Source organism: Streptomyces sp. NBC_00440, assembly GCF_036014215.1.
Classification (GTDB): domain Bacteria; phylum Actinomycetota; class Actinomycetes; order Streptomycetales; family Streptomycetaceae; genus Streptomyces.
This window is the reverse complement of the sequence record NZ_CP107921.1, coordinates 573,998-685,884: the sequence shown is the minus strand read 5'-3', so window position 1 is coordinate 685,884 and position 111,887 is coordinate 573,998. Positions and strand designations below refer to the sequence as shown.

Below are 111,887 nucleotides of genomic sequence, written 5' to 3'. Positions count from 1 at the left end.
GGCCGCAGCCGGGTACCGGCTGGCGCTGTCCGGCAAGTGGCATCTCGGTGCGAACGACCGGCCCCGGCCGGGGTTCACCCACTGGTACTCCCACGAAAGCGGCGGCAGTCCGTATCACGGTGCACCGATGTACCGCGACGGCGTTCCGGCCCCGGCCGATGGCTACCTCACCGATCTGCTCGCGGACGACGCCGCGGCCTGCGTACGGGCCGAGGCCGACAGCGACGACGCTCCTTTCTACCTCTCTCTGCACTTCACTGCTCCGCACAAGCCCTGGAAGGACCAGCACCCGTCGCACATCGAGAGTCTGTACGCCGACTGCGCCTTCGACAGCTGCCCGCAGGAGCCCGCGCACCCCTGGCAGCCCCTGGTGGACGGGGTGCCCGTCGGAGGCGAGCCGGATGTGCGTGCGGCCCTTGTCGGCTACTTCGCCTCGGTCACCGCCATGGACGCCGGTATCGGGAGGGTGCTCGACACACTGGCCGAACAGGGGCTGACCGACAGCACCCTCGTCGTCTTCTCCAGCGACAACGGGTTCAACTGCGGTCACCACGGCATCTGGGGCAAGGGCAACGGCACCTTCCCGCAGAACATGTACGACAGCTCGGTCAAGGTGCCCGCGATCATCTCGCAACCGGGGCGGATCACCGCGGGTCAGGTGCGCCAGGAGCTGCTGTCGGCCTACGACTTCGCGGCAACGCTCATGGAATGCGCAGGCTTGGACCCCGAGCCGTACGAACAGGGTCCGGGCAACTCCTTCGCGGGTCTGCTCCTCGGCGACGGAGTGCGGCGGGCCGGGGCGCAGCGGTCCGCACCGTCCCGGCCTGTGGTGGTCTACGACGAATACGGGCCGGTACGCATGATCCGGACCACGGACTGGAAGTACGTCCACCGCTATCCGTACGGCCCGCATGAGCTCTACCACCTGGCCGCGGACCCGGGCGAGCGGGTCAATCTGGCCGGGGACCCTGCCCATCGCGGGCAAATCGGGGCTCTGCGGCAGCGGTTGGACGCCTGGTTCCTGGAGCACGGAGAACCTGAACGGGACGGGAGCCGCCTGCCGGTCACCGGAGCGGGGCAGTCCGCACCGCTGGACGGCGACCCGACAGGAGCGTTCGACGAACCGGAGTGGCAGCTGCGGTATCCGCCGGTCAGCCCTTCCTGAAGCGTCCGGCTCCCGGTAAAAGGGGAACCGCCCGCAACGCGCTCTGCCGGCGCATCGGGAACGCCCCGGTCACCGGCTTCGCCGTGTACGACTTCTCGTACGTGAGGCCGGCCGACAGGCCGGGGCCGGGGCGGGCGGACTCAGGCCGCCTCGGGCCCGGTCGTGTTGATGACCCCGAAGACGCCGCCCTGCGGGTCCTGCACAAGAGCCATCCGGCCCGCCATCATGTCGAAGGGGGGCTTGAGGACGTTGCCGCCGGCCCGTACCAGCGCATCGACCGTGCTGTCGGTGTCGTCGACGGAGAAGTACGTCAGCCAGTGCGAGGGCCCGGCCGGTCGCGGCTCCTCCTTGTTCGCGAAGCCCTGCATACCGCCGACCGTACGGCCGTCCACGGACAGCGCGAAGTAGTCGGGCGCGGCCTCCATGGGGGCCGCTTTGACGCCCAGCACCTTGGCGTAGAAGGGCGCGGCGGCGGCCGGGTCGGTGGTGTTGATCTCGTTCCAGATGACCGCGCCCGGCTCGTTGACGATTCCGGCGCCGTGGAAGTCCCGGGCCTGCCAAAGACCGAAGGCAGCGCCCGTAGGGTCGGTCGCGACGGCCATCTGGCCGAGCGTGAGCACGTCCATGCCAGGCATGATCACCTGGCCTCCGTTGGCCGTGATCGCTCTCTCGGCGGCAGACAGGTCGGTGGTGGCGAGGTAGGTGGTCCAGGCGGTCGGGGGCGCCGGGTCGGGTGTGCTGCCGTCCGGGTTCATCGCTTTCATGATCCCGGCGACCGGCTTGCCGTTCAGTGTGCAGACCGCGTATCCCCCGGTCTCGGCCCCTCCGGCCTCTCCCTGCCAGCCGAACAGGTCACGGTAGAAATCGAGCGCAGCCTGCTGGTCGGGGACCATGAGATCGACCCAGCAGGGGGTGCCGGGTGTGTACGGACTGGTGACATCGGGCATGACGATCCTCCGTGGTGGTGGTGTTCCCACCCCTACCACTGCCCTGGCAGGGACCCCGGCGACGTGGGATCCCGTAAACATCACCCGACCGTGGACCGGTCGTGCCCCGGCCCGTGAACAGCGGACTTCGCGGCGCCGGCCGGGAGTGCTTCCCGGCCGGCCGACGCGGCCGGGAGTCCGGCCCCGGCCGCGCGGGCCGGGGCCGGACTCCCGGCAGAGCTGCTGTGGTCCTGATCCCGACGGGGTCAGGCCGTGCCGGAGCTCTTGAGGAAGTCGGCGTCGAATGCCTTCTCGATGCCGCTGACCACTGCGGAGTCACTGACGATGAGGCCGAGTTCGCGGTTGTGGTTGAGCGAGTTGTCGGAGAAGTTCTCCGAACCGGCAAACACCTTCGCGGAGGACGTGCCGTAGTCGGCGACGATCGCCTTGGCGTGGATGTAGTAGCCGGTGGAACTCGTGTAGGTGGTCACCTTGCCACCCGCCGCAGTGACCTCCTGCAGCTCCTTGCTGTACTTCGACGACTGGTTCTCGGCGACGACGCGAACGGCGACGCCGCGCTTCGCGTCCGCGACGACCGCATTCACCAGCGCGGAGTCACCGAACTCCTCCTCCTGGACATCGAGGCTGCTCTTCGCGCCCGTGACCAGGGCCAGCAGATGGCTCTGCGAGTCGGTGGGCGACCAGACCAGGTCCGTACCGTCGGACGGGGTGACGGAGGTCTTCGCGTAGTCGGCGTCGAAGACCTTCTCGATCGCCGCGACATCGGCCTGGTCGGTGTCGAACACGCCGTAGTCGCGCGAGGTCGAGTAGTACTCCGTGTCGAAGTTGCCGGTGCTGATGTACGACTTGGCGCCGTCGACGGTGATCGTCTTCTGGTGGGTGTAGACATACGCCGATGACGAGTACGTGACCCCGGCACCGGCGGCGGACAGGGCCTTGTAGGCGGCGCCGTCGATGGACGAATGCTGGGAGTCGAAGACCACGCGGACCTTCACGCCCGCCTTCTGCTGCTTCACCAGATCGTTGACGAGAGTGGTGTCGCGCAACTCGTAGATCGTCACGTCGACCGACTTCTTGGCCGAGTTGACGAAGTCGTAGATCGCGCCTTCCTTCTGGTCCGGCAGGACCACCAGGGAGTAGGCGCTCGCGGCATGGGCCGTAGCAGGGAGAAGGGCACATACGGCGGCCAGGGCGCCTGCGGCCAGGGTGGGCATGAGGCGGTGTGTGGGGTTCACCGGGGCTCCTGTACGTAGTCTCGTGGGGGCGCGCAACGCGCGTAGCGCATCCCAGTAGGGCATAGCGCGGAGGCTTGCTGAAGCTCAGTTGAGTGAACAGAGGGGAAGCGTTGTGCAAAGCGCCACAGGCTTTACTCCTGCATCAACTGTCCCAAAAGGGTGTGCAGTTGGCGCACGCCTGTACGACGGATCCCGGTCTGCGGGCGCAGCCGCCCGCCGCGTAACTCCACCCTCGGCCACGGGTGGCAACGCGATCGGCGGGAACGGATCGGACAGCTGATGCGGCGCCGAGCCACAACCTCCCGTTGTACACATAGGGTGGCCGCATGGACCTCGACGCCGTTCGTACCTTCGTCGCCGCTGCGGATGCCGGGCAGTTTCAGGAAGCCGCCGCGGCGCTCTCGATCACCCAGCAGGCCGTCTCCAAGCGCATCGCCGCGCTGGAGAAGGACCTGGAGGCGCGTCTGTTCACCCGCACGGCCCGCGGAGCCCGGCTCACGATCGACGGCCAGGCGTTCCTGCCTCACGCCCGCGAACTCCTGCGGGCGGAAGAACGCGCCGACGCGTCGGTGCGTCCGGGCCGGCGCGCTCTGCGTATCGATGTCGTCAGCCGGCGGATCGCGTCGGCAGTGCTCCTGCAGGACTTCCACCGTATGCGTCCTGAGATCTTGCTGGATGTCGTGGCACTGCTGAGCGCCGACGTCGACGCGGCAGTCGCCGCTGTCGAAGCCGGCACGATCGACGCCACCTTCCACGCTGTGGCCCCGCAGCTGCATCTGCCGGATGCCATCAGGACCGCCCGGGTGATCGACGAGCCGCACCAGCTGCTCGTCGGGCCCCGCCACGCACTTGCCAACGCCCGCACCGTCACGCCGGCGCAGCTTGTCGGACACCGGATCTGGATGCCCGGTATCGCTGCCGGGACCGAGGTGGCCGCGTACTTCGACGAGCTCGCCGCCGCCTTCGGGCTCACCCTCGACTTCATCGGGCCGGTCTTCGGCAACGAGGCACTGCTGGCCGAGATCGCCGACTCCGCGGAGCTGGCCACTCTGGTCGGCGAGCGTACGCGGTATCTGTGGCCGGACAGCTACGACCTGAGGCGCATCCCGGTACGCGGCCCGGCACTGATCTACCCGCTGTCCCTGATCTGGCGCGACGACAACCCCCACCCCGCGCTCGCCGAATTCCGCGACTACCTCGGCTCCCGACGGCCGAGCCCGCCCAACACCGATTCCTGGACACCGACATGGGCGCAGTGGTCGGCAAGGTCATGACCTGAACCGAGACCGGCCGCCGAACCGGCCCGGGCGCCGCCGTACGATCGCGGCCGGGCACCGGGACCGGTGTGCTCCCCGGCCGCGATGGCCTTCACGGGCGCCTCATGCCCGTCTGCCGCCGTCGACCGACATCGCGATCCCGGTGACGTAGGACGCGGCGTCCGAGCAGAGCCAGACCGCCGCCGCGGCGGCCTCCTCCGGCATGGCGAGCCGGCCGAGCGGCGTGATCCCCGCCTGCTGCGCGATCATGTCCGTGCCGTCCGCCACCTTCTCGAACCCGGCAGTGAGAGTCGGGCCGGGGCAGACGGCGTTGACCCGGATGTTGTCCGGCGCGTAGTCCACCGCGGCGGCCTTGGTGAGCCCGACGATGCCGTGCTTGGCGGCCACGTAGGCGGGGGCGTGCGGGATCGCGTACAGGCCGCCGTTGGAGGCGATGTTGACGATCGCGCCGCCTCCACGGAGCAAGGGCAGCTCGTACTTCATGCACAGGAAGGTCCCGGCCAGATTGACGTGGACCACGCGCTCGAACTCGTCCAGGGTCATCCGGTCGAGCTGCCGGTGGTGCGAGGCCAGGCCGGCGTTGTTCACGGCGAAATCGAGGCCGCCGTAGGCCGTGACCGTGCGCTCCACGGCCGTCCGCACGGAGCGTTCGTCGGCGATGTCGACGGTGACGGCCAGCGCTTCCCCGCCGTCCTTTGTGATCATTTCGGTGGTCTCGGCCGCGGTGCGCTCGTCGATGTCGAGCACGGCGACCGCGGCGCCGCTCCGGGCCAGCTCCAGCGCCGTCGCGCGGCCGATCCCACTGCCGGCGCCGGTGACCAGTCCCGCCTTGCGGGCCTTTCGGGAGAGGTCGCTCATACCAGCGGCTCGTGGTTCGCCCAGGCGACCTTGTACGGGTGCCGTGACTGCCAGTGGCGGATGACCTCGTGCAGGCCGGGCGCGGTGAACGCCTTCGCGAGGGCGTCGGTGTCGGCCACGGCGACCTGCACGATCGCGGTCGCGATCAGCGCCGGAATGGCCTCCTCGCCGGGGACGGGGATGTGGCGCCGGGCCGCGATCGACTGGACGAGACCGGAGTCGAGCATGGCCCGTTCGATGTCTGTGAGGTATTGGTCGAGTTCAGCGGTGGGCAGCGGCTGATCGAAGGAGACGATCATTGTGTGGTTGATCATGTGCCAATTTTGATGGCGACCACCGACCGTGTCCAAGATCGGTTCGATATTCAGCGATAACCTGGAGGCATGATTGAACTACAGACCCGTGAGCTGGAGTACTTCATCGCAGTCGCCGACGAGCTGCATTTCGGCCGGGCCGCCGTGCGGCTCTCGATCGCCCAGCCGGCGCTGTCGAAGGCGATCCAGCGGATCGAGACCCGGCTCGGTGTCCCGCTGTTCGTCCGCTCCAGCCGCCGAGTCGAACTCACCCCGGCCGGGGAGGCGTTGCAGGAACACGGGCGGCACGCGCTCAACGCGGTCAGTGCCGCGGTCCGCAACGCCCGGCGCGCCGGCGACACCCAGCTCCACCTGCGACTCGTACTCAAGCCCGGCGGTGACGCGGGCCTGCTGTCCGGGATCCTGGCCGCGTACGCCCACCAGCCCGACGCCCGCCGGGTGGACGTCCTGTTCAGCGGCCCCGCCGACCGCGCCGACTTCCTGCTCGGCGGCCGGGCCGATGTCGGCCTGCTCTATGTGCCGTTCGACGATCTCGACGGCCTGGCCCACGAGACATTGCGTACCGAGGACCGCGTGGTCATCGTCCCGTCCGGGCACCGGCTGGCCGGGCGCGCCTCGGTGCTCATGGCCGATCTGGAGGGTGAGACGCTGCCGCGCTGGAAGGGGATCCCCGGGGGCGACGGCACCGGTCCCGAGGTCACCGATGTGGTCCAGATGCTCCACATGATCACGGTCGGCCGGATGATCGGGGTGCTGCCGCGCTCACTGGTCGAACCGGTCCCGGCCGGTCTGATCTGCGTCCCGGTGACCGACGCGCCGCCCAGCCGTCTGGTGCTCGCCTGGAACGAGCAGGACCGCCGCCCGCTGGTCGCGTCGTTCGTGGCCGCCGTGCGCAGTACCGGAACCGCACCTGAGTGAGGCGCGGAGCACCCTTCACCGCCGTGCCCGGCCTGCCGTCGGGTGGCTTTCAGCCGGCCGCCGCTCCCGGATCCGCGGAGAGGAGGCGTGCGTACCGGTGCTGCCAGGGAGATGCCTCCTCCAGCTGGGCGCTGAGCGAGATGAGGGTGGTCTCGCCGGCCGGGCGCCCCACCAGGGAGACTCCGACGGGCAGCCCGCCCCGGGACCAGTACAACGGTACGTTGACGACCGGCTGGCCCGTCATGTTGTACGGGCTGGTGAACGCGCTGAAGGCGCTCTGGCGCCGCAGGTTGGCCAGCGGATCGCCGGTCTCGGCGAAGTACTCCACCGGCTGCGGCAGCGAAGCCAGTGTCGGGGTGAGGATGACGTCGTAACCGGCGGTCGCCTCGACGGCACGGCGGCTCGCCCGCTGCATACCGGTGATCGCGGCGGCGAACCGCTCGCCGGTGACCGTCCTCCCGTACTCGCGCCAGGCGCGGGTCACCGGGCGCAGCAGCTCCTCGGCCCCGGGTTCCACGGCGTAGCCGAGTGACTGCACGCTCCATGCGGCGGTGAAGAAGTCGCCGAGTTCGGGGCCGAACGGCGTGGTGATGTCCTCGATGTCATGTCCCAGCTCCTCCAGGAGCTGGGAGGCGTGCTCCCAGGCCGCCAGGCACGTGGGGTCGACGTCCACGCCCGGGGCTGCGGGCTTCGCGTACCGGCCGATACGCAGTCGACCGGGGCTGCGTTCGGCGTGGGCCAGGAACGTCTCGCCCTCCGGCAGCGGCGGCGCCCAGTGCGGGTCGCCCGGCATGGGTCCGGCCAGCACATCCAGCATGGCGGCGGCGTCCCGTACGGTACGGGCCAACGGGCCTTGCACGGCGAGGCCGTTGACCTCGGCCCCGGCCGGCCCGGAGCTGACCCGGCCACGGGACGGCTTGATGCCGAACAGCCCGCAGGCGCTCGCCGGGATCCGGATGGAGCCGCCGCCGTCACTGGCGTGTGCGACCGCGACCATGCCGAGTGCCACCGCGACCGCCGCCCCGCCGCTGGAGCCGCCGGCGGACAGCGCGGGGTCCCAGGGATTGCGGGCCGGCCCGGTCAGGTCGTTGTCGGTGTAGCAACAACAGCCGAATTCCGGGGTGTTGGTCTTTCCCAGGCTGATCGTGCCGGCCTCGCGCAACCGGGTCACCGTGTGGGCGTCCACCTCCGGTACGGACCCGGCGAAGGCCCGGGAACCGTACGTCGTGCGCACACCGGCGGTGTCGACCAGGTCCTTGACAGCCGTCGGTACGCCGAACAGCGGTGAGAGACCCTCCTCCCCGCGCCGCTCCTGCACCGCTGCGGCCTGCGCGACGGCCGCACGGTGATCGATGGTGAGGAATGCTCCGTAGCGGTCGTTGAACTGCTCGATACGGGCCAGTTGGTGCTGTACGAGTTCCAGGGGGCCGACCTCGCCCCTGCGTACGGCGGCGCCCTGGTCGAGGGCGCTGAGTCCGTGGAGACCGCCACCCGCCTGCTGGGGCGCTCCGGCCTGTCCCGTCACTTCCGTCATGCGTTGATCTCCTTCATCCCGGCGAGCTGTTGTGCCACCAGACGCTCGTGGGCCTCGGTGTCGCGGCGCGCTTCACGTGGGCGCCAGCGGCCGGTCATCACGAAGATGCACGGCAGGAACAGCACCTGGCCTCCCAGGCAGACCCACCACCAGGTCTGCCACTCTTGCGCGTTGTGTGCGGTGGCCTTCTGCACTTCCGGGCCGTGGACGCGCAGGATCTTCAGTTGTGGTGCGGCCTTCCGGACGGTCCGCAAGCCGCCCGCGCCGACCTCCTGCACCGCCCGCGCCGTCAGCGGTGCGGGCGCCTTGCCCGGGGGATAGGAGGAGAGCTGCGCGAAGAGCTGCGGATGGGCGCGCGTGATGGCCAGGGCGGGGGCGGCCTGCACAGAGGCCTCTTTGACCGCTGTGCCGTGCTCGATGAGCGGGGTCACGGTGCTCACGACCAGCGGCAGGCAGGCAGCGGAGGCGGCGACCGTGATCCGTATGAGCCACCCCCACACGGCCAGCCCGGTCGCGATGGCCGCGGGGTTGCGCCGCTCGACCGTCTCGGTGAAGCCCGCCATCCACGGTGAGTACGCGACGCCGCTGGTGGCGCCGATGCCCGCCACGATGAACGCGAAGGTGTAATAGCCCGTGTGCGGCTGGGTGGTGTGCAGCACGAATGCGAGGGTGAAGCCGATCGAACCGAGCGCACCGATCAGCATGAACGGCTTGCGCACCCGCAGCCGGTCGGAGAGGAGTCCGGCTGCCACCAGGAAGACGGCGTTCGTCCCCCAATACCAGTTGAGCAGGGAGTTCGTGCGCTGCGCGGAGTATCCGAAGTTCGTGGCGAAATAGACTACGAAGTTGCCGACCGCGGCGAAGTACAGCAACAGGTAGAGGCTGATGGCGAGGGCCGAGCCGAGGACATCGAGGCGGAGCATCTGGCGCCACTGTCCGTGCAGGGCCGACTCGGCGTCGATCCCCTTGGCGCGTGCCTCGACCAGGGCGCGGTCACGCAGGCTCACCATGATCTGGCCGCGCAGCGCGGGGGCGAGTTCCCGCAGTCCGATGAGCGCGGCCACGAACACGACCAGTCCGGCGACCCCCGCATACCGGATCTCGTCCTGCCAGGTGGTGGAGCCGGTGAAGGTGCGGCCGGTGACCGCCGTGACCACGAGACTCCCGACAACCGGGCCCATCGTCCAGTACCCCATGGCCGAGGCGCGGCCGAGCTGCGGCGAGAAGTCGCGGATCAGCGCGGGGGTGGCCACCAGGATCATGCCTTCGACGAGTGCGACGCACGCGTAGATGATCAGGTAGCTCACCTTTCCCGGCGCGTTCGGCAGGGCGAACGTGGTGAGCAGGCCGACCAGGAGCAGGCCGTACACCGCGATGTTCGCCCGTCCCCAGCGGTCGGCAAGACCGGCCACCAGGGAGGCGAAGGCACCGACCGCGTTGGCGGCCACCGAGATGTAGACGAAGTACAGGAACGTCATGTGGTAGTGGCTGATGATGGCCGTCGACACGGCGTACTGGATGTAGAGCTGGTAGTACAGAACGACCGTGGCGAGCACGACGATCGCCAGATACCAGTAGCGGCGACGGTTCTCCGGATAGTGGTCCAGCTGACGGTTGCCCAGCCCCCTCAACGCTGAAGTGAGCGCCCGGCCCTGCGGCCGTGCTGTCCCCGCCGGTGACGGAACCGTCATCCTGGCCTCCTGCCGATGAGTGCGTACGCCTTCGGGCGTCGCATGGCCGGGAGGGTAGTACTGACTGGTCGGTATGGGCCAGGGGTGCGCAGAGGATTGGTGATCCGGGCATCCGCACGCCGGTCGCTCCGGTCGCTCCGGTCGCTCCGGACGTGACCGCGTGCCGCAGGCGGCCGGGCGGCGCGGAGGCCGAGGGGGAGGGGGCGGACCGGTGGGTCGGTGACTACGTGGCGTCGGTCCCCGCGCGGTCTGCGATGTGGGGCGGGGCGGTGATGCCGGGGGTGAGCAGGGGGTCCGGTTCGAGGGTGCCCCAGGTGGTGCGGAGGGGGAGGGTGCCGGCCCAGACGTCCAGCTCGGCGTCGGGGCTCTCGCCGTCGTCCGGGGGGCCGGTGCGAATCTTCACCGATGCCTCGTCGAGGGAGAGGGCGAGCAGGGCGGTGGCGGCCAGTTCCTTGCGGCTCGGGCGGCGGGCGTAGTCCCACTGGCCCGGAGTGGCCTGCTCGGTGAGGCAGCGCAGGCCCTCGGTCTTCTCGTCCGGGTCGGTGACGAGACGAGGGGTGCCGAAGACCATGGCACTGCGGTAGTTGACACCGTGCTCGAAGACCGAGCGGGCGAGTACCAGGCCGTCCACGTGCGTGACGGTGACGCAGACGGCTGCCTCCGGGGACGCGACCAGACTGCGACTGGCGACGGAGCCGTGGAAGTAGAGCGTGGCGCCGTCCGATCCGTAGACCGTGGGGACGACCATCATGGTCCCCTCGACGGTCACCCCGAGATGGCAGATGAAGCCTGCGGCCAGGATGGCGTCGAGGTCGGCGCGTTCGAGGCTGCCCTGTTCGCGGAGCCGGCGGTGGCGTGTGCGCTCGGACTCCGGCAGCGGCCGGCTGGGGAGGGCTGGGCTCATGGCTGTCTCTCCGCGGTGACGGTGTACGGGGCTGAGCCGGTACTGGCCCTGGTCCCCGCGCTCGCACGGTTTCCGGCGGTCCGGATCCCGGCTTCCGGCGGAGCATACAGATTTCGGCCCTGTATGCCCAGATCCTCTTCTGATTTCGTTGCACTGGTGGATTGATTCAACGAATTCCGTCACTGAGTCATCGACGGCTGTTCGATGATTCCAAGGGGTGGGGGAGGGCCGGGATTCCTGCCGTGGCTACCGTTGCCCAGTACCCCACCGAACCCGACCTCTGGAGCAGCCCCGTGTCCGTACCCCTCGGCGAGGACGTGGTGGCGCTGCTGCGCCGCCCCAGCACGTGCTACATCGCCACGACGATGCCCGACGGTTCGCCCCAGCTCACCCAGACATGGGTGGACACCGACGGCGAGCACGTCCTGATCAACAGCGTCGAGTCGCATCAGAAGACCCGGAACATCGCGCGCGACCCGCGCGTGGCCGTCGCGGTCTCCGACCCCTCGGACCCCTCCTCCTACGTCCAGATCCGTGGCCGGGTGCTGCGGGTGACCACCGAGGGGGCTGTCGACCACATCGAGGCGCTCGCGCAGAAGTATCTCGGCGGCCCCTACCCGTGGTTCGGCGGCCGGGACCAGGTCCGGGTGATCTATGTGATCCGGCCCGAACGGGTCAGCAGCCCCCGCGGCTGACGACCGGCACCGCGGGCCTTGTCGTAGCGGCGCATGACGAGGCGGGCGAGCGCGTCGTGCGTGCCGAGCGGGGCGGAGGTGAGGCAGGCGCCGGAACGGGTGGCGCTGCGGGCGAAGTAGCCGGGGCTCAGCAGGTATTCGGCGACAGCGACGCGGGCGTGGCCCTCGGAGCGAAGTGCGGCGACGGCCGCGGCGGGGGTGGGGCCGGCGGCACAGAGGTGGGCGGGGACGACTTCGTCCCCGCCCGGGAGGTGTTCGCGCAGCAGCGAGGCCATGGCCGCGGTGCCGGCGTTGGCGCCGGGATCCGTGGATCCCGCCGCCGCGAGTACGACCGGCCCGTCCCCGGCGCGCCACCCGGCGTCGGCGAGACGGTCGGCGAGGGCCTCGGCCAGCAGCGGGTCGGGGCCGAGCACACGGGCGACCCGGACGCGCAGGTGCGGCGCGGCCGCGAGGGCGCCGGGGATGTCGGCGCGGACGTGGTATCCGGCGCCGAGCAGCAGCGGTACGAGAACCACCTCACCGTTCAGTCCGGCCAGCGCCTCCGGCAGGGAGGGGGCGACCAGGTCGAGGAAGCACCGCTCCACGCGCAGTCCGGGACGGAGCGCGCGCACCCCGGCGACGAGCGCCTCGGTCACCGCGACACCCTCGGCGTCCCGGGTGCCGTGGGCCACCGCGAGCAGGGTCGGCGGCGCCTGGCGGGCGGCATCGGGACCGGCAGGGACGGTCATGCCGTCGCCAGGCGGTAGCCGCGCTTGGGCACGGTCCTGACCAGGTCGCCGTGCGGGCCTAGCGAGGCGCGCAGCCGGCCGATCGCGGCCTCCACCGCGTGCTCGTCCGCATCGGAGCCGGCCCAGGCGCGGCCCAGCAGTTCGGCGCGGCTGAGCACCCGGCCAGGTCTCTCGGCCAGCGCGCGGAGCAGCGTCGCGCCTTTCGGCGAGAGCCAGTAGTTCTCCCCGTCGACCAGCAGTGCGCTGCCCTGGAGCACCAACGTACGCCCGGCGACGCGGAGTTCCCGGCGGCTGCGCCCGGGCAGCGTCTCGGTGAGCGTGCGGACCAGCGCGCCGAGGCGGCCGCGTTCGGGCCAGACCACCGGCAGCCCGGCGTCCAGCAGCGGCCGGCCGCAGACCGGGCCGACGCAGACCGGCAGTACGTCGCCGGACATCGCCTCCAGTACCAGCTCATGCAGGCCGTCGGCCGCCGCGGTCTCCAGGAAGGCAGTGATCGCGGGCGCGCTGGTGAAGGTCAGCGCGTGGACCTCGCGGCGGACGGTCTGCTCGACCAGCCGCCGGACCGGGCCCGGATCCTCCGGCGGAGCCCAGCGGTAGACGGGGACCGGGACGACCTCGGCGCCGCGCTCGCGCAGGGCCGCGCCGAACGCGGTGAGCGGCAGGCCGTGTTCCTGCACCGCGATCCGGCGGCCTGCCAGTGGCTGGGCCAGCAGCCAGGTGAGCAGTTCGCCGGTGACCTCGCTCCCGGGGGAGTACGCCTCGTCGAGCCCGCTGGCGCGGACCGCGCCGGTCGCCTTCGGGCCACGGGACAGTACGACGGCGTTCCGGCACGCGGCGGACAGTGCGGCGCCGCGCCCCCAGCCGTCGGCCGCGCTCATCCAGCCGCGCCAGCCGACGCCGGTGGTCGCCACGACGTAGTCCAGCGGCGCGGTCAGGCACAGCTCGGTCGCCCGGCGCAGCGCGATGTCGTCCTCCAGCGGGAGGATGCGCAGCGCCGGTGCCTCGACCACGCGCGCGCCGCGCCGGGTCAGCAGCGCGACGAGCTCGTCACGGCGGCGCGCGGCGGTCACGCCGACGGTGTACCCCGTCAGCGGGCCCGTCGGCGCGGTCGGGGTGGGGTTGCCGGAAGTGCTCATGGACGCAGACTCGGGCCACCCGGTTACCGGGAGATTGCCCAGCTGTCACGCGCGCGTGAGATGACGCCGTGCGGTGTTACGGCGCATGTCCGCGACCGCACCCCGTCCCGGCTGCGGCGTGAGGGACGCGTACCGCGGGCGCAACACGGGCGACAAGGACGCGTAACGACCGGCGGCCAAGGTCGATGGCATGACGACCCTCACCGACACGCACTGCCCGTACTGCTCGCTGCAGTGCGGTATGCGCCTCGCCGCGGCCGACGGCGCCGGGACGCTGGTCGTCGAGCGGCCCGGCTTCCCCGTCAACAGGGGCGCGCTCTGCGGGAAGGGCCGGTCCGCCGCAGAGCTGCTCGGCCCGGCGAACCGGCTGAGCACGCCGCTGGTCCGTGAACGCGGCGAGTTGCGGGCGGCGAGCTGGGACGCGGCGCTGGACCGGGTCGCGCGGGGCTTCGCGGCGATCCGGGCCGAGCACGGCGCCGACGCGGTCGGAGTCTTCGGCGGCGGCGGGCTGACCAACGAGAAGGCGTACCAGCTGGGCAAGTTCGCCCGGGTCGCACTCGGCACCGCCAACATCGACTACAACGGCCGCTTCTGCATGGCGTCGGCCGCCGCCGGGAACAGGATCGCCTTCGGCCTGGACCGGGGGCTGCCCTTCCCGCTGGAGGACATCCCGCGCACCGAGTGCCTGATCCTGGTCGGCAGCAACCCCGCGGAGACGATGCCGCCCGCGCTGCGCTACTTCCGCGAACTGCGGGAGAACGGCGGCACGTTGATCGTCGTCGACCCGCGCCGCACCAGGACCGCCGCCCTGGCCGACCTCCACCTTCAGCCGCTGCCCGGCAGCGATCTGGCACTCGCGCTCGGCCTGCTGCACCTGCTGATCGCCGACGGGACGGTCGACACCGATTTCGTCGAGGCGCGCACCACCGGATTCGGGCAGGCACGTGCCGCGGCGATGGCCCACTGGCCGGAGCGCGTCGAGCGGCTCACCGGCATAGCGGCCGAACAACTCCGGGATGCTGCCCACCGCTTCGGACGGGCCAGGACCGGCATGGTGCTGACCGCACGCGGCCCGGAACAGCAGAGCAAGGGCACCGACACCGTCGGCGCATGGATCAACCTCTGCCTTGCTTCGGGCAAGGCGGGCCGGCTGTACTCCGGATACGGCTGTCTGACCGGCCAGGGCAACGGGCAGGGCGGGCGGGAGCACGGCCAGAAGGCCGACCAGCTCCCCGGCTACCGCTCCATCGAGGATCCGGCCGCACGTGAACACGTCGCCCGCGTCTGGGGCGTGCACCCGGACAGCCTGCCGCGCTCGGGCCGTTCGGCCTACGAACTGCTCGACAGCCTCGGCGCGCCGGGCGGGGACGGCGTGCACGGGCTGCTGCTGATGGGGTCCAACCCCGTCGTCTCCGCCCCGCGCGCGGCCCATGTGACGCAGCGGCTGCGCTCACTGGACCTGCTCGTGGTCAGCGACCTCGTGCTCTCCGACACGGCGCAGCTCGCCGATGTCGTCCTGCCCAGTGCCCAGTGGGCGGAGGAGACCGGCACGATGACCAATGTCGAGGGCCGGGTGATCCTCCGGCAGCGGGCGGTGGACGCGCCCGACGGCGTACGCGGAGACCTGTGGCTGATGCGCGAACTCGCCGAACGGCTGGGCGTCGACCGGGGGTTCCACGACGACCCGGAGACGGTCTTCGATGAGCTGCGCCGCGCATCGGCCGGCGGAGCGGCCGACTACGCGGGCATCAGCTACGACCGGATCCGCGCCGGGGACGGCGTCTTCTGGCCCTGCCCGGCCGGGGGCCACCCCGGCACGCCGCGGCTCTTCCTGGACGCCTTCGCCACGCCGGACGGCCGCGCCCGTTTCGCCCCGGTCACCCACCGCCCGGCGGCGGAGGAGCCCGACGCGGAGTACCCGCTGTACCTGACCACGGGGCGCGTGCTGTCGCAGTACCAGAGCGGGGCGCAGACCCGGCGGGTCGGCGCGCTCAACTCCGCCGCACCCGGACCGTTCGTGGAGCTGCACCCGCTGCTCGCGCGGCGGCTGGCGGTGACGGAGGGGGAGCTGCTCGCGGTCACCTCCCGGCGGGGCCGGGCGGTCGCACCGGCCCGGATCACCGATGCGATCCGAACGGACACGGTGTTCATGCCCTTCCACTGGCCGGGTGCGGGCCGGGCCAACACCCTCACCAACCCGGCACTGGACCCGACCTCGAAGATGCCCGAGTTCAAGGTCTGCGCGGTGCGGGTGGAAGCAGCGCCGGCCGGAGCGGCGCGGTCCGGCGAAGGGGAACCCGTATGAACGAGCGCCTGAACCATGGCCTGACGACACGTCATATTGCGGTCGTCGGGGCCGGGATGGCCGCAGCGCGCTTCGCCGAGCGCTACCGCGCCCTCGGCGGCACCGCCCGGATCACCCTCTACGGGGCCGAGGCCCGCGCCCCCTACAACCGGGTGCTGCTCGCGGATGTGCTGACCGGACGTTACGACGCGGAGTCGATCGCTCTGCCGACCGGTGACGCTCAACTGCGGCTCGGTATCGAGGCGGTGGCCGTGGACCCCGGCGCACGCACGCTGACGCTGGCCGACGGCCGCCGGGAGGCCTGGGACCAACTCGTCCTCGCGACCGGCGCCAACCCGCTGCTGCCCCCGGTCCGCGGCCTGCGCCGCCCCGACGGCGCCGGGCTGTGCGACGGCGTGCACGCCCTGCGCACCCTCGCCGACTGCGCGCGGCTGGCCGAGGACGCAGGCAGGGCGCGACGCGCGGTGGTCATCGGGGGCGGGGTGCTCGGCGTCAGCGTCGCCCGGGCGCTGGCCGCCATCGGCCTCACCGTCGAGATCGTGCACCAGGGTCCGCATCTGATCGAGCGGCAGCTCGACGCCGAAGCGGCGGCCGCGCTCCGCGCCGGGCTGCGCGGGCTGGGCGTCGAGGCCTATCCGGGCAACCGCGCCCGTGCGGTCGTGGAGGGGAGCGCCACCGACGGCGCCGCCGTCGAGCTGGCCAACGGCTACCGCCTCAGCACCGACCTGACCGTACTCGCCTGCGGTGTCCGGCCGCGCACCGCGCTCGCCCACGCCGCCGGACTGGACGTCGGCGCCGGCGTCGTCGTCGACGACACGCTGGCCACATCCGAGCCCCACGTGTATGCCATCGGCGACTGCACCCAGCACCGCGGCACGGTGCACGGGCTGTCCGGACCGGCCTGGGAGCAGGCCGACGTACTTGCCGCACGGCTCTCCGGCGCGGACCCCGACGCGCTCTACCGGGGCGCGCGCCCGCTGGCCCGGCTCAGCGCCGGACCGCTGGAGTACGCGGCCTTCGGCGATGCCCACCTCGACGATGCCGATCAGGCAGCCGATCCCGGACTGGACGTGCTGCGGCTGACGGACGCGACGCGCGGCACCTACAAGAAGCTCATGCTGCGCGACGGGCGTCTGGTGGGCGCGATCCTGCTCGGCGACCTGGCCACCGTGGGCGACCTCGCCCTTGCCTGCGAGCGCGACGACCTCCTTTCCGACCGACCCCTGCACCTGCTCACCCCTTACGGAGCCTCCCGATGACGCATCACCAGACATCCGGCCGGCTGCCCCGCCGGCTGAAGGATCTCGTCCTGGTCGGTCACGGCATGGTCGGCCAGCGCTTCCTGGAGGCGCTGACCGGGCAGCCCGGGGCCGCCGCCTGGCGGATCACCGTACTCGCCGAGGAACCGCGCCCCGCCTACGACCGGGTCCATCTGACCTCGTGGTTCTCCGGCACCAGCGTCGAGGAACTGTCGCTCGCCGCGCCGGGCTTCCTGACCGAACACGGCATCGACCTGCGCCTCGCCGACCCGGCCGCCGCGATCGACCGGGCCGCGCAGACCGTCACCACCGCATCCGGCGAGGTGCTGCACTATGACGCGCTGGTGCTGGCCACCGGCTCGTACCCGTTCGTGCCGCCGGTCCCCGGCCACGACGCGGCCGGCTGTCACGTCTACCGGACCATCGAGGACCTGGAGGCGATCCGCGCCGACGCCGGCCGGTCGGGCACCGGCGTCGTTGTCGGCGGCGGCCTGCTCGGCCTCGAAGCGGCCGGCGCCCTCAGGGCCCTCGGCCTGGAGACGCACGTCGTCGAGTTCGCGCCCCGGCTGATGGCCCTCCAGGTCGACGAGGGAGGCGGGCAGCTGCTGCGCCGCAAGATCGAGGAACTGGGAGTCCACGTCCACACCGGGGCCGGCACCCGGGCCATCGTCACCGGCGATGACGGACGGGTGTGCGGGACGGAACTCTCCGACGGCCGCGAACTCCCGGCCGGTCTGGTCGTCTTCTCGGCCGGTGTACGACCGCGCGACCAGCTGGCCCGCGAGAGCGGTCTGCCGGTCGGTGAGCGCGGCGGCATCGTCGTCGACGAGCGCTGCCGTACCCAGGACCCGCACGTCTACGCCATCGGCGAGTGCGCGCTGGCCGCCGACGGCAAGGTCTACGGCCTGGTGGCCCCCGGCTATGCGATGGCCGGCACGGCCGCCCGCTCACTCGCCGGCGAACACCGCGACGAGTCCGCCTTCACCGGCGCGGACACCTCGACCAAGCTCAAACTGCTCGGCGTCGACGTCGCCAGCTTCGGTGACGCCCACGGCGCGACCGACGGTGCGCTCGACGTCCTCTACAGCGACAGCCGATCCGGGGTCTACAAGAAGCTGGTCATCGGCCGCGAAGGGCAACTGCTCGGCGGTGTGCTGGTCGGCGACACCGAGTCGTACGGCCTGCTGCGCCCGCTGGCGATCGGCGGCAAGCCGTTGCAGACCGCCCCCGAACAGCTGGTACTTCCGGCCGGTGCCGGCCCGGCCGGGCCGGTCGCGCTGCCGGACGATGCCGTGGTCTGCTCCTGCCACAACATCAGCCAGGGCGAGATCCGCGCCGCCGTCCGTGAGCAGGGCTGCACCACCGTCCCCGCGGTCAAGAAGTGCACCAGCGCGGGCACCGGGTGCGGCAGCTGCGTCAAACTGCTGGGCACCATCGTGACCGAGGAGCTGGCAGCGAGCGGCGTCAGCGTCGACACGAACCTGTGCGAGCACTTCGCGCACACCCGCGCCGAGCTCTACGAGATCGTCCGGGCCACCGGGATCACCTCCTTCTCGGCCCTGATCGACGGACACGGCAGCGGGGAGGGCTGCGACATCTGCAAACCGGCCGTCGCCTCGATCCTGGCCGGCTCGGACAACGGCCACATCCTCGACGGCGAGCAGGCCGCGCTGCAGGACACGAACGACCACTTCCTGGCCAACCTCCAGCGCAACGGGTCCTACTCGGTGGTGCCACGGATCCCGGGCGGCGAGATCACCCCGTACGGTCTGATCACCATCGGCGAGATCGCCCGGGACTTCGGGCTCTACACGAAGATCACCGGCGGCCAGCGGATCGATCTCCTCGGCGCCGCGGTCGATCAACTGCCACTGATCTGGAGGCGGTTGGTGGACGCGGGCTTCGAGTCCGGCCACGCGTACGGCAAGTCGCTGCGTACGGTGAAGTCCTGCGTCGGCGAGACCTGGTGCCGGTACGGAGTGCAGGACTCGGTCGGCCTCGCGATCGAGCTGGAGCTGCGCTACCGGGGCCTGCGCTCGCCGCACAAGCTCAAATCCGCGGTATCCGGCTGCGCACGCGAGTGCGCGGAGGCGCAGGGCAAGGACTTCGGCATCATCGCGACCTCCTCCGGCTGGAACCTCTACGTCGGCGGGAACGGCGGTATGACGCCACGTCACGCGGACCTGCTGGCTACCGACCTGGACCGGGAGACGCTGATCCGGAGCATCGACCGATTCCTGATGTTCTACATCCGCACCGCCGACCGGCTGGAGCGGACGTCCGTCTGGCTGGACCGCGTCGAGGGCGGCCTGGAGCATGTGCGGGCGGTCGTCATGGACGACTCGCTGGGCATCTGCGCCGAGCTCGATCTGCTGATGGAGCGTCATGTCGGCGGCTACCGCGACGAATGGGCCGCCGTGCTGGACGACCCCGAACGGCTGCGCCGCTTCGCATCCTTCGTCAACGCCCCCGGCACGCCCGACCCTGCCGTGGCCTTCATGCCGGAGCGCGGCCAGATCCGGCCGGCCCGCCCCGGCGAGAACGAGCAGAGCCCCGCACCGGCCCTGGTGGCCGGAGCCCGACTGGAGGTGCGTACCGCATGAGCACACTGGTGGAGATCTTCGACGGCACTCAGTGGACGCCTGTCTGCGACTACCGGGACCTGATTCCCGGGCGCGGTGTGGCCGTGCTCGGCGAACGCGGTGCGCAGGTGGCGGTCTTCCGCGACCGGGCGGGCGCGCTGTACGCGGTCGACAACCGCGACCCGTTCAGCGGCGCGTACGTCATCTCACGCGGCATCCTCGGCAGCCGGGGTACGGCCCCGACGGTGGCGTCGCCGATGTACAAGCAGGTCTTCGACCTGCGGGACGGCCGCTGCCTGGACGAGGACACCGCCCCCGACGGCACCCCGGCAGAACTGCGGGTCTGGCCGGTTCGGACCGGAGCGGCGGCGCCCTCACAGCTGGTCGGAGCGGCCGTGCGCGAGCCGTAGCACGGCTGAGCGGCGGGGGGACGACCGGCGAAACCCGCCGCTCCTAGCGTCGGGTCGACACGTACCCCCAACTCACGAACCAGCAGGTGACAGCTGATGCGCACTGCCGTCGGAACAGCCGGAACAGCCGGAACAGCCGGAACAGCCGGAACAGAAACCCCGGCCGGGGACACCCCCGGAGATACAGAAGGGGCGGTGGACGCGGCCCGGTCCCGGTCCATCACGGACTGGCGTCCGGAGGACGAGGTGTTCTGGGCGGAGACCGGGGCGGGAGTCGCCCGCCGGAATCTGGTCTTCTCGGTCCTGTCCGAGCACATCGGATTCTCGGTGTGGAGCCTGTGGTCGGTACTGGTGCTGTTCCTCGGACCGGAGTACCACGTCGACGCGGCGGGCAAGTTCACACTCACCGCACTGCCCACGGCGCTCGGCGCGGTCCTGCGTCTGCCCTACACCTTCGCGGTGGCGAGGTTCGGCGGCCGCAACTGGACCATGGTCAGCGCGCTGCTGCTGCTGGTTCCGACGGTGCTGGCGGGGCTAGTGCTGCGGCCCGGTGTCTCGTACGGAACGCTGCTCGCCGTGGCGTGTGCCGCCGGTGTCGGCGGCGGCAACTTCGCTTCCTCCATGGCGAACATCAACGCGTTCTACCCACAGCGCCTCAAGGGCTGGGCGCTGGGGGTCAACGCGGGCGGCGGCAACCTCGGCGTCCCGGTCGTGCAACTGGTCGGCCTGCTGGTGCTGGCCACAGCGGGCGCGGCGCACCCGCGGCTGGTACCGCTGGTCTACCTGCCGCTGATCGTGCTGGCCGCGCTGGGCGCGGCGCTGAGGATGGACAACCTGACGTCGCTGAGGAGCGACAGGCGGGCGCTGCGGGAGGTGGCCGGGGAGCCGCACAGCTGGGTCATGTCGCTGCTCTACATCGGCACCTTCGGTTCGTTCATCGGCTTCGGCTTCGCCTTCGGACAGGTCCTGCAGGTGCAGTTCCACCAGCAGTTCGACACCCCCGTGAAAGCCGCGTACCTGACCTTTCTCGGCCCTCTGCTGGGCTCGCTGGTACGGCCGTTGGGCGGGAGGATGGCGGACCGCTGGGGCGGTGCCCGGGTGACGCTGTGGACCTTCGCCGCGATGGCGGCGGGCACGGGCGTGGTGCTGGTCGCCTCGCAGCAGAAGTCGCTGCCGATGTTCCTGACCGGCTTCGTGGCACTGTTCGTGCTGAGCGGGATCGGCAACGGCTCGACGTACAAGATGATTCCGGCGATCTTCCAGGCCGGGGCACGGATCGCGGTCGCGGCCGGAGCCGATAAGGAGACCGCGGAGCGGGACTCGCGGCGCCGGGCGTCGGCGCTGATCGGACTGGCCGGCGCGCTCGGGGCGTTCGGCGGTGTCCTGGTGAACATCGCCTTCCGGCAGTCGTTCCTGGGCGTCGGGGACGGCGACGCGGCGTACTGGGCTTTTCTGGCGACGTATGCGGTGTGCTGCGCCGTGACGTGGGTGGTCTATCTGCGGCCCCGGGTGGGACCGATGCCGGGGGTCTGAGGGCGGTGGGTGAACGCCGGCACCCCCGGGGCGGTGGTGTACCTGGCGCGCGAAGGCACGTCCGGGCCACGGGCGGGGGCGGGATCAGCCCCCGTCGGCCTCCCGCTCCGCGTCCGCATGGAACTGGGGTGTGTAGCAGACCGCGATGAGGAGTCCTTCCGGGCTGAGCAGCCGCGCGGTCACCTGCGTCCACGGTTCCGTCCGGGCTTCGTGGATCAGCCGGTGGCCGCGCTGCTTCAGCTCGTCGGCTGCCCCGGCGACGTCCAGGACCTCGAACTCCACACTGGCTTGAGGGATGGGAACATCTGTCGGCCACTCCTCGGTTCCGAAGCAGGCGCGAGCGGCCTCGGCGAGCGGCCACAGCCCGAAGTGCTTGACGCCGCCCAGCCTGTGGGTGAAGACGTAGTCGCCTTCACCGCCTTCGAACGTCAAGTGCAGAGCGTCCTGATAGAACGCCCGCGCAGCCTCGCGGTCCCGCACGATCGGCGCGATGCTCGTAACGAATTCGACCTGCAACAGCTCGTCCCTTCCGCCCGACGTCCTGACAGACGCCAGGATCAGCGGCCTTCCCCGGGAAGAACGGCAGCCGCGCCACCCGCCCACCAGCCGCCCATCCGTTCGGTGCAACGGCACGCACGCACCCGGGCGGCCGCCCGGGTGCGCGGTCGTGCTTCCCGCGTGGGATCCAGCGAGCGCAGAGCATGGCATCTTATGGTGATCCGATGCGACTTGTACCCTGGTGGGCCTTGCTCTCGTCCGGGTTCGCACCTGTGTTGCTCATCGGGGGCTGGAATCTCGCGGAGCTGCTGCAGGGGCCCGGCTACAACCCCAAGACCCGCACGATCAGTGTCCTCGCCGCTTACGGTATGCCCGGATACGGGGTGATGACCGGGATGCTGCTGGCCCTCGGGGCCTGTTACGTCGTCACCGCGATCGGGCTGCGCTCCGCCACGCTCCTCGGCCGGGCCGCGCTCGCCGGGGGCGGGATCTCCGCGATGGTGCTGACGCTGGTACCGGCGCCCCCGAGTGGAGGTTCGTTCGGTCACGGGGCTGTGGTCACGGTGGGGTTCGGGCTGCTGGCCGTCTGGCCGGTACTGGCGGTCGACCGTGGTGCGGACGCGCCGTGGGGACTGCGGCCTGCCGCAGTCCGGGACGGGGGTGCGTCATGGGGGCTGCGGCACGACGTGTCGATCGCGGTCACTGCCATGATGGGCGCCTGCGCGGTCTGGTTCCTCGTCGGGCTCCAGCTTCACGGGCTGCCGGGCGTCGCCGAACGCGTCCTGACCTTCACGCAGGCGCTGTGGCCCTTCCTGGTCGTCATCTCCTGCTGGCCGCATCAGGTCAGCAGCGAACAGGCGTAGCGCGGGCCGTACGGCCGTGCTTGGGCCCCATCCGGTCGAGGCGGTCTCCCGTGCGGGACTTGTCGGGCGCGGCCCGTGGCCGGTCAGGCGAGCAGCCGGTTGAGGTGGGACACGCGCCGGGCGGCGGCCACCAGGGAACGGATCTGAGAGCCGGCCTGGTCGGTCCGGCTCAGCGGCTTCGCGAAGGGCAGCCGCACATCACGGTGGGTTCCGGGGTATTCCAGACGCAGGGTCAGGCCGTAACGGTCCATCGCCAGCGGCAGGACGCGCACCATGCCCTTGTCCGGCTGTGGCTGTGTGAGACGCAGGAGGAGGGGCACGAGTTCGCTGTGGCCGTCCATGAGGTGGGTCAGCATCGCCCCCTCGCCGGTGGCGATCGGATCGGGGTCCGTCCTCTGCAGCGCGGCATACGTGACGAAGGCCCGGCCGTTGTGGTCGTCGAGGACCGCCTGGCCGAACTCCATGCAGGTGCTCGCCGTGGTCTCCACGCTGTACTCGGCCAGCAGCAGGCCGGTGACCGTGACGCGGGCCCGCATCCGGTCCCGTACGGGCGTGGGCGCGATGTCGGTGAGTTCCAGCCGGACCGGGACGCGTGTGCCCGGGTGGGCCGGGCGGGCCTCGGGCGGCGCGTGCAGGTGGACGTGGCCCATCGCGCCGGCGCCGTCGAGACGGTGCACCTCGATGGGGTCGTGACCGTCGCTCACCACCGTCATCGAGTGGGCTGCGGTCAGGATCGACAGCACGCGTTCGGCGGGCGTCGGCTGCGTGACGCGGGCGTTGAAAGGGCGCATCCAATTTCTCCAGGAGGAGCGGGCGGGTAGGTCTCATTACGGCTACTTAGGTATGCCTAACCTAACCTATAGCCCCGGAGTCCGGACAGCAGGGCGGCGTGCCGGTCCGGAGCGCGGCCGCGGCCCGGACCGGCCGTGCCCGCAAGGTGTCGCCCACTGGTGTCGCCCGACTCACCCCAACTCCCTCACCCCGCCCACCTGCCCGAGAGGAAGGTCAGTGCGACGGCAGTCGTGACAGGGGTGGCGACAGCGAGGCAGAGGGTCTTGAACCCCGGCCTGCGCAGGCTCCATCCCGCCAGGGCGATCCACAGCGGCCACCACAGGAGAGTGGAGCGGGGGATGGACATGTACCAGTACGAGGTGCCCAGGGCCCACAGGGTGAGGCCCATGTACAGCGCCTCGGCCCAGCGGCGCTGCCGTACCAGGAAGGCGACGAGGGCGAGTCCGGCGACCATGGCCAGGAGTTCGGCCTGGAACATGACGGCGTAACCGGTGGTCTGCGCATGGGCGAAGGCGGCGTGCCAGGTGTTGGACCAGGCCTCCCAGGGAGCGTGGAACGTGCGGTTCCAGCCGTGTTCCTCGGCGTGTTTCCAGGCCATCCAGTCGCCGGTGTGGGCGTGCAGGAAGCCGCTGTAGAGCGCCACGGGTACGGCGGGCAGGGCGAGCCAGGGGAGTTGGCGCCACTGGCGGCCGGTGCGGGCGGTGAGCAGGAAGTGCAGCGCGATGGCGGCCGCGAGGAACAGGCCGTTGACCCGGACCGCGGTGGCCAGGGCGGTCAGCGTGGCGGCGAGCGGCCAGTTGCGCCGCTGGGCGGCGAGCCAGGCGGGCAGTGCGAGGGCGAGGAAGAGCGCCTCGGTGTAGCCGGCGGCCAGGAAGATCGCGCACGGCGAGAGCAGCAGGAAGGCCACGGTGCGCCGGCCGGCCCCGTGGTCGGGCAGGTGCAGCCGGGTGATCCGGGAGAGCGCCAGAACGGCAACGGCCCCGGCGGCGAAGGAGATCAGCAGGCCGGCCGCTGTCCAGTTCGTCACGACGGTGTGCACCGCCCGCAGTACGAGCGGGAAGCCGGGCAGAAAGGCCTCCCTGTGGTCCAGGGTGCTGCGCAGGAATTCGCCCTGCCCGGGGAAGTAGCCGTCCTTGGCTATGTGCAGGTAGAAGTACCAGTCCCACTGCTGGAAGGGTGCCAGAAGGGGACCGGCGGCACGGGAGTTGTGGTCGGCGGGAAACAGCCAGCGGGCGCAGTAGGCCGTGGTCCAGATACCCAGGCGGGTCACCAGATACAGCCACAGCACCTCACGGTCGGCAGGGCTCACCCGCAGAAGAAGCGATCGCAAGGCCCCCGGCCGGTGGCGGGGACCGGACTCGGATCGGTACCGGCTGTCTCCGTACCACCGGGCCCCGCGCGAACGGTTTCCGGTCGGCCGGTCTCCGTGCGACCGGTCTCCGTCCGGCTTGGCTTCGCACCCTGCTGACGAGTGCGTCCGCTGGCCCGGCGCGCGGGACTTGCGTGCGGATACGGGTGTGTTCTCACGCAGCCCGGACGGCAAGAACGGCATGGTGACTCTCTCCTGGTCTGCGGGGCGTGCCGGGATGACCGGTGGCACCCGCGGTTCCTGCGTGTTCGGCTCTCCTGGGAATACGCCTGGGACCGGGCATCCGGCTGACACGGGACACCGGGAAATGAGCGTGATGATCGTCACGGAACCAGGAGCCATGACTGCGCATCAGGCCGGCGGACCGCACTCGGGCATCTCGATGGAAAGCCGCAGGGAGCCCCAACCCAGTGGCCGCGGCGCCCCCTTGACGGCCCCGTCCGGCGGCGCTCCGGCGCTCCGGGAATCAGGCAGGTCGGGCCGATGCGTACTGGTGGGCTCGCCCGCCCCGCCACTTCACCCACGCCTCGTCGTCCAGCAGGGTGTCCGCGTCCAGCAGCCCGGCCCGCCGCAGGAACTCGACGACGTCCGCGTCGTGATGGGCCAGGCCTGCGATCTCTCCTTGGATCGTCACCCGCCGTCCGCCGCTGGGGGAGGGCGGGTGCACCACTATCGGTGTGCTGTCCATGACCTCAGGGTGCGTCCGGCCGCCTGTTCCGGCACGCCGGGAGGCCGGCGCACCCCGGCTGATCCGGAGCCGCAGCCGTGCGCGGACAGCGGGGCGGCGCGCCCTCCCCGGGGGCCCCGGAGAGGGGCATCGCGGGCTCTGAGCCCTTGGCCCATCGGGGTGACCGGCGGGCGGCACGGTGGCGCGGCCCGGCTCCGGTACCGGCCGGTCTGCCTAGCGTGAGGTGCCCTTCCCCCGCGACCCCTGGAGTACGCCATGACGATGCCCGCCCTCGCCGACCTGACCGGTACGTATGTGCTCGACCCGGCCCACACCCGCATCGGGTTCGTGGCCAGGCACGCGATGATCACCAAGGTCCGCGGCTCGTTCGCCGAGTTCGAGGGCACGCTCAAGCTGGACGGCTCGGACCCGGCCAAGTCGAGCGTCGCGGTCACCATCAATACCGAGACCATCGACACCGGTAACGAGCAGCGCGACGGGCACCTGCGGACCAACGACTTTCTCGATGTCCCGAACTACCCGCGGATCACCTTCACCTCGACCGGGATCAAGCAGGTGGACGGCACCCACTTCCGGCTGACCGGCGATCTGACGATCAAGGACACCAGCAAGCCGATCAGCATCGACTTCGAACTCACCGGCACCGCCCAGGACCCCTTCGGCAACCAGCGGGTGGGCTTCGAGGGTGAGGTGGCCGTGAGCCGCAAGGAGTACGGCATGACGTGGAACGCGGCTCTCGAAGGCGGTGGCGTCCTCGTCGGCGACAAGGTGGTGCTGGAGTTCGACATCTCGGCCATCAAACAGAGCTGAGCAGCACTCTGTGCGGCCCGGAGCACACGGCGTCCGAAGCCGGGCCGGTCCGAAGCCCTGGCCGTCCGAAGCGCGGGTGCGAACCGGGTGAGATAGGCAGGAGTATGAGTTCGTTGCGCTTTCTGCACTCGCTCCAGGGGCCGCGACGCCATCCGAAGGCACTCATGGTGGTGCCGTTCGCTCTGATCGCCGCTGTCACGGTGGTGGACGTCTTCACCCCGCCGGCTGTGCATCTCGGACCCTTCCTGGTGGCGGCGCCCGCCGTGACAGCGTCGTTCGCCGGCCCCCTCGGCACCGCGGTCGTCAGTGTGGTGGCCCTCGTGGCCGACGCGTTCGTGGCCGGCGCCCGGGGCAGCGTCACCGATCTCAATCACACCTACCAGCTCGCCGCACTCTTCATGATCTCCGTCTTCGTCACCTTCCTCGCCCATCTGCGAGTGCGGCACGAACGTGAGATGACCCATCTGCGCTGGGTGGCACGCGCGGTGCAGCGCGTGGTGATGCGTCCGCTGCCGGAACGCAGCGGGCCGCTGCGGATCTCCTCGGTCTATCTGGCGGCGGAGGCGGAGGCGCAGCTCGGCGGCGATCTGTACGCGGTCACGCGTACGGCGGGCGGAACCCGCGTGATCATCGGTGACGTACGCGGCAACGGACTCGAAGCCATGGGTGAGGCGGCCGGTGTCCTCGGCGCCTTCCGGGCGTTGACCCACTACGATCCGGAGCTCCCCGAGGCCGTTGCCCAGCTGGAGGCCGGTGTCGCGGCCGACCGGGGCGACACGGCCGGGGCGCAACGGGCCGACGAGGACATCGGGGAGGCCTTTGTCACCGCGGCCGTGCTCGACATCCCCGACGCCGAACCGGAACTGGAGCTGGTCAGCTGCGGACACCCGCCGCCGCTGGTGGTGCGCGCGGGCCGGGTGCACTCGCTCGACGTACGGGAGCCGGCCCTGCCTCTCGGGCTCGGCCAGCTGCTCCCCAGCGCCTTCACCGCGGAGACGTTCGACTTCGGGGTCGGTGATGTCCTCCTCCTGTACACGGACGGCGTCATCGAGGCCCGGGACACCGCAGGCCGGTTCTACCCGCTGCCCGACCGGATCGAGTCCTGGGGAGCCGACGGCCCGGACGCGCTGCTCGAACGGCTCTGCACCGACCTGCTGCGTCATGCCGGCGGCAGCCTGGGCGACGACGCGGCGATGGTCGCCATCGAACGGCTGCCGGCCGGCGAATGAGCGGGCCGCCCCCGTCGCTGTCCACCCCTCACCTGCGCCTTGGTCCAGACCTATTGACCACAGGTCTGGACCACTTTAGATTGACAGGTACGTGACATCGCGTGGATGTCTGAGTGTGCCAGGTGCGTGATGCCCGTGCTCCGCCAACTCGCCGGGCCAGGAAGGGACACGACATGATCGGTCGGACGGTACGTCTTCTGGGGGTCGGTCTCGCGACGGCCGCCGTCGTGCAGATGCTGGTCGCCGCCGCGCCCGGCAGTCCGCGGGCCGTCGACACCTGTGCGGTCAAGTCGAAGCCCGCGGGCAAGGTGCTCCAGGGGTACTGGGAGAACTGGGACGGGGCCGCCAACGGTGTGCATCCGCCGCTCGGCTGGATCCCGATCACCGACCCCCGTATCCCCGCCCACGGTTACAACGTGATCAACGCGGCCTTCCCGGTCATCCGCTCGGACGGTACCGCCCTGTGGGAGGACGGGATGGACTCGACGGTGAAGGTCCCGACCCCGGCCGAGATGTGCCAGGCCAAAGCCTCCGGCCTCACGACACTGATGTCCATCGGCGGCGCGACGGCGGGGATCGACCTGAGCTCCACCGCGGTCGCCGACCGGTTCGTGGACACCGTGGTGCCGCTCCTGAAGCAGTACAACTTCGACGGCATCGACATCGACATCGAGACCGGACTGACCGGCAGCGGCAACATCAACCAGCTCTCGGCCTCCCAGTCCAACCTCATCCGCATCATCGACGGCGTGCTCGCCCGGATGCCGTCGAACTTCGGTCTGACGATGGCGCCCGAGACCGCGTACGTCACCGGGGGCAGCGTCACCTACGGCTCGATCTGGGGCGCGTATCTGCCCATCGTGAAGAAGTACGCGGACAACGGCCGGCTCTGGTGGCTGAACATGCAGTACTACAACGGCAGCATGTACGGCTGCTCCGGTGACTCGTACTCCGCCGGGACGGTCGATGGCTTCACCGCGCAGACGGACTGCTTGAACAAGGGGCTCTCCGTTCAGGGCACGACGGTCAAGGTCCCCTACGACAAGCAGGTGCCGGGACTGCCGGCGCAACCCGGTGCGGGCGGCGGGTACATGTCGACCGGGCAGGTGGCGCAGGCGTGGAACGCCTACAACAGCGGTCTCAAGGGACTCATGACCTGGTCGCTCAACTGGGACGGCTCCAAGGGATGGACCTTCGGGGACAACGTTTCGTCGCTGTTCAACCAACTCTGATCCGGGCGATGGGAGTTGGGCGGGCTCACCCCGCGTCGGTAGGGCTGTGGCGTTTTCAGGGATTCCCTGGTGGCTTCGCACGGGCCGCCCTGGCTGGATGGGCCGGTACTGTGGCGTCCGCGCGGTTGGTGGTGGCATTGACCGACGACACCGACCGAGGAAGAGGGCTGCGGCTTGGCACGCAAACGGACGGAGGACCTGCCTGACCTGTCCGGGCTGCTCCTGCCTCGTGACCAGCGGATGACGGCTGTGGAGCAGTCGTTGCTCAGGCATCGCTCCAGTATGCAGGTGGCGGTCTCTCTGGCGGAGCAGATCGCTGCCCGGTTGGCCTGTGTCATCACCTTCGACCTGATCCACGGCGGTCAGCGCCTGCTCGAACAGGACATCTGCGAGATCCTCGGTGTCAGCCGGGCGCCGGTCCGTGAAGCGCTGCGCATCCTTGAGCGGGACCGGCTCGTCGAGTTCCAGGCACGGAGGGGCGCGCTCGTCACCGCGCCGACGGCCAGGGAGGTGCGCAACGTCTTCGACGTGCGGATCGCGCTGTACGTCATGCTCCTCCGGGAGGAGATGAAGGAACCGAAGAGGCTGCTCGCCGTCCTGGACTCCCACATGTCCGCGGTCGAGAGGTCGGTCTCCCAGTCCGTCGACGACCAGTCCGCCGACGACTATGCGACGGCGACGTTCTTGCTGAACTCGTCGATCGCGGCGGCAGCGAGCAACCAGACCCTCGCGGACCTGTTGCAGTCCGTCTCCCTCCAGACGCTCCGATATGTGCGTCTGGGACTGGCGCGCGACCCCGGGAGCATCCCGCGGTCCCTGGAGAGCTGGCACACCCTTCGGGCCGCGGTGGCGGCGGGCAAGGCCGCCCCGGTGGTCCGGATCGCCGTGGATCGCATCGAGCGAATCCGCGACGCGGCCCTGGTGGCCCTTGAGGACACCCGCGTATCTGACTGAACGTATCTGACTGAACGGGTTTCGTCCGTGGGGTTGACAGTGGTCACCCCTTCTTTATTCTTGTCGACATCAATCTGAAAAAGGATTGAGCCATCCCTGTCGGCACGGATCGCGGAGGAACATCATGGCCCTGAAGATCACACCACTCACCGGGTCGATCGGTGCGTCGGTCGAAGGGGTCCGCCTGGGGGAGGACCTCGACACGGCGACACTCGCCACACTCCGGGAAGCGTTCCTGGAGCACTGCATGCTCCTCTTCCGGGGGCAGCACCTCGAACCGCCGGCGCACGCCAGGTTCGCACGCCACTGGGGCGACCCGGTCGTCACGGCCATGCTCAACCAGCTCGCGGACGCTCCGGGCGTCGTCCAGATCACCGACGTCAAGAAGGAGACCACCGCCACCGAGGCATGGCACTACGACGCCGCTTTCGAGGCGGTCCCGCCCAAGATCTCGATGCTCTCGGCCGTCACCATCCCGGTGGGCGGCGACACCCTGTGGTCGAACCAGTACCTCGCTTTCGAAAGGCTCTCACCGGATCTGCGGCGTGTGCTGGAGACCCTGCGGGTGCGCTTCCGCGGCATCCGGCTCGGCCGGATGATGGGCATCCCCGAGGCGGAGCGGCCGCAGGCGGTGCACCCCCTCGTCCGTACGCACCCGGAGACCGGGCGCAAGGCCCTCTATGTCGGCCACCTGGAGAACAGCTGCATCGAAGGCTGGACCAGGGAGGAGAGCGACCCGCTCATGGAGTTCCTCTACACCCGGTCCGTCACCCCGGACAACGTGTACCGGCACGGCTGGCAGCCCGGTGACCTCGTGATGTGGGACAACCGCTGCACGATGCACTACGCCGTCCACGACTACGGCGACCAGCCGCGGGCCCTCAACCGGATCACGCTCCACGGCGAGGCCCCGGCCTGAGCGACCGGGCATCTTGAACCTCTTGATGCATTCCCGAGACGGAGAGGCCATGACCTCCAGCAACACCAAGTCACCCGTTCCCGTGGGGGCGGCCGGAGCCGCCGAAGGGCAAGGCCGTCCCCCGTCCGCTCGCCGCAAGCGCGGACGGATCAAGGTGCGCGCATGGCAGGTCTTCCTGCTGATCGCCTGGTTCGGCCTGTGGCAATGGACCACCAGCGCGGGCATCCTGGACCCCGTCCTCTCCAAGTCCCCTGAGCAGTCGTGGCATTACCTCGTCACTGCCGGGGAGTCGGGGGAGCTGTGGTCCAACACCCGGGCGACGATGACGGCGGTGCTGCTGGCCTGGGTCATGGCGGGGGTCGCGGGCGTCGTCGCGGGGCTCGCGCTGGGCCTCCTGCCCTCCACCGAGCGGATTCTCACGCCGTTCCTGGACGCCATGAACTCCATGCCGCGCATCGCGCTGGCGCCGCTGTTCATCGTGGCGTTCGGCATCGGGCTGTGGGCCAAGGTCGCCCTCGCATCGACGCTCGTCTTCTTCATCGTCATGTCGGGGGCGCGCGCGGGGATACGGTCCGCCGACGCGGAGTGGCTCCGGCTGTCGGCCGTCCTCGGAGTGAACAAGGTCCAGCTGTTCACGAAGATCTTCTTCCCCGTCGCGACGCCCGCCATCTTCGCGTCCCTGCGCCTCGGCCTCGTCTACTCACTGCTGGGTGTAGTGGGCTCCGAGCTGATCTCCGCCGAGAACGGTCTCGGCCAGCTGATCGCGAACTACTCCGCCATCTTCCGGATGGATGCGGTGTACGCGATTCTCATCCTGCTGGCCGTGATCGCCGTCATTCTCAACCAATTCATGGGCGCCATCGAGGCACGGCTGCTCAGGTGGCAGCCCCCGGAAGAGCGGTGAACATGCCAGCCCGATCCCATAGGTCCGAGACGGATCCCGCCATGAACGGCGCGTCGGCGCTTCAGGGTGGCGCGCACCCGGCCGACGCCGTGACGTTCGAGAACGTGACCGTCACCTTTCCCTCTGCCGACGGCGGAGTCCGCACGATCCTCGAAGAGCTCAACCTGTCGATACCCGCCGGGCAGTTCGTGGCGGTCGTCGGCCGGAGCGGCTGCGGCAAGACGACCATGCTCAACATGGCGGCAGGTCTCGTCGAGGCGGCCGACGGCGCGGTGACCGTCCTCGGGTCCGCACCCCGGGCCGCCCGCAAACGGATGGGTTTCATGCTCGCCCGCGATGCCCTGCTTCCTTGGCGCACCGCGTCGGGCAACGTGCAGTACGGCCTGGAGCTGCGCGGGGTCAAGCCCACCGCCGAACGGAAGGAGACCGCTTCCCGCTGGCTCTCGACCGTCCACCTCGCTGACCACGAGAAGCACTACCCCTGGCAGCTCTCCCAGGGGATGCGCCAGCGGGTCGCACTGGCCCGGACCTGGGCCCTCGACCCTGAACTGCTCCTCATGGACGAGCCGTTCGCCGCTCTTGACGTCAACACGAGGCGGTCCGCCCAGAACGAGTTCCTCGATCTGTGGCAGCGGGAGGAACACCGCACGGTCATGTTCGTCACGCACGATCTCGGTGAGGCCGTCGCGCTGGCCGACCGTGTCGTGCTCATGGGGGAGGGCGGAGTCCTCGACGACGTCATGATCGACATCGAGCGGCCGCGGGATCTGACACACATCACGATGGACTCGGCCTATCAGGACATCCTTGAGCGGCTCCGTGCCCATCTGCGCCGGTGAACGCCTGCGGCGTACCCGGCCGGTTCACCGTCCGTCCGCTTTTCCCCCCGGCCCCTGCCACATCGAACAGTAGAGGAGGCCCAGGGTGTACAAGGCCAGCAAGCCGGCTGCCGTCGGGCTCGGTTTCGCACTCGTCCTGCTGACCGGCTGCGGCCAGGGCAACTCCGGTGACCAGGGCGACGGTTCGAAGATCGTCCTCGGCAACTATCTGCACAACTCCATCGCCTGGCCCTCGACCATCGCCATTGAGCAGGGCTTCTTCAAGAAGGAGGGGCTGGATGTCAAACCCCTGGCGGCGAAGTCGGGCCCCGAGCTCGCCGCGCAGCTCATCGGCGGCTCGACCCAGATCGCGGCGGTGAGCCCGGACAACATCATCCCGGCCATCCAGCAGAAGCAGCCGGTCACCCTGCTGCCGCCCTACGGCCGGCTGGACATGGTGCTGCTCGCCCCGAAGTCCGGTCACATCACCAACGTGAAACAGCTGGCCGGGAAGCGGGTCGGCGTCGTCTCACGCGGGTCCGCCGTGGAGAAGTACGCGCAGGAGGTACTGAAGGCGAACGGTGTGGACCCCGGTTCCGTCACCTTCGTGGCCGTGGGCGGGGCCGTGACGCAGGAGCCCGCTCTGCGCAACAAAACGGTCGATGCCGTCGTCGGCTCCTCGTCGACGTACTTCACACTGGCTTCGCACGGGCTCGACCTCGTGCCGTTCTCGGACGCCCTCGCAGGCGGGGCCGGTGACCTCAGCCGCAATGGCCTTCAGGTCCTCTGGGCCACCACGAAGGGCTACAAGGCCAAGCACCCCGGTACCGTCGGCAAGTTCTGCAGGGCGATGGACTCCGCGGTGAAGTGGATCAACGACGACGCGAACAAGGCCGCCGGTGTGAAGTCGTTGTCGAAGCTGCTGGGACTCAGGGCGGATGCGGCCGGCCGACTCTGGGACAAGGTTCATCAGTCGTACATCACCTCGACCGACGCCGCCGCCTGGAAGACGAACGTGAAGTTTTCCACCGGGAAGCCGGACGCTGTGCCATTCGACGTGATCGACAACAGCTGCGGACAGTGAGGGCCGGCGGGCGAACCCCGCATCTTCGCTGACCGTTCAGAGCCCCGCCCCGGCCGACGCCACCAGGACCCCTGGGTGGCGAAGGCCGGGGCGGGGCCCTTTTGCTGCCGGAGCGGCCGGACTGCCCGGGTCGTCCTGATGTGCCCGGCGCCCGGCCCTGAGTATGGCCCTGCGTACGGCCCTGCGTACGGCCCTGGAACGACGAAGCCGTCGGCGAACGGCCCGTTGCGTGGTGCAACGGACCGCCCGACGGCGGCTCCGGTGGGGGAGACGCCCCCGGTCAGCTGTGAGTGAGGTGTTCGCGGTACTGCTCCCGCAAGGGCGCCTTGAGGATCTTGCCCGTTGCCCCCATGGGCAGGGTGTCCACGAACACCACGTCGTCGGGGACGCACCATTTGGCGATCTTCCCGGCGAATGACCCGAGGAGCTCCTTCGCCGTGAGGGTGGAGCCCGGTCGCCGGACGGCCACGAGGATGGGGCGCTCATCCCACTTCGCATGCCTGACGCCGATGCAGGCAGCCGTGTCGATCTCGGGGTGGTCCATAGCGAGGTTCTCGATCTCGATCGAACTGATCCACTCGCCACCGGACTTGATGAGGTCCTTGCTCCGGTCCGTGATCTGCATGAACCCTTCGGGGTCCATCGTCGCGATGTCGCCGGTCGGGAACCAGCCGTTGACGAGGGGGCTCGGACGGCCCGGGGGGTAGTACCCGCTGGTGACCCAGTGGCCCCGCACCATGAGGTGGCCCGGCGTGCGGCCGTCCCACGGCAGCTCGGCGCCCTCATCGTCCGTGATCTTCATGTCGATGCCGAACAGGGAGCGGCCCTGCTTGGCGAGCACCGCCTCCTGCGCCTCGCGGTCGAGAGCCTGGTGGCTGAGCTTGAGGACCGACGCGGAGCCCAAGGGGCTCGTCTCCGTCATGCCCCAGCCGTGGATGACCCGGACCCCGTGGACGTCCCGCAGCTCACGGGCCATCCAGGCGGGGCAGGCGGCGCCTCCGATGACGGCCCGCTGGAGGGTCCTGAGCGTGATGCCGGTGGCGCGTGCGTGGTCCAGCTGCCCCTGCCAGACGGTGGGAACGCTCCCGGAGATCGTGACGCCCTCGGCCTCCTGGAGCGCCGTGAGGGCCGGGCCGCTCAAATCCTTGCCGGGCAGCACGAGTTTCGCCCCGGTGAGGCACGCGGCATACGGGATGCCCCACGCGTTCACGTGGAACATCGGCACGACGGGCATGACCACGTCGCGGGCCGAGAGCCCCATCGAGTCGGGCAGGGCGACACCGTACGAGTGCAGCACGGTCGAACGGTGCGAGTACAGCGCCCCCTTGGGGTGTCCGGTGGTGCCGCTCGTGTAGCACAGGGAGGCCGCTTGCTTCTCGTCGAAGTCGGGCCAGGTGTAGTCGCCGTCCTGTGCCGCCAGGAGGTCCTCGTACGCCGTGACCTCCAGGTCGTCGCCGGCGGGCTGTGCGGCCGCAAGCTGCCCGGCGTCGCTCAGCAGGACGAACTTCCGGACGCCGGGCACGCGCGGAGCGATCTCCCGGACCAGGTCGACGAAGGTGAGGTCGAAGAAGAGGACCGAGTCGCCGGCGTTGTTGATGATCCAGACGAGCTGGTCCGGGTGCAGGCGCGGATTGAGCGTGTGCAGAACCGAACCGGAACCGGAGACGCCGTAATACAGCTCCACATGCCGGTAGGTGTTCCAGGCGAGGGTGGCGACGCGGTCGCCGGGCCCGACGCCCATCGCCCCGACGGCCTGGGCCACCTGTCGGCTGCGGTGGGCCATGTCGCGGAAGGTGTACCGGTGGATGTCACCCTCGCACCGTGCCGAGACGACCTCGGTGTTCGCGTGATGGCGCTCGGCGTGGGTGAGGAGAGTAGAGACGAGGAGCTGCTGATGCATCATCAGGCCGTTCACCGGGCCTCCTGGAGTGAGTCGGCGGAGTGGGCGGAGCCCCTGGCTTCGACGGAGCCGGCGGCGCGCAGCCGCATGGCGGTGAGCAGTTCCAGCGCGCGGCGTCCGGCGGCGGATCCGCCGGGGACGTCCCCGCGCACGTGCAGGGGACGCAGATCCTCGATCTCCTGAAGGGCGCGGACGAGGGCGGGCTCGGCGGCCGCGTACTTGCGGACCATGTTGACGACGAGCATCGAGCAGTGGATGACGTCCTCGTCCTCGGCTGTGACGCCGTCCGCGTGCAGGGCGGCGTTGAGCCAGTGGGTGCCGGCGAGCATCGCGGCCTCGATGGCGATCTCGTGGTCGTCCGGGCCGAGTCGGGTCAGTGAGCGTTCGATGTTCGAGGCCAGCTCGACGTGGCGTTCGACGTTCATGCTTCCCCCTTCACACGTGGGGCCGCCACCGATGTCACGACCGCGAACGCGTCGTCGCACTCGGCCACGACGGCGGCGTCGGGCCGCCGGTTCCCGCGCAGGCACGGGTCGCGGAAGACCTCGATGCGGTGAATGGCGTGTTCCAGGAGGACGATGTCATCGGGCTTGTCACCGTCCACCGGGGGCCAGCCGACATGACTGACGTCGCCGAGCTCGCGCAGCTCCCGGTGGAACGAGCCGTCGGTGTCCGGGACCACGTACATCCCCGGAATCGTGGAGAACGCGCCTTCCGCGACGGTGAGTCCGGCGTCGTGGACGGCCGCGTTGTAGGCGTTGGTGCACGCCGTCAGCGTCGTCCAGTACCACAGCTCGAAGTCCTCGATCGGGTCGAGGCGTTGGCGCAGGGCCACGAGGCGGTCGAATTTGCCGCGGTGGCCTGCGATCTTCACCGGTCACCGGCCGGGGGCGGCATGAGCAGTGCGATCTTGCCGATGTGCCCGCTCCTGGTCATGTGGTCGTATGCCGCGGCGACGTCCGCCATGGCGAACGTGCGGTCGACGACCGGCACGATGACCCGGCGTTCCCACAGGTCGAGCAGGTCGCGTTCGGCCGCCCGGATGCAGTCCAGCCGCTCCTCCTCGGTCCGGGTCCGGAAGGTGACGCCGATGAGGGTCAGCCGCTTGCGCCACAGAGTGGTCAGGTCGATCTCCGCCCGGGCCGAACCCATCCGGCCCACCTGAACGAGGCGGCCCCTGACGGCCATCGACGTCAGGTTGTCGTCCAGAACCGTGCCACCGACGGAGTCGATGACGACATCGACGCCCCGGTTGCCGGTGATCTCCGCGACGGTGGACACCTGGTCCTGCGAGGACATGTCGATGACGTGATGGGCTCCCTGGTCGTACAGGGCTTGCGTCTTGGACGCCGAGGTCGTCGTCGCGATGACCGTGCCGGCGCCGAGGGCCCGCGCGATCTGGACGGCCGCGAGTCCGATGCCGCCCGTCGCGGCGTTGATGAGCACGGCCTCGCCGGGTGCCATGCGGCCGTTGGTGACGAGCGCGTCGTGAGCCGTCATGTAGACGTTGAGGAAGGAGCCCGCCTCGGCCCAGGAGCTGCTCTCCGGCTTGCGGACCAACGCACTTGCGGAGACCACGACGAGCTCGGCCTGGGTACCGGTGCCGTGCGCGACGACGGCGTCGCCGGGCTTCCAGTCCGTGACGTCCGCCCCCACGGTGTCGATCTCCCCGGCGAGTTCGACGCCAACGGGCACCAGGTCGCCGTCCTTGACCCGGCCGGCCTGCAGCAGTTCTCCGCGGTTGAGCCCCGAAGCCCGGACGCGGACGAGGACCTGGCCGGGGCCCGGAGCCGGTGCGGGCAGGCCGACGACGACCGGAACGCCGCCGTCGGGAGTGGGACGGATCCGTACAGCATCCATGGGTCAGACCTTCCTAGAAGTTACTGTCGACAATAACACTGGAACGGATTACTCTGCCAGAGCGACAGCGCGAGAGCGGTGGCCGAAGTACCCGGACATCTCCGCCTACCCGGACACCTCCGCCTGTTCCTCCGCCTGTCCCTCCGTCTGATCAAGAGAAGGGCAACACGCCATGACCCGCACCCCCGCCGAGCGGCTCGACGGCCTCCGTGGCCGGATCATCGACTTCCGTCTCCGCCCGCCGACCGGCCCCTACCGCAACTTCTTCACCCCGACCGTCGTCGGCGCCGTGAACCGCATCCTGGGTGACGCGGTTCCGCGGTCCTACACGATCAGCACGGACCCCTTCCCGAACGCGGAGGACCGCGCCATCGAGGCCGTGATCGCGGAGATGGACTCGGTCGGCGTCCGCCTCGGCGTCATGAACGGCCGTCACTCGGTGAACCGTCCGGTCCCCGTGCACATCGAGGACACCGACCTCGCCGAGCTGACCGAGCGCACCGACGGCCGCGTACTCGGCCTGGCCGGCATCGACTTCGACAAGCCGATCGACGACATCATCGCGGGCCTGGACGTCGCGGTGAAGGAACTGGGCCTCATCGGCGTCTGCATGGAGCCGGGCCTCGCCCGCACGCCCATGTACGCGGACGACGAGCAGCTCTTCCCGCTCTACGAGAAGATCGCCGACCTGGGCGTCCCGCTCCTCTTCATGACGGGCCCGCTCGCCGGTCCCGACATCAGCCACACCGACCCGGTCCGCTTCGACCGGGTGGCCCGCCGCCACCCCGGGATGCCGGTCGTCCTCGGGCACGGCTGCTACCCGTACGTGAACGAGGCGATCTCGCTCGCCTTCAAGAGCGAGGCCACGGGGATCCACAACGTCTTCGTGTCTCCCGACGTCTACATGTTCGCTCCGGGCGGGCAGGCGTACGCCGACGGCGTCAACTGGCTGCCGAACCGCTTCGTCTACGCGTCGGCCTACTCCTTCTGCGGTGTCGAGGAGGGTGTCCTGAAGAGCTGTGAGCTCGACCTCGACGACGCCGCCCTGCACGCCTACATGTACGGCAACGCCGAGCGGCTGCTCAAGAAGGCGGGCAAGTGATGGGTGAGGGTTCCCTCCGCGTCGCGATGCGTGACCACCCCCAAGGGATGGTCACCGAGGGCGACTTCCTCATCGAGAAGACCGCGCGCCCCACTCCCGGCCCCGGCCAGGCGCTCGTCCGGGTCCGCCACCTCTCTCTCGACCCCTACATGCGGCCGATGATGAACCCGGTCCGGTCCTACGTGGAGCCGCTCAAGCCCGGCCAGACCATGCCCGGCGCGACAGTCGGTGAGGTCGTCGAGAGCAATGAGGACGCGCTGCCCGTGGGTACCCACGTGGCCTGCATGCTCGGCTGGCAGGAATACGGCCTCGTCACCAAGGGCTCCGCCCGCATCGTCGATCTGGGCGCGGCGGACGTCTCGCTGGCTCTGCACGTTCTCGGTATGACCGGCGCCACGGCGCACTACGGCCTGTTGCACCTGGGTGATCCCAAGCCCGGCGAGACCGTTGTCGTCACGGCGGCCTCGGGCGCGGTCGGCAGTGTCGTCGGCCAGCTCGCCAAGATCAAGGGATGCCGGGTCATCGGCGTCGCCGGCGGACCGGAGAAGTGCCGGTACGTCAAGGAGGAACTCGGCTTCGACGAGTGCCTCGACCACCGCGCCGACGACTTCGAGCAGCGGTTCACGGAGCTCACCACCGACTGGGTCGACATCCTCTTCGAGAACGTCGGCGGTCGCATCCTCGACGCGATCCTGCCGCGGATGAACGACCACGGCCGAGTCGTGCTCTGCGGCAACATCAGCGACTACAACCGCGACGAGCCGTACGGCATCAAGGGGATCAGCCACCTGCTGCTCCACCGGGTCAACGTCTACTCCTTCGTCATCGCGGACCACCGCGACTACTGGCCCCGGGCCATCGGCGAACTGGCCGGCTGGGTCAAGGAGGGGCGCATCCGGTTCCGCGAGGATGTCGCCAAGGGTGGCCTGGAGGACGCACCGGCGGCTTTCATCAGCATGCTCACCGGTCGCAACTTCGGCAAGCAGCTCGTGGAGGTCGCGCCTGCCTCCGCGGGGAATTGACCTGGCGCGGCTCGACCGGCGCAGAGGTCCGGCCCCCGGAGACCGTCCACCCGATGCTCTCCGGGGGCCGGGCTCAGCGGCCCACCCACGTCCATACGGTCTTTTCCACCTCGCGGTCCGGGGCGGTCCGCTTGAGCGCCCCGCACGCTTGTGACTCAGTAGTTATTAATGTAGACATTAATTTATTCCGGAAGGAAATGTCATGCCAGAGGCGGTCATCGTCTCCGCAGCCCGCTCGCCGATCGGGCGGGCGGTCAAGGGCTCGCTCAAGGACATCCGGCCCGACGACCTCGCCGTGCACATCGTGCGGGCGGCACTCCGGGCCGTACCCGATCTCGACCCGGCCGAACTCGGTGACCTGATCCTCGGCTGCGGACTGCCCGGCGGGGATTCCGGTCACAACATGGGCCGCGTCGTCGCCGTTCTGGCCGGGCTCGACCAGTTGCCCGGCACCACGGTGACGCGATACTGCGCATCCAGCGTCCAGTCCATCCGGATGGCGATGCACGCGATCCGGGCCGGCGAGGGCCACGCGTTCATCGCGGCGGGCGTCGAGAGCGTGAGCAGTTACGCGCACGGCAACAGCGACAACCTCCCGGGCACGTACAACCCCGTGTTCGCGCCGGCCCAGGAGCGGACCCAGCGGTTCGCCGAGGGCGGTCTGACCTGGTCCGACCCCCGTGAGGCGGGGCTGCTGCCCGACGCCTACATGTCCATGGGGCAGACCGCCGAGAACGTCGCCCAGCTCAAGGGCGTCACCCGGGCCGACCAGGACGAGTTCGCCGTACGCAGTCAGAACCGGGCCGAGAAGGCCATCGCCGACGGGTTCTTCGCCCGCGAGATCACCCCGGTGACACTGCCGGACGGCACCGTCGTCGCAGCCGACGACGGCCCCCGGCCGGGTGTGACCTTCGAAGCGGTGTCCGCACTGCGGCCGGTCTTCCGTCCCGACGGCACCATCACCGCGGGCAACTGCTGCCCCCTCAACGACGGCGCGGCCGCTCTCGTCGTCATGAGTGACATCCGGGCCCGGGAACTCGGCCTCCGGCCGCTCGCCCGCATCGTATCGACAGGAGTGACAGGCCTGTCCCCGGAAGTCATGGGCCTCGGTCCCGTGACGGCCGTCCAACAGGCCCTGCATCTCGCACACATGACGGCGGCGGACATCGACCTCGTCGAGATCAACGAGGCGTTCGCGGCCCAGGTCATCGCGTCCTCGCGGGAGCTGGGCATCGACGAGGACCGCCTCAACGTCAAGGGCGGGGCCATCGCCCTGGGCCACCCCTTCGGCATGACCGGGGCACGCATCACCACCACGCTCCTCAACGCACTGAGCACCGAGGACAAGCAGACCGGTCTCGTGTCCATGTGCGTCGGCGGCGGCCAGGGGATGGCCATGGTCATCGAGCGCCTCGCCTGAACGCTGTTCCGGGAAACCTGGATCCCCTGAGGAGGAGAGAGTCATGAAGCCATTCGACGGCAAGGTGGCCCTGGTCAGCGGTGCCAGCCGCGGCATCGGGTACGCCATCGCGGAGCGGCTCGTCGCCGACGGCGCGCGGGTCGTCATCACCGCGCGCAAAGAAGCATCACTGAAGGAAGCCGCCGACGCGCTCGGTACGCCGGACCAGGTCCGGTTCGTGGCCGGGAGTGCCGAGCAGCCGGAGAGCCGGCAAGCGGCCGTCGCCGCGGCCGTCTCCGCATTCGGCTCCATCGACCTGCTGGTCAACAACACCGGAATCAACCCGGTGTACGGCCCGCTGATCGACATCGACCCGGTGGCGGCCCGCAAGATCTTCGAGGTCAACTGCCTTGCGGCGCTGGACTGGATCCGGCTGGCCCGCCAGGCCGGGATGGGCGGGCGCGGGCCGGGAGCCGTGGTCAACGTCTCCTCCGTCGCCGGGCTCCGGCCGTCCACCGGAATCGGCTTCTACGGGGCCACCAAGGCGATGCTCTCCTTCATCACGTCCCAGCTGGCGGTCGAACTCGCGCCCGGTATCAGGGTGAACGCCGTTGCGCCCGCGGTCGTCAAGACCCGGTTCGCCACCGCGCTCTACGAGGGCCGCGAAGAGGCCGTGGCCAAGGGGTACCCGATGGGGCGTCTCGGCGAACCCGGGGACATCGCAGGCGCGGTGGCCTTCCTCCTCTCCGGGGACGCCGCGTGGACGACGGGGCAGACCCTCGTGGTCGACGGCGGACACCTCTTCGTCGGCGAGGGGGAGTGATGGGCGGCGCAGGTCCCGTCGAGGCCGTCGCGTTCGACTACGGCGGGGTGCTCACCACTCCGGTGGCCGACTCGCTCGCGCTGTGGCGTGCCACCTCCCGTATCGACCCGCAGAGCTTCACCGACTGCCTGCGTGCCTGGCTCGGCCGGGAGGCCGAACCGGACTCCCCGGTGCATGAGTTGGAGACCGGAAAGCTCGACGCGGCGGGGTTCGAGCAGGCGCTCGCGGCCCGGCTGCGGCGCACCGACGGAAGCCGCCCCGAGCCCGCGGGCATGCTCGCGGACATGTTCGCCGGGCTCCACCCCGACCAGGAGATGTGGGACCTGACCGACGAGTTGCGGGCCCGCGGTGTCAGGGTCGCCATCCTCTCCAACAGCTGGGCGAACACCTACCCGGACCGGCTCTACGACGGAAGGTTCGATCCGGTCGTCATCTCCGGGCAGGTCGGGCTGCGTAAACCCGCCGCGGACATCTACCGGCTGCTGTGCACGCGCCTCGGCCTGCCGCCCGAGCGGGTCGCGTTCGTCGATGACGCCAGGCCCAACGTCGAGGGCGCCCGCCGCGCCGGCTTGCACGGCCTTCTCCACCGCGACGCCGCCACCACCCGGGACGCGCTGCTGTCCGTCATCGAGTCCGGCGCACCCGTCGGACCGACCACGTCCCACCCGAGCAAGGAGCCCCGAGCATGAACTCCCCACGCGTCGCCATCGTCACCGGTGCCGCCCGCGGCATCGGCGCCGCGGTTGCCGAGCGGCTGGCCACGGACGGATTCGCCGTCGCCGTCGCCGACCTGGACCAGCGGGCCTGCGCCGAGGTCGTCGCCCGTATCAAGTCCGCCGGCGGCCATGCCCTGGCCGTTCAGATCGACGTCTCCGACGAGGACTCCGCGGCGCGCGGGACAGCGCTCGTCGCCGAGCGGCTCGGCCCGCCGACGGTCCTCGTCAACAACGCGGGCGTGCTCCGCGACAACCTCCTCTTCCGGATGACGAACGCCGAGTGGTCGACCGTCATGGACGTCCATCTCCGCGGCTCCTTCCTCATGTCCCGTGCCGCCCAGGCGCACATGACCAAGGCGGGCTTCGGACGGATCGTCAACCTGTCGAGCACGTCCGCCCTCGGCAACCGTGGCCAGGCCAACTACGCGGCCGCCAAAGCGGGCCTCCAGGGCTTCACGAAAACGCTCGCCATCGAGCTGGGCAAGTTCGGCATCACGACGAACGCCATCGCGCCGGGGTTCATCGCCACGGACATGACCCGGGCGACCGCCGAGCGGATGGGCGTCTCCTTCGACGAACTGGTCGAGCACGGAGCCAAGGAGATCCCGGCCGGCCGGGTGGGAACACCGGCCGACATCGCCGCCGTCGCCTCCTTCCTCGCCCGCGCGGACGCGGGGTTCGTCAACGGGCAGGTCATCTATGTCGCCGGCGGACCGAAGGGCTGAGAGCCATGCGCACTTTCGATATCACCGTCGCATCCGGGGGCGGCTACCGCCCCGTCCGCCCTGTCCGTGCCGTCCGGGCCCTCCTCGTCCTTGCGGTGCTGTGATGGCCGACGAACGCAACCTGCCCGGCCTCGACCTCGATGTCGTCGGCACGTTCCTCCGTACCCATGTCGACCCGCAGCTCGGTGAGTGCACCGGCCGGGTCATCACCGGCGGCAAGTCGAACATGACCTACCTCGTCGGCAACGGCCACCGGCGGTGGATCGTCCGGCGGCCACCGCTCGGTCATGTCCTGGAAACCGCCCACGACATGGGCCGTGAGGCTCGCGTCATGAGCGCGCTCGCCACGACAGCTGTCCCCGTGCCGCAGGTCCTCGCTGTGTGCGGCGACCCGGCACTGATCGGCGCGCCCTTCTACGTCATGGAGTACGTCCCGGGGACCGCCTACCGGGACGAGAAGGAACTGCGCGCGCTGGGCGCCGACCGCACCCGGGAGATCGCCCACGAGATGATCGACGTGCTCGCCGGCCTCCACGCGGTCGACCCGGAGGCCGTCGGCCTCGGCGGCCTCGGCCGCCCCGAGGGCTTCCTCGGCCGGCAGCTGTCCCGGTGGACCCGGCAGCTCGAAGCGTCCCGCTCCCGCGAGCTGACCGGGGCCGAGGAACTGCGAACGGCCCTCGCGGCCCGGGTGCCCACCGAGTCGGCCGCCCGGATCGTGCACGGCGACTTCCGGCTGGACAACCTGCTCGTCGACGAGTTGGGGGTGCGGGCCGTCATCGACTGGGAGATGGCGACGACCGGCGACCCCCTCACCGATCTCGCGCTTCTCGTCGTCTACGGGCGGGTCGCCGGGATCCCCGGTGGCGAGGCCATCACGACGATCTCCCGCGCCCCCGGCTTCCCGTCCGCGCCCCAGCTCGTGGAGTGGTACGTCGCGCGCAGCGGTCCGCTGCCCCCGGCGGGTCTCGGGTTCTACCTGGGCCTGGCGGCGTTCAAGCTCGCCGTCATCCTCGAAGGCATTCACCTCCGGCACTCCCGGAAGCAGACCGTCGGGGCCGGATTCGACACGGTCGGCACCCTCGTGGAGCCCCTCTTCGGCGAAGGCATCGCCCTCCTCAGGGAATGGAGCTGAGGTCATGAACGAGAACACGATGCGTGGACGCGTCACCGAACTGCTGCGCGCATACCCGCCCGCCACCACCGACCCGGCCGTTTTCCACCGCGCCCGGTTCGACGCCGGGCTCGCCTGGGTGCACTTCCCCGAGGGCCTCGGCGGACTCGGCATCTCCCGCGACCTCCAGGACGTCGTCGACACCGAACTCCGGTCGGGCGGAGCCCCCTTGAACCCGGCCGGCCACATCGGAATCGGCCTCGGTATGGCGGCGCCCACGATCCTCGCGTTCGGAACCGCGGAGCAGCAGCTTCGCTACCTGCGGCCGCTCTGGCTCGGCGATGAGGTCTGGTGCCAGCTGTTCTCCGAGCCCGGTGCCGGGTCCGACCTCGCCGCTGTGGCGACACGTGCCGTGCGTGACGACGGGGGCGGCTGGGTCGTCAACGGGCAGAAGGTGTGGACCTCCAGCGCCCACGTCGCACGCTTCGCCATCCTGCTGGCCCGCACCGATCCGGACGTGCCCAAGCACCGCGGTCTTTCGTACTTCGTCCTCGACATGTCCGCCCCAGGCGTCGAGGTCCGGCCGCTCCGCCAGATCACCGGGGAGGCCGAGTTCAACGAGGTCTTCCTCACCGACGTACGCGTCCCCGACACGGCCCGGCTCGGTGAGGTCGGTGACGGCTGGAAGGTCGCCAACGCGACACTGAGCAGCGAACGGGTCGCCATCGGCGGCGACCAGGCGGACCGCGAGTCGGGGATGATCTCCAAGGTCGCGCAGCTGTGGCGCGAGCACCCCGGGGTCCGCAGTGCTGCCGTGCACGACCGCGTCATGGAGCGCTGGGTCGCCGCCGAGGTGTTCCGGCTCACGGGCGCCCGGCTCCGGCAGCGGCTCGCGACGGGGGCGCCCGGATTCGAGGGCGCCGCCATGAAGGTGATGTTCGCCGACCTGGCCCAGAGCATCAGCCTCCTCGAACTCGAACTCGACCCCGACGGCGCACTCCAGTACGACGACTGGGCGCTCGTCAGGCCGGCCTCCGTCGACTTCCTGAGCCGGGGACCGGGCTACCGCTACCTGCGCGCGAAGGGCAACTCGATCGAGGGCGGAACGTCCGAGGTCCTCCGCAACATCGTCGCCGAACGTGTGCTCGGCCTCCCGGGCGAGGCCCGGGTGGACAAGGACGTCCCCTGGAAGAAGGTCCCCCGATGACGCTCCCCGTTTACTCAGGCCCGGTCCGGCTCTCGCTCGTCGAGTCCGAGGACGAGGAGTCGGTACGGACCGTCGTGCGCAAACTGCTCGCCGACCGGTGCGCGTCCGAGGATGTCGCGGCCGTCTACGACGGCGCCCAAGGCCTGCACGGCGCGCTGTGGCGGACCCTGGCCGCCGACCTGGGACTCGCCGGGCTCCTCGTACCGGAGGAGGCAGGGGGAGCCGGGGCAGGTCCGCGCGAGACCGGGACCGTGCTGGAGGAACTCGGCTCGGCCGTCGCCCCGGTCCCCTTCCTCACCAGTGCCGTCATCGCCACGAGCACCCTGGTGCGGCTGATGCCCGAGCAGTCCGCGGACCGGAGCGCGGTACGCGACACGCTGGTGGCAGCGGCATCCGGGGAACTCGTCCTCACGCTCGCGGTCCCCTGGTCCGCGGTCCCGGACAGCCCGGCGTACACCGTCCGGGAGAAGCCGGACGGTCTGCACGGTGACGTCACACCGGTGGCCGGTGCGGACGCCGGCACCTTCCTCGTCCCGGCGCTGGGCACGGACGGTCCGGGGCTCTGGCTCGTCGACCGCGCAGAGGTCCGGGCCACCCCCGTGACAGCCCTCGACATGACCCGTCCGCTGGCCACCCTCAGGCTTGACGGTGCCCGCGCCCGCCCGGTGGCGCGGGGGCGGGCCGCGGAGGACGCCGTACGCGCCGGTCTGCTCACGGGCGCCGGGCTGCTCGCTTCGGAGCAGGTCGGCCTCGCGCACTGGTGCCTCACCGAGACCGTCTCCTACCTGACGGAACGCCGCCAGTTCGGGCGAGTCGTCGGTGGCTTCCAGGCGATCAAGCACCGTATGGCGGATCTGCACATCGCCGTTGAGAGCGCCCGCGCCGCGGCCCGTTACGCCGCGGCCGCGCTGGCCGACGACCCCGGCGACGCGCCGGTGGCGGTGGCCGTGGCCGCGTCGGTGTGCAGCGAGGTGGCGGTCCGTGCCGCCGAGGAGTGCGTTCAGCTCCACGGCGGGATCGGCATGACCTGGGAGCACCCCGCACATCTGCGGCTGAAGCGCGCCGTCGCGGACCAGGTCGCGCTCGGCACACCCGTCCGCCACCGGGCCCGTCTCGGCGGCATCGTCGGAATCGTCCCGGACAAGGAGTGCCGCTGATGGTCACGGCCGCTCAGGCCGTGGCTGCGTACATGCACCATCTCGCCCCGGCGGTGGGCGGGGTGACGTTCTGAGGCTGCGTCATACTGCGGACCACGGACATCCTTCCCCAGGGGGCCCTCGACGTGGCCGACCAGGTGCAGAGCGCCGCCATCGGTATGGCGCTGTTCGGGATGGGCTCCAGCGGGTACTTTCCCACTCTGCTGCGCCGAGGCGGGCCTCGCTGTTCTCGCCACCGTGTTCATCATGGCGTTCTGCTGCGCCGGAACGCTGCTCGTCATCAACTGACCGACCCGCCCGAGGAGGCCGGCCATGTCGTCGATTGTTCGCCGTATCGGTATTCCACTGGAAACCAAACCGGGTGAGACCCGGGTTGCGGCCACCCCCAGGACCGTTGAGCAGTTGATCAAGCTGGGGTATGCCGTATCCGTCGAATCCGGGGCCGGTGACGGCGCGGCGTTCGACGACGCGTCGTACCGGGCTGCCGGCGCCGAGACCGCCGGCCCGGAGGTGTGGGACGCCGACATCGTGATGAAGATCAATGCCCCGGATGACGCGGAAGTGGCCCGGTTCCGCCCGGGACAGACCGTCGTGAGTCTGATGGCGCCGGCGCTGTCCCCGGAACTCGTCAGCGCTCTCGCCGAGCGGGGCGTCACGGCGCTCGCCATGGACGTCGTCCCCCGCATCTCCCGCGCGCAGGCGCTGGATGTGTTGTCGTCGATGGCGAACATCGGCGGGTACCGGGCCGTCATCGAGGCGGCGAACGAGTACGGGTCGCTCTTCACCGGGCAGGTGACGGCGGCCGGGAAGGTGCCGCCGGCGACGGTGCTGGTGGTCGGTGCGGGTGTGGCCGGGCTGGCCGCCATGGGCACTGCGAACAGTCTGGGCGCCGTCGTGAAGGCGTTCGACGCCCGGCCGGAGGTCGCGGACCAAGTCGAGTCGATGGGCGGGGAGTTCCTCCGCCCCGACCTCGAAGGTCTGGAGACCGGCCCGTCCGCCGACGGCTACGCCAGGGAAATGGGCGAGGAGTTCAACCGGCGGACCGCGCAGATGTACCGCGAGATCGTCCCGACGGTCGACATCATCGTGACGACCGCGTTGATTCCGGGCCGCCCGGCGCCCCGGATCATCGACGCGGACATGGTCGCTTCCATGAAGCGCGGCAGTGTCATCGTCGACATGGCCGCGTCCAACGGCGGCAATGTCGCGGGCACGGTGGCGGACCAGAAGGTCGTCACAGCCAACGGCGTGACGATTCTCGGCTGGACGGACCTGCCGGGCCGGCTGCCCACCCAGGCGTCCCAGCTGTTCGGGCAGAACCTCGTCAACCTGCTGAAGCTCCTCACGCCGGCGAAGGACGGCCGGCTCACCCTCGACCTGGAGGACGCCGTCCAGCGGGGGATGACGGTATGTCACAACGGTGAGGTTCTGTGGCCACCGCCGCCGGTGCAGGTCTCAGCGGCGCCCGCTGCCCCGGCCGCCACGGTCGCGCTGCCACCGAAACCCGAGAAGAAGCCGGTCGGTCAGGGCACTCGCACGGCTGTCATCGGCGCCGCCGCAGCTCTGTTCCTGGTACTGGCCGCGTACTCCCCGCAGCCGTTCCTCGGCCACTTCACGGTGTTCATGCTGTCGGTCGTCATCGGCTACTACGTCATCGGCAACGTCCACCACGCGCTGCACACACCTCTCATGTCGGTGACGAACGCGATCTCCGGGATCATCGTCGTCGGCGCGCTCCTCCAGGTCGGTGTGTACGGCAGCCGGCTGATCGCCTTCGTCGGCATCCTCGTGGCGACCATCAATGTCTTCGGCGGGTTCACCGTGACCGCTCGCATGCTGCAGATGTTCAAGAAAGAGGACGCGTCCCGATGAACCCCACACTCCTCCAGGGCGCCTACATCGTCGCCGGTCTGCTCTTCATCCTCGCCCTGAAGGGCTTGTCCAAGCACGAGAGCGCCCGCATGGGCAACCGGTACGGCATGGCGGGCATGGCGATCGCGCTGATCGCCACGGTGGTGGCCGCCGTCGCGGGCACCACGGGCGGCGGGCCGTCGTCCGGGGGCAGCGGGCTGTCCGGGCTTGCGTTGATCCTCCCCGCCATGGCGGTCGCCGCGGTCATCGGCATCACCCTCGCCCGGCGCGTCGAGATGACCGGAATGCCGGAGCTCATCGCGATGCTGCACAGCTTCGTCGGTCTCGCGGCCGTCCTCGTCGGCTGGAACAGTTCGTACGAGAAGAACGTGGCCTACCCGACGATCCACGACGTGGAGGTCTTCGTCGGGGTCTTCATCGGTGCGGTGACCCTGACCGGATCCGTCGTCGCCTACCTGAAGCTGTCGGCGAAGATCAAGAGTGCGCCGCTGGCCCTGCCGGGGCACAACGCGCTGAACCTCTTCCTGCTCGCCGCGATGGCCGCCCTGACCGTCACCTACTGCCTGACCCCGCACGGCGCGGGGCTCACCCGGCTGCTCCTGCTGGCGGGCGTGACGCTGCTGGCGCTCTTCCTCGGCTGGCACCTGGTGATGTCCATCGGTGGCGGCGACATGCCCGTGGTCGTGTCGATGCTCAACAGCTACTCCGGGTGGGCCGCCGCGGCCGCCGGCTTCCTCCTGGACAACGACCTGCTCATCATCACCGGTGCCCTCGTCGGCTCCTCCGGTGCCTATCTGAGCTACATCATGTGCACGGCGATGAACCGGTCGTTCATCTCCGTCATCGCCGGCGGCTTCGGCGTCGAGGCCGGGGCCACCGCGGTCGAGGGCGACTACGGGGAACACCGCGAGATCACCGCCGACGATGCCGCGATGCTCCTGGCGGACGCGTCATCGGTCGTCATCACACCGGGCTACGGCATGGCCACCGCGCAGGCACAGCACGCCGTCGCCGAGCTCACCAAGAACCTCCGGGCCAGGGACATCAACGTCCGGTTCGCCATCCACCCCGTCGCAGGCCGCCTTCCGGGGCACATGAACGTCCTCCTCGCGGAGGCGAAAGTGCCCTACGACATCGTCCTGGAGATGGACGAGATCAACGACGACTTCCCCGACACCGACGTCGTCCTCGTCATCGGCGCCAACGACACCGTCAACCCGGCCGCCATCGACCAGCCGGGATCACCGATCGCCGGTATGCCCGTCCTGCAAGTCTGGGAGGCCAGGAACGTCATCGCGTTCAAACGGTCCATGGCCACCGGATACGCCGGTGTCCAGAACCCCCTCTTCTTCAAGGACAACACCCAGATGCTCTTCGGCGACGCCAAACTGCGTGTCGAAGACATCCTCAAAGCGCTCTGACCGCCTCGCTGCGCGGCTGATCCGCACCAGCAGGGGGCCTCGAAGGGGCTCGGGCGGGTCCCGAGCGTTGGACTATGCGTCCGGGGTGGCACCAGACTGGGTGTTGAGCCCAGCACGCTGTCGGTGCGAGAGGGAACGGCCATGACCTCCAGGCGGTCGGACACGGAGCCCCGGGCGGACCTGATCCAGGAGAGTGCCCAGCCGCTGACCGGCCCCGCGTCCCTCGACCCGCTGCTGGAGCGGATCGGTGACGCACGGTACGTACTGCTGGGCGAGGCCTCCCACGGAAGTACCGATTATTACCGCTGGAGGGCGGTACTGACGCGCCGGCTGATCGAGGAGAAGGGCTTCTCCTTCGTCGCGGTCGAGGGTGACTGGCCGGACTGCCAGGCCGTTCACTCCTCGGTCACGGCAGCGCCGGGCGCCCCGGAGGACCCGCTCGATGTGCTGATGGAGTTCGGCCGCTGGCCGACATGGATGTGGGCCAACACCAACGTGCTCCGCTTCGCCCGGTGGCTGCGCGAGTACAACACCGTTCTGCCGCAGGGCAGTTCACGCGTGGGCTTCTTCGGCCTGGACGTCTACTCGCTGTGGGAGTCGCTGGACGCCGTGATCGGCTACCTCGACGAACATGCCCCGGCCGAGCCGGCGGGCGCACTGGAGGCGTACCGCTGCTTCGAGCCGTACGCCGGGGATCCCCGCTCCTACGCACACGCCACCCGGTTCGTGCCGTCCGGTTGCGAGCGCGAAGTCCTCGCCCTGCTGGTGCGGTTGAGGCAGTTCACGGAGGACCCCGAGGCGGCAGACGGCGGCTTCGTGCAATTCACCGCACGGCAGAACGCGGAAGTGCTGGCCGGCGCCGAACGCTACTACCGGGCCATGGTGGGCGGCGGCCCGGAGTCCTGGAACATCCGTGACCACCACATGGCTGACACCCTCGACCGGCTCATGGAGCACCATGGTCCCGACGCGAAGGCTGTGGTGTGGGCACACAACACCCATGTCGGAGACGCTCGGGCCACCGACATGCCTGCGGCCGGAGTGGTCAGTCTCGGCCAGCTCGTTCGCGAACGCCACGCCACGGAAGGCGTCGTACTGGTCGGTTTCGGCTCCTACGACGGAACGGTGATCGCCGCCGGCCACTGGGGCGATCACCCGAGCATGATGCGCGTACCTCCCGCGCGGACCGACAGCGTGGAGGAACTGCTGCACCGGGCACTTCCCGGCGGTGCGGGACTGTTCGTCTTCCCGGAGGGCGTCCATCAGGGGGTGCCGGCCGGCCACAGCCCCGACTGGTTCGACGAGGAGCGGGACCACCGTGCCATCGGAGTGGTCTACCGGCCGGATGCCGAGAAGCGCGGCAACTACGTCCCCACCGTGCTCGGTGAACGCTACGACGCCTTCGTCTTCCTCGACCGCAGCCAGGCCCTCGCCCCGCTCCACGGCGCTCCGTTGGGCACGGGCGAGGAGGAGACGTGGCCCACCGGGATGTGACACCCGCGCACGATCAGCGATACCCGGAGCTGTGGGAGCTGTCGCAGCCCATGGGAGAGAGGAAGGATCATGCGATTCCGCGACCGCCGGGAAGCCGGGCGGGACCTCGCCGCCGCGCTCCTCGCATCAGTGGCCGCCGACGGCCTCGTCCGCCCCCTGGTGCTGGGGCTGCCACGTGGCGGTGTGCCCGTCGCCGCGGAGGTCGCCCGGGCCCTGGAAGCGCCGCTGGACGTGCTCGTCGTACGGAAGATCGGCGCACCGGGACAGCCGGAGACGGGGGTCGGAGCGATCGCCGGCGATGACCCGCCGCTGTTCGACTCGCGGTCCTTGCGGTGGCTCGGCCTGAGCGAGGACGCGCTCGCCTCCGCCGTCGCCCGCGAGCGCACCGAACTCCACCGCCGGGAAGACCTCTACCGGCACGGCCGGCCGCCACTCGTGTGCGAGGGCCGAACCGTGATCCTCGTCGACGACGGACTCGCCACCGGCGTCACGGCACGCGCGGCCGTGCGTCATCTGCGCCGCCAGGCACCCGGCCGTCTGCTCCTGGCGGTCCCCGTGGGCGCTGCCGACGGCACCGCGGCGCTGCGCCAGGAGGCCGACGATGTGATCTGCCTCCAGCAGCCGGCACTCTTCCAGGCGGTCGGGCAGTGGTACGAGCAGTTCGACCAGACCTCCGACGGCGAGGTGATCGAGATCCTGCGGGAGTTCACGGTCCCGACCTGAGCCGGTGCAGTGGGCGGGCGGCCGCTGCCCCCGTACGTACCCCGTGATCCCGGGCCCGTGCCCCGCACGGACTGCGTCCAGTGGCATGCGGTGGCTCCGTGGCATCAAGTGGGAGCGGCGGCCGTTCGGCGCGTGTGCCGGATCCGGCGAGTGGATCCGGTAGCCCCACGCACCCTCCGGGCGCACGGACCGATCCGTGACCCAGCGCAGAATGGGTGTGAAACACGTATGCAGCCGAGCACCGGACGGCCCCGGCCGCGCGACCCGGCAGGGAAGACGCCCGTGTGGTCGACCGTGACCCTGCGGGTCAACGGGATGGCGCACACCCTGGAACTCGACCACCGCACCACGGTCCTGGACGCCCTCAGGGACGAGATCGGGCTCACGGGTGCGAAAAAGGGCTGCGACCACGGGCAGTGCGGCGCCTGCACGGTGCTGGTCGGCGGACGCCGGGCCAACAGCTGCCTGCTGCTGGCCGTCGCCCACCAGGACGCCCCCATCACCACCATCGAGGGCCTCGTTTCCGCCGGCGCCCCGCACCCCGTCCAGGAGGCCTTCCTGGACCGTGACGGATTCCAGTGCGGCTACTGCACCCCGGGGCAGATCTGCTCGGCGGTCGGCGTGCTGGCCGAAGCCGCCGCGGGCCACCCCTCCCACGTCACGGCGGCGGCCGACCTCGCCGACGAGGGACCCGCCGAGCTCACCCCGGACGAGATCCGGGAGCGGATGAGCGGCAATCTGTGCCGGTGCGGCGCCTACCCCCGTATCGTCGAAGCCGTCGCGGACGTGATCGCGTGAAGCCGTTCGGTTACGTCAGGGCCCGCAGCACCGAGGACGCCGTGCACCACTTCCTCTCGCTGCCGGACGCCCGCTTCCTCGGCGGCGGTACCAATCTCGTCGACCTCATGAAACTCGGTGTGGAGGCCCCCGGCACCCTCGTCGACGTCAGCGGGCTGCCCCTCGACACCGTCAGCGAACTGCCCGGCGGCGGGCTCCGGATCGGGGCGACCGTGCGCAACAGCGACCTCGCCGCGCATCCGGCGGTGCGCCGCGACCTGCCCGTCCTGGCCCAGGCCCTGCTGTCCGGCGCGTCGGGCCAGCTCCGCAACATGGCCACCACCGGGGGCAACCTCCTCCAGCGGACCCGCTGCCCGTACTTCCAGGACACCGGGCAGCCCTGCAACAAGCGCGAACCGGGCTCCGGTTGCGGGGCCCTCGACGGCGTCAACCGCGACCACGCCGTGCTCGGCCACTCCGCGCACTGCGTGGCCACCCATCCCTCCGACATGGCGGTCGCCCTGGCGGCCCTCGACGCCGAAATCGAACTCGTCGGTCCCGGAGGCGAACGGAAGGTCCCCGTGGCCGACTTCCACCGCCTTCCCGGCGACCGCCCCCAGCAGGACACCGTCATCCGGCCCGGAGAGCTGATCACCTCGGTGGTGGTCCCGGCGTCGTCCGGGGGGATGCCCTCCGCGTACCGCAAGGCGCGCGACCGGTCCTCGTACGCCTTCGCGCTCGTCTCCGTCGCGGCCGTCCTGGCCGTCGGCGACGACGGGCTGATCCGCCACGCGCGCCTCTGCTTCGGCGGCGTCGCGCACAAACCCTGGCGCGCGGTGACCGCCGAGGCGCTCCTCGTCGGAGCTCCGGCAGGCGAGGACACCTATCTGCGCGCCGCCGAGGCCGAACTGGCACAGGCCGCACCGCTGTCCGGCAACGCCTTCAAGGTGAGGCTCGCCCGCCGTCTGGCGGTCGACACCCTGGCCCGTCTCGCTGACCGCGGCTGAGGAGGAGAGCACCCCGTGAACCCCCGACTGCCCGTGACCGCATGGCCCGTGTCCGAAGTGCCCATGACCGGCACCCCCGTCAGCCGCCGCGAAGGCCGGGCGAAAGTCACCGGCACAGCGGCCTACGCGGCCGAGCACGCCCCCTCCGGCCGCCTGCACGCCTGGCCGGTCCCGGCCGCGATCGCCTCGGGCCGGGTCCGTGCCGTACACACCGAGGACGCCCTGGCGCTGCCCGGCACCGTCGCCGTACTCACCGCGGGCAACGCGCCCCGGCTGGGCACCACCGACGACCCGGCCCTGGCCGTTCTGCAGAACGACCGGGTGCCGCACTACGGCTGGCCTGTCGCCCTCGCCGTGGCCGAGACCCTCGCGGGGGCCCGGGCCGCGGCGCACGCCGTGCGGGTGGAGTACGAGAGGGGCTCCCACGAGTCCGTCCTGAAGGCCGGCGACCCCACGATCTACGCGCCGGAGACCGCCAACGGAGGCCACCCCGCCCACCGGGAGCGCGGTGACTTCGCCACCGCTCACGCAGCGGCTCCGGTCCGCATCGACGTGTCGTACACCGTGTCCCCGCTGCACAACCACCCCATGGAGCCGCACGCCAGCACCGCCGAGTGGACCGGCGGGCATCTGACCGTGCACGACTCCAGCCAGGGTGCGACAGCCGTCCGCGAGGCCCTCGCCACCCTGTTCGCCGTGCCGGAGCGCGACATCACGGTCGTCTCCCAGCACGTCGGCGGCGGGTTCGGATCCAAGGGCACCCCGCGTCCCCATGTGGTGCTCGCCGTCATGGCTGCCCTGCACACCGGGCGCCCCGTGACGCTGGCCCTTCCCCGGCGGCAGATGCCCGCGATGGTCGGGCACCGCGCCCCCACCCTGCAACGTGTGCGGCTGGGGGCGGGCGACGACGGTGTCATCACCGCCCTGGCGCACGAGGTGATCACGCACACCTCGCGGATCAAGGAGTTCGTGGAGCAGGCCGCCGTTCCCGGGCGGGTCATGTACCGCTCACCGCACAGCCTGACGACCCATCGCGTCGCGGCCCTCGATGTGCCGAGCCCCTCCTGGATGCGGGCGCCCGGCGAGGCTCCCGGCATGTACGCGCTGGAATCCGCGATGGACGAACTCGCCGTCGCGACCGGCCTGGACCCGGTGGAACTGCGGCTGCGGAACGAGCCGGACACCGAGCCGGACAGCGGCCTCCCGTTCAGCAGCCGGCATCTCACCGAGTGCCTGCGGGAAGGCGCGCGCCGCTTCGGCTGGAACGACCGGGATCCGCGCCCCGGTGTACGGCGCGACGGCGCGCTCCTGGCCGGAACCGGTGTCGCCGCCGCGACCTACCCCGTCCTGGTCTCCCCGTCCCGGGCGACCGCGCACGCGGCGCCCGACGGCACCTTCCTGGTACGGATCAACGCCACCGACATCGGTACGGGCGCCCGTACGGTCCTGGCACAGATCGCCGCCGACGTGCTGCACGTACCGCTGGCCCGGGTGGCCGTCGACATCGGCAGCAGCGATCTGCCCAGCGCCTCTCTCGCCGGCGGTTCCTCGGGCACCGCGTCCTGGGGCTGGGCGGTCCACCAGGCCTGCACCTCGCTCGCGGCAAGGCTCGGTGAACACGGGGGAGCGGTCCCTGCCGATGGCCTGGACGCCACCGCCGACACCAGCGGACAGGCCGGAGAGCCGGTGCCGTACGCCAGGCACGCCTTCGGTGCCCACTTCGCGGAGGTGGAGGCGGACACGGTGACGGGCGAGGTCCGGGTCCGGCGGATGCTGGGCGTGTACGCGGCCGGACACATCCTCAACTCCCGTACGGCCAGGGCACAGTTCATCGGCGGCATGGTGATGGGCATCGGGATGGCCCTCACCGAGGGCAGCACCGTCGACCCCGCGTCCGGTGCCTTCGTGGAGAGCGATCTCGCCTCGTACCACGTGCCCGTCTGCGCCGACATCCGCGACATCGAGGCGCACTGGATCGAGGAGCGGGACGAGCACCTCAATCCGATGGGGAGCAAGGGGATCGGCGAGATCGGCATTGTCGGTACGGCGGCAGCGGTCGGTAACGCCTTCTACCACGCCACCGGCGTCCGGATGCGCTCGCTTCCGATCACCGCCGACAAGGTGCTGGAGGCGATGGACGGCGCCGGGCTCTGAGGGGTCCGTTCGCCGCGGGGGCGGCTTGCATGATCCAATCACTTTCCCCCGTCCCCTCCCGAAAGTCCCTACGTGCCTGCTGTGTTCCGCCGTGCCGCCCGTGTCCTCGCCCCGCTGCTGATGGTCCTCGCCGCCGGATGCTCCTCCGGCGACCCCAACGGCGCCTCCTCCCCGGCCGCTTCGGGCTCCGCACGGGACGGCGGCGTGCAGAAGCCCCCGGCCCGGGCGGCCTTCGACTACCAGCTGGGCGGTCCGTACCGGCCGCCGGCCGGTGTGCGCGCGGTCTCCCGGGACCGCACCGCGGATCCCGTACCGGGGCTCTACAACATCTGTTACGTCAACGCCTTCCAGACGCAGCCCGGTGGCGCGGTCGGCTGGTGGCACAAGCACCACCCCGACCTGCTGCTGCACGACCGCCACGGCAAGCCGGTCGTCGACGAGGACTGGCAGGAGCCCCTCCTCGACATCTCGGGCGCCGCCAAGCGGGAGAAGCTCGCGGGCATCGTCGGCCGCTGGATCGACGGCTGCGCCGACGCCGGGTTCGACGCGGTGGAGCCCGACAATCTCGACTCGTACGAGCGCTCGGACCATCTGCTCACCGCCGACGACGCGGCGTCCTTCGCCACCCTGCTGGCCGCGCGGGCGCACCGGCAGGGCCTCGCCGTCGCCCAGAAGAACACCACCGACCTGCTGGGCCTGCGCCACCGCATCGGGTTCGACTTCGCCGTCGTCGAGGAGTGCGGCCGCTACCGGGAGTGCACCGAGTTCGCCGACGCCTACCGGGGCAGGGTTTTCGACATCGAGTACGGAACCAAGGACTTCGACCGGGCCTGCCACTCCTGGGGCAGGAAGCTGTCGGTCACGCTGCGCGACCGCGAGGTGAGCCCTGCGGGCGAGAAAGCCCATGTGTACCGGCGGTGCGACGCCGCCGGCTGACGGGTGAGCTTCCGGCAGCTCCGCCCCTCACGGGACCCGATCAGGGCCGGGCCGCCGTGGCGCGGGAGTCCAGCGTGTCCCTCGTGCCGGTCCCGATGTACCGGGCGTGCCGCTGCCAGCTGAAATCCGGCACACCGTGCTCCGCGAGAACCTGGCGGCCGGCTTCGAAATAGTTCGGCTCGCTGTCCACGAGGGTGCCATCGAGATCGAAAATGACCGGAGCTGCGCTGGGTGTGCTCATCCCTCCCAGGATGCCAAGAGGGCAGTTCCCGGCCCTTCCGGGGCGCCCCGGCTCTGCTCCCCGGGCGCCTGCCGCTCCTCTGCCGGGGCGCAGCCGCCCGCGGCCGGATGCGTGCGGCTCCGTCGCCCCGGGGGCGGGGCCCTGTCGAGAGGGGGGCGCTCAGGAGATATCTTGATGTCGAGCAATGTTGCAGACGTGGAGCGGAGCACCCGGTGACTGACTCGACCATCATCTATACACATACCGACGAGGCCCCGGCCCTGGCGACGTATTCGTTCCTGCCGGTGATCCAGGCGTACGCCTCGACGGCCGGTGTGACCGTGGAGAGCCGTGACATCTCTCTCGCGGGGCGGATCATCGCCAGTTTCCCCGATCGTCTTGACGAGAGCCGACGGGTCGAGGACGCACTCGCCGAGCTCGGCGAGCTGGCCAGGACGCCCGGCGCGAACATCATCAAGCTGCCGAACATCTCGGCGTCCATCCCCCAGCTGAAGGCCGCCATCGCGGAGCTGCAGAAGCTGGGCTACGCGCTGCCGGACTACCCGGACGACCCGCAGACCGACGAGGACAAGGACGTCCGCGCCCGGTACGACAAGGTCAAGGGCAGCGCCGTCAACCCGGTGCTGCGCGAGGGCAATTCGGACCGCCGCGCCCCGGCATCGGTGAAGAACTACGCCAAGGCCCACCCGCACCGGATGGGCGCCTGGTCGTCCGAATCGAAGACGAACGTCGCCCACATGGACGGCGACGACTTCCGCTCCACCGAGAAGTCCGCCGTCATCGGCGAGGACGGCTCGCTCCGCATCGAGCTGGCCGGGGACGACGGCACCACCACCGTCCTGCGCGAGTCGGTACCCGTGCTGGCCGGCGAGGTCGTCGACGCCTCGGTGATGCGCGTGGCCGCGCTCCGTGAGTTCTTCACGGCGCAGATCGCCCGCGCCAAGGCCGAGGGCGTGCTCTTCTCGGTGCACCTGAAGGCCACGATGATGAAGGTCTCCGACCCGATCATCTTCGGCCACGTGGTGCGCGCCTTCTTCCCGAAGACGTTCGCCGAGCACGGTGCGGCACTCGCCGCCGCCGGGCTGACCCCCAACGACGGTCTCGGCGGCATCCTCAAGGGCCTGGACGCGCTGCCCGAGGGCGCGAAGATCAAGGAGTCCTTCGAGGCCGAGCTGGCCGAGGGCCCGTCCCTGGCGATGGTCGACTCCGACCGCGGCATCACCAACCTGCATGTGCCGAGCGATGTCATCGTCGACGCGTCCATGCCGGCCATGATCCGTACCTCCGGCCACATGTGGGGCCCGGACGGCGGCGAGGCCGACACCCTGGCGACCATCCCGGACAGCAGCTACGCGGGGATCTACCAGGTCGTCATCGACGACTGCCGCGCCAACGGCGCCTACGACCCGTCGACGATGGGCTCCGTGCCCAACGTCGGTCTGATGGCGCAGAAGGCCGAGGAGTACGGCAGCCACGACAAGACCTTCGAGATCCCGGTCACCGGCACGGTGCGGGTCCTCGACGGCCAGGGCAACGCCGTACTGGAGCACGCCGTCAGCGCCGGTGACATCTGGCGCATGTGCCAGACCAAGGACCTGCCGATCCAGGACTGGGTCAAGCTCGCGGTGACCCGCGCCCGCGCGACCGGCACCCCGGCCGTGTTCTGGCTCGACGAGGGACGCGCGCACGACGCCGCCCTGATCGCGAAGGTCAAGGCGTACCTCCCCGAGCACGACACCGACGGTCTGCAGATCGAGATCATGACGCCGGCGGACGCCATCGCGTTCTCGCTGGAGCGCATCCGCCGCGGCGAGGACACGATCTCCGTCACCGGCAATGTGCTGCGCGACTACCTGACCGACCTGTTCCCGATCCTTGAGCTGGGCACGAGCGCGAAGATGCTCTCCGTCGTCCCGCTCATGAACGGCGGCGGCCTGTTCGAGACGGGCGCCGGCGGTTCCGCGCCGAAGCACGTCCAGCAGCTCGTCAAGGAGAACTACCTGCGCTGGGACAGCCTGGGTGAGTTCCTCGCGCTGGCGGTCAGCTTCGAGCACCTCGCGCAGACGACGGGCAACGCACGCGCCCAGGTCCTCGCGGACACGCTCGACCGCGCGACCGGCACGTTCCTCAACGAGGACAAGTCGCCGAGCCGCAAGCTCGGTGGCATCGACAACCGCGGCAGCCACTTCTACCTGGCGCTCTACTGGGCCCGGGAGCTGGCAGCGCAGACCGACGACGCACAGCTCGCCGGGGCGTTCTCGGCGCTCGCCAAGACGCTCGGTGAGCAGGAGCAGACCATCGTCGGCGAGCTGATCGCGGTCCAGGGTTCCCCGGCCGACATCGGCAGCTACTACCAGCCCGACCCGGAGAAGGCCTCGGCCGTCATGCGCCCGTCGGCGACCTTCAACCAGGCCATCGCGACGCTCGGCTGACGTCCGGCAGACCGGCCGCCCCAGCGGCGGCCGGCCGCCTATCCGCACCCTGGCCGCCCCGGCCGGCATCCCGCCGGCCGGGGTGGCCGCGTTGTGCGAAGGGCCCGCCGCCGGACCGGCCCGGAGCGACGCCGGATGCCGGGGACCGGCTTGCGTGGTTCCATGAGAGATGTCAGTGCCTGATATGCCCGCCGTATCCGCCGAGCGGACGCAACGGGGTTGCACATCAGGCTGATCCACGACTTTCAGGGCGGCGTGCGGCTGTCCGGCCGGACCGGTGCGAGCCGGCCGCCCTCATGGACACGCGCCGTGAATCCGCCTCGTGCACCCCCGGGTGCGCGGGCCGGCGGTCCTGAAAGGAGATGCGGTATGTCCACAGCCATCCTCACCGTGTTCAGACACCTCATACGGCTGGTGACAGGCTCGGCCAGGGCCATCGGCAGCTACCTAGCACAGCGCTTCGGGCCCCAGCGGCCCCCGGCGGAACACCCACGGCACCCCCGCCCCGCCGATCTGCTGGCCGGCCGGGTGGAGCAGGCCGACTACCAGGCGGACCAGGAACGCCTGGCGCTCGCCGACGCGTCCGCCCATCCTCTCCACGTGCCCCCGCTGCCGAGACGATGACCGATCCTGCTGACCGGGCTGACCGGGCTGACCGGGGGCAGCAGAACAGCCCGGCGCACGGCAGCGCCACAGTCATCCGGGCCGCCGGCCTCACCAAGGCCTACCCCAAGACGCAGACCCCCGCGGTGGACGGCCTCGATCTCCGGGTGTGCCAGGGCGAGATCTTCGGACTGCTCGGGCCCAACGGGGCGGGCAAGACCACCACCGTCGGCATGCTGACCGCCCGGGTGGTGCCGACGGCGGGGTCGGCGTACATCGGTGACATCGACGTGGTCGCGGAACCGACGCTGGCCAAGCAGCTCATCGCCGTCGTCAGCCAGCAGAACACACTGGACCGCTCGCTGACGGTGTGGGAGAACCTGTACTTCCACGGCCTGCTGTTCGGCATCCCGCGCCGGGAGTCGCGCCGTACCGCCGACGCACTCCTCGAACAGTTCCATCTGTCCCGCTGGGGCAAGGCGTCGGTGTTCGCCCTGTCCGGCGGGATGGCGCAGCGTCTGATGGTGGCGCGCGCGATCTTCCACCGTCCCGCCGTGCTCTTCCTCGACGAGCCGACGGCCGGGCTGGACCCGCAGGGCAGACTGGCCCTCTGGGAGGCGCTGGACGGGCTGATCGCCGACGGCCAGACGATTCTGCTCACCACGCACAACATGGACGAGGCCGACCACCTCTGCGACCGGGTGGCGATCATCGACCACGGCCGGATCCTCGCCCTGGACACGCCCGCCGCCCTCAAGCAGGGGCTCGGCGCCGACGCCGTGGTCACGGTCGCCACCAGCGGCAGCCAGGACGGCCTGGCGGCCCGGCTGAACAGTGACATCCCGGGCGTCGTCCGCACCCGGCTGGTCGACGGAGCCGTCGAGCTCCAGGTCAAGGGCGCCGAACGGCTGCTGCCGCGGGTGGTCACGAGCGCGGAGGCCGGCGGGTTCGAGCTGGTCGACCTCTCGATCGCCGAGAGCACCCTGGAAACGGTGTTCATCAGCCTGACCGGACAGGAGCTGAGGGACTGATGGCTGCGTCGAGTGCCGTCCCGCCGCCCGGGGACGTTCCGTCCGCGGGCCCGTCCGGGCACCCCATCGGCGTACGGCCCGCCCGGTCGGCCGCTGCCTCCAGCCGCTCCGCGCTGAGCGCGCTGATCCAGCGGGATCTGACCGTTCTGATGAAGAGCTTCGGCGAGTTCGCGGGCCGGACCGTCATGCAGCCGTTCCTGCTGGTCTTCGTGTTCCTGTACGTGTTCCCGCTCATCGGCCAGGGCATCGGATCGGGCGGCGGCGCCAAGGGGGAGTCGGCGTTCGCCACTGTGCTGGTTCCGGGGGTGGTGTCCATCGCGATCATGTTCCAGGGCATCCAGTCGGTCGCCATCCAGATGTCCCAGGAGTTCGGCTTCACCCGGGAGATCGAGGACCGGGTGCAGGCCCCGTGCCCGATCTGGCTGGTGGCGGTGGCGAGAGTGCTGTCCGGGTCGGCTCAGGGGCTGATCTCGGCGGTCATCGTGCTGCCCATCGCGGCCGTCGTGCACGCACCGGGCGTGCACCCCCAACTCAGCATCCACTGGTGGATCGTGGTCACCCTGATCCCGCTGTCCTGCCTCACGATGACCTCACTCGGACTGCTCCTGGGCACCACGTTCGAGCCGAGGAACATCGGCGTGATGTTCGGCTTCGTCGTGCTGCCGCTCGTCTTCCTCGGCGGTACCTACTACCAGTGGACCAAACTGGCTCCGGTACAGGTGGGAGGCTTCCACTGGCTCCAGGTGCTGGTGCTGGTCAACCCGCTGATCTATATGAGCGAGGGGATGCGGGCCGGCTTCACGGACGTGTCCCACATGCACCTGTACATCGTCTATCCGGTGCTCGCCGGATTCTGTGCGCTCTTCCTCACCCTCGGGCTGCGCAACTTCCGCCGCCGCGTGCTGTCCTGACCGTGCGGCGGCGCGCCCGAATTGGTCCAGACCGCTCCTGCTACCGTCTGCCGGAGCCCGGCCACACACGGACCGGGCGCCGTCGGAGAGGGGAGCACGGTGGTCACCACAGACGCCGGGCGGGCGTTCATCGGGTCATTCACCGCGGCGGGGGGACCGGGGCTCGTCGCCGCAACGGTGGACGGGGCGGGGGCGCTGACCCTGCTGGGCGCGGTGGACACGCTGCCGAACCCCTCGTTCCTCGCCCCGGCCCCCGGCGGCTCGGTCCTGTACGCCGTCTCGGAGACCGGCGAGGGCGCTGCGGCGGCCTTCGACATCACCGGAGCGCGGCCACGGCTGATCGGTGAGCCGGTCGCCGTGGGCGGCGCCGACCCGACCTACCTCGTCCTCACGGGCGGGCATGTCGTCACGGCCAACTACAGCTCGGGGAGCGTCAGTGTGCTGCCCGTCCGTGCCGCGGACGGCGGGCTGGACGCGCCCGTTCACGTACTGCGGCACGAGGGCCGGGGACCGGACCCGGCCCGCCAGGAGGGCCCGCACGCCCATCAGGTGAAGCGGGACCCCTCGGGGCGCTGGGTGCTGAGCGTCGACCTCGGGACCGACTCCGTACGGGTCTGCGCGCTGGACGGCGCCACGGGCGCGCTGACGGTGCACGGGGAGACCGCGCTGCGGCCCGGCAGCGGGCCCCGCCACCTGGCGTTCCACCCGGCGGGGGCGCATGTCTACGTCCTGAACGAGCTGGAGCCCACGCTCACGGTCTGCCGGTGGGACGCCGGGGCGGGCACGCTGGAGCCGGTCGGCCGGACCCGGCTGCTGCCCGGGGGCGCGACGGGGGAGAGCTACGGCTCGGGAGTGGCCGTCGCACCCGGCGGACGCTTCGTCTGGGCGGCGAACCGGGGCCAGGACAGCATCTCGGTCCTCGCCCTCGACGAGAGCCGGGAGAAGCCCGTCCTGACCACTACGGTGGACTGCGGCGGCCGGTGGCCGCGCGATCTCGTAGTGGACCCCGGGGGGCGGCGGCTGTACGCGGCCAATGAGCACTCGGGGGACGTGACCTGGTTCGACATCGACCCGCGGACGGGGATTCCGCACCGCGCCGGCTCCGTGCAGGTGGCCGCCGCCTCGTGCGTGGTGTTCGCCTGACTGCTCCGGCAGCGCTGCCCCGACGGTCCTGCCCCGGTGCCCCTGCCCTTGCCCCTGCTCCGGTTCCCGGTGACAGCTGGGGGCACCGGAGCAGGACGTACGGAGGGCCCGCACCGGCACTCCGTGCTGCCCCGGTGCGGACCCTTCCCGTACGTGGCCGTGTTCGTTCCGCAGGTCAGCCGACCGGGGCTCCCTGGGACGGCTGCTGCGGGGTGATACCCAGCGCGGTCGTGTACTTCGAGAGGACCAGCTTGCCGACCGCGGGGTAGGCGCCGAGCGGCTCGGCAGCGGCGCACTCCGCCTCCTTGGCGGCCCCGGCCAGCAGCTCCTCGCTGACCTCGGGGCCGATCAGGTACGGCGCGAGCGCCAGCTGGGCCGATCCCGAACCCCGCAGCTGCTCCGCGATCGCGGAGACCGAACCGTCCACATCGAGTGCGGCGGCCATCACCGGTACGGCCAGTCGTGCGGCCAGCAGCATTCCGGTGATCCCGGCGGCCTGCACCGCCTCGTCGCCGCCGACCGTCGCCAGGATGATGCCGTCGGCGGCGGTGGCGACCGTGAACAGCCTGGCCCGGTCGGCGCGGGAGAGACCGGCCTCGGAGAGACGCACATGCAGGCCCTCCGCGAGCAGCGGGTGCGGTCCCAGCACCTCGGTCAGCTCGGCGGCGGTGGTGCTGTCCATCACGGCCTGCCGTATCCGCCGCTCGGTGGCCGCGTCGGGGCCCGCGAGCAGGGGCACCACGACTGCGGTGGCGCCCGTCGGCTCGGCCACCTCACGTCCGGCGGCCCTCGCCTGCGCACAGCGCGCCACCCGCTCGGCCGCGGTGTGGGAAAGGACCGCCTCAAGGGCGGGAAACTCGTCGTCGGTGCCATCCAGGTAACCGATACGGGCATCCAGGCCGGGCAGCTCGGAGCGGGCGATGGAAATAACCTCTTCCGCCAGGCTGCGGACAGCGGCGGAAGGTGTGCCGGGAACAGCGAGAACCAGCGCGGGCGCGCCCTCAGGAGCCACCGCGGGTTCCGGGCGGCGGTGCCGTCCGGTCTGGCGAGGTCGCGGCATTCGTACAGGCAGGCCGGATGCGGGCCCATTGGGGGAGCTCATGGCGCCGCATGCTACTGGCTTTGCAGGCCCGGCTGTTCGGGGAGGGTGCGTTCGCGCGGCGTCTGTCCTCATTTATCCGTTGCGTCTCGGCCCTGTCGCGTATCCTGTTCCGCCACGACACGCAAGAGCTGTGGATGTGGTGGCAGCCGGAGACTCCCCGTGGCGAGCGCGGAGGCGATCAGTACCGCTCCCACCAGCGGATCCCCGGCCGCCGGCACAGGTCTGGCGTAGGGCAGCAGGGCGGCGAACTCCTCGCGGGCAGGAGTGAGCAGAGGGTCCCCCATCTTGAACAGACCACCCGTGAGGGCTACTTCACAGCCCGAGCCTGACCCCGACGACTCCGGCGGGCAGACGGCGGCGGCGGCTTCGGCGATCTGCCGGGCCGCGTCCCGCAGAATCGCGGCCGCCACGGGGTCGCTCCCGGCGCACCAGGCCACCTCCGGGGCGAACGAGGCGAGCACCGCTGGCCGGTCCGAACGCGGGTACAGGACGCCCGGCAGACCGGCCGCCGGTCCGAAGACCGCCTCCAGCCGCTCCAGGAGCGCGGTCGAACCACCTCGCCGTCCGTCGTGCGCGCGCATCCCGGCCTCCAGACCGGCCCGGCCGATCCAGGCCCCGCCGCCGCAGTCGCCCAGCAGATGCCCCCAGCCGTCCGCCCTGCGCCACCGGGTGAGGTCGGTGCCCAGCGCGATCATCCCGGTACCCGCGGCGACGACAGCTCCGGGCCGCTGGCCCAGGGCTCCCGCGTAGGCCGTCACCGCGTCCGCGGCGAGCGCCAGCCGCCGTACACCGAGGGATCGCTCCAGCGCTGCGGGCAGCTCCGCGCGCAGATCGTCCCCGAGCGTCGCCATCCCGGCGGCGCCGATCGCCACCGCCGACACCCTGGCACCGCCCGCGCGCCCGAGCAGTTCCCCCGCCATGGGCAGCAACTGCTCCAGCAGATGCGCCGCTTCGATACCCCGGGGCCCGGTGCGTACCGGAATCCGGGACGCCACGGAGTCGAAGGCCGAGGGCTGCCCGGAGGCGGTGGATCCGGAGGCGGTGGATCCGGAAGCTGTGGTCTCCGAGGTGGTGGATTCGGCGAGCGCCGGATCGGGCGCTGCGGCGAGTGCGACCCGGAGCCCGGAGCCGCCGGAGTCCACCCCCAGCACCCAGGTCACGGCAGTCGCCAGTCCACGGGCTGGGCACCCTGGCGCACCAGCAGGTCGTTGGTACGGCTGAAGGGGCGCGAACCGAAGAAGCCGCGATCCGCCGACATGGGGGAGGGGTGGGACGACTCGACCGCGGGAAGGTTCCCCAGCAGGGGCCGGAGGTTTCGGGCGTCGCGGCCCCACAACACCGAGACCAGCGGCTTCCCCCGCGCGGCCAGGGCGCGGATGGCCTGCTCGGTCACTTCCTCCCAGCCCTTGCCGCGGTGTGCCGCCGGTTTGCGCGGCGCCGTGGTCAGCGCCCTGTTGAGCAGCAGGACCCCCTGCTCGGCCCAGGGCGTCAGATCACCGTTGGAGGGGCGGGGCAGGCCCAGGTCCGCGTGCATCTCGCGGAAGATGTTGTCGAGACTGCCGGGCACCGGACGCACATCGGGCGCCACCGAGAAGCTCAGCCCGACGGCGTGCCCCGGCGTCGGATACGGATCCTGGCCGACGATCAGCACGCGTACCTCGTCGAACGGCTGCTGGAACGCGCGCAGCACGTTCGCCCCGGACGGCAGATAGGTGCGTCCCGCGGCGATCTCGGCGCGCAGGAACTCGCCCATCGCCGTGATCCGTTCGGCTGCGGGAGCGAGCGCCTGCGCCCACCCCGCTTCGACAATTTCATTCAACGGTCGTGCTGCCACGGGGCGTCACTCTACTGGCAGACCGCACCGCCGCCGCCCCGGGTGCGGTCAGGCGATCACCGCCGCCCGTACGCAGAGCACATCGGGCAGATGCGAGGCGAGCTGCTGCCAGGTGTCGCCGTCGTCCGCGCTCGCGTACACCTCGCCGTTGCGGTTGCCGAAGTACACCCCCGCCGGGTCGGCGTCGTCCGTACGGAGCGCGTCGCGCAGCACGGTGCCGTAGTGCGCGCCCCCGGGCAGCCCGGCCGAGAGCGCCTCCCAGCTCGCTCCGGCGTCACTGGTGCGGTAGACACGGCACTTGCGGTCCGCCGGGACGCGATCCGAGTCGGCCGTGATGGGGAAGACATAGGCAGTGCCGGGGCGGTGCGGGTGGGCGGCGACCGCGAAGCCGAAGGTGGAGGGCAGCCCCGCGCCGATGTCGGCCCAGGTGGAGCCCGCGTCGTCGCTGCGGTACACACCCCAGTGATTCTGCAGATACAGCCGGTCCGGGTCCCCGGCATCCTGGGCGATCTTGTGGACGCACTGCCCGAACTCCGGCTCGGGATCAGGCAGGAAGACCGCCGACACGCCTCTGTTGGACGGCTCCCAGGCCGAGCCGCCGTCCCGGGAGCGGAACACCCCGGCCGTGGAGACCGCGACCGTCACGGCGTCGGCGCTGCGGCCGTCGGTGACCACCGTGTGCACCGCCTCGCCGCCTCCGCCCGGCACCCACTTCGCCCGGGTCGGGTGCTCCCAGAGCGGCCGCACCAGCTCGAATGTCTCCCCCCGGTCCTCGGAGCGGAAGAGCGCGGCGGGCTCCGTGCCCGCGTACACCACGTCCGGAGCGGCCGGCCCGGCCGGATGGAGCTGCCACACCCGCTCCAGCGACGCGCCCGTGTCCTTGGGGAACTTCACCGCGGGTTTCTTCGCCTCGGCCCAGCTCGTCCCGAGATCGTCGGAGTGGAACACCGACGGACCCCAGTGCGCGCTGTCCCCGCCGACCAGCACTCTCGGCCGGGAGTGACGCGTGTCGATGGCGATCGAGTACACCGCCTGTGCGTTGAAGTGCGGGCCGTCGAACTGCCAGACCCCGCCGGATCTGCGGCCGATGAAGAGGCCCTTGCGCGTGCCCACCGTCAGTAGTACCTCGGTCATGACGACACCTCTCGTACGTTCCGGTACGCCGTTTATGCCGACTGCACCGACTACGTTGTGCAGTGGCTACCGTCAGTCTGCCGCGCCCCACTGACAGTGACCCTCCGAGCGCTCATACGTCCAGGCCACGCCGCGTTTCCCGGGGCGGCGGGCCCCGCCCCGCCGCCCCGGCACCGCGATCGCCGGACCCGCCCCGCCGGGCTCACCGTGCCGGCCGGAAGCGGGGCTCAGCACACCCGCTTTGCATGATCATGCGTTATGCCGCATACTCTTTCCATGTCTAAGGTTCTTACCTCCCTGCCCACCGGCGAGCGCGTCGGCATCGCCTTCTCCGGTGGCCTCGACACCTCCGTCGCGGTCGCGTGGATGCGCGACAAGGGTGCCGTCCCGTGCACCTACACCGCCGACATCGGCCAGTACGACGAGCCCGACATCGCGTCGGTACCGGGCCGGGCGCTGGCCTACGGCGCCGAGATCGCGCGCCTGGTCGACTGCCGTGCGGCGCTGGTCGAGGAGGGCCTGGCCGCGCTCACCTGCGGTGCGTTCCACATCCGGTCCGGCGGGCGCTCGTACTTCAACACGACGCCGCTCGGCCGCGCCGTCACCGGCACCCTGCTGGTCCGGGCGATGCTTGAGGACGACGTACAGATCTGGGGCGACGGCTCCACCTTCAAGGGCAACGACATCGAGCGGTTCTACCGTTACGGTCTGCTCGCCAACCCGCACCTGCGCATCTACAAGCCATGGCTCGACGCGGACTTCGTCACCGAGCTGGGCGGCCGCAAGGAGATGTCGGAGTGGCTGGTCGCGCATGACCTCCCGTACCGCGACAGCACCGAGAAGGCCTACTCCACCGACGCCAACATCTGGGGCGCCACCCACGAGGCCAAGACCCTGGAGCACCTCGACACCGGCGTCGAGACCGTCGACCCGATCATGGGCGTCAGGTTCTGGGACTCCGAGGTCCGGATCGCCGCAGAGGACGTGACGATCGGCTTCGACCAGGGCCGCCCGGTGACGATCAACGGCACGAAGTTCGCCACCCCGGTCGACCTGGTGATGGAGGCCAACGCCATCGGCGGCCGCCACGGCATGGGCATGTCCGACCAGATCGAGAACCGGGTGATCGAGGCCAAGAGCCGCGGTATCTACGAGGCCCCGGGCATGGCGCTGCTGCACGCCGTGTATGAGCGGCTGGTCAACGCGATTCACAACGAGGACACCGTCGCGCAGTACCACAACGAGGGCCGGCGCCTCGGCCGCCTCATGTACGAGGGCCGCTGGCTCGACCCGCAGGCGCTGATGATCCGCGAGTCGCTGCAGCGCTGGGTGGGCGCTGCGGTCACCGGAGAGGTGACGCTGCGGCTGCGGCGCGGTGAGGACTACTCGGTCATGAACACCTCGGGCCCGGCGTTCAGTTACCACCCGGACAAGCTGTCCATGGAGCGGACCGAGGACTCGGCGTTCGGCCCGGTGGACCGGATCGGCCAGCTCACCATGCGCAACCTCGACATCGCCGACTCGCGCGCCAAGCTGGAGCAGTACGCGGATCTCGGCATCGTCGGCAACACGCACGAGACGCTCATCGGTGCCGCGCAGGCCGCATCGACGGGGCTGATCGGCGCGATGCCGCAGGGCGGCGCCGAGGTCATCGCCTCCCGCGGCAAGGTCAAGGGCGACGACGACCAGATGCTCGACCGCGCCGCGATGGAGTTCGGCACCGACTGACCACCGGTCCGGCGGCAGGACACCACCCGGGAGGCGGCAACGGTTTCCCGCGTGGTGTCCTGCCGTCTGCCGGTCGTCCCTGGTCCAAGCGGCCCGGCTATCAGCGAGCCGCGGGCAGGGTGACCTCGAAGCGGCAGCCGCCGGTCACGTTGCGCACCGCGGCCTGACCGGCGTGCGCCTCCACGATGCCGCGCACGATGGCCAGGCCGAGACCGGCGCCCGCCGGGGGCGTGCGGGCCTCGGTGCCCCGCCAGCCGGTGTCGAAGACCCGCGCCAGATCGTCCTCCGGGATGCCGCCACAGCCGTCGGTCACCGAGAGGACGACGGAGCCGGCCCGCTGCTCGGCCGCGATCGCCACCGTGCCGTCGGCCGGTGTCCGGTGGATGGCGTTGACCAGCAGATTGGCCAGGACCCTGGTCATCTCCTTGCCGTCCACATCGACGGGCAGCGGCTCCACCCCGCCCCCCTCCAGCCGGACGCCGTGCTCGCGGGCCAGCGGGTCCGCCCCGGCCAGCGCGTCGCCCACCAGGTCGTACACGGACATCCGGATCGGCGTCAGCGTGAGCGCCCCCGCATGGATGCGGGACAGTTCGAAGAGGTCGCCGACCATGGTGTTCATCCGGTCCACCTCGGTGCGGATCTGCCGGAAGTAGCGCTCGGGGTCGGCGGCCATCCCGTCCTCCAGCGCCTCGGACATCGCCCGCAACCCGGCGAGCGGAGTCCGCAGATCGTGCGAGATCCAGGCGACCAGCTCACGCCGCGAGGTCTCAAGTGCCTGCTCACGGCGGCGTGACGCCGCCAGCTTCTCGCTCGTCGCGGCGAGCTCCCTTCCCAGGTCGGCCAGTTCGGCGGTGGGCGCCCCACCCGGTACGGCGAAGTCGCCCCCGTCGCCGAAGGACCGCGTGGCCAGCGTCAGTGCCCTGCTGCCCGCGACGACCCAGCGGCCGAGCAGCAGCGCGGTCGCCAGCGAGACCACGGCGGCCATCGCCACCACCAGCGTCACCACCTTGAGGTCGTGCGGCGACAGGAACATCGCTCTGGCCACCGCCAGCGTCCCCGCGAGCATCGCGGTCACCGCGACGGCCGAGATGACAGTGAGCGACAGGGCGACCGAGCGGTGGCGCAGCCGCCACAGGGCGCCGGCCCCGATCAGCCCGGCCGCACCGGCGCCGAGGAACGCGTACAGGGCGATCAGCAGCAGATCCTTCATCGCGCGCCCGCCTCTCCCGACCCGGACCGGGCCTCGCCCGCACCGGCATCAGCGCCCGCGTCGGCATCCGAGCCCGCACCGGCATCCGAGCCCCCGCCCGCACCGGATTCCAGGCCCCCGCCCGACTCCGCGCTCCCGGGGCCCGTACCGTCCTCGAACCGGTACCCGACCCCCCACACGGTCCGGATCAGCCTCGGTGCGGCGGGATCGTCCTCGATCTTGCCGCGGAGCCGGCGCACATGGACCGTGACCGTCGACAGATCGCCGAACTCCCAGCCCCACACCTCGTGCATCAGCTGCTCCCGGCCGCAGGCCTGCCCCGGATGTCCGATCAGATAGGCCAGCAGATCGAACTCCCGCAGCGTCAGGGCGAGTTCGCGTCCGTCCTTGGTGGCACGCCGGGCCGCGGGGTCCACCGTGACCCCCGCGGCGTGCAGCAGCGGCCCCGGCCGGTCGCCGCCCGAACGGCTGCGCCGCAGCACCGAGTCGACGCGGAGCACCAGTTCACGCGGGCTGAACGGCTTGGTGACGTAGTCGTCCGCGCCTATTTCGAGCCCGAGGATCCGGTCGTCCTCGTCGCCGCGCGCGGTCAGCATGATCACCGGGACCGGGCCGCGGTCCCGCAGCACCCGGCACACCTCCAGACCGTCCATGCCCGGCAGCATCAGATCGAGCACCACCAGATCGGGCCGGGAACGCGCCGCGCACTCCAGGGCGGCCGGGCCGTCGGCCGCGCGGTCCACTGAGTACCCGGCCCGGTCGAGGTAGCCGGCGACGACTTCGGAGACGGTCGGGTCGTCGTCGACGACCAGCACGCGGGGCGGGGCGATGGCGGGGTGCGGGTTCTGCATGACCCCAGCGTGTCACCGCGGCGCGGCGAACGGACGGTCGACCGGGTGGTTGCGCGCGGACGTCCGCGTTTCGTAAGGAGCGGAAGAGCCATCGCGCTCCGTTTGCTTCGTACGGTGAGGGACGTGACCGACCTGACGCCTCTGAGGCCCCCGAACCCCGTGCCCCCCATGGCGGTGGACGTCGTCCTCCCCTGCCTCGACGAAGCCGGAGCGCTGCCCCGGGTGCTGGAGCGCATCCCGTCCGGCTGGCGGGCACTCGTGGTCGACAACGGCTCGACCGACGGTTCGGCCGCCATCGCCGCCGACCTCGGGGCCACCGTCGTCCACGAACCCCGCCGCGGCTTCGGCGCCGCCTGCCACGCGGGCCTGCGCGCCGCGACCGCTGAGCTGGTGTGCTTCTGCGACTGCGACGGCTCGCTGGATCCCGGGCTGCTGACCGGCCTCGTCCGCCGGGTCACTGACGGCGAGTCCGACCTCGTGCTGGGCCGCCGGCGTCCCACCGGGCGCGGCGCCTGGCCGCTGCACGCCCGCGCGGGCAACTACGCGCTCTCCCGGATGCTGCACACCCGCACCGGGCTGCGCCTGCGCGACCTCGGCCCGATGCGCGCCGCCCGCCGTACGGCGCTGCTCGGCCTCGAACTGACCGACCGGCGCAGCGGCTACCCGCTGGAGATGGTCGTACGAGCGGCCGACGCGGGGTGGCGGATCACCGAGCAGGACGTGCCCTACCGGCCGCGCACCGGGAAGTCCAAGGTCACGGGCACCTGGCGGGGCACCTGGCAGGCGGTGGGCGACATGCGTTCCGTACTGAACCGCCCCGCGCCCGCCGTGACGGCGGTGCGATGACCACGCTGCTCGTCATCGCCAAGGAGCCGCTGCCGGGCCGGGTCAAGACCCGGCTCACGCCGCCCTACACCCCGCAGCAGGCGGCGCAGATCGCCGAGGCCGCGCTCAGCGACACGCTCACAGCGGTCCTGGACTGCCCCGCCCGCCGCCGGATCCTGGTGCTCGAAGGCGCGCCGGGTAAGTGGCTGCCGCCCGGTATCGAGGTCGTACCGCAGAGCGGCGGCGGACTCGACGAACGGCTCGCCGCGGCGTTCGCCCTCTGTACCGGCCCCGCACTGCTCGTCGGCATGGACACCCCGCAACTCACCCCCGCACTGCTGGCCCCCGTGCTCGGACCCGGCGGCTGGAGCGGCTGCGACGCCTGGTTCGGTCCGGCCGCCGACGGCGGGTTCTGGGCACTCGGATTCGCGGAACCCCGCCCCGAACTGATCCGCGGCGTTCCCATGTCGACCCCGGGGACCGGCGCGGCCCAGCGGGCCCGGCTGACCGATGCCGGGCTCGCCGTCCGTGATCTGCCCGAGCTGCGCGACGTCGACACCGCCGACGACGTACGGACGGTGGCCGCCGCCATTCCGCACAGCGGTTTCGCGGCAGCCTTCGCGGGCATCGCTGCCGCAGCACCCGCTCCCGTCCCTGACACCGCCCCGTCCGCGCACCGCACCGGAGCCCGGACGTGAGCGCGCCCGTGCGGGCCCGCTGCTGGCAGTCCGATCCGTACACCGACGCCCTGCGCACCGGACGCGGCCCGCTGTTCCTCCGCCGCGCAGACGGCTGGCTCCTTCCGCTCGACGTGGAACGCTGGTGCGCGGGCGCCGACCGTGCCGACATGTCCGTGCTCGCCCGGTGCGAGGGGACCGTCCTGGACATCGGCTGCGGCCCCGGCCGACTGGTCGCCGCACTGGCCGGTCTCGGCCACCGGGCCCTCGGCGTCGACGTCAGCCCCGCGGCCGTCGCCCGCACCGCACGCGCCGGAGCGCCCGCGCTGTGCCGCTCCGTGTTCGACCGGCTGCCGGGGGAGGGGCGGTGGGGTACGGCGCTGCTCATCGACGGCAACATCGGCATCGGCGGCGACCCGCGCACCCTGCTCGGCAGGGCCGCGCAACTCATCGCCCCTCAAGGGCTGTTGCTGGCCGAGGCCGCCCCGGTCGATGTCGACGAGTGCGTACGCGTCCGCGTCGACGACGGCAGAGGCGGCGCCGGGGCCGACTTCCCCTGGGCCCGGGTCGGCGTACGCGCGCTCCTGGGCCACGCACGCGCGGCCGGCTGGAGCGCGGCCGGGCAGTGGCAGGAGGAGGGCCGCCGCTTCGTCGCGCTCCGCCGCTCCGGTGCCGTCGTGCACCAGGCGCACCCGGCTGCGGAGGCGTCCGGCCACGGATTCTGAGCACCGGCCGCACCGCACGGGATCGCCCGGCCCCGGAGCGCAGGTACAGGGAAAGTAAAGTCCTGCCCATGGTGGTCATACCGACGGACCCGGGCACCCCCGACAGCCGGAGCGCCCGGCGCTACCTGTGGTGGCTGGTGGTCGTGCAGCGCCGCAGAATCGTCGCGGGCGCCCTGCTGGGCAGCGCGTGGATGATCGGTCTCACGCTGCCGCCCTATCTGCTGTCCCGGGCGATCGACGGAGGACTCAGGGCCGGAAACCCGGGGACGCTGCTCCGCTGGACCGCCGCGCTGCTGGCCGTCGGAGTGCTGAACGCCTGGCTCGGCATCATGCGCCACCGCACCATGACCAAGGTCAGGATGGACGCGGCCTTCCGCACGGTGCAGGCAGTCGTGCGGCACTCCACCCGGCTGGGGGCCGCACTGCCCCTCCGGGTGACGGCCGGTGAGGTCGCCACGATCGGCGGCAGCGATGTGGCACGCATCAGCGAGACCCTCACGGTCACCGGGCCCGGGGTCGGAGCCGTGGTGGCGTACTTCGTGGTGGCCGGTCTGCTGTTCTCCGTGTCACCGCTCCTCATGGCCGTCCTGCTGCTCGGCGTACCGCTGCTCGCCGTCGTGATCGGGCCGCTCCTCGGGCGTCTGCAGGGGGCCGAGTCCGCCTACCGGCAGAGCCAGGGCGAACTCACCGCCCTGCTCACCGATCTCGTGGGCGGACTGCGGGTCCTCGGCGGCCTCGGCGGCAAGGGGCTGTACGCCGACCGCTACCGCGCCGGTTCGCAGCGCCTCCGCGCGGAGGGGTACCGGGTGGGCGCCGTGACCAGCTGGATCCAGGCGCTCGCGGTGGGGCTGCCCGCGCTCTTCCTCGCAGCCGTCACCTGGCTCGCGGCCCGGATGGCGGCCGAGGGGACGATCACAGTGGGCCAACTGGTGGCGGTGTACGGCTATGTGGCGGTTCTCGTGGCCCCGGTGACCTTCCTCATCGAGGGCGGTTACGGCATCAGCCGGGGTCTGGTAGCGGCCCGCCGGGTGGTGCGGTTCCTCACGCTGGGACCGCACGCGGGACCGGCCGAGCACCATGGCCCCGCGGCCGCCCCGGAGCGGCCGTCCGTACTGCGTGATCCCACGTCCGGTACCGAGGCGGCGCCCGGGCTGCTGACGGCACTGGTCAGCGCCCGGCCCGCGGAGACGGCCGCGGTGGTCGACCGGCTCGGCCGGTTCACCGCTTCGGACGTCACCTGGGGCCCCGTGCGGCTCGACGCGGTTTCCGCGGCGCAGGTGAGGGCGCGGATCCTGGTCGCGGACAATGAGGCGTACCTGTTCGCGGGAACGCTGCGCGAGGCCCTCGTGGGCCGGCAGGACCGGGACGACGACGCCATCGCCGGTGCGCTCCACACCGCGGTGGCCGAGGACGTCGTCGCGGGTCTCCCTGACGGGCTCGGCTCGGCGGTCGACGCCATGGGCCGCAATCTCTCCGGCGGCCAGCGGCAGCGGATCCGGCTCGCCGGGGCCCTGCTGGCCGACCCCGAAGTACTGCTGGCGGTCGATCCCACGTCGGCGGTCGACGCGCACACCGAGGCGGCCGTCGCGGCCCGGGTGAAGGAGGCCCGCACCGGCCGCACGACCCTGGTCACCACCACCTCACCGCTGTTCCTGGAGCGGGCCGACACCGTGTACTACCTGGTGGACGGCGTGGCCGCCGCTGCCGGCAGCCACGTCGAGCTGATGCGCGACCAGCCCGGCTACCGGGCGCTGGTAGCGCGCAGCACCGGTGAGGAGACGGCGGCCGGGGACGGCACCGCGGCCGGTGACCTGCCGGGCAGCCGGGCCGCACCGGACAGCGGTGCGGCGGGTCGCGCCGCTGCCGGCGGAGCCGGGGCGGGCGGCCCCGGGGTGGAGAGCACCGCGGCCGGAGCCGATGGCGGGGCAGCCGGTACGCCCACGTCGAAGGAGGCCGTACGGTGAGCAACCCGCTGCCCGTGGCCGGGAAGCGCGAGGTCCGGCTGGCGGCCGGCCGGCTCGTCCGGGCCGATGCCCGCGCCTTCACCGCCGTCATCGCTCTCAACGCCCTGGCCGCCGGGGCGGGACTGGCCGGACCGTGGCTCCTGGGCCGCATCATCGACCGCGTCAGTGCCGGCGGAGGCGTCGGCACCGTCGACCGGCTCGCTCCGGCCATCCTGCTTTTCGCGGTGGCCGAACTGCTGCTCACCCGCTTCGCCCGGTACCTCGCCCACCGCTTCGGCGAGCGCACATCGGCCCGGGTCCGCGAGCAGTTCACCGACCGGGCGCTCGCCCTGCCCGCCGCAGTCGTGGAGGGCGCGGGCACCGGCGATCTCAGCGTCCGGGGGACCTCCGATGTCGCCACCGTCGGCTCGACCCTGCGGGACGCGGCCCCGGACGTCCTCATCGCCGTCGTCCAGGTGCTGTTCATCCTCGGCGCGGTCTTCGCGGTGAACCCGCTGCTCGGCTGCTGCGCGGTGGCCGGCCTCTCAGGCATCCGGTGGGCGGCGCGCTGGTATCTGCGCCGGGCCCGCCCCGCCTATCTGGCCGAGGGCGCCGCGTACTCGCAGCTCACCGAAGTCCTCACATCGACGGCGTCCGGCGCCCGTACCGTCGAGGCGCTCGGCCTTGAACTGCGGCGCATCGCCGCATGCGACGAGGCGGTCGACGCCTGGCGCCGCACCCGGCTGCGGACGCTGCGGCTGCGCAGCGTCCTCTTCCCCGCCGTCGATGTCTCGTACGTACTGCCGGTGGCCGGTGTGCTGCTGCTCGGGGGCGTGCTGAACGACCGGGGCGTGGTGTCACTGGGGGCGGTGGTCGCGGCCGCCCTCTATCTCCGCCGGCTGTCCGCGCCACTCGACACCGTCCTCCAGTGGATGGAGCAACTGCAGAGCAGCGGGGCCGCCTTCGCCCGGGTGGAGGGGCTGGCGCAGGCCCCGGCGCCCGTCCCGCCCGCGGCGCCCGGCGTGCCCGCGGGCGACCGGATCGAGGTGACGGGTGTCCACTACGCCTACCCGGGCGGCGGCGATGTGCTGCACGGGGTCGATCTGACCGTACGGCCCGGTGAGCGGCTGGCCGTCGTCGGGCCCTCCGGGGCCGGGAAGTCCACCCTGGGCAGACTGCTTGCGGGAATCGACGCCCCGCGGACGGGCGCCGTCACGGTGGGCGGAGTGCCGCTCGCGGACCAGCCGCCCGGACAGCTGCGCCGCCAGGTCGTCCTGGTCACTCAGGAACACCATGTCTTCCTCGGCACGGTGCGGGACAATCTGCTGATCGCCGCACCCGGCGCGACCGACACCGAACTGACCGGCGCCCTGAACGCGGTGGGCGCCGACTGGGTGGCCGCTCTGCCCGACGGACTCGCCACCGAACTGGGCGCGGGCGGCCGGCTGCTCGACGGCGCTCAGGCGCAGCAACTGGCCCTGGCCCGGGTCGTGTTGACGGATCCGCACACCCTGATCCTCGACGAGGCGACCGCCCTGCTCGATCCGGCGACAGCACGCCACACCGAGCGCGCTCTGGCCGCGGTCCTCGAAGGCCGCACCGTGATCGCCGTCGCGCACCGTCTGCACACCGCGCACGACGCCGACCGGGTCGCCGTCATGGCGGACGGCAGGCTCGCCGAACTCGGCACCCACGACGAACTCGTCGCGGCAGGCGGAGCGTACGCCGCGCTCTGGAACACCTGGCACGGCGCCCGGCCGGCCCCGTCGCCTTAGCGACTGCCCGGCGCGGGCGGCAACTCCGCCGTACCCGGAGGCTGTTGCCGCCACCCGCGTGCCCCTGCGCCGAAGTCTGCCGGCGTCCTGAGGTCAGCGCTGCTGCTGGCGGCCGCGCTGGCGTTCGATGCTGTGTCGCAGATGGTCCGTCATCGCCTCCGCCGCGCGCTCGGGGCTGCGGCGCAGCACGGCGCGCAGGATGCGGTCGTGCTCGGCGAGGGTCGGCTCCGCGGCGCCCTGGATGCTGCTGAGGCGGAAGATGTGCAGGTGCGAGTGGAGCCGGCTCACCGCGTCAGCCAGCAGCGGGCGGCCGGCGGCGCGGGCGATCGAGTCGTGGAAGCGCTGGTCGCCCGCTGCGAACTCCCGGTAGACGGCGTACCGTTCACCCGATCCGGGGCGGTCGCGCATCTCCTGCACCAGGCTCTCGATGCTGTCGAGCTGCTGGTCGTCCGCATGGGCCGCGGCCAGCGCCGCCGCGGTCGGCTCCAGCAGCAGACGCATCTCGAACAGCTCCTCCAGGCCCTGCGGGGTGAGGAGTTCGGTGGCCCGGTACCCCGCGAGTGACCGCTTGGTGACCAGGCCGTCCGACTCCAGCCGTGCCAGCGCCTCGCGTACCGGCGTCGGAGAGACCTGGAGCGTACGGGCGAGCGCCTCGATGCCGACCCGGGCACCCGGCCTGATCTCGTGGTCCATGACCATCGCCTTGACAGCCTCGTAGACGCTGTCGCCCAGTACCTGGCGCTGCGGCGCCGGCGCCCCTTCGTCCGACAGCATCCGGCCTCCTCCAGCCCGTCGCACAGCGACTACCCCGGGCACCCGATTCTATAGGGATCGCGCGTACCTACTCCATGAGGAAGACCTGCTCCATGGGGGTCCACCAGTCGTCGGGTCCCGCCTCCGGCACCTTCTCCTGGCAGGGATCCGTCAGCTCCCACCAGGCGCGGGTCGCCTCGTCCCGGCCCATCGCCGCGAGATCCGCGGCCAGGTCGTCGCCGTGGTACTCGAAGTAGCTGAAGAGCCGGTCCCCGAGCAGATGGATCGAGTAGTTGGCGATATGGCTCGCCCGCAGCCGGGCGAGCACCGGCTCCGGGACCGCCAGGTGCAGCTCGCGGTAGTACGCCAGCTTCTCCGGACGTACTTTGATGACCTGCGCGATCCGCCGCATCAGCCTGTCACCGCCGCTCGTACCGTCTGGCGCTGCGCGCCGAGCCCGTCGATTTCGAGGTCGACCACATCGCCCGCCGACAGATACGGGAAGCGGCCGGAGAGCGCGACGCCCTCCGGGGTGCCGGTGTTGATGATGTCGCCGGGTTCGAGCACCAGGTAGTGGCTGAGGTGGCGTACCAGTTCATGCGCCCCGAAGATCATGTCCGCGGTGCTGGAGTCCTGGCGCGGCTCGCCGTTGACCCGGCTGCGGAGGTTCAGGGCCTGCGGGCCTCCGGGGAGGTCGCCGGCCGGGACGAGCCACGGCCCGAGCGGGTTGAAGGTCTCGCTCGACTTGCCCTTCGACCACTGGCCGCCCGACTCGTCGAGCTGGTAGGTCCGTTCCGATACGTCATGGGAGACCGCGTATCCCGCGATGCACTCCGCAGCCGCGTCCGCCGAGTCCAGGTAGCGGGCGGTGCGTCCGATGACGACGGCCAGTTCGACCTCCCAGTCCACGGTCTTCGCCCCGGGCGGGATCAGGACGTCGTCGTACGGACCGACCACGGTGTTGGGGTGCTTGAAGAAAATGATCGGTGCGGTGGGTGGCTCGCTGCCCGACTCCGCCGCGTGGGCCGCGTAGTTCTGGCCGATGCAGAGGACCGCGGCGGGCCGGGCGACCGGTGCGCCCACCCGGAGCCGGTCCGCTCCCGGGAGTTCGGTGAGCGTCCCGGCCCTGAGGGCTTCCCGTACCCGGTCGATCCCGCCGCCGGCGAGGAACCGCCCGTCGATGTCGTCGGTCAGCGGGCCGAGATCGTAGAGCACACCGGCTTCGCGTACGGCGGGGCGCTCGCTGCCCGGATCGCCCAGTCGCATGAGCTGCATGACAGCAGCCTCCTCATGTGTCGGACTCAGAGGTTCAGAGGTTCAGAGGTTCAACAGAGGTCGGATGTTAGCGAGATGAAAGCTATAGGAAAACCCGGGCGGGGAGAACCCCCAGCGCCACAACGGCCCTTGCTGCCACAGAAAAGCGCGGTTCAAGGGTTGACGCCCGCCGGGGCTCCATGGCTAACCTCCGATGACCTCACATTCCTATAGGATAAATCCGGCTGTTTCTGGAGGCGCCATGGCCGACTCCCCGCACTCCGTCCCCACCGCGCGCCAACCGTCCGGAGACACACCCGCTCCCGACCCCACGTCCGGTGGCGCGGCCGCCCCGCCGCTTCCCCGGTTCGTCAAGGCCGTCGCCGTGCTCGGCGGAATGGCGGGTCTGCTGTACGGCTACGACTCCGGCGCCATCGCCACCGCACTGCCCTTCGCCACCGACCGGTTCGGCCTCTCCTCCACCGAACAGGGCCTGGTCACCAGCCTGATCCTGCTCGGTGCGCTGCCGTCGATCGTCGTCGGATCGCTGGCCGCCAAGCGGTACGATCGCAGGCATCTGCTGATCGTCGCCGGGATCGTCTTCGCCGTGGGATCGGTCGGCTGCGCGCTGTCGACCAGCGTCGCGATGCTGCTCGTCTCCCGCTTCGTCCTCGGCCTCGCCGTGGGCCTGGCCAATATGTTCGGCCTGATCTATCTGACCGAACTGGCGCCGAAGCGGGTACGCGGCCTGATCAGCGCGCTCTACCAACTCAGCGTCAACGTCGGCATCCTGATCGCCTACGGCGCCGGTGACGCCCTGCGCGGCGCGGGCGCCTGGCAGTGGATGCTCGGCCTCGGGGCGCTGCCCGCCCTGCTCTTCCTCATCGGCATGGTGCTCAGCCCGGCCAGCCCGCGCTGGCTGAGCCTGCGCGGCCGGGAGGCGGAAGCCCATGCCGTACTGATGCGGCTGCGGTCGTCGCGCGGCGAGGCGGACGCGGAAGCGGCCGAGATCCAGCAGAGCCTCGGGATGCAGGGGGCAGGTCTGCGCGAACTGCTGCACCGCTACCGCCCCGCGCTGCGGATCGGACTGGTTCTGACCTTCTTCCAGGTGTTCACCGGGATCAACGCCGTCGTCTACTACGCGCCCACCGTCTTCGCGGGCGCCACCGGGCACTCCGCCGACACCGGCATCATCGCCAACTACAGCGTCGGCGGCGCCCTGGTGATCTCCACCGCGATCTCGCTGCCCCTGATCGACCGGCTCGGCCGCGTCAGGATGCTGGCCTGGAGCCTGGGCGGCCAGGTGCCGCCGTTGATCCTGCTGGCCCTGTTCCCGCACTCGTCCGCTCTGGACGTCGTCTGCGTCTTCGCCTTCACCTTCGCCTTCGGGTTCGGTCTCGGCCCGGTCTTCTGGCTCTACATCCCGGAGATCCTGCCGCTGCGCGCCCGCGCCCTGGGCATGGGGGTCGTCACGTTCACCCAGTACCTCTTCAACTTCCTCTTCTCCTTGACCTTTCCTGACATCCTCGGTGCGATCGGCTTCTGGGTCTTCGGCATCTACGCAGTGATCTCCGCACTGGGGCTCGCATTCGTCCTGACCGGGGTACCCGAGACGGCGAACCGCTCGTTGGAGGAGATCGAGGCGGAGTGGCGGCGCAAGGACGCGGCGCCGGCCTCCGCCCCGGCCGCCGCCTGACCACATCCGCCGCGGCCCCGAGCCGCGGACGACCCCGAGAAGGACACATGCGGGTAGGACTCTTCGTGACGTGTGTGAATGACGCGTTGTATCCACGGACCGGCATCGCCGTGGTGAAACTGCTTGAGCGGCTGGGGGTGGAGGTCGGCTTCCCCGCAGGACAGACCTGCTGCGGGCAGCCGCAGTTCAACACCGGCTACCGGCGCGAGACCGAACCCCTGGTCCGGCGCTTCGACCGGGAATTCGCTCCCTACGACTACGTCGTCACGCCGTCGGGTTCCTGCGCGGCCATGGTCCGCGACAACTATCCGCGGATCGGCCGCAAGGCGGCGGCGGAGCACCGCGGTCACGAGCTCGCCGACGCGGCCGCCCGCTCCGTGCCCAAGACGTACGAGCTGACGGAGTTCCTGGTGGATGTGCTCGGGGTCGTCGACGTGGGGGCGTACTTCCCGCATACGGTGACGTACCACCCCTCCTGCCACGGTCTGCGGATGCTGGGGCTCGGCGACCGGCCGCTCCGGCTCCTCGACGCGGTACGCGGCCTTGAGCTGCGGGAGCTGGCAGGGGCCGAGGAGTGCTGCGGTTTCGGCGGGACCTTCGCTGTGAAGAACGCGGATGTGTCGGCCGCCATGGGCGAGGACAAGGTACGCAACGCGGTGTCGACCGGCGCCGATGTGCTGTGCGGGGCCGACAATTCCTGTCTGATGCACATCGGCGGCATTCTGCGCCGCCAGGACGCGCCGCTGCGGGCGCTCCACCTGGCCGAGATCCTGGCGAGCACCGAAGAGGAGCCCCACGTATGAGCGGTACCTATCTCGGGATGCCGTCCTTCCCCGAGGCGGCCAGGGAAGCCGTGCACAACGAGACCCTGCGGGAGAACCTCCGGCACGCCACCCACACCATCCGCGACAAACGGGCCAAGGCGGTGGCCGAACTCGCCGACTGGGCGCAGCTGCGGGAGGCGGGCCGGCAGATCAAGGACCGGACGCTACGTCATCTGGACGAGTATCTGGTGCAGTTGGAGAAGTCGGTCACCGCCGCCGGCGGAACCGTCCACTGGGCGGCCGACGCCGACGAGGCCAACCGGATCGTCGCCGGACTGGTCAAGGCGACCGGTGAGCGCGAGGTCGTCAAGGTCAAGTCGATGGCGACGCAGGAGATCGGCCTCAACGAGGCCCTGGAGGCCGAGGGGATCACCGCGTACGAGACGGACCTCGCGGAGCTGATCGTGCAGCTGGGCGAGGACCGCCCCAGCCACATCCTGGTCCCGGCGATCCACCGCAACCGGGGTGAGATCAGGGAGATCTTCGCCCGGACGATGAGCGAATGGGGGCGGCCGGCCCCCGAAGGTCTGACCGACAGCCCGGCCGAGCTGGCCGAGGCCGCCAGGCTGCACCTGAGGGAGAAGTTCCTCCGGGCCAAGGTCGGGATCTCGGGGGCCAACTTCATGGTCGCCGAGACCGGCACCCTCGTCGTGGTCGAGTCCGAGGGCAACGGCCGGATGTGCCTGACGCTGCCCGAGACGCTGATCTCGGTGGTGGGCATCGAGAAGACCGTGCCGACCTGGCAGGACCTGGAGGTCTTCCTCCAGACTCTGCCGCGCTCGTCGACGGCCGAGCGGATGAACCCGTACACCAGCACCTGGACCGGCACCACCGAAGCGGACGGGCCGCGCGACTTCCATCTGGTGCTCCTCGACAACGGCCGCACCGCCACCCTGGCCGACGAGGTCGGCCGCCAGGCGCTGCGCTGCATCCGCTGCTCCGCCTGTCTCAACGTCTGCCCGGTGTACGAAAGGGCGGGCGGCCACGCGTACGGCTCGGTCTACCCGGGCCCCATCGGCGCCATCCTCAGCCCGCAACTCCGGGGCACGGAGAGCGAGATCGACGCCTCGCTGCCGTACGCCTCCTCGCTCTGCGGCGCCTGCTACGACGTGTGCCCGGTCGCCATCGACATCCCCGAGGTCCTGGTCCACCTGCGCGAGCGGGTCGCCGGCCAGGGCGGCAAGGGCCACCGTCTTGAGAAGGCGGCGATCAAAGCGGCCGGCTGGGTGCTGAACCATCCGGCCGCACTCGCCGCCGGTGAGAAGGCGGCGTCGAAGACCCGCGGACTGCACCCCAGGCGGCTGCCGGGCGCGGCGGCCTGGACCGACAGCCGCGACCTGCCCGAGGTGCCGCCCGAACCGTTCCGTGACTGGTGGAAGAAGAACCGCACATGAGCTCCCGCGACCAGATCCTCGCCCGCGTACGCGCCGCGGTCGCCGACGCGCCGGAGGCGCCCGAGGTCAGCCGCGACTACCTCACCACGCACACCGCCGACGACCCGGCGGCCGTGCTGGACCTCCTCCACGAGAACCTCGCGGACTACCGCGCCCTCGTGCACCGGACCCGGCCCGAGGGGCTGCCCGCGCTGCTCGCCCGGCTGCTGGCCGAGCGTGGCGCGACGACCGTGCTGGCGCCTGCCGGGCTGCCCGCCGGGTGGCTGGCCGAGTCCACCGCCACCCGGACCGATGACACACCGGCATCGACCGCGCAGGAACTCGACGCCGTGGACAGCGTGGTCACCGGATGCGCGGTGGCCATCGCGGAGACCGGCACCATCGTCCTGGACGGCAGCGCCGGCCAGGGGCGCCGCCGGATCACCCTCGTCCCCGACCACCACATCTGCGTCGTACGGGCCCCGGAACAGGTGGTCGCCTCGGTACCGCAGGCACTCCCACGTCTCGACCCGGCGCGCCCGCTCACCTGGATCTCAGGCCCTTCGGCGACCAGTGACATCGAACTCGACCGCGTCGAAGGCGTCCACGGCCCCCGCACCCTCGAAGTCGTCCTCGTCGAGGAGGGCACGAGCACCGAGTGAAGGACCGGGCAGCCGGGGACCAAAAGACGAGCGACGGAACCAGCGGGAGACCCCATCCATGAGCAGAATCACGAGCGTCGACTGCCGGCTCGTCTTCATCGAGCCCGAGACGCTGCGCACCGACGCCACCCAGACCTTCGTACGCCAGGAGACGATCCTCGTCACCGTCGGGACGGACGACGGGCTGAGCGGCACCGGGTACTCCTACACGATCGGCACCGGCGGCAGTTCCGTACTGGCGCTGCTGCGTGACCACCTCGCCGGCACGCTGCTGGGCGCCGATGCCCGTAACGTCGAGGCGGTCTGGGCCCGGATGCTCGCGGCGACCCGGGCCACCGCGTTCGGGCTTCTCACCTCACTGGCGCTGGCCGCCGTCGACACGGCCCTGTGGGATCTGCGGTGCCTGCGCGCCAGTGAACCGCTGTGGCGGCTCGCGGGCGGCGCGCACGACCGGCTGCCCGTGTACGACACCGAGGGCGGCTGGCTGCACCTGAGCACCGACGAACTGGTCAAGAACGTCTCGGCGGCGCAGGCTTCGGGGCTGCGCGGCGCCAAGCTGAAGGTCGGCAAGCCCACCGCGGTCGAGGACGCGGAACGCCTCGCGGCGGTCCGCGAGGCGACCGGGCCCGGCTTCGAGATCATGGTCGACGCCAACCAGTCGCTCACCGGGGCGGAGGCGATCCGCCGGGCCCGCACCTACGAGCCGCTGGACATCGCGTGGTTCGAGGAGCCGCTGCCGGCCGATGACGTCGCGGGGCACCGCAGGCTGGCCCGCTCGACCACGGTGCCGGTCGCGGTGGGCGAATCGGTGTACAGCGTCGGCCACTTCGCCGAGTACCTGTCGGCGGGCGCCGCCGGAATCGTGCAGGCCGATGTGGCCCGCGTCGGCGGCATCACCCCGTGGCTGAAGGTCGCACACGCCGCCGAGGCCTGCAATGTGCGAGTGGCCCCGCACTTCCTGATGGAGCTGCACGCGAGCCTGGCCTGCGCGGTCCCCGCCGGGATGTATGTGGAGCACATTCCGCAGCTCGGTGCGATCACCCGCAGTGAGCTGGTCATCGAGGACGGCTGCGTCGTGCCGCCGGAGACGCCCGGTCTCGGCATCGAGTGGGACGAGGACGCCATCGCGGATCTGCGGGTCGCGTAGCGGCGCAGAAGCCGCAATCCCGTAATTCGCAGACCCGTGAACCGTGCGGCGGCCGGGAGGGTTCCGCGCCCTCCCGGCCGGTGCTCAGACGGAGCGGTGGTACTGCTGCGGTACGTGCACGTCGGCGCCGAGCACCCGGGCCGCGTGCCGGGCCCAGGACGGGTTGCGGAGCAGCTCACGGCCGAGCAGTACCGCGTCCGCCTCGCCGTTGGCCAGGATCTTGTCGGCCTGTTCGACCTCGGTGATCAGCCCGACGGCGGCGACGGGCAGCGATGTCCCGGCCTTGACGCGTGCGGCGAAGGGCACCTGGTAGCCGGGGCCGACCGGGATGCGGACCCCGGCCGCGTTGCCGCCGGTCGACACGTCGAGCAGATCGACGCCGTGCTCCTTGAGCAGCGGGGCGAGGCGCACCGTGTCGTCGGCCGTCCAGCCGCCCTCGTCCAGCCAGTCGGTGGCCGAGATACGGAAGAAGAGCGGCAGCTCGTCGGGCCACACCGCCCGTACGGCGTCCACGACTTCCAGCGCGAAGCGGGTGCGGTTCTCGAACGATCCGCCGTACTCGTCGGTGCGGTGGTTGCTGTGCGGTGAGAGGAACTCGCTCACCAGATAGCCGTGTGCGCCGTGGATCTCGGCGACCTGGAACCCCGCGTCGAGCGCACGCCGGGCTGCGTCGGCGAACTGGCCGACGATGTGCCGTATCTGAGCTGCCGTCAACTCGTCCGGTACAAGCTCACCCTGGTCCAGGGGGACCGGGCTGGGCGCGACCGGCTGCCAGCCGCCCTGGTCGGGGCCGATCGGGCCGCCGCCCTTCCAGGGGCGGTCCGTCGAGGCCTTGCGCCCGGCATGGCCGAGCTGGATCCCGGGAACGGTGCCCTGCCCCTTGAGGAAGCCGGTGATCCGGCGGAGCGCCTCGACCTGGGTGTCGTTCCAGATGCCCAGGTCGGCGGGGGTGATCCGGCCCTCGGGGCTGACCGCTGTCGCCTCGACGATGATCAGGCCGGCGCCTCCGGCGGCCCGTGCGGCGTAGTGCGCGAAGTGCCAGTCGTCGGCGACGCCCGTGCCGGGCCCCGAGGTGGCCGCCGAGTACTGGCACATGGGCGGCATCCACACGCGGTTGGGGAAGGTCAGCGACCGCAGGGTGTACGGCTCGAAAAGGGCGCTCACGACAGGCTCCATTCACAACGGCGTCGGGACGCTCGTACGATACCCGTCGTAGTACGGTGAATGTCAAACTACGATGGAACTCGTACAATGGGGCTGTCCCCGGACCCGTCCGGACCCGCCCGGGTCCGAATGGAGGCCCGAATGAAGGAGAGCCGTCGTGGCGACCGCAACGACCAGCCGTGCACTGGCCCATCCGGCGCGTGACGAGATCCGCCTGGACGGCGTGCTCCATGCGCTGGCCGACCCGATGCGGATGTGTGTGGTGCGGGAACTGGCTTCGGACGGCGGTGAGTTGTCCTGTTCCCGGTTCGTGCTCCCGGTGACCAAGTCGACCACCACGCACCACTTCAGGGTGCTGCGCGAGAGCGGTGTGATCCGGCAGATCTACCGGGGGACCGCGAAGATGAACGTGCTGCGCAGGGACGATCTGGACGCGGTCTTCCCCGGTCTGCTGGACAGTGTCCTGGCCGCGGCCGAGGCGGAGGCGTCACGGGAGGCGTGAACCTCCGCCGCCGTCAGCGCGGCGAGGTGGCGGCGGGGTCGGTCCCGCCGGCTCTGTCGGTCCCTTCGGTCTTGTCGGTCCCGTCGGCCGGGGGTGCCCCCAGGCTCCAGTCGAGTCCGTACCGCTGGAACAGCTCGGCCCGCAGTCGCGCGTGCGGCATGGGCGCCCCCGGCAGCAGCTGGGCGAAGACCGTGCCCATCAGCTGAGCACGCAGCAGAGGGTAGTCGGTGTCCGGGTCGGGTGATCCGTACCGCTCCACGGCCGAGCGCAGGACCCGGGCGAGCTGCTGCTGTTCGGGGCACTGTACGAATCCCTGCTCCTGGAGGATTCCGGCCATATGCGTCCGCATCAGTACGGGGTGGTCGGCGGCCAGCCCCAGGATCGCGTCGATGGCCCGCGCCAGCAGCTCCTGCCCGTCGTCGGTGCGCGGCTCACGCTCCATGGCCGCGGTGAGCGTGCGGTGCATCAGGCGGTGCACCGCGGACTGCAGCAGATACCGCTTGCCCGGGAAGTAGTACGAGACGAGACCGCGGGCGGATCCGGCGCGGTCGGCGATGTCCGCCAGCGTCGTCGCCTCGTATCCGCGCTCACCGACAAGATCCACTGTGGCCTGCAGCAGCCGCTCGCGGGAACGCCGCCGCAACTCCTCATTGACCGATTGGCTGCGCGGGGACATGCTTTACTCCTGCGTTGACTGGCTCTCAGCCAACTATAATCAGCGCATCCTGCAAAGGGCCCCGTCAGGGGCTGTTCTGCGGGCATCGTCCGGACCGGGCGGCGCGGGGGACCGTCCGGTTCGGATTTCCTGCTGCCTCCCCCCGGTGATTTCCGGCTTTTTCAGGTGGTTCCGGCAGTTCCCCGCCGGGCTGACCCGGGCGCGCCCCTCCTGTCAGCCGACGATATCCAGCACCGGGCGGAGTGCGTCCGGGCGCTCGGCGACCGGGAGGTGGTCCACGAAGTGGACCGCGCAGCCCAGATTCCGGGCACCGCCGTCGGCGCGGCGCTCGTCGCCGACCATCAGGGTCTCGCCGGGATCCTGGCCCAGCGCCTCGCAGGCGGCGCGGAAGAGCCGGACGTCGGGTTTCTGGACGCCGTGCTCGTACGACAGGGTGTAGTGGTCCACGTACGGATCGACCCCGTGGGCGCGGAACACCGGCCGCAGGTCCCAGCCGATGTTGCTCACCACGCCGACCCCGATCCCGCGGGCGTGCAGGGTGCCGAGCACCTCGGCCGTGTCCGGGTAGGGGCTCCAGGCGTCCGGTGTCCTGTGGCGTGCGTAGAGGGCGTCGTACAGTGCCGGATCCGGCAGCTCGACCTGGCGGGCGAGGCCCGTGAACGCGGCGCGGTGCTGCTCGGCGCTCTCGTCGCGGGATGCCCACAGCCCGGCGAGCGAGGGCGGCACCCGCTGAGGGGTGGGGCCGCCGGGTTGTGCGCCCGCAGCGGTCAACTCCGCTGTGCGGAGGGCGAATTCCTCCTGGTCCAGCGTGATGCCCGCCTCCTCCAGGGTGGCCCGCAGCCACGTCGCGACAGACTCGGCCCGGAAGAGGGTCCCGGAGAAGTCGAAGAGTACGGCCTTGATCGTCCCCTTGATCGTCATGGGGGCATTCTTCCCCGTCCGGCTGTCGCGACAGTCACCGGTATCGCTGCCGTCATGGCTAGTGCCACGGCAGGCAACGTTTGCCCCGTCGCGACGCCCGGCACACACTCTCGCCGCACCGGCCGAAAGCCCAAGTACGTCCAGTACAAGGGCTTCCGGCCGGCACGCCGAGAGCACGCACCGAACGCCGCTCCTTGACGGGCAAACCTTGCCTGCCGCGGCACTAGCCGAGCGCGCGCAGCCCGGGGATGAACGCCACCAGCAGTGGCACGACCGGCACCAGCGAGGCGGCGGCGGTCAGCCGCAGCCTGCGGCCGGCGGTGAGGCGCGGGGCCGCGTTCAGCAGCCGGTCGACTCGGTGCGGAAGCTCCGCGTCGGGGGTCGGACAGGGGCCGAAAACCCCGCGGTGCTCGTTGAGTTGGACCAGCGCCAGCGCTATGGTCAGCCGCCCGAACCGGCGCGAGGCCACATCGTCGGCGGCCAGCTCCACCAGCCGGTGCATCTCGTTGCGGAAGGCGGCGAAGACCGGAATCTGCGGGAAGCCCACGGCCAGCGCGGCCGAGCAGTGCAGCAGCCAGTCGTGACGGGCCCGCGCGTGGCCCTGTTCATGGGCGAGCACGGCATCGAGCTGATGGCCTTTCAGCCCCCGTAGTGCCCCTGTGGTGATGACCAGTTGGGGAGCCGAGCCGGGCAGCCACCACGCGTCGGGGCGCTCGCCCTCCAGCACGACGAGGCGCTCGCTGCCGGGTTCCTCGCCGGGCAGCACGGGGGAGCGCACCAGCAGTTCCCCGCGGCTCCGCCGGCGTGCGGCCCGCGCGCGGCGGATCTCCCGGGTGAGCATCGCGGCCGTCCAGACACCACCGGCGGCCAGCACCGTCGCTGTCGCCGCCGACCACTGCGCGTATGTGCCGAGGGCGTACGCCTCCACCACGGCGTGCGGGGCCGGGGCGAAGACGTGGCCCCGCACGAGCTGCCAGGCCGCCGAGGCGCTGAAGGTCATCGCCAGCGCGAAGCAGAGCAGTACAGCGGCAACCACGCACTGCCACACCCACAGCGCCACCACGGGCTCCCGCTCGGGCCACTGGGCGCGTGCCAGAAGCCGCGGTGCCGCAACAGCAGCCACGGCTCCGAGTAGCAACAGCGCTAGGGAGACCACCATGGTCGTCAGTTTATGGAGTCGGTGTGTCGCCGGGGTATGGCCTGGCTCCGCAAGTGACGCAGGACACGGCCTGGTTCCGCCCAGGAGTGGGGAAACTGTCCTGTTCGGTGTCGCTCGCGGATGCGGAGTCTCAACTGCCGGTCAGGGTGCGGCCGAGGAGCGAGAGCAGGCAGTCCCAGTGGCGCTGCACCGCGGCGGGGTCGAAGGCCTCCGTGTCGGACATGGTGAAGCCGTGGACGGTGCCGGGTTGGATCTCGGTGGTGTGGCGGACACCTGCGGCGTCCAGGGCCTGGTTGAGCGCGCTGAAGGTCTCGGGGGTCATGTCGCCTTCGGCGAGGCCGAGGTGTACCTGCGCCCTGACCTCGGGGAAGAGGTGGTGCGGGCTTTCGGGCGCGTCCGTGACCAGGGGGCTGGGGTGGAATCCGGCGACGGCGGCCACCCGGCCCGGGTGGGCCGCTGCGGTGCGCATCGCCAGGGCGCCACCCATGCAGTAGCCGATCGCGGCGACCGGTCCGGCGCTGACCTCGGGCCGGTCGGTGAGGAAGCCGAGGTAGGCGTCGGCGTCCCGCAGGGCGCGTTCGGGGGTGTGCGCCTCGATCAAGGGCATCAGCTGGGCGAAGACCGCGGGCCTGACCTCTTTCCCGAGGTACGCGGGAAGGTCGGTCACCGGCGCCGGACCGTGCCGGTAGTAGAGGTTGGGGACGAGTACGCAGTACCCGTGCCCGGACAGTTCGCGGGCCATCTCCCGCAGCACGGGCCGCAGGCCGAAGGCGTCCGGATACATCAGCACCCCGGGGTGCTGCTCGCCTCCGTCGGGGAAGGCGGCGAAGGCGTCGGCCCGGCCGTCCGCTGTGGGAATCCGCAGTGTCCTGGTGTGACTGCTGTTCGCTGGTTCCTCGACTCTGGTGTTCGCGTGGTGGGGCATGGCGGGTAAAGTACAACGTGTAGGGCAGCGAATGCAATGGTCATTGCAGTTTCCGCTTACGGGTACCTTGACCAGGGCGGCAGGGGCAGAGAGGGCGGTCACCCATGAGGCAGGGCCAGGCGGAGAAGCGGGCGGCCATCCTGCGGGGCGCGCGCAAGGTCTTCGGGCGTGACGGCTATACGCGTACGAGCATCGAATCGATCGCCAAGGAGGCCGTGGTCTCCACCCGCACGATCTACAACCACTTCCCCGGTGGGAAGGCCCAGCTCTTCAGGGCCGTGGTGGTCGAGGGCTCGGAGCCGGTCGTCGAGGCACGTCTCGACGCGATCGACCGGCGGCTGTACAAGGTCACCGCGGCCGAACTGGAGCAGGACCTCGTCGAGTTCGTACGGGCCTGGGTCGCCTCGTCGCACCGGTTCGCCGATCATTTCGCGGTCGTCCGGCAGATGCGGGTCGAAAGTGCCCATCTCCCTCAGGAGTTCCTCACGGCCTGGCGGCAGAGCGGACCGCAGCGGGCTTCCGACGCGCTGGCCGAGCGGTTCGAGCGGCTGGCCGCCGACGGGCTGCTCGTGACGGACGATCCGGCGCGGGCGGCCCGCCACTTGCTGCTGCTCACGGTGGCGGAGATCAACGAGCAGAGTTTCCACGGGGCGTTGCCGCTCCCGGACGGGGCGGAGGACGCGATCATCGAGTCGGGGGTACGAGCCTTTCTCCAGGGATACGCGCCGCGTTGATCCCTTCTTGAGGGCAGGGTGTGTGCCGGGCGGAGCCGCCCCCCCTCCGGCTTCACGGCCCGCGCCGGCCTCTCGATTCGAAGAGCCGCAGTCTGGCCGCCCACAGCTCCCACAGCTCTCCCGCTCTGGTTCCGTCGCCCTGCCCGGGTCAGATCGTCAGCAGCATCGCGAACATGGCCATTCCCATGGCCAGCCGGCAGGCGAGCGCCAGCTCCGGACGGGCTCCCCAGCCGATGGCACCAGCGGGCCCGCCACCCCCCGTTGCCACCGACACCGCGGGGACCAGGGTGGCGCCCGTGCGCAGGACGTACACGGCGTAGTAGGCCAGCAGCGCCCCGGTGAGGAGCGGTATCCCTCCGGCCGAGTGCGACGCGTGCTCCATGGAGCCGCCACTCATGGCGCCGCCATCCATGGCGCCGCCATCCATGGCGCCGCCATCCATGGCGCCGCCATCCATGGCGCCGCCATCCATGGCTCCGCCATGCGCCCCGCCCGACGCCATCCCCGCTGTCATCGTGAGCGCCATGTAGACCATGGCGAGCGAGCCGACCAGGTGGTGCAGATGGTGAGCGCTCGACCGGAGCTGCCACAGGGCCCGGAGGCCGCCCGCCGCGAAGACCGCGGCGAGTACCGTCCACCCCCACCCCGGGAGAGTGCCCATCGCGGCGGGCAGAGCCATCGCCGCCATGCCGAACCCCATCACCGCCTCGCCCCCCGCAGCCGTCCGCGCCTGCTGCGATGTGCTGCGCATCCGCAGCAGGCAGTAGGCCCCGGTCGCCGCGCTCAGCGCCATCAGCAGCCAGCCGGACATCGAGGATCCGTGCACGGCGTACCTCCCCGTTCGACGCGCCGGCCCGTCCGGCCGTCCCCCTCCACGCATCGATGCCCGGGCCGGGCGGAGCGCACGCAAGCGCAGGGGGGCACGGGGGAGCGCGTCGCGGGCGCGTTACTGTCTGGTCAGCACCGTCCGGGCAGCTCCGGACCGCCCGGAACCGCCTTCGACGGGAGACATCACCCCATGGACACCGCCCCCGACCGGATCACTTTCAGGGACGCGGCAGAGGCCGACGTACCGGCGCTCGTCACCTTGATCGAGTCGGCCTACCGCGGGGACAGCAGCCGCACCGGCTGGACGACCGAGGCGGACATCCTGGACGGGCAGCGCACCGACCCGGAGGGGGTGCGCGGAGTCATGGCGGCGCCCGCCAGCCGGCTGATGGTGGTGGAGCGTGACGGCGAGCCGGTCGCCTGCTGCCAGCTGGAGCGGCGCGGCCACGCGGCCTACTTCGGGATGTTCGCGGTGAGCCCGGCCCTGCAGGGCGCGGGACTCGGCAAGCGGATCATCGCCGAGGCCGAACGCCTGGTGCACGCCGAGTGGGGTGCCGATGAGATGCACATGACGGTCATATCCGTACGGGACGACCTCATCGCCTGGTACGAGCGGCGCGGCTACCGCCGCACGGGGAGGATGTTCCCCTTCCCGTACGGCGACGAGCGGTTCGGTATCCCGCTCCGCGACGACCTTCAGTTCGAGCTGCTGATCAAGCCGCTCCCGGCCGGGACCCCCGGCCCGCGAGCGGAGTAGTGGTCCTCAGGCCGTGAATCGCCCGGTGCGCCGGATCTCCGGGTAGTCGGTGGTCGCACCGTCCAGATCCAGCGCCCGGACCAGCCTCAGATGGTCCTGGGTGTTCACCACCCAGCCGAGCACCTTCAGGCCTTCCGCGTGCGCCTTCTCGACCATCTCCAGGGTCAGCCTGCGGATGTTCAGCGCCACCGTCGCGGCGCCGACGGCCTTGGCGCGGTCCACGATGTCCGGGCCCCAGCGGCTCGCGATGAGCACCGTCCGCACGCCCGGAACGAGTGAGGCGATCTCGCGGACCGCCTCGTCGTGGAACGACGAGACCTCGACCCGCCCGGCCAGATCGCGCCGGAGCATCACCGCGGCGAGCGCCCGCGCCGCGGCGGCGTCCTTGATCTCTGCCTGGATCGGTGAGCGGACCGCGTCCAGCACCTCTTCGAAGACCGGGATCCGCTCGCCCTGGCCGGCGTCGAGCTCACGCAGCTCGGCGAGCGTCCGGTCGGCGATGGCTCCGTTGCCGTCGGTCGTGCGGTCCACGTCCGTGTCGTGCATGACGACGAGTGAACCGTCCTTGCTCAGATGCAGGTCGAGCTCGATGGCGTCCATACCCGCCTGTTCCGCACGGCGGAAGGACCGCAGGGTGTTCTCCGGCTCGACGCCCATGACCCCGCGATGTCCGATGATGAGGAGACTCAAGGTTCTCTCGCTTCCGTCGACGGCGGCTCTCGCGTGGCATTGCTACCCAGCTGGCAGAGCCGCAGCCTAACTCTCCGCCTCCGCCACTGTCCCCGGCTCCCGCGATGCGGCGGAGCGCCCGTTTTTCCGGCCGGCGGGCGGACCGGAAAACGGATCTTCCGAAGTGCGGTTTTTCCGGGCACCGCGGGGTGGAAGCGGTTCCATCCCGGGCATACGACAGGAAGATTCGCTGCGATCATGGGGGTTCCGCGGGATGATTTGTTGAGTGCGACCTTGAACCAGCGATCCGAACATGGATACGGTGTCCCAGCGGTTGGACGGCAAATTCTGCTGTGGAGGAAGTGACATGACGAAAATTCTTGTGCCGGACGCAGTCGGCGGCGGTATATCCGGCGACCGGCGGGTGGTTGAGCACCCGGCCTGGCCCGTGCTCAAGAACGCCGTCGAGGAGATCCGGCCGTGGCAGTCGAAGGACGGTTCCATCGACTTCGAGGCCGACGGCGCCCCTTCCCGTACCGCCGCCGATGAGGCGGTCGCGCGTGTGACGGGCGCGGTCGAGGAGCTCTCCCCGCTGCTGCCCCACGACGCCGCGTACCACCGGGCGCTCGTCGCCGACCTCCGCAAGTGGGCCGGCAGCGGATTCGCCGTCCCGGACTTCCTGGACTCGCTGCTCGCCTTCCACCCGGCCGACCTGCGCGCCGACGGACTCCAGCACCTGGTCGTCTTCGCGATGTACACGCAGAACGGCAACCCGGACCGCAACCTCGAAGCGGTCGTGCTCCGCATGGTCTGGCCGGAGTGGCTCTCCGAGCTGGAGTCCACGCGCTACGACAACCCGCTGTTCTGCGGCATCACCTTCGAGGACTTCACGTCCGGTTACGACACCAACTCCGCGGTGCTCTTCCCGGAGACCATCGCCGTGCGCGAGGCCCCCGAACGCTTCACCTGGGGCGGCATCTTCTGCGACCGCGAGGCGGCACGCTTCCGGACCGTGACGGAGGCCGCCGTGCAGGTCCTGCGGCTCGAACTGCCCGAAGACATCCATGAGATGGTCTCCGACCAGGAGCGCTGCCAGCAGGCGTTCGTGCTGTGGGACATGATCCACGACCGCACCCACAGCCACGGCGACCTGCCGTTCGACCCCTTCATGATCAAGCAGCGCCAGCCGTTCTGGATGTACGGCCTCGAAGAGCTGCGCTGCGACCTGACCGCCTTCCGGGAGGCCGTGCGCCTGGAGGCCGACGGCTACGGACAGGGCCGCGACGTCCAGTACGCCGTGCTCTTCGACCGGATGTTCCGCTTCCCGGTGACCGGTGAGCGCGTGCGCAACTACGACGGACTCGGCGGCCAGCTGCTCTTCGCCTATCTGCACAAGCACGACGTGGTGCGCTGGACCGACAGCACCCTGAAGATCGACTGGGAGCGGGCCCCGCAGGTCACCAAACAACTCTGCGCGGAGATCGAGGACCTGTACCGGGCCGGCATCGACCGCCCCAAGCTGGTCCACTGGTTCGCCGCCTACGACCTGGTCTCCCGCTATCTCGCCCCGCACCCGGGATCACGTTGGGCCAAGGGTCCGGACGCCCTGGATCTGAGCCAGCCGCCGCGTAAACTTGTGGATGACGTGCTTGCGGACGAGTTTCCGCTCAGCATGTTCTATGAGGCCCTCGCCAAGAAGCTGAAGCGCGTGGTCGCCTCGACCAAGGGCATCACCGCGGCGGGCACCCACGAGCGGGAAGCGGCGTGAGCGCCCGCAGGCAGGAGGCGGAGACGATGAGCAAGGGATCGCTGGACGGAGCCGTGGTCGCGGTGGCCGGGGCCGCGGGCCCGGCGGGCCGCGCGGCGCTGCTGAGGCTGGCCGAGGCCGGGGCGACCGTGGTCGGCGCGGACTCCGATGTCGCCCGGCTGGCCGAGGCGGTGGACGCGGCGCGCTATGCGCACGGCGGCGCCACCGTCACCGGTGAGACGGTCGATCTGCTGGACCTGGCGGCCACGCGGGCCTGGGCCGACCGTACGGAGGCCGAGTTCGGCCGTATCGACGGCTTGGTGCACCTGGTGGGCGGCTGGCGCGGCAGCGCCACCTTCACCGAGACCGACATCGCCGACTGGAATCTGCTGGAGAAGCTGCTCATCCGTACGGTGCAGCACACCTCGCTGGCGTTCCACGACGCGCTGCTGCGCAGCGACCGCGGCCGCTATGTGCTGATCAGCGCGGCCGGTGCGTCCAAGCCCACCGCGGGCAATGCCGCCTACGCGGCGTCGAAGGCCGCGGCCGAGGCCTGGACGCTGGCGCTCGGCGACGCCTTCCGCAAGGCGGGCGGTGAGGACGGTCCGCGTACGGCCGCGTCCGTCCTGGTGATCAAGGCTCTGGTGCACGACGCGATGCGTGCCGAGCGTCCGAATGCGAAGTTCTCGGGCTTCACCGACGTCGCGCAGCTGGCCGAGGCCATCGCCGGTGTCTGGGACCAGCCCGCCGGAGATGTGAACGGAAAGCGCCTGTGGCTGACACCCGCCCCGTGAGGACCGACGCCGTACGCCACCACGACCCGCAGGTCCGTGGCTTCGCCAGTGACAACTACGCGGGCGCGCACCCGGAGATCCTGGCCGCGCTCGCCGTGGCCAATGGCGGGCACCAGATCGCGTACGGCGAGGACGCGTACACCGACCACCTCCAGCGGCTGGTCCACAGCCACTTCGGCCAGAGCGCCGAGGTGTACCCGGTCTTCAACGGCACCGGGGCCAACGTCGTCGCGCTGCAGGCGCTCACCGACCGGTGGGGCGCCGTCGTCGCGGCCGAGACGGCCCACATCAACGTGGACGAGGGCGGCGCCCCCGAGCGGGTCGCCGGGCTGAAGCTCCTCACCGTCCCCACGCCCGACGGCAAGCTCACACCCGAGCTGATCGACCGCCAGGCGTTCGGCTGGGACGACGAGCACCGGGCGATGCCGCAGGTCGTCTCGATCACCCAGAACACCGAACTCGGCACGGTCTACACACCCGAAGAGATCCGGGCCATCTGCGAGCACGCCCACGGCTACGGGATGAAGGTGCATCTCGACGGGGCCCGGATAGCCAACGCCGCGGCATCACTCGACGTGCCGATGCGCGCCTTCACCAACGCGGTGGGCGTGGACATCCTCTCCTTCGGCGGCACGAAGAACGGCGCGCTCTTCGGAGAGGCCGTCGTGGTGCTCAACCCGGACGCCGTCCGGCACATGAAGCACGTGCGGAAGATGTCGATGCAGCTGGCGTCCAAGATGCGCTTCGTGTCGGTGCAGCTGGAGGCGCTGCTCACCGGCGACCTGTGGCTGCGCAACGCCCGCCACGCCAACACGATGGCCCAGCGGCTCGCCGCGGGGGTGCGCGAGACGGACGGGGTCGAGATCCTGCACGCCGTCCAGGCCAACGCGGTGTTCGCGCGGCTCCCGCACGACGTCAGCGAGCGGCTGCAGAAGCGCTACCGCTTCTACTTCTGGGACGAGCCGGCCGGAGATGTCCGCTGGATGTGCTCCTTCGACACCACCGAGGAAGACGTGGACGGCTTCCTGCTGGCGCTGAAGGAAGAACTGGCCCGCTGACCCGGAGGTCTGTGGGCACAGGTGAATACATGAAGGTGCGACCGACCGGAAAGTGATTGCTTCCGGCCGGTCGCACCCATGTGCTCACGGTCCACCGCACCGGCCCCGCCGGCCCGCGGGCCGGGCCGGGACCGGGACCCGGTGTCAGCCGGCGCCGGCTTCGCGTACCTGCGCGGGGGTCGGTGCCGTGCCGCCGAGGTGGGCCGGGATCCACCAGGTGTCCGCCGCGTTCTTCGGGCGTACCGGATAGGCGCGCTGCGCCGCTTCCAGCAGCTCCTGCATACGCTCGCGGACCCTGCGGGTGATCGCGCCCGCGTACTCGTCGGTGGGCGCCTCCATGGGCTCACCGACCCGGACCGTCACCGGGATGTGGCTGCGCTTGAGGTTGCGCGGCCTGCCCTTGGTCCACAGCCGCTGGGTGCCCCACAGCGCCATCGGGATCAGCGGAACGCCCGCGTCCTGGGCCAGCCGTGCGGCGCCGGACTTGAAGCTCTTGAGGGTGAAGGACTCCGAGATGGTGGCCTCGGGGAAGACGCCGATGATCTCGCCGGAACGCAGGGCCGTGAGGGCGTGCCGGTAGGCGGCCTCGCCCTGTTTGCGGTCCACCGGGATGTGCTTCATGCCGCGCATCAGCGGCCCGGAGATCTTGTGGCGGAAGACCGACTCCTTGGCCATGAAGCGCACCAGGCGCTTCTGCGGGAGCGCGGCCAGACCGTTGAAGATGAAGTCCAGATAGCCGATGTGGTTGCTGACGATCACGGCCCCGCCCGTGCGCGGGATGTTCTCCGAACCCTGTGTATCGATCTTGAGGTCGAGCGCCTTGAAGAGCCCCCGAGCAGCGCCGATGACCGGTCGATAGACGAGTTCTGCCATCTGGAGAAGACCCTTCTGTGCCCGGGGACGTGCCCCCCGGCGGAAGTTACGCTGCCGTAGGTTTGCGGCATGGGGCAGATCGTGCCCCATGGCGACCAGAGTAGCCACCCCTGGTGACGTGGGGCCGCGAGATCCTCGTCACGTCGCGCGTAATCGGCTCGCACCGCCCCCGAGCAGCGCATACTCCGCTCGGCAGGGCGGTGCGGCCCCGCGCGCGGCCGGCGGGAATCATCCTGGCCGTGGGAGCGCTGCATCCGAACGGAGGCCGGAGCTGCGGCGGCCGGCGGTTTGCGCGGCCGGGCGGGCGGCTGTGGACCGTACGGCTTCCGGCCGGTACGGCGGCGGAGGAACGGAGAGCGACGTGCGCGGGCAGGACGGCGAAAGGCGGCTCGGGGCCGCGGAGTTGGGCGAGGAGCTGGGGGAGCGGGCGACGCTCGTCCAGTTCTCCACTGCCTTCTGCCGGCCCTGCCGGGCCACCTGGCGGACGCTGCGGGAGGTGGCCGACATGGTCGACGGTGTCACTCATGTCGAGCTCGATGCGGAGGCCCGGCTCGGACTCGTACGGGAGCTGGACATCCTCAGGACCCCCACGGTGCTGGTGCTCGACGCGCAGGGCCGGATCGTCCGCCGGGCGTCCGGCCAGCCGCGCAAGGCGGATGTCATCGCCGCCCTGGGACAGGCGGTCTGACTCACCGTGAGCGATCTCCCACATTCCGGAACACTCTTGACGGGGTGTCCCCTGAATCGTCAATCTGACGCTATGTCGCAGCTCACTTCTCCTGACGGCCGGTGCCTCCCCAGTCAGGTCCCTGTGGACCTCGCACGGAACGCCGGCGCGGGCTGTCCGGGTGTCTGAACATCCCCGGCCCCGTTCGCTCACACCGGAGAAGGACACCCGCATGACGACGACGCCCACACCGACCCCCACGCCGACATCGATACCGGCATCGACGACGTCCGCGGCGCGGACCGCCCCGGCGGCTGCCACGGATTCCGTCGCCGACCCGCTCGCCGCCCCCGCACTGCTCCGCTCGGTCTTCCGCCGTCACGCGTCCGGTGTCGCGGTGGTCACCGCGGCCGGTGAGCGGCCGGTGGGTTTCACCGCCACCTCCCTGAACTCCGTCGCCGCCGAGCCGCCGCTCATCTCCTTCGGCGTCGGCACGGGCTCGTCGAGCTGGCCGGTGGTGGCCCGAGCCGAACACATCGGGGTCCACATACTCGGCGAGCACCAGCAGGAACTGGCCGCCACCTTCGCGCGCAGCGGCGCCGACCGGTTCGCCGCGCCCACCGACTGGCGCAGTGGCCCCGAGGGTGTGCCGCTGCTGGACGGCGTACTGGCCTGGCTGGTCTGCCGGGTGGTGGCGCGGGTTCCCGCCGGGGACCACCGCATCGTGATCGCCGAGGTCGTCACCGGCGATCCGGCCGGGGCCGGGCGCCCGCTCCTCTACCACCAGGGCCGCTTCAACGCTCTGCGGGACTGAGACTCTCCCGGAATCCCCGGCTACGGAGCGTTGCTCACGTCACAGTTCAAAGCGCTTGCTCACTGGGTACATTCTGGATGTACTGGCGAGTAATATTTCGGTGGGGGCGTCGGAACCCCCAGGCGGAAATCGCCCCATCAGGCGCCTATGCTGCGAGCAACAAGGCAGCCCGGAAAAGACGATGCAGTAGGAGAGCCGGCGTGAGCTTGAGGATCGTTGTCTGTGTGAAGTACGTGCCCGATGCCACTGGTGACCGGCATTTCGCCGATGACCTGACGCTGGACCGTGAGGATGTCGACGGGCTGCTGTCGGAGCTCGACGAGTACGCGGTGGAGCAGGCGCTCCAGATCGCGGGCGAGGCCGACGACGCGGAGATCACTGTTCTGACGGTGGGTCCTGAGGATGCGAAGGACGCGTTGCGCAAGGCGTTGTCGATGGGTGCGGACAAGGCTGTTCATGTCGAGGACGACGATCTGCACGGTACGGATGTGATGGGTACGTCGCTGGTGCTGGCGAAGGCGATCGAGAAGACCGGGTATGACCTGGTGGTCTGTGGGATGGCGTCGACGGACGGCACGATGGGTGTGCTTCCGGCGCTGCTCGCCGAGCGGCTCGGGGTTCCGCAGGTGACGCTGCTGTCGGAGGTGTCGGTCGATGGCACTACGGTCAGGGGTCGTCGTGACGGTGACACGGCCAGTGAGCAGCTGGAGGCGTCGCTGCCGGCTGTGGTGTCGGTGACGGACCAGTCGGGTGAGGCCCGCTATCCGTCGTTCAAGGGGATCATGGCGGCGAAGAAGAAGCCGGTTCAGTCGCTGGATCTGGAGGATCTGGACCTGGAGGCCGGTGTGGTGGGTCTGGAGGGTGCGTGGACCCGGGTCGATTCGGCGGCGCAGCGTCCGGCGCGTACCGCGGGCACGATCGTCAAGGACGAGGGCGAGGGCGGCAAGCAGCTGGCTGAGTACCTCGCGGGCCAGAAGTTCATCTGAGGCCCTCCCGCCCCCGTCAACCGCCCTCTGACTCATCCGCCCCTGATTCTTCGTATGCGCAGGAGAGCAATTCCATGGCTGAAGTTCTCGTCTATGTCGATCACCTCGACGGTGTTGTCCGCAAGCCCACTCTGGAGCTTCTGACGCTGGCGCGCCGGATCGGTGATCCGGTCGCTGTCGCGCTGGGCGCCGGTGCCCCCGACACGGCTACCGTGCTGGCTGAGCATGGTGCGGTGAAGGTCCTGACCGCTGAGGCTCCCGAGTTCGCCGACTATCTGGTCGTGCCGAAGGTGGACGCCCTGCAGGCCGCGTGTGAGGCGGTGTCGCCGGTCGCGGTGCTGGTTCCGTCGTCGGCCGAGGGCAAGGAGATCGCTGCGCGTCTCGCGGTGCGTATCGGCTCCGGGATCATCACTGATGCCACCGATCTGGAGGCCGGTGACGGTGGCCCGGTCGCCACGCAGTCGGCGTTCGCCGCGTCGTTCACGACCAAGTCCCGTGTCTCCAAGGGCACTCCGGTGATCACGGTCAAGCCGAACTCGGCGCCGGTCGAGGCGGCCCCGGCCGCGGGCTCGGTGGAGGCGCTGAGCGTGTCCTTCGGTGAGAAGGCCACCGGTACGAAGGTCGTCTCGCGTACTGCGCGGGAGTCGACCGGGCGTCCGGAGCTGACCGAGGCCGCGATCGTGGTCTCGGGCGGGCGTGGGGTCAACGGTGCGGAGAACTTCCACATCATCGAGGCGCTCGCCGACTCGCTCGGTGCCGCTGTCGGTGCTTCGCGCGCGGCGGTGGACGCGGGCTGGTACCCGCACTCCAACCAGGTCGGCCAGACCGGCAAGTCGGTATCCCCGCAGCTCTACATCGCCAACGGTATCTCCGGCGCGATCCAGCACCGGGCCGGTATGCAGACCTCGAAGACCATCGTCGCCGTCAACAAGGACGCCGAAGCCCCGATCTTCGACCTCGTCGACTACGGCATCGTCGGCGACCTCTTCCAGGTCGTCCCGCAACTCACCGAAGAGATCACCACCCGCAAGGGCTGACCAGCCTCTTCTCGGCGGCCGGGGGCCGCGCGGCGACTTTCGCCGCGCGGCCCCCGGCTGTTTCGGCCAACCATTGACGCAGGTCATGACCGCCCGTTAACTTCGCTATGCGGATTGTTGATTCCGTGAAGCGGAAAATAGGAGGGTGCAGGATGGGTCAGCAGGAGAAGGTGGCAACGAGCCTCGCCGGTGCGGTCAGCGAGGACATCAGCGCTTCCCTGGTCGCGGTCGACGAGGAGCTGGCGAGCCGCTACCCGGGGGACCCGGGCACCCGCCAGCCCGTCCACACCGTGTACGTCCCCGGCGACGCATTCGACGCGGGCACCATCCGCTCCTGGGGCGACCAGGCGCTGGCCGCCCTCGACACACATGCTCCCGACGCCCCCTCCTTCGCCGGGGTTCTCGGCATCAACGAGGACCTCGCCACGGCCGTCCACGACAGGGTGCGGGCGAAGCTGGAGCGCGAGCCCGTCGAGGATCTGCGCATCGACTTCGAGGACGGCTACGGCCCCCGCCCCGACACCGAGGAGGACGAGACCGCGGCCCGCGCCGCCCGGCTGGTCTCCGAGGCGTTCGCCAACGGCACGGCCGCTCCGTACATGGGCATCCGGATGAAGTGCATGGAGGCGGCGGTCCGCGACCGCGGCATCCGCACCACCGACATCTTCCTCACCGGTCTGATGCAGGCGGGCGGGCTGCCCGACGGGCTCGTCCTCACCCTTCCCAAGGTGACCTACCCCGAGCAGGTCACCGCCTTCGTGCGGCTCCTCGAAGCCTTCGAGAAGACGCACAGCCTGCCGGCCGGGCGGATCGGCTTCGAGATCCAGATCGAGACCAGCCAGTCCATCCTCGCCACGGACGGCACCGCGGCCGTCGCCAGGATGATCGGCGCCGCCGAGGGCCGGGCCACCGGACTGCACTACGGCACCTTCGACTACAGCGCGTGCCTCGGCGTCAGCGCCGCCCACCAGGCCAGCGACCACCCGGCGGCCGACCACGCCAAGGCCGTCATGCAGGTCGCGGCGGCGGGTACCGGCGTACGGGTGTCGGACGGCTCGACCAACGTCCTGCCGATCGGCACGACCGAGCACGTGCACGAGGCCTGGCGGCTCCACTACGGCCTGACGCGCCGCGCGCTGGCCCGCGCCTACTACCAGGGCTGGGACATGCACCCGGCGCACCTGCCGACCCGCTACGCCGCCGTCTTCGCCTTCTACCGGGAGGGCCTGGAACCGGCCGCAGCCCGCCTTGCCGCGTACGTGGCGAAGGCCGGCGGCGACGTCATGGACGAGCCGGCGACCGCCAAGGCCCTCAGCGGATATCTGCTGCGGGGCCTCGACTGCGGCGCACTCGACGACGCCGAGGTCACTCAGCTCACCGGCCTGACCCGCGCCGACATGGAGGGCTTCTCGGGACCGCGCCGTGCGGACCTGACCATCACCGCCCCCTGACCGCATCCCGGCCCGCACACCGGCCGGACACCGGTCCCGCCGCCGTGCCGCCCGGACAGCGCTGCCCCCGCCAGAACAACCGGCGGGGGCAGCGCTGTGTCATGCCGCTGTGTCACGTCACCGTGATCGCTGCGCCGGCGGGATCTCGCCCGAGCCGCGCGCGATGAGCCGGGTCGGCAGCACCTTCTGCGTGGGTGCGTCGTCCGCGCCGTCCAGCCTGCGGAAGAGGGTCTCCGCCGCCGTACGCCCCAGCGCCGCCGAGTCCTGTGCGATCACCGTGATCCCCAACAGGTCGGCCAGCTCGATGTCGTCGAACCCGACGAGAGCCACCTGCTGTTCCCGCTCGGCCAGGACGCGCACGGCGGTCACCGTCACCCGGTTGTTTCCCGCGAAGATCGCGGTGACCGGAGTGGGCCCGTCCAGCAGCGTCTCCACCGCGGCACGCACCCGTTCGGCCTCCGTGACGCCGAGCGAGACCCAGGCGTCGTCCACATCGAGACCGCCGTCCGCCATGGCCGCGTGGTAGCCGCGCAGGCGCTCGGTGGCCGTGTGGATGCGCGGCTGGTCACCGACGAAGCCGATCCTGCGGTGGCCCCCCGCGATCAGATGGGCGACGCCGTCGCGGGCGCCGCCGAAGTTGTCCGAGAACACCATGTCCGCGTCGATCTTCCCGGCGGGACGGTCCACGAAGACGGTGGCGACCCCGGCGGCGATCTCCGGCTCCAGATAGCGGTGGTCGTCCCCGGCCGGGATCACGATCAGCCCGTCCACCCGGCGGGCGCAGAGCGCGAGGACCAGCTCCTGCTCCCGCTCGGGATCCTCGGCGCTGGAACCGTTGATGAGCAGTGCGCCGTGGGCGCGGGCCACCTCCTCCACCGCACGGTTCAGCGGGCCGTAGAAGGGGTCGGCGAGGTCCTCAAGGACCAGCCCGATGCTCGCGGTGCGGCCCTTGCGCAGCACGCGCGCGCTGTCGTTGCGGCGGAAGCCGAGGGCCTCGATGGCCTCCTGCACCCGGCGCTCGGTGTCGGGCGTGACGCCCGCCTCGCCGTTCACCACCCGCGACACTGTCTTGAGGCCGACTCCGGCGCGCGCGGCGACATCCTTCATCGTCGGCCGGTTGCCGTAGCGGGGCTCGGAGCGGCTGGCGGTCTGGGCCACGGTGCGCTGTCCTGTCGTCGGCTGGTGTGCTGTGGGAGATGCGTGTCGAGCATAGGGCCTGGACAACGTTGTCAGGTGAATGGAGACTGACCACTTACACTCCTCATCACCCCTTGTCACCTGGAGATCCGACAGCAATGCACAACCACCTCGTAGCCGCGCTGGACATCGGCGGCACAAAGATCGCCGGCGCGCTGGTGGACGGCGGGGGGCGGATTCTCGTACGCGCGCAGGCACCGACGCCCGCCAAGGAGGACGGCGACACGGTGATGGGCGCCGTCGAGCAGGTGCTCGACGGGCTCGCGGCGGACCCCCGGTGGGAGCGCGTGACGGCTGTCGGGATCGGCAGTGCCGGGCCCGTCGACGCGTCGGCCGGCACCGTCAGCCCGGTCAACGTGCCTGGCTGGCGTGACTACCCGCTCGTGGACCGGGTGCGCGGCGCGGTGGGCGGTCTTCCCGTCACGCTCGTCGGGGACGGTGTCGCGATGACCGCGGCCGAACACTGGCAGGGCGCGGCCCGCGGGTACGACAACGCGCTCTGCATGGTCGTCTCCACGGGCGTGGGCGGCGGCCTGGTGCTGGGCGGCACGCTGCGCCCCGGCCCCAGCGGCAACGCCGGACACATCGGCCACATCAGTGTCGATCTGGACGGGGACGCCTGTCCGTGCGGTTCGCGCGGCTGCGTCGAGCGCATCGCCAGCGGCCCGAACATCGCCCGCCGGGCACTGGCGGGCGGCTGGCGCCCCGGCCCGGACGGCGACGCCTCCGCCGCCGCGGTCGCCGCTTCGGCGCGGGCCGGCGACCGCACCGCCGTCGCGTCCTTCGAGCGCGCGGCGCAGGCGCTCGCCGCCGGGATCGCCGCCACCGCCACCCTGGTCGAGATCGACATCGCGGTGATCGGCGGGGGAGTGGCGGGCGCGGGCGATGTGCTCTTCGTGCCGCTGCGCCGCGCGCTGCGGGACTACGCCACGCTCTCCTTCGTACAGCAGCTGAAGGTGGCGCCCGCGCTCATGGGCAATGACGCGGGTCTGGTCGGGGCGGCGGCCGCCGCCTCGCTCGGCGAACCGGACGGGGCGGCAGCGGGCGTCAGCAGCTGAGCCGTACTCCGGCCCAGTCGGCGTGGTCCGAGTCGTTCCCGTCCCCGCCGTCGGTGACCACCAGACGTACCGTCCGCGCGCCGCTCACATCGGCCGAGAGCGGCTGCGCCGGCTTGTCGTTGGTGAGGACGCCGGTCGACGCGGCCTTTTTGCCGTCGGCCCAGATCTCGAAGGTGACCGTTCCCTTGCCGGCCGTCTCGTCGTCGACCCCCACCTGGGCGCTCACCGTGGAGCAGGCGCCGCCCGTGTAGTACTCGACGGCGCTCGGCGCGTGCACCCCGAGCCCCTTGGCGTACACGGTCCCGCCGATCGTCATCGGCTTTCCGTCGCCCGCCCGGTCCTCGCCGTTGCTGGTGTCCTTCTCCACCGGGCCCCAGCCGTTGGTGGACGATATCTCCGGCAGATCACTGAGATACGGGCTCCCCGCCGGCGGTGCCACGACGACGTGGACCGGGACAGGCTGCCCCGACGTGACGTGTTCGCCGGCCGGCGAGCGGTACGCCGAAGCCAGCTGGAGATCGTAGGCGCCCGCAGGCGTCCCCGGGGGAGCGGTGAGCTGCCAGGAGGTGCGCAGCGACTTCCCGCCCGGCACAGCGGGCGTTGAAGCCCCGGAGACGGCCTTCACGGTCCAGCCGGCCGGCCCGGTGAGCGAGGCGCTCACCCGGAGCGCCGGGAGCCGGCCCAGGTCGGTGACCGTGGTGGTCACCCCCATGGCCTTGCCCGCTTCGGCCAGCAGCGGGCCGCTGATGCCGGTGTCGACGGCCGGCGGGTACATGGCCCACTTGCGGTCGGCGGCGACGCGCAGCAGCACCGTGCCGTGCGCGGGCACGGTGGCCGAGAGGGTTCCGGCGGTGCTGTAGGTCCGGTGCTGCCACAGGTCCCGCTCGGTGTACGCGGCGGCCTTCGGCAGACCGGCCGCGGCCGCGGTGGTGGAGATGCGCTGCGGGCTGTCCGACTCGTTGAAGAGCGCCACGGCCCGGCTGCCGTCCTTCATCTCCTTGGCGACCACCCAGCGCCCGTCGTCGGACGAGAGGACGGTGCCCTGCTTGCCGAGCGGGTCCTGGTCGACGGCGATGACCTCCTTGTTGGTCACGATGTTGTAGGTCTCGTCCGACGCCTTGCGCAGGTCCGTGCCGATCAGCAGCGGCGCCGCCATGACCGACCACATCGAGAAGTGCGTGCGGTACTCGGTGTCGGTCATCCCGCCGTTGCCGACCTCCAGCATGTCCGGGTCGTTCCAGTGCCCGGGACCCGCGGCCGCGGCGAGCGGCAGGTTCTGCTTGATGATCGACAGCATCGAGGCCCAGTTGTCGCTGATGTCACCGGTCGTACGCCAGAGGTTCCCGATGTCTCCGGCCCACTCCCAGGGCTTGTTGGAGCCCCATTCGCAGATGCTGTAGACGATCGGGCGGCCGGTGGCGGCGAGGGCGTCCCGCATGGCCGTGTAGCGCTTCACGGCGTCCACGCCCTGGTTGTTGCAGTTGTCGTACTTGAGGTAGTCGACGCCCCAGTCGGCGAACTGCTGGGCGTCGCTGACCTCGTGGCCCAGCGCTCCGGGCAGCCCGGTGCTGTCGCACGTCCTGGTGCCGGCGCTCGTGTAGATACCGAGCTTGAGCCCCTTGGAGTGGACGTAGTCGGCAACTGCCTTGATGCCGTGGGGGAAGCGCACCGGATCCGGCACCAGCTTCCCATCGGCGTTCCGCTGGGGGAGCGCCCAGCAGTCGTCGAGGTTCACATACTGGTATCCGGCGGCCTTGAGGCCCTTGGCCACGAAGATGTCGGCGATGCCCTCGACCATCGCCTCGTTGAAGTCCGCGCGGCAGTGCGTGGAGTTCCAGTTGTTGAAACCCATCGGAGGTGTGAGCGCCAGGCCGTTGTCGGCCTTCGGCGTCACGGTGTCCGGCGCGCTGCCGGCTGCGGCGGGTGAGGCGAGTCCGCCGGCGCAGAGCAGTGCGGTGACCAGTGTTCCGAGGATTCTTCGGCGTATGGGACGGGAGTGACTGGGGGGAAGGTGACGCATCGTTACGTTCCTCCGTACGTGGCCCATGATCGGATGTCTTCATGTACGCGTCATGACGAGCGTTTACGGTAGGGCTTGTTCGAGTCTGTTGGAAGAGGCGTGGTAACGGTTGTTCGATATCTCGCTTAAACCCTTGACTGGCACGTCACTTGGGAGTGAGATCCAATCCTCGCGTTCGGTTGTGTTGGGTTTCACCCTGGAGGAGGGGGACATGGCGCAGTCTTCGTACAACGGTTCAGTCGTGCCCGGAAGTGTGGCTGGACATCGGATGTCCCGCCGGAATCTTCTGCGTGGCGCGGCAGTCGGTGCCGGCGCTGTGGCGCTGCCTTCGCTCCTGACCGCATGCAGCAGCGGCCCCGGAGGTGACTCCAAGATCATCAAACTGGGGTCGAACTCCTCGGACGCGGTACCGAAGAAAGCTTTCGCTGACGCGTTCGCCGCATATGAGAAGCAGTCCAAGGAAGGCCGGAAGATCAAGGTCAACACCGTTGACCACAACAGCTTCCAGGAGAACATCAACCGCTATCTGCAGAGCGACCCGGACGAGGTCTTCATGTGGTTCGCGGGGAACCGTATGCAGTACTTCGCCAAGAAGGGCCTGCTGTACGACATCAGCGACCTCTGGCAGGACTACAAGGGCTTCACGCCCGCGCTCAAGGCCCAGTCGACGGGGGCGGACGGAAAGCAGTACTTCACGCCGTACTACTACTACCCGTGGGCGGTCTTCCACCGGAAGAGCGTCTTCGCCAAGTACGGCTACCAGGCCCCGAAGACGCTCGACGAGTACATCGCGCTCGCCAAGCAGATGAAGAAGGACAAGCTCGTCCCCATCGGCTCCTGCGACAAGGACGGGTGGCCCGCGATGGGCACCTTCGACTACATCAACATGCGGTCCAACGGCTACGACTTCCACAAGTCCCTGATGGCGGGCGAGGAGTCGTGGACCGACAAGCGGGTCAAGGACGTCTTCGACACCTGGCGGCGCATCCTCCCGTACTGCCAGCCGGGCGCCAACGGCCGTACCTGGCAGGAGACCGGACAGAGCCTCCAGAAGCGCGAGATCGGCATGGTCGTCCTCGGAATGCCGCACCCGGGCCAGCAGTTCCCGGCCGCCGAACGGTCCGACATCGACTTCTTCCCCTTCCCCGAGATCAACCCGGAGCACGGTCAGGACGCCGTCGAGGCGCCCATCGACGGGTTCCTGCTGGCGAAGAAGTCCAAGGAACTCAAGAACAAGAAGTCCATGGAGAGCGCCAAGGACCTGCTCAGGTGGCTGGCCACACCCAGGGCCGAGGACGTCTATCTGGCCGGCGACCCCAACAACATCGCGGTCAACAGCGGGGCCGATCTGTCGAAGTACACCGGACTGCAGAAGAAGTCCGCCCAGCTGATCGCCGGGGCGAAGCAGATCTCGCAGTTCATGGACCGTGACACCCGGCCGGACTTCGCGTCGACGGTGATGATCCCGGCCATCCAGAAGTTCCTCTCCACCCCGAACGATGTCGACGGACTGTGCAACGACATCGAGCGGCAGAAGAAGACCATCTTCGCTTCCGAGTGAACAGCCCCCTGGAGTTCAGACCGTGGCGCTCAACACCGCTCGGCGCTCCGCACGACGAGGCCGCAGCCGCTTCACGCGGCGCGACCTCGTCGTTCTCGGGCTGCTGCTGGGCATACCCGTCCTGCTCGACATCGCCATCGTGTGGGGACCGACCCTCGCTTCCGTCGTGCTCTCCTTCACCAGCTGGGACGGCGTCGGATCCATCAAGTGGGTGGGTACGCAGAACTACGCGAACCTCTTCACCAACTACCCGCCCTTCTGGCCCGCGGTCCGGCACAACCTGCTGTGGCTGGGCTTTCTCGGTCTCGTCTCGGTGCCGTTCGGGCTGCTGCTCGCCGTACTGATCGACCGGGGCGTGCGCTTCAGCCGCTTCTACCAGTCGACGCTCTACATGCCGGTGGTGCTCTCGCTCGCCGTCGTCGGCTTCATCGCACAGCTGGTGTTCTCCCGCGACCAGGGTGTGCTCAACGCCATCATCGGCAACACCAAGAACCCCACCGACTGGCTCGGCGACCCGAAGCTCAACATCTGGATGATCCTGCTGGCCGCCGCCTGGCGGCACACCGGATACGTGATGATCCTCTATCTGGCCGGACTGAAGGCCGTGGACCCCTCGCTCAAGGAGGCCGCGGCCATCGACGGGGCGAGCGAGGCGCAGACCTTCTTCCGGGTCGTCTTCCCGACTCTGCGGCCGGTCAACGTGATCGTCGGTGTCATCACCGTCATCGAGTCGCTGCGCGCCTTCGACATCGTCTACGCGGTCAACCACGGCCGCAACGGCCTGGAGGTGCTCTCGGTGCTCGTCACCGACAACATCATCGGCGAGGCGAGCCGGATCGGCTTCGGCTCGGCGATCGCCGTGGTGCTGCTGGTGGTCTCCATGGGCTTCGTCGTGACGTATCTGGTGCAGGAGATCCGAGGAGAGAAATCCCGATGACCGTCGACACCGCGCCGCCGCCCACCGCGGTCCCGGCGTCCGCGCCCGCCGTCCGCCGCAGGGGGCTGCGGCCCGGCCGGATCGGCGTGCACGTCTTCCTGATGGGCGTCTCGATCGCCTTCCTCGCGCCCCTGCTCCTCGCGGTCTACGCCTCGCTCAGGCCGTACGACGAGACCTCCAAATACGGCTACTTCTCACTGCCGAGGCATCTGTCCTTCCAGTACTACAAAGAGGCCTTCAGCGACTCGGGGATGACGAAGTACTTCGTCAACACCCTGATCATCGCCGTGCCCGGGGTCATCATCACGCTCTTCCTCGCGGCGTTCGTGGCCTTCGCCGTGTCCCGGCTGAAGATGCGCGGCGGCATCGTCCTGCTGATGCTCTTCACCGCGGGCAACCTGCTGCCGCAGCAGGTCATCGTCACCCCGCTGTACGTCGTGTTCAACCGCATCCCGCTGCCGTACTGGATGTCCGACTCGATGACCATGTTCGACTCGTACTGGGCGGTCATCCTGGTGCAGGTCGGGTTCCAGCTCGGCTTCTGCGTCTTCGTCCTCGCGAACTTCATGCGGACGCTGCCGCAGGAGATCCTGGAGGCGGCGATCGTCGACGGCGCGGGGGTGTGGACCCAGTTCTGGCGGATCACGCTGCCGCTCTGCCGCCCCGCCATCGCCGCGCTGTGCACCCTTGAGTTCACCTGGATGTACAACGACTTCCTGTGGGCGCTGGTCTTCATGTCCGACGGGGACAAACTGCCGATCACCTCGGCACTGAACAATCTGCGGGGGGAGTTCTTCACGGACTACAACCTGCTGGCCGCGGGTTCGGTGATCGTGGCACTGCCCACGCTTGTGGTGTTCCTGCTGCTGCAGCGGCACTTCATCGCCGGGCTGACACTCGGATCCAGCAAGTGAGCTGCTGGTAGCCGGAGTTACGGGGAGGGGCCGCCGCCGACTGTGGCGGCGGCCCCCCCCCGCCCCCGTATCCCCCCGGCTCCCCGCTTTCCCCTCACCCCCCGACCGACTCCACCGCCCTGAGCACCGCCTCCGCCCCGTCCTCGGCGGCCATCAGCGCGGCCCCCCTCCCGGCCGCCCCACCGGCCCAGCGAGCGTGCTCCATCCACCACGGGGGCGAACTCGCCGGTGGGCTCGGCCGGCTGGAGGTGCACACCGAGCGCCGGGATACCCAGGGTCTCCGACAGCTCACGTCCCAGCGGCGCCGTGGTGGCGGAGAGCAGCAGCAGTCCGGTGTCCGGCGACACCGGTCCGGCGAGCCCGGCGCCCAGCTCCCGTACGGAGCCCGCGGCCGTCCTGTCCCTGCCCCTGTCCCCGGTGCGGGTACGCCATGTGACGACCGCCTTCCGTACGGCGACCGCTCCCCGGTGCGGGAACGGCTCGGTGTCCAGCGTGGTCCCTGACGTCGGGTCAGGGTCAAAGCGGCCCCTGCGGACCGGAATGTTCCGGCAAAGTGTTGGCGGGTGCAACCATTGCGCGCTCTCGTGTGTCAGGGGAGAGGAAGCAGTTTTCAAGAGATCGGAGATCGTGTGCATTCCCGAGCCCTGGGTGCAGGTGTGGCCATCGCCGTAGCGGTGGTGTCCGCCGCTGTCGCCGCGCCCGCAGCCCAAGCCGCGCCCGCGTCGTCCATAAGGTCGGCGCACTCCGCCGCACCGGCCGCCGGAGCCCCCGAGAAGGCCGACTTCAACGGCGACGGTTACGCCGACACCGCCTTCACCGCGCCGTCGGCCACCGTCGGCGGCAAGGCGGGCGCCGGATACGTCGGTGTGATGTACGGCTCCAAGTCCGGTGTGAACAAGGCCTCCAAGCAGGTCATCGACCAGAACACCGCGGGTGTCCCGGACTCGGCCGAGTCCGGCGACGCCTTCGGCAGCGCCATCGCCTCCGCCGACCTCGACGGCGACGGCTACACGGATCTCATCGTCGGCGCCGCGAACGAGGACGCGGGCGTCGGAAAGCTCGGCACCCTCACCGTGCTCTGGGGGAGCGCCACCGGCCTGTCCGGCGGTGCGGTGCTGGCCCAGGGCGACACCGACACCGGAGGCATCGGCGACAAGCTGGCCGTCGGCGACTTCAATGGTGACGGCGGCCAGGACGTGGTGACCGTCGCGGGCAACCAGCATCTGCGGGTGCTCTCCGGCCCGTTCAAGCGGGACGGATCGGCGAAGAGCACGTCGGTCATCCGCGACACCGAGGACACCCGGTACCTCGACATCGCGGCGGGCGACATCACGGGCGACGGCGTCACCGACCTGGTCGGCACCATCAACGACGGTGACGAGTACGACGCCCGCCGGGTGCGCTTCCTGCCCGGGACGGCGAACGGTCTCGGCGCACCCAAGATCGTCGAGGACGCGAAGGGCAACTGGGTCGAGGGCGGCGAGCACGTCACCACGGGCGATGTGAA

Annotated in this window: 103 protein-coding genes and 1 pseudogene (2 of these 104 running past the window's edge); 67 read left to right on the top strand and 37 right to left on the bottom strand. The window is 70.7% G+C overall.

Features of this window, described 5'->3' with window-relative positions; translation table 11 throughout:
- Positions 1-1,165 carry the 3' portion of a sulfatase-like hydrolase/transferase gene (locus OHB13_RS03085; RefSeq protein WP_328375416.1) on the top strand. It extends 305 nt beyond the left edge of the window, so 1,165 of the gene's 1,470 nt are visible here — the last part of the coding sequence; the start codon falls outside the window, past its left edge; the stop codon is at positions 1,163-1,165.
- Between the two features lie 140 nt (positions 1,166-1,305).
- Here the strand turns inward: OHB13_RS03085 and OHB13_RS03080 are convergent, their stop codons facing one another.
- Together OHB13_RS03080 and OHB13_RS03075 are read right to left on the bottom strand one after the other, a co-directional pair.
- Positions 1,306-2,112, bottom strand: coding sequence for a VOC family protein (locus OHB13_RS03080; RefSeq protein ID WP_328375414.1), 807 nt, complete (start codon positions 2,110-2,112; stop codon positions 1,306-1,308).
- Positions 2,113-2,357: 245 nt separating this feature from the next.
- Positions 2,358-3,347 (bottom strand): phospholipase D-like domain-containing protein, encoded by a 990-nt coding sequence (locus OHB13_RS03075; protein WP_328375412.1) that lies wholly within the window; start codon positions 3,345-3,347, stop codon positions 2,358-2,360.
- Positions 3,348-3,673: 326 nt separating this feature from the next.
- On the opposite strand from OHB13_RS03075, the gene OHB13_RS03070 reads away from it, so the two are divergent.
- Positions 3,674-4,621, top strand: coding sequence for a LysR family transcriptional regulator (locus OHB13_RS03070; RefSeq protein ID WP_328375411.1), 948 nt, complete (start codon positions 3,674-3,676; stop codon positions 4,619-4,621).
- Positions 4,622-4,726: 105 nt separating this feature from the next.
- Here OHB13_RS03070 and OHB13_RS03065 read toward each other — a convergent pair whose 3' ends face one another.
- Positions 4,727-5,482, bottom strand: coding sequence for an SDR family NAD(P)-dependent oxidoreductase (locus OHB13_RS03065; protein WP_328375410.1), 756 nt, complete (start codon positions 5,480-5,482; stop codon positions 4,727-4,729).
- Positions 5,479-5,796, bottom strand: a complete 318-nt coding sequence (locus OHB13_RS03060) for a hypothetical protein (protein ID WP_266859564.1) — start codon at positions 5,794-5,796, stop codon at positions 5,479-5,481. Before OHB13_RS03060 ends, OHB13_RS03065 begins: the two co-directional genes overlap by 4 nt.
- A 69-nt stretch (positions 5,797-5,865) precedes the next feature.
- Between OHB13_RS03060 and OHB13_RS03055 the strand changes: the two genes are divergently transcribed.
- Positions 5,866-6,714, top strand: coding sequence for a LysR family transcriptional regulator (locus OHB13_RS03055; protein ID WP_328375407.1), 849 nt, complete (start codon positions 5,866-5,868; stop codon positions 6,712-6,714).
- A 49-nt stretch (positions 6,715-6,763) separates the two neighbouring features.
- On the opposite strand, the gene OHB13_RS03050 is transcribed toward OHB13_RS03055, so the two are convergent.
- The 3 genes from OHB13_RS03050 to OHB13_RS03040 all read right to left on the bottom strand — a co-directional run bounded on the left by OHB13_RS03050 (position 6,764) and on the right by OHB13_RS03040 (position 10,843).
- Positions 6,764-8,248, bottom strand: a complete 1,485-nt coding sequence (locus tag OHB13_RS03050) for an amidase (RefSeq protein WP_328375405.1) — start codon at positions 8,246-8,248, stop codon at positions 6,764-6,766.
- Positions 8,245-9,939 (bottom strand): MFS transporter, encoded by a 1,695-nt coding sequence (locus tag OHB13_RS03045; protein ID WP_328375403.1) that lies wholly within the window; start codon positions 9,937-9,939, stop codon positions 8,245-8,247. Before OHB13_RS03045 ends, OHB13_RS03050 begins: the two co-directional genes overlap by 4 nt.
- Positions 9,940-10,162: 223 nt before the next feature.
- A complete protein-coding gene (locus OHB13_RS03040) occupies positions 10,163-10,843 on the bottom strand; it encodes a pyridoxamine 5'-phosphate oxidase family protein (RefSeq protein ID WP_328375401.1) in 681 nt (226 codons plus the stop codon).
- A gap of 242 nt (positions 10,844-11,085) precedes the next feature.
- Between OHB13_RS03040 and OHB13_RS03035 the strand changes: the two genes are divergently transcribed.
- Complete coding sequence (locus OHB13_RS03035; protein WP_328375399.1) at positions 11,086-11,538, top strand: PPOX class F420-dependent oxidoreductase; 453 nt, start codon at positions 11,086-11,088, stop codon at positions 11,536-11,538.
- On the opposite strand, the gene OHB13_RS03030 is transcribed toward OHB13_RS03035, so the two are convergent.
- The gene (locus OHB13_RS03030; protein WP_328375397.1) at positions 11,496-12,266 is read right to left on the bottom strand and encodes a sirohydrochlorin chelatase; all 771 of its coding nucleotides are present in this window, start codon (positions 12,264-12,266) and stop codon (positions 11,496-11,498) included. The genes OHB13_RS03035 and OHB13_RS03030 overlap by 43 nt on opposite strands.
- Entirely contained in the window at positions 12,263-13,402 is a 1,140-nt protein-coding gene (locus OHB13_RS03025) for a uroporphyrinogen-III synthase (RefSeq protein WP_328375395.1), read from the bottom strand. The genes OHB13_RS03030 and OHB13_RS03025 overlap by 4 nt, the downstream gene beginning before the upstream one ends.
- A 190-nt stretch (positions 13,403-13,592) precedes the next feature.
- Between OHB13_RS03025 and OHB13_RS03020 the strand changes: the two genes are divergently transcribed.
- From OHB13_RS03020 to OHB13_RS03000, 5 genes are all read left to right on the top strand, one after another.
- Positions 13,593-15,707: a molybdopterin oxidoreductase family protein gene (locus OHB13_RS03020; RefSeq protein WP_328375393.1), complete on the top strand. Its 2,115-nt coding sequence runs from the start codon at positions 13,593-13,595 to the stop codon at positions 15,705-15,707.
- Complete coding sequence (locus OHB13_RS03015; RefSeq protein ID WP_328375391.1) at positions 15,704-16,966, top strand: NAD(P)/FAD-dependent oxidoreductase; 1,263 nt, start codon at positions 15,704-15,706, stop codon at positions 16,964-16,966. The genes OHB13_RS03020 and OHB13_RS03015 overlap by 4 nt, the downstream gene beginning before the upstream one ends.
- Positions 16,963-19,569 (top strand): nitrite reductase large subunit NirB, encoded by a 2,607-nt coding sequence (nirB, locus tag OHB13_RS03010; RefSeq protein WP_328375389.1) that lies wholly within the window; start codon positions 16,963-16,965, stop codon positions 19,567-19,569. Before OHB13_RS03015 ends, nirB begins: the two co-directional genes overlap by 4 nt.
- Entirely contained in the window at positions 19,566-19,958 is a 393-nt protein-coding gene (nirD, locus tag OHB13_RS03005; RefSeq protein ID WP_328375387.1) for a nitrite reductase small subunit NirD, read from the top strand. Before nirB ends, nirD begins: the two co-directional genes overlap by 4 nt.
- A gap of 96 nt (positions 19,959-20,054) precedes the next feature.
- Positions 20,055-21,491 (top strand): nitrate/nitrite transporter, encoded by a 1,437-nt coding sequence (locus OHB13_RS03000; protein WP_443062920.1) that lies wholly within the window; start codon positions 20,055-20,057, stop codon positions 21,489-21,491.
- Between the two features lie 84 nt (positions 21,492-21,575).
- Here OHB13_RS03000 and OHB13_RS02995 read toward each other — a convergent pair whose 3' ends face one another.
- The gene (locus OHB13_RS02995; protein ID WP_328375384.1) at positions 21,576-22,007 is read right to left on the bottom strand and encodes a VOC family protein; all 432 of its coding nucleotides are present in this window, start codon (positions 22,005-22,007) and stop codon (positions 21,576-21,578) included.
- A gap of 206 nt (positions 22,008-22,213) precedes the next feature.
- Between OHB13_RS02995 and OHB13_RS02990 the strand changes: the two genes are divergently transcribed.
- Positions 22,214-22,852 carry a DUF998 domain-containing protein gene (locus tag OHB13_RS02990; protein ID WP_266859590.1) on the top strand — a complete coding sequence of 213 codons (639 nt, stop codon included), beginning with the start codon at positions 22,214-22,216 and terminating at the stop codon, positions 22,850-22,852.
- Between the two features lie 83 nt (positions 22,853-22,935).
- Here the strand turns inward: OHB13_RS02990 and OHB13_RS02985 are convergent, their stop codons facing one another.
- From OHB13_RS02985 to OHB13_RS02975, 3 genes are all read right to left on the bottom strand, one after another.
- Entirely contained in the window at positions 22,936-23,643 is a 708-nt protein-coding gene (locus tag OHB13_RS02985; protein ID WP_328375382.1) for a DUF2470 domain-containing protein, read from the bottom strand.
- A gap of 185 nt (positions 23,644-23,828) precedes the next feature.
- The gene (locus OHB13_RS02980; RefSeq protein ID WP_401604041.1) at positions 23,829-25,196 is read right to left on the bottom strand and encodes a mannosyltransferase family protein; all 1,368 of its coding nucleotides are present in this window, start codon (positions 25,194-25,196) and stop codon (positions 23,829-23,831) included.
- 283 nt (positions 25,197-25,479) lie between these two features.
- Positions 25,480-25,701 (bottom strand): hypothetical protein, encoded by a 222-nt coding sequence (locus tag OHB13_RS02975; protein WP_266859596.1) that lies wholly within the window; start codon positions 25,699-25,701, stop codon positions 25,480-25,482.
- 255 nt (positions 25,702-25,956) lie between these two features.
- On the opposite strand from OHB13_RS02975, the gene OHB13_RS02970 reads away from it, so the two are divergent.
- The 8 genes from OHB13_RS02970 to OHB13_RS02935 all read left to right on the top strand — a co-directional run bounded on the left by OHB13_RS02970 (position 25,957) and on the right by OHB13_RS02935 (position 33,651).
- Entirely contained in the window at positions 25,957-26,511 is a 555-nt protein-coding gene (locus tag OHB13_RS02970; RefSeq protein WP_266859598.1) for a YceI family protein, read from the top strand.
- A 104-nt stretch (positions 26,512-26,615) separates the two neighbouring features.
- Positions 26,616-27,740: a PP2C family protein-serine/threonine phosphatase gene (locus OHB13_RS02965; RefSeq protein WP_328375377.1), complete on the top strand. Its 1,125-nt coding sequence runs from the start codon at positions 26,616-26,618 to the stop codon at positions 27,738-27,740.
- Between the two features lie 173 nt (positions 27,741-27,913).
- Entirely contained in the window at positions 27,914-28,972 is a 1,059-nt protein-coding gene (locus tag OHB13_RS02960) for a chitinase (protein ID WP_328375375.1), read from the top strand.
- Between the two features lie 174 nt (positions 28,973-29,146).
- Positions 29,147-29,926 (top strand): GntR family transcriptional regulator, encoded by a 780-nt coding sequence (locus tag OHB13_RS02955; protein ID WP_328375373.1) that lies wholly within the window; start codon positions 29,147-29,149, stop codon positions 29,924-29,926.
- A 124-nt stretch (positions 29,927-30,050) separates the two neighbouring features.
- The gene (locus OHB13_RS02950; RefSeq protein WP_266859605.1) at positions 30,051-30,845 is read left to right on the top strand and encodes a TauD/TfdA dioxygenase family protein; all 795 of its coding nucleotides are present in this window, start codon (positions 30,051-30,053) and stop codon (positions 30,843-30,845) included.
- A 49-nt stretch (positions 30,846-30,894) separates the two neighbouring features.
- On the top strand, positions 30,895-31,749 hold the full coding sequence (locus tag OHB13_RS02945; RefSeq protein ID WP_266859607.1) for an ABC transporter permease: 855 nt from the start codon (positions 30,895-30,897) through the stop codon (positions 31,747-31,749).
- 41 nt (positions 31,750-31,790) lie between these two features.
- The gene (locus OHB13_RS02940; RefSeq protein WP_266859609.1) at positions 31,791-32,588 is read left to right on the top strand and encodes an ABC transporter ATP-binding protein; all 798 of its coding nucleotides are present in this window, start codon (positions 31,791-31,793) and stop codon (positions 32,586-32,588) included.
- Positions 32,589-32,673: 85 nt separating this feature from the next.
- A complete protein-coding gene (locus tag OHB13_RS02935; RefSeq protein WP_328375369.1) occupies positions 32,674-33,651 on the top strand; it encodes an ABC transporter substrate-binding protein in 978 nt (325 codons plus the stop codon).
- 280 nt (positions 33,652-33,931) lie between these two features.
- Here the strand turns inward: OHB13_RS02935 and OHB13_RS02930 are convergent, their stop codons facing one another.
- Genes OHB13_RS02930 through OHB13_RS02915 form a run of 4 tightly spaced genes read right to left on the bottom strand, consistent with a single transcriptional unit; the run spans position 33,932 to position 37,411 of the window.
- On the bottom strand, positions 33,932-35,566 hold the full coding sequence (locus tag OHB13_RS02930) for a 3-(methylthio)propionyl-CoA ligase (RefSeq protein WP_328375367.1): 1,635 nt from the start codon (positions 35,564-35,566) through the stop codon (positions 33,932-33,934).
- A complete protein-coding gene (locus OHB13_RS02925) occupies positions 35,563-35,976 on the bottom strand; it encodes a hypothetical protein (protein WP_328375365.1) in 414 nt (137 codons plus the stop codon). The genes OHB13_RS02930 and OHB13_RS02925 overlap by 4 nt, the downstream gene beginning before the upstream one ends.
- Positions 35,973-36,425 (bottom strand): hypothetical protein, encoded by a 453-nt coding sequence (locus OHB13_RS02920; protein WP_328375364.1) that lies wholly within the window; start codon positions 36,423-36,425, stop codon positions 35,973-35,975. The genes OHB13_RS02925 and OHB13_RS02920 overlap by 4 nt, the downstream gene beginning before the upstream one ends.
- Complete coding sequence (locus OHB13_RS02915; RefSeq protein ID WP_328375363.1) at positions 36,422-37,411, bottom strand: quinone oxidoreductase family protein; 990 nt, start codon at positions 37,409-37,411, stop codon at positions 36,422-36,424. Before OHB13_RS02915 ends, OHB13_RS02920 begins: the two co-directional genes overlap by 4 nt.
- A gap of 172 nt (positions 37,412-37,583) precedes the next feature.
- Here OHB13_RS02915 and OHB13_RS02910 point away from each other — a divergent pair, with 172 nt between their 5' ends.
- From OHB13_RS02910 to OHB13_RS02830, 17 genes are all read left to right on the top strand, one after another.
- Entirely contained in the window at positions 37,584-38,513 is a 930-nt protein-coding gene (locus OHB13_RS02910) for an amidohydrolase family protein (RefSeq protein ID WP_328375361.1), read from the top strand.
- Positions 38,513-39,535 carry an NADP-dependent oxidoreductase gene (locus OHB13_RS02905; RefSeq protein ID WP_328375359.1) on the top strand — a complete coding sequence of 341 codons (1,023 nt, stop codon included), beginning with the start codon at positions 38,513-38,515 and terminating at the stop codon, positions 39,533-39,535. The genes OHB13_RS02910 and OHB13_RS02905 overlap by 1 nt, the downstream gene beginning before the upstream one ends.
- Positions 39,536-39,737: 202 nt before the next feature.
- Positions 39,738-40,955 carry an acetyl-CoA C-acetyltransferase gene (locus OHB13_RS02900; protein ID WP_328375357.1) on the top strand — a complete coding sequence of 406 codons (1,218 nt, stop codon included), beginning with the start codon at positions 39,738-39,740 and terminating at the stop codon, positions 40,953-40,955.
- A gap of 43 nt (positions 40,956-40,998) precedes the next feature.
- A complete protein-coding gene (locus OHB13_RS02895; protein ID WP_328375355.1) occupies positions 40,999-41,757 on the top strand; it encodes an SDR family oxidoreductase in 759 nt (252 codons plus the stop codon).
- Positions 41,757-42,446: an HAD family hydrolase gene (locus tag OHB13_RS02890; protein WP_328375353.1), complete on the top strand. Its 690-nt coding sequence runs from the start codon at positions 41,757-41,759 to the stop codon at positions 42,444-42,446. Before OHB13_RS02895 ends, OHB13_RS02890 begins: the two co-directional genes overlap by 1 nt.
- The gene (locus tag OHB13_RS02885) at positions 42,443-43,198 is read left to right on the top strand and encodes an SDR family oxidoreductase (protein WP_266859631.1); all 756 of its coding nucleotides are present in this window, start codon (positions 42,443-42,445) and stop codon (positions 43,196-43,198) included. The genes OHB13_RS02890 and OHB13_RS02885 overlap by 4 nt, the downstream gene beginning before the upstream one ends.
- Before the next feature lie 103 nt (positions 43,199-43,301).
- Entirely contained in the window at positions 43,302-44,330 is a 1,029-nt protein-coding gene (locus tag OHB13_RS02880; RefSeq protein WP_328375351.1) for a phosphotransferase family protein, read from the top strand.
- Positions 44,331-44,334: 4 nt separating this feature from the next.
- Complete coding sequence (locus OHB13_RS02875; RefSeq protein WP_328375350.1) at positions 44,335-45,516, top strand: acyl-CoA dehydrogenase family protein; 1,182 nt, start codon at positions 44,335-44,337, stop codon at positions 45,514-45,516.
- The gene (locus OHB13_RS02870) at positions 45,513-46,673 is read left to right on the top strand and encodes an acyl-CoA dehydrogenase family protein (RefSeq protein ID WP_328375348.1); all 1,161 of its coding nucleotides are present in this window, start codon (positions 45,513-45,515) and stop codon (positions 46,671-46,673) included. The genes OHB13_RS02875 and OHB13_RS02870 overlap by 4 nt, the downstream gene beginning before the upstream one ends.
- A gap of 312 nt (positions 46,674-46,985) precedes the next feature.
- On the top strand, positions 46,986-48,545 hold the full coding sequence (locus OHB13_RS02865) for a Re/Si-specific NAD(P)(+) transhydrogenase subunit alpha (protein WP_328375346.1): 1,560 nt from the start codon (positions 46,986-46,988) through the stop codon (positions 48,543-48,545).
- On the top strand, positions 48,542-49,966 hold the full coding sequence (pntB, locus tag OHB13_RS02860; RefSeq protein ID WP_266859640.1) for a Re/Si-specific NAD(P)(+) transhydrogenase subunit beta: 1,425 nt from the start codon (positions 48,542-48,544) through the stop codon (positions 49,964-49,966). Before OHB13_RS02865 ends, pntB begins: the two co-directional genes overlap by 4 nt.
- 141 nt (positions 49,967-50,107) lie before the next feature.
- Complete coding sequence (locus OHB13_RS02855; protein WP_328375342.1) at positions 50,108-51,460, top strand: erythromycin esterase family protein; 1,353 nt, start codon at positions 50,108-50,110, stop codon at positions 51,458-51,460.
- Positions 51,461-51,529: 69 nt separating this feature from the next.
- Positions 51,530-52,183 (top strand): phosphoribosyltransferase, encoded by a 654-nt coding sequence (locus tag OHB13_RS02850; RefSeq protein WP_328375341.1) that lies wholly within the window; start codon positions 51,530-51,532, stop codon positions 52,181-52,183.
- A 228-nt stretch (positions 52,184-52,411) separates the two neighbouring features.
- On the top strand, positions 52,412-52,981 hold the full coding sequence (locus OHB13_RS02845; protein WP_405748795.1) for a 2Fe-2S iron-sulfur cluster-binding protein: 570 nt from the start codon (positions 52,412-52,414) through the stop codon (positions 52,979-52,981).
- Complete coding sequence (locus tag OHB13_RS02840; protein ID WP_328375339.1) at positions 52,978-53,967, top strand: FAD binding domain-containing protein; 990 nt, start codon at positions 52,978-52,980, stop codon at positions 53,965-53,967. Before OHB13_RS02845 ends, OHB13_RS02840 begins: the two co-directional genes overlap by 4 nt.
- 63 nt (positions 53,968-54,030) lie before the next feature.
- On the top strand, positions 54,031-56,121 hold the full coding sequence (locus tag OHB13_RS02835; protein WP_328380201.1) for a xanthine dehydrogenase family protein molybdopterin-binding subunit: 2,091 nt from the start codon (positions 54,031-54,033) through the stop codon (positions 56,119-56,121).
- Between the two features lie 72 nt (positions 56,122-56,193).
- Positions 56,194-57,057, top strand: a complete 864-nt coding sequence (locus OHB13_RS02830) for an endo alpha-1,4 polygalactosaminidase (RefSeq protein WP_328375337.1) — start codon at positions 56,194-56,196, stop codon at positions 57,055-57,057.
- 70 nt (positions 57,058-57,127) lie between these two features.
- Here OHB13_RS02830 and OHB13_RS02825 read toward each other — a convergent pair.
- A pseudogene (locus OHB13_RS02825) lies at positions 57,128-57,298 on the bottom strand (HAD hydrolase-like protein); the annotation flags it as partial.
- 212 nt (positions 57,299-57,510) lie between these two features.
- Here OHB13_RS02825 and OHB13_RS02820 point away from each other — a divergent pair.
- From OHB13_RS02820 to OHB13_RS02800, 5 genes are all read left to right on the top strand, one after another.
- Complete coding sequence (locus OHB13_RS02820) at positions 57,511-59,730, top strand: NADP-dependent isocitrate dehydrogenase (RefSeq protein ID WP_266859652.1); 2,220 nt, start codon at positions 57,511-57,513, stop codon at positions 59,728-59,730.
- 369 nt (positions 59,731-60,099) lie between these two features.
- Positions 60,100-60,354: a hypothetical protein gene (locus tag OHB13_RS02815; protein WP_266859654.1), complete on the top strand. Its 255-nt coding sequence runs from the start codon at positions 60,100-60,102 to the stop codon at positions 60,352-60,354.
- Complete coding sequence (locus OHB13_RS02810; RefSeq protein ID WP_328375334.1) at positions 60,351-61,364, top strand: ATP-binding cassette domain-containing protein; 1,014 nt, start codon at positions 60,351-60,353, stop codon at positions 61,362-61,364. The genes OHB13_RS02815 and OHB13_RS02810 overlap by 4 nt, the downstream gene beginning before the upstream one ends.
- Entirely contained in the window at positions 61,364-62,275 is a 912-nt protein-coding gene (locus tag OHB13_RS02805) for an ABC transporter permease (protein WP_266859658.1), read from the top strand. Before OHB13_RS02810 ends, OHB13_RS02805 begins: the two co-directional genes overlap by 1 nt.
- 99 nt (positions 62,276-62,374) lie before the next feature.
- Positions 62,375-63,418, top strand: coding sequence for a lactonase family protein (locus OHB13_RS02800; protein WP_328375331.1), 1,044 nt, complete (start codon positions 62,375-62,377; stop codon positions 63,416-63,418).
- A 175-nt stretch (positions 63,419-63,593) separates the two neighbouring features.
- On the opposite strand, the gene OHB13_RS02795 is transcribed toward OHB13_RS02800, so the two are convergent.
- The 4 genes from OHB13_RS02795 to OHB13_RS02780 form a co-directional block, all read right to left on the bottom strand.
- Positions 63,594-64,520, bottom strand: a complete 927-nt coding sequence (locus tag OHB13_RS02795) for a sirohydrochlorin chelatase (protein ID WP_266859662.1) — start codon at positions 64,518-64,520, stop codon at positions 63,594-63,596.
- 68 nt (positions 64,521-64,588) lie between these two features.
- Positions 64,589-65,680, bottom strand: coding sequence for an N-acetylglucosamine kinase (locus OHB13_RS02790; protein ID WP_328375329.1), 1,092 nt, complete (start codon positions 65,678-65,680; stop codon positions 64,589-64,591).
- Entirely contained in the window at positions 65,677-66,354 is a 678-nt protein-coding gene (locus tag OHB13_RS02785) for a uracil-DNA glycosylase (protein WP_266859666.1), read from the bottom strand. Before OHB13_RS02785 ends, OHB13_RS02790 begins: the two co-directional genes overlap by 4 nt.
- Before the next feature lie 48 nt (positions 66,355-66,402).
- Positions 66,403-67,488 carry a WD40/YVTN/BNR-like repeat-containing protein gene (locus tag OHB13_RS02780; protein ID WP_328375327.1) on the bottom strand — a complete coding sequence of 362 codons (1,086 nt, stop codon included), beginning with the start codon at positions 67,486-67,488 and terminating at the stop codon, positions 66,403-66,405.
- A gap of 276 nt (positions 67,489-67,764) precedes the next feature.
- Here OHB13_RS02780 and argG point away from each other — a divergent pair, with 276 nt between their 5' ends.
- Positions 67,765-69,216 (top strand): argininosuccinate synthase, encoded by a 1,452-nt coding sequence (gene argG / locus OHB13_RS02775; protein ID WP_266859670.1) that lies wholly within the window; start codon positions 67,765-67,767, stop codon positions 69,214-69,216.
- A gap of 100 nt (positions 69,217-69,316) precedes the next feature.
- Here the strand turns inward: argG and OHB13_RS02770 are convergent, their stop codons facing one another.
- Positions 69,317-70,426, bottom strand: a complete 1,110-nt coding sequence (locus OHB13_RS02770; protein ID WP_266859671.1) for a sensor histidine kinase — start codon at positions 70,424-70,426, stop codon at positions 69,317-69,319.
- Positions 70,423-71,277, bottom strand: a complete 855-nt coding sequence (locus tag OHB13_RS02765) for a response regulator transcription factor (RefSeq protein ID WP_328375324.1) — start codon at positions 71,275-71,277, stop codon at positions 70,423-70,425. The genes OHB13_RS02770 and OHB13_RS02765 overlap by 4 nt, the downstream gene beginning before the upstream one ends.
- A gap of 168 nt (positions 71,278-71,445) precedes the next feature.
- Here OHB13_RS02765 and OHB13_RS02760 point away from each other — a divergent pair, with 168 nt between their 5' ends.
- The 5 genes from OHB13_RS02760 (at position 71,446) to OHB13_RS02740 (ending at position 77,222) form a co-directional block, all read left to right on the top strand.
- The gene (locus OHB13_RS02760; protein ID WP_328380200.1) at positions 71,446-72,123 is read left to right on the top strand and encodes a glycosyltransferase family 2 protein; all 678 of its coding nucleotides are present in this window, start codon (positions 71,446-71,448) and stop codon (positions 72,121-72,123) included.
- On the top strand, positions 72,120-72,800 hold the full coding sequence (locus OHB13_RS02755) for a TIGR04282 family arsenosugar biosynthesis glycosyltransferase (RefSeq protein WP_328375322.1): 681 nt from the start codon (positions 72,120-72,122) through the stop codon (positions 72,798-72,800). The genes OHB13_RS02760 and OHB13_RS02755 overlap by 4 nt, the downstream gene beginning before the upstream one ends.
- Positions 72,797-73,504, top strand: coding sequence for a class I SAM-dependent methyltransferase (locus OHB13_RS02750; RefSeq protein WP_328375321.1), 708 nt, complete (start codon positions 72,797-72,799; stop codon positions 73,502-73,504). The genes OHB13_RS02755 and OHB13_RS02750 overlap by 4 nt, the downstream gene beginning before the upstream one ends.
- Positions 73,505-73,572: 68 nt before the next feature.
- The gene (locus tag OHB13_RS02745; RefSeq protein WP_328375320.1) at positions 73,573-75,468 is read left to right on the top strand and encodes an ABC transporter ATP-binding protein; all 1,896 of its coding nucleotides are present in this window, start codon (positions 73,573-73,575) and stop codon (positions 75,466-75,468) included.
- Entirely contained in the window at positions 75,465-77,222 is a 1,758-nt protein-coding gene (locus OHB13_RS02740; RefSeq protein WP_328375318.1) for an ABC transporter ATP-binding protein, read from the top strand. Before OHB13_RS02745 ends, OHB13_RS02740 begins: the two co-directional genes overlap by 4 nt.
- Before the next feature lie 93 nt (positions 77,223-77,315).
- On the opposite strand, the gene OHB13_RS02735 is transcribed toward OHB13_RS02740, so the two are convergent.
- From OHB13_RS02735 to OHB13_RS02725, 3 genes are all read right to left on the bottom strand, one after another.
- Entirely contained in the window at positions 77,316-77,996 is a 681-nt protein-coding gene (locus OHB13_RS02735) for a GntR family transcriptional regulator (RefSeq protein ID WP_328375317.1), read from the bottom strand.
- Positions 77,997-78,063: 67 nt separating this feature from the next.
- Complete coding sequence (locus OHB13_RS02730) at positions 78,064-78,387, bottom strand: L-rhamnose mutarotase (RefSeq protein WP_266859683.1); 324 nt, start codon at positions 78,385-78,387, stop codon at positions 78,064-78,066.
- Positions 78,387-79,250 (bottom strand): fumarylacetoacetate hydrolase family protein, encoded by an 864-nt coding sequence (locus tag OHB13_RS02725; RefSeq protein ID WP_266859685.1) that lies wholly within the window; start codon positions 79,248-79,250, stop codon positions 78,387-78,389. Before OHB13_RS02725 ends, OHB13_RS02730 begins: the two co-directional genes overlap by 1 nt.
- A 241-nt stretch (positions 79,251-79,491) precedes the next feature.
- On the opposite strand from OHB13_RS02725, the gene OHB13_RS02720 reads away from it, so the two are divergent.
- From OHB13_RS02720 to OHB13_RS02700, 5 genes are read left to right on the top strand one after another with little or no spacing between them, the layout of a single operon-like run.
- Positions 79,492-80,925, top strand: coding sequence for a sugar porter family MFS transporter (locus OHB13_RS02720; RefSeq protein WP_328375315.1), 1,434 nt, complete (start codon positions 79,492-79,494; stop codon positions 80,923-80,925).
- A 47-nt stretch (positions 80,926-80,972) separates the two neighbouring features.
- Entirely contained in the window at positions 80,973-81,728 is a 756-nt protein-coding gene (locus OHB13_RS02715) for a (Fe-S)-binding protein (protein ID WP_328375313.1), read from the top strand.
- Positions 81,725-83,143: a LutB/LldF family L-lactate oxidation iron-sulfur protein gene (locus OHB13_RS02710; RefSeq protein ID WP_328375311.1), complete on the top strand. Its 1,419-nt coding sequence runs from the start codon at positions 81,725-81,727 to the stop codon at positions 83,141-83,143. Before OHB13_RS02715 ends, OHB13_RS02710 begins: the two co-directional genes overlap by 4 nt.
- Positions 83,140-83,784 (top strand): LutC/YkgG family protein, encoded by a 645-nt coding sequence (locus OHB13_RS02705; RefSeq protein WP_328375309.1) that lies wholly within the window; start codon positions 83,140-83,142, stop codon positions 83,782-83,784. Before OHB13_RS02710 ends, OHB13_RS02705 begins: the two co-directional genes overlap by 4 nt.
- A gap of 58 nt (positions 83,785-83,842) precedes the next feature.
- Positions 83,843-84,931, top strand: a complete 1,089-nt coding sequence (locus OHB13_RS02700) for a mandelate racemase/muconate lactonizing enzyme family protein (RefSeq protein WP_266859695.1) — start codon at positions 83,843-83,845, stop codon at positions 84,929-84,931.
- Positions 84,932-85,015: 84 nt separating this feature from the next.
- On the opposite strand, the gene OHB13_RS02695 is transcribed toward OHB13_RS02700, so the two are convergent.
- Positions 85,016-86,095 carry an NADH:flavin oxidoreductase/NADH oxidase gene (locus OHB13_RS02695; RefSeq protein ID WP_328375305.1) on the bottom strand — a complete coding sequence of 360 codons (1,080 nt, stop codon included), beginning with the start codon at positions 86,093-86,095 and terminating at the stop codon, positions 85,016-85,018.
- A gap of 157 nt (positions 86,096-86,252) precedes the next feature.
- Between OHB13_RS02695 and OHB13_RS02690 the strand changes: the two genes are divergently transcribed.
- On the top strand, positions 86,253-86,597 hold the full coding sequence (locus OHB13_RS02690; RefSeq protein WP_266859699.1) for an ArsR/SmtB family transcription factor: 345 nt from the start codon (positions 86,253-86,255) through the stop codon (positions 86,595-86,597).
- 13 nt (positions 86,598-86,610) lie between these two features.
- On the opposite strand, the gene OHB13_RS02685 is transcribed toward OHB13_RS02690, so the two are convergent.
- The 4 genes from OHB13_RS02685 to OHB13_RS02670 form a co-directional block, all read right to left on the bottom strand.
- Positions 86,611-87,273, bottom strand: coding sequence for a TetR/AcrR family transcriptional regulator (locus tag OHB13_RS02685; protein WP_266859701.1), 663 nt, complete (start codon positions 87,271-87,273; stop codon positions 86,611-86,613).
- Between the two features lie 213 nt (positions 87,274-87,486).
- Positions 87,487-88,194, bottom strand: coding sequence for an HAD family hydrolase (locus OHB13_RS02680; RefSeq protein ID WP_328375301.1), 708 nt, complete (start codon positions 88,192-88,194; stop codon positions 87,487-87,489).
- 223 nt (positions 88,195-88,417) lie between these two features.
- On the bottom strand, positions 88,418-89,353 hold the full coding sequence (locus tag OHB13_RS02675; protein ID WP_328375299.1) for a M56 family metallopeptidase: 936 nt from the start codon (positions 89,351-89,353) through the stop codon (positions 88,418-88,420).
- A gap of 130 nt (positions 89,354-89,483) precedes the next feature.
- Positions 89,484-90,278 (bottom strand): dienelactone hydrolase family protein, encoded by a 795-nt coding sequence (locus tag OHB13_RS02670; RefSeq protein ID WP_328375297.1) that lies wholly within the window; start codon positions 90,276-90,278, stop codon positions 89,484-89,486.
- A gap of 104 nt (positions 90,279-90,382) precedes the next feature.
- On the opposite strand from OHB13_RS02670, the gene OHB13_RS02665 reads away from it, so the two are divergent.
- Positions 90,383-91,012, top strand: a complete 630-nt coding sequence (locus tag OHB13_RS02665) for a TetR/AcrR family transcriptional regulator (protein WP_328375295.1) — start codon at positions 90,383-90,385, stop codon at positions 91,010-91,012.
- 148 nt (positions 91,013-91,160) lie between these two features.
- Here OHB13_RS02665 and OHB13_RS02660 read toward each other — a convergent pair whose 3' ends face one another.
- On the bottom strand, positions 91,161-91,838 hold the full coding sequence (locus OHB13_RS02660) for a DUF5134 domain-containing protein (protein ID WP_328375294.1): 678 nt from the start codon (positions 91,836-91,838) through the stop codon (positions 91,161-91,163).
- Between the two features lie 192 nt (positions 91,839-92,030).
- Here OHB13_RS02660 and OHB13_RS02655 point away from each other — a divergent pair, with 192 nt between their 5' ends.
- Positions 92,031-92,597, top strand: a complete 567-nt coding sequence (locus OHB13_RS02655; RefSeq protein ID WP_266859713.1) for a GNAT family N-acetyltransferase — start codon at positions 92,031-92,033, stop codon at positions 92,595-92,597.
- A 6-nt stretch (positions 92,598-92,603) separates the two neighbouring features.
- On the opposite strand, the gene OHB13_RS02650 is transcribed toward OHB13_RS02655, so the two are convergent.
- Complete coding sequence (locus tag OHB13_RS02650) at positions 92,604-93,254, bottom strand: glycerophosphodiester phosphodiesterase (RefSeq protein WP_266861270.1); 651 nt, start codon at positions 93,252-93,254, stop codon at positions 92,604-92,606.
- Between the two features lie 379 nt (positions 93,255-93,633).
- Here OHB13_RS02650 and OHB13_RS02645 point away from each other — a divergent pair, with 379 nt between their 5' ends.
- From OHB13_RS02645 to OHB13_RS02635, 3 genes are read left to right on the top strand one after another with little or no spacing between them, the layout of a single operon-like run.
- Positions 93,634-95,034, top strand: a complete 1,401-nt coding sequence (locus tag OHB13_RS02645) for a DUF6421 family protein (RefSeq protein ID WP_328375292.1) — start codon at positions 93,634-93,636, stop codon at positions 95,032-95,034.
- 26 nt (positions 95,035-95,060) lie between these two features.
- Positions 95,061-95,807 (top strand): SDR family NAD(P)-dependent oxidoreductase, encoded by a 747-nt coding sequence (locus OHB13_RS02640; RefSeq protein ID WP_266861272.1) that lies wholly within the window; start codon positions 95,061-95,063, stop codon positions 95,805-95,807.
- Positions 95,786-96,865 (top strand): threonine aldolase family protein, encoded by a 1,080-nt coding sequence (locus OHB13_RS02635; protein WP_328375290.1) that lies wholly within the window; start codon positions 95,786-95,788, stop codon positions 96,863-96,865. The genes OHB13_RS02640 and OHB13_RS02635 overlap by 22 nt, the downstream gene beginning before the upstream one ends.
- A 144-nt stretch (positions 96,866-97,009) precedes the next feature.
- Here the strand turns inward: OHB13_RS02635 and OHB13_RS02630 are convergent, their stop codons facing one another.
- Complete coding sequence (locus tag OHB13_RS02630; protein WP_266859719.1) at positions 97,010-97,738, bottom strand: lysophospholipid acyltransferase family protein; 729 nt, start codon at positions 97,736-97,738, stop codon at positions 97,010-97,012.
- Positions 97,739-98,048: 310 nt separating this feature from the next.
- Between OHB13_RS02630 and OHB13_RS02625 the strand changes: the two genes are divergently transcribed.
- From OHB13_RS02625 to OHB13_RS02605, 5 genes are all read left to right on the top strand, one after another.
- The gene (locus OHB13_RS02625; protein WP_266859721.1) at positions 98,049-98,426 is read left to right on the top strand and encodes a TlpA family protein disulfide reductase; all 378 of its coding nucleotides are present in this window, start codon (positions 98,049-98,051) and stop codon (positions 98,424-98,426) included.
- 211 nt (positions 98,427-98,637) lie between these two features.
- Positions 98,638-99,219 carry a flavin reductase family protein gene (locus OHB13_RS02620; RefSeq protein WP_328375287.1) on the top strand — a complete coding sequence of 194 codons (582 nt, stop codon included), beginning with the start codon at positions 98,638-98,640 and terminating at the stop codon, positions 99,217-99,219.
- A gap of 200 nt (positions 99,220-99,419) precedes the next feature.
- Positions 99,420-100,205, top strand: coding sequence for an electron transfer flavoprotein subunit beta/FixA family protein (locus tag OHB13_RS02615; protein WP_266859725.1), 786 nt, complete (start codon positions 99,420-99,422; stop codon positions 100,203-100,205).
- Between the two features lie 74 nt (positions 100,206-100,279).
- Complete coding sequence (locus tag OHB13_RS02610) at positions 100,280-101,242, top strand: electron transfer flavoprotein subunit alpha/FixB family protein (protein ID WP_328375285.1); 963 nt, start codon at positions 100,280-100,282, stop codon at positions 101,240-101,242.
- Positions 101,243-101,394: 152 nt separating this feature from the next.
- Positions 101,395-102,693 carry a DUF6986 family protein gene (locus tag OHB13_RS02605; protein WP_328375283.1) on the top strand — a complete coding sequence of 433 codons (1,299 nt, stop codon included), beginning with the start codon at positions 101,395-101,397 and terminating at the stop codon, positions 102,691-102,693.
- Positions 102,694-102,810: 117 nt separating this feature from the next.
- On the opposite strand, the gene OHB13_RS02600 is transcribed toward OHB13_RS02605, so the two are convergent.
- The gene (locus tag OHB13_RS02600) at positions 102,811-103,800 is read right to left on the bottom strand and encodes a LacI family DNA-binding transcriptional regulator (protein ID WP_401610246.1); all 990 of its coding nucleotides are present in this window, start codon (positions 103,798-103,800) and stop codon (positions 102,811-102,813) included.
- A gap of 188 nt (positions 103,801-103,988) precedes the next feature.
- Between OHB13_RS02600 and OHB13_RS02595 the strand changes: the two genes are divergently transcribed.
- Positions 103,989-104,948 (top strand): ROK family protein, encoded by a 960-nt coding sequence (locus OHB13_RS02595; RefSeq protein WP_328375279.1) that lies wholly within the window; start codon positions 103,989-103,991, stop codon positions 104,946-104,948.
- Here the strand turns inward: OHB13_RS02595 and OHB13_RS02590 are convergent.
- Complete coding sequence (locus OHB13_RS02590; protein ID WP_328375277.1) at positions 104,938-106,968, bottom strand: NPCBM/NEW2 domain-containing protein; 2,031 nt, start codon at positions 106,966-106,968, stop codon at positions 104,938-104,940. The genes OHB13_RS02595 and OHB13_RS02590 overlap by 11 nt on opposite strands.
- 268 nt (positions 106,969-107,236) lie before the next feature.
- Between OHB13_RS02590 and OHB13_RS02585 the strand changes: the two genes are divergently transcribed.
- The 4 genes from OHB13_RS02585 to OHB13_RS02570 form a co-directional block, all read left to right on the top strand.
- Positions 107,237-108,529 (top strand): ABC transporter substrate-binding protein, encoded by a 1,293-nt coding sequence (locus tag OHB13_RS02585; RefSeq protein ID WP_328375276.1) that lies wholly within the window; start codon positions 107,237-107,239, stop codon positions 108,527-108,529.
- 22 nt (positions 108,530-108,551) lie between these two features.
- Positions 108,552-109,466: a carbohydrate ABC transporter permease gene (locus tag OHB13_RS02580; protein ID WP_266859739.1), complete on the top strand. Its 915-nt coding sequence runs from the start codon at positions 108,552-108,554 to the stop codon at positions 109,464-109,466.
- Positions 109,463-110,380 (top strand): carbohydrate ABC transporter permease, encoded by a 918-nt coding sequence (locus OHB13_RS02575; RefSeq protein ID WP_266859741.1) that lies wholly within the window; start codon positions 109,463-109,465, stop codon positions 110,378-110,380. The genes OHB13_RS02580 and OHB13_RS02575 overlap by 4 nt, the downstream gene beginning before the upstream one ends.
- A gap of 656 nt (positions 110,381-111,036) precedes the next feature.
- Positions 111,037-111,887: the 5' portion of an FG-GAP-like repeat-containing protein gene (locus tag OHB13_RS02570; RefSeq protein WP_328375274.1), read on the top strand. Its footprint extends 616 nt past the window's final position; 851 of the gene's 1,467 nt are visible here — the first part of the coding sequence; it begins with the start codon at positions 111,037-111,039; the stop codon falls past the right edge of the window.

What these genes read in the sequence shown, in the direction of transcription:
- OHB13_RS03080 (WP_328375414.1), bottom strand. Translation starts at nt 2,112, where the DNA reads ATGCCCGATGTCACCAGTCCGTACACACCCGGCACCCCCTGCTGGGTC.
- OHB13_RS03070 (WP_328375411.1), top strand. Translation starts at nt 3,674, where the DNA reads ATGGACCTCGACGCCGTTCGTACCTTCGTCGCCGCTGCGGATGCCGGG.
- OHB13_RS03065 (WP_328375410.1), bottom strand. Translation starts at nt 5,482, where the DNA reads ATGAGCGACCTCTCCCGAAAGGCCCGCAAGGCGGGACTGGTCACCGGC.
- OHB13_RS03060 (WP_266859564.1), bottom strand. Translation starts at nt 5,796, where the DNA reads ATGATCAACCACACAATGATCGTCTCCTTCGATCAGCCGCTGCCCACC.
- OHB13_RS03055 (WP_328375407.1), top strand. Translation starts at nt 5,866, where the DNA reads ATGATTGAACTACAGACCCGTGAGCTGGAGTACTTCATCGCAGTCGCC.
- OHB13_RS03050 (WP_328375405.1), bottom strand. Translation starts at nt 8,248, where the DNA reads ATGACGGAAGTGACGGGACAGGCCGGAGCGCCCCAGCAGGCGGGTGGC.
- OHB13_RS03045 (WP_328375403.1), bottom strand. Translation starts at nt 9,939, where the DNA reads ATGACGGTTCCGTCACCGGCGGGGACAGCACGGCCGCAGGGCCGGGCG.
- OHB13_RS03040 (WP_328375401.1), bottom strand. Translation starts at nt 10,843, where the DNA reads ATGAGCCCAGCCCTCCCCAGCCGGCCGCTGCCGGAGTCCGAGCGCACA.
- OHB13_RS03030 (WP_328375397.1), bottom strand. Translation starts at nt 12,266, where the DNA reads ATGACCGTCCCTGCCGGTCCCGATGCCGCCCGCCAGGCGCCGCCGACC.
- OHB13_RS03025 (WP_328375395.1), bottom strand. Translation starts at nt 13,402, where the DNA reads ATGAGCACTTCCGGCAACCCCACCCCGACCGCGCCGACGGGCCCGCTG.
- OHB13_RS03020 (WP_328375393.1), top strand. Translation starts at nt 13,593, where the DNA reads ATGACGACCCTCACCGACACGCACTGCCCGTACTGCTCGCTGCAGTGC.
- OHB13_RS03015 (WP_328375391.1), top strand. Translation starts at nt 15,704, where the DNA reads ATGAACGAGCGCCTGAACCATGGCCTGACGACACGTCATATTGCGGTC.
- nirB (WP_328375389.1), top strand. Translation starts at nt 16,963, where the DNA reads ATGACGCATCACCAGACATCCGGCCGGCTGCCCCGCCGGCTGAAGGAT.
- nirD (WP_328375387.1), top strand. Translation starts at nt 19,566, where the DNA reads ATGAGCACACTGGTGGAGATCTTCGACGGCACTCAGTGGACGCCTGTC.
- OHB13_RS03000 (WP_443062920.1), top strand. Translation starts at nt 20,055, where the DNA reads ATGCGCACTGCCGTCGGAACAGCCGGAACAGCCGGAACAGCCGGAACA.
- OHB13_RS02990 (WP_266859590.1), top strand. Translation starts at nt 22,214, where the DNA reads ATGCGACTTGTACCCTGGTGGGCCTTGCTCTCGTCCGGGTTCGCACCT.
- OHB13_RS02985 (WP_328375382.1), bottom strand. Translation starts at nt 23,643, where the DNA reads ATGCGCCCTTTCAACGCCCGCGTCACGCAGCCGACGCCCGCCGAACGC.
- OHB13_RS02980 (WP_401604041.1), bottom strand. Translation starts at nt 25,196, where the DNA reads ATGCCGTTCTTGCCGTCCGGGCTGCGTGAGAACACACCCGTATCCGCA.
- OHB13_RS02975 (WP_266859596.1), bottom strand. Translation starts at nt 25,701, where the DNA reads ATGGACAGCACACCGATAGTGGTGCACCCGCCCTCCCCCAGCGGCGGA.
- OHB13_RS02970 (WP_266859598.1), top strand. Translation starts at nt 25,957, where the DNA reads ATGACGATGCCCGCCCTCGCCGACCTGACCGGTACGTATGTGCTCGAC.
- OHB13_RS02965 (WP_328375377.1), top strand. Translation starts at nt 26,616, where the DNA reads ATGAGTTCGTTGCGCTTTCTGCACTCGCTCCAGGGGCCGCGACGCCAT.
- OHB13_RS02960 (WP_328375375.1), top strand. Translation starts at nt 27,914, where the DNA reads ATGATCGGTCGGACGGTACGTCTTCTGGGGGTCGGTCTCGCGACGGCC.
- OHB13_RS02950 (WP_266859605.1), top strand. Translation starts at nt 30,051, where the DNA reads ATGGCCCTGAAGATCACACCACTCACCGGGTCGATCGGTGCGTCGGTC.
- OHB13_RS02945 (WP_266859607.1), top strand. Translation starts at nt 30,895, where the DNA reads ATGACCTCCAGCAACACCAAGTCACCCGTTCCCGTGGGGGCGGCCGGA.
- OHB13_RS02940 (WP_266859609.1), top strand. Translation starts at nt 31,791, where the DNA reads ATGAACGGCGCGTCGGCGCTTCAGGGTGGCGCGCACCCGGCCGACGCC.
- OHB13_RS02925 (WP_328375365.1), bottom strand. Translation starts at nt 35,976, where the DNA reads ATGAACGTCGAACGCCACGTCGAGCTGGCCTCGAACATCGAACGCTCA.
- OHB13_RS02915 (WP_328375363.1), bottom strand. Translation starts at nt 37,411, where the DNA reads ATGGATGCTGTACGGATCCGTCCCACTCCCGACGGCGGCGTTCCGGTC.
- OHB13_RS02910 (WP_328375361.1), top strand. Translation starts at nt 37,584, where the DNA reads ATGACCCGCACCCCCGCCGAGCGGCTCGACGGCCTCCGTGGCCGGATC.
- OHB13_RS02905 (WP_328375359.1), top strand. Translation starts at nt 38,513, where the DNA reads ATGGGTGAGGGTTCCCTCCGCGTCGCGATGCGTGACCACCCCCAAGGG.
- OHB13_RS02900 (WP_328375357.1), top strand. Translation starts at nt 39,738, where the DNA reads ATGCCAGAGGCGGTCATCGTCTCCGCAGCCCGCTCGCCGATCGGGCGG.
- OHB13_RS02895 (WP_328375355.1), top strand. Translation starts at nt 40,999, where the DNA reads ATGAAGCCATTCGACGGCAAGGTGGCCCTGGTCAGCGGTGCCAGCCGC.
- OHB13_RS02890 (WP_328375353.1), top strand. Translation starts at nt 41,757, where the DNA reads ATGGGCGGCGCAGGTCCCGTCGAGGCCGTCGCGTTCGACTACGGCGGG.
- OHB13_RS02885 (WP_266859631.1), top strand. Translation starts at nt 42,443, where the DNA reads ATGAACTCCCCACGCGTCGCCATCGTCACCGGTGCCGCCCGCGGCATC.
- OHB13_RS02880 (WP_328375351.1), top strand. Translation starts at nt 43,302, where the DNA reads ATGGCCGACGAACGCAACCTGCCCGGCCTCGACCTCGATGTCGTCGGC.
- OHB13_RS02875 (WP_328375350.1), top strand. Translation starts at nt 44,335, where the DNA reads ATGAACGAGAACACGATGCGTGGACGCGTCACCGAACTGCTGCGCGCA.
- OHB13_RS02870 (WP_328375348.1), top strand. Translation starts at nt 45,513, where the DNA reads ATGACGCTCCCCGTTTACTCAGGCCCGGTCCGGCTCTCGCTCGTCGAG.
- OHB13_RS02865 (WP_328375346.1), top strand. Translation starts at nt 46,986, where the DNA reads ATGTCGTCGATTGTTCGCCGTATCGGTATTCCACTGGAAACCAAACCG.
- pntB (WP_266859640.1), top strand. Translation starts at nt 48,542, where the DNA reads ATGAACCCCACACTCCTCCAGGGCGCCTACATCGTCGCCGGTCTGCTC.
- OHB13_RS02855 (WP_328375342.1), top strand. Translation starts at nt 50,108, where the DNA reads ATGACCTCCAGGCGGTCGGACACGGAGCCCCGGGCGGACCTGATCCAG.
- OHB13_RS02850 (WP_328375341.1), top strand. Translation starts at nt 51,530, where the DNA reads ATGCGATTCCGCGACCGCCGGGAAGCCGGGCGGGACCTCGCCGCCGCG.
- OHB13_RS02845 (WP_405748795.1), top strand. Translation starts at nt 52,412, where the DNA reads ATGCAGCCGAGCACCGGACGGCCCCGGCCGCGCGACCCGGCAGGGAAG.
- OHB13_RS02835 (WP_328380201.1), top strand. Translation starts at nt 54,031, where the DNA reads ATGACCGGCACCCCCGTCAGCCGCCGCGAAGGCCGGGCGAAAGTCACC.
- OHB13_RS02815 (WP_266859654.1), top strand. Translation starts at nt 60,100, where the DNA reads ATGTCCACAGCCATCCTCACCGTGTTCAGACACCTCATACGGCTGGTG.
- OHB13_RS02810 (WP_328375334.1), top strand. Translation starts at nt 60,351, where the DNA reads ATGACCGATCCTGCTGACCGGGCTGACCGGGCTGACCGGGGGCAGCAG.
- OHB13_RS02805 (WP_266859658.1), top strand. Translation starts at nt 61,364, where the DNA reads ATGGCTGCGTCGAGTGCCGTCCCGCCGCCCGGGGACGTTCCGTCCGCG.
- OHB13_RS02795 (WP_266859662.1), bottom strand. Translation starts at nt 64,520, where the DNA reads ATGAGCTCCCCCAATGGGCCCGCATCCGGCCTGCCTGTACGAATGCCG.
- OHB13_RS02780 (WP_328375327.1), bottom strand. Translation starts at nt 67,488, where the DNA reads ATGACCGAGGTACTACTGACGGTGGGCACGCGCAAGGGCCTCTTCATC.
- argG (WP_266859670.1), top strand. Translation starts at nt 67,765, where the DNA reads ATGTCTAAGGTTCTTACCTCCCTGCCCACCGGCGAGCGCGTCGGCATC.
- OHB13_RS02770 (WP_266859671.1), bottom strand. Translation starts at nt 70,426, where the DNA reads ATGAAGGATCTGCTGCTGATCGCCCTGTACGCGTTCCTCGGCGCCGGT.
- OHB13_RS02765 (WP_328375324.1), bottom strand. Translation starts at nt 71,277, where the DNA reads ATGCAGAACCCGCACCCCGCCATCGCCCCGCCCCGCGTGCTGGTCGTC.
- OHB13_RS02760 (WP_328380200.1), top strand. Translation starts at nt 71,446, where the DNA reads ATGGCGGTGGACGTCGTCCTCCCCTGCCTCGACGAAGCCGGAGCGCTG.
- OHB13_RS02755 (WP_328375322.1), top strand. Translation starts at nt 72,120, where the DNA reads ATGACCACGCTGCTCGTCATCGCCAAGGAGCCGCTGCCGGGCCGGGTC.
- OHB13_RS02745 (WP_328375320.1), top strand. Translation starts at nt 73,573, where the DNA reads ATGGTGGTCATACCGACGGACCCGGGCACCCCCGACAGCCGGAGCGCC.
- OHB13_RS02735 (WP_328375317.1), bottom strand. Translation starts at nt 77,996, where the DNA reads ATGCTGTCGGACGAAGGGGCGCCGGCGCCGCAGCGCCAGGTACTGGGC.
- OHB13_RS02730 (WP_266859683.1), bottom strand. Translation starts at nt 78,387, where the DNA reads ATGCGGCGGATCGCGCAGGTCATCAAAGTACGTCCGGAGAAGCTGGCG.
- OHB13_RS02725 (WP_266859685.1), bottom strand. Translation starts at nt 79,250, where the DNA reads ATGCAGCTCATGCGACTGGGCGATCCGGGCAGCGAGCGCCCCGCCGTA.
- OHB13_RS02720 (WP_328375315.1), top strand. Translation starts at nt 79,492, where the DNA reads ATGGCCGACTCCCCGCACTCCGTCCCCACCGCGCGCCAACCGTCCGGA.
- OHB13_RS02715 (WP_328375313.1), top strand. Translation starts at nt 80,973, where the DNA reads ATGCGGGTAGGACTCTTCGTGACGTGTGTGAATGACGCGTTGTATCCA.
- OHB13_RS02710 (WP_328375311.1), top strand. Translation starts at nt 81,725, where the DNA reads ATGAGCGGTACCTATCTCGGGATGCCGTCCTTCCCCGAGGCGGCCAGG.
- OHB13_RS02705 (WP_328375309.1), top strand. Translation starts at nt 83,140, where the DNA reads ATGAGCTCCCGCGACCAGATCCTCGCCCGCGTACGCGCCGCGGTCGCC.
- OHB13_RS02700 (WP_266859695.1), top strand. Translation starts at nt 83,843, where the DNA reads ATGAGCAGAATCACGAGCGTCGACTGCCGGCTCGTCTTCATCGAGCCC.
- OHB13_RS02685 (WP_266859701.1), bottom strand. Translation starts at nt 87,273, where the DNA reads ATGTCCCCGCGCAGCCAATCGGTCAATGAGGAGTTGCGGCGGCGTTCC.
- OHB13_RS02680 (WP_328375301.1), bottom strand. Translation starts at nt 88,194, where the DNA reads ATGACGATCAAGGGGACGATCAAGGCCGTACTCTTCGACTTCTCCGGG.
- OHB13_RS02675 (WP_328375299.1), bottom strand. Translation starts at nt 89,353, where the DNA reads ATGGTGGTCTCCCTAGCGCTGTTGCTACTCGGAGCCGTGGCTGCTGTT.
- OHB13_RS02670 (WP_328375297.1), bottom strand. Translation starts at nt 90,278, where the DNA reads ATGCCCCACCACGCGAACACCAGAGTCGAGGAACCAGCGAACAGCAGT.
- OHB13_RS02665 (WP_328375295.1), top strand. Translation starts at nt 90,383, where the DNA reads ATGAGGCAGGGCCAGGCGGAGAAGCGGGCGGCCATCCTGCGGGGCGCG.
- OHB13_RS02655 (WP_266859713.1), top strand. Translation starts at nt 92,031, where the DNA reads ATGGACACCGCCCCCGACCGGATCACTTTCAGGGACGCGGCAGAGGCC.
- OHB13_RS02650 (WP_266861270.1), bottom strand. Translation starts at nt 93,254, where the DNA reads ATGGGCGTCGAGCCGGAGAACACCCTGCGGTCCTTCCGCCGTGCGGAA.
- OHB13_RS02645 (WP_328375292.1), top strand. Translation starts at nt 93,634, where the DNA reads ATGACGAAAATTCTTGTGCCGGACGCAGTCGGCGGCGGTATATCCGGC.
- OHB13_RS02640 (WP_266861272.1), top strand. Translation starts at nt 95,061, where the DNA reads ATGAGCAAGGGATCGCTGGACGGAGCCGTGGTCGCGGTGGCCGGGGCC.
- OHB13_RS02630 (WP_266859719.1), bottom strand. Translation starts at nt 97,738, where the DNA reads ATGGCAGAACTCGTCTATCGACCGGTCATCGGCGCTGCTCGGGGGCTC.
- OHB13_RS02620 (WP_328375287.1), top strand. Translation starts at nt 98,638, where the DNA reads ATGACGACGACGCCCACACCGACCCCCACGCCGACATCGATACCGGCA.
- OHB13_RS02610 (WP_328375285.1), top strand. Translation starts at nt 100,280, where the DNA reads ATGGCTGAAGTTCTCGTCTATGTCGATCACCTCGACGGTGTTGTCCGC.
- OHB13_RS02605 (WP_328375283.1), top strand. Translation starts at nt 101,395, where the DNA reads ATGGGTCAGCAGGAGAAGGTGGCAACGAGCCTCGCCGGTGCGGTCAGC.
- OHB13_RS02600 (WP_401610246.1), bottom strand. Translation starts at nt 103,800, where the DNA reads ATGAAGGATGTCGCCGCGCGCGCCGGAGTCGGCCTCAAGACAGTGTCG.
- OHB13_RS02595 (WP_328375279.1), top strand. Translation starts at nt 103,989, where the DNA reads ATGCACAACCACCTCGTAGCCGCGCTGGACATCGGCGGCACAAAGATC.
- OHB13_RS02590 (WP_328375277.1), bottom strand. Translation starts at nt 106,968, where the DNA reads ATGCGTCACCTTCCCCCCAGTCACTCCCGTCCCATACGCCGAAGAATC.
- OHB13_RS02585 (WP_328375276.1), top strand. Translation starts at nt 107,237, where the DNA reads ATGTCCCGCCGGAATCTTCTGCGTGGCGCGGCAGTCGGTGCCGGCGCT.
- OHB13_RS02575 (WP_266859741.1), top strand. Translation starts at nt 109,463, where the DNA reads ATGACCGTCGACACCGCGCCGCCGCCCACCGCGGTCCCGGCGTCCGCG.